The following is a 115,343-nucleotide window of genomic DNA, read 5'->3' as shown; positions in this document are numbered from 1 at the left end:
GCATCACCACATTTCAGCGCCTGCCATGCCAGTTGCAGCGCTTTTAACCCAGAACCACACACTTTATTAATTGTCAGCGCCGGAACATCGGTTGGAATACCTGCCTGAATTAATGTCTGGCGCGCCGGGTTTTGCCCGCTGCCTGCGGTAAGGACCTGGCCGATAACAACTTCATCGATCTCTTTTGCGACAATCCTCGTTTTTTCCAGAAGCGCTTTAATCACCGTGGCGCCTAATTGCGATGCGCTAATTTCTGCAAGCGATCCATTAAGTACGCCGATGGCAGTTCTTGCACAATCAAGAACGACAATATCCGTGTCCTTCATTTGTATTACCTTTTGATTTAAATGATTCAACTATTAATGCGCAGAGAATTTTCTGCAGTATTGATATGCGTCAATACTTAAAAGTTGTTAAAGATGGCTTTAGAATTACAGCGCTTCTTATTTTTTCGTAATTAACCTTATTTTCTGAGTTTGTCTGTTTGTTTTTTCATTCATCATTGTTCAATTGGTAATGATCTTTTTCTTAACTTTTAATAAGGATTGCATGTAGATCTTTCTTGATGACACTGGAGATATCTCATTGATAAAAAAGTTTTTTCTATGCTAACTGCCATGGGGCTGGCTCCACGTTGCGATTTTGTCTTAAGTAAAAAAACTAATTTAAGAATTGATTTACCAATGCGCTGTATCTGAAAAGAGAAATATAAAATTACTCTTATAGCTAATGAGAGCTCGATGGGGGTTGACGGAATTGGGAAAAACAGGTGTATATGGATGCAATTAGTTATTTCTCTAAATGCTTCCGTTAAACGCTTTCAAAATATATCTGAAAAGGACGTGTGCTTTATGGTTAATTCAATCCACAATTTGCATATTGGTCAGTGTGCAGAGTTTAAAAAAACATTGACGGATCATGACGTCGCAGATTTTGCATTGGCATCTGGCGATACCAATCCTGTTCATCTGGATGAGAGTGCCGGGCGGGAAAGTATCTTCGGGCAACGCGTAGTGCATGGTATTTTGGTGAGTGGTCTTATCTCTGCGGTCATTGCTAATAAATTACCCGGCAACGGCTCTATTTATCTTGGCCAGGATCTCAAATTTATTAAGCCAACATTTATTGGCGATACGATTACGGCGACGGCGGAAGTTATCGCAATTAATTGCGAAAAAAACCGGGTGCGACTCAAAACCACGTGCACCAATCAGCATGGGGATAAGGTTATTGTCGGTGAAGCCGTCGTTTTGCCGCCGCTGGAAAAAGCGCTGGCTGAGGAGGTGAACTGATGGAGCTTATTATTCAAGGCAATGTGGCTAAAAACTGCCATCCTGAAGGTTTACGCCATGGCATTGATAAACAAATTAACTATGTTGAATCGCATGGGGAAATCTATGGTCCGCGCAAGGTGTTGGTGATTGGTGCCTCTTCCGGATATGGGCTGGCCTCACGCATCGCGGTGGCCTTTGGTGGCGGTGCCGATACGATTGGCGTTTCATTTGAAAAAAGTCCGGGCGAAAAAGGTATGGGCAGCGCCGGATGGTATAACAATATTTTTTTTCGTCGCCGGGCGCATGAGAAAGGGCTGATTGCGAAAAATTTTATCGCGGATGCTTTTTCCGATACGACCCGCAACGACGTGATTGCGTACATCAAGCAGGAGTTTGGCGGCAGCATTGATCTGCTTGTCTATTCGGTTGCCTCTGGCGTGCGTATTTGCCCGGATGGTACGCGTTACACCTCAACGCTTGGCGTGCGCGGGCAAGCTTTTTCCGGCCCGGGTTTTGACCTGGAAACCCGCAAGATGGTGAACCAGACGCTGGAACCGGTGACCGAACAACAACTTGCCGATACGGTAAAAGTCATGGGCGGGGAAGACTGGCAACGCTGGATTGATATGTTGTCGGCGGCTGGTGTGCTGGCCGAGGGGTTTAAAACGGTGGCGTACTCTTATACTGGCCCGAAATCAACGTGGCCGCTCTATAAAGAGGGCGCGTTAGGCGCGGCGAAAGCCCATCTGCACGCAACAGCCGATCATCTTGATGCACAGCTCCAGCGCATTAATGGTCATGCCTATGCGGTGGTGTGCAAAGCGCTGGTGACCAAAGCCAGCGCCTTTATCCCTATGTTTCCGTTATATATTACCTTGCTGTACAAGGTAATGAAGCAGAAGCGGTTGCATGAAACCTGCATTGAGCAGATGCACAGGCTGATGTTGAACCACCTTTACCCGCCAATGGGCAACGTCATCACGGATGACGAGCGGCGGATCCGCCTTGATGATTTCGAGCTGCGCCCGGATGTTCAGCAAGCCGTAGAATTGCTAAGAAAACGAGTCACCACCGAGAACTTTAAAACCGTTGGCGACTTCGCCGGGTATCTCGCCGAGTTTTACGCGCTGAATGGCTTCTCAATGCCGGACGTGGACTACTCCTCTGAGCTGGATCTGCGCCAACTGGTAAAAGAGTACAGCCACGCATAAGCCATACCTGATATGACAAATGCGCCAGTTTGTCGGCGCATTTGTTGATGAAAATCGCTGTCGGTTGCGTCTGTACAGTCTTTATTTCACAACGGGCAGGTCGGAGTAGCGTGTGGTATAGGCGGGGGAAAGCATCTCGCGTTTCATCGCCCAGTTTTTTTCTGCTCCCTGTCCTGCAAACCAGACGCTTCCTTTCCCCGAGGTATTTAAACGATCAATGGTTTCCATCAGCAGCGCACTGTTCGCGTAGGGGCGGTTTTCATCAAATAGATTGAGTTGGGCAACGCCGCTGCTGAAAAAATCTGAAAGCATCACTCCAGCCTTCATATAGCGATGCCCCTCCCGCCATATCTGATCCAGCGAACTTGTCGCCGCGCGGATAATGTCGCGCGTATCATTGGTCGGCGTCATCAACGTCACGGATGCCTGGTTTCCGTAGTAAATACGATTATCCGCATGCGGGCTGGTACGAATAAAAATGCTGATGAATCGGCAGAACTGATGTTCCGCGCGTAACTTCTCCGCCGCGCGTTCAGCATAGGCGCATATGGCCTGATGCATATCTGAATACTGCGTGATTCGCTTGCCAAAAGAGCGGCTACAGATAATTTGCTGCTTAGTCGGGATAAATTCATCAAACGCCAGGCATGATTCGCCGCGCAGTTCCCGCACGGTACGTTCCAGCACAACATTAAAGTGTTTACGGATAACCCAGGTTGAGCTGTCGGCAAGTTGCAACGCGTTTTCAATGCCCATTAACGCCAGCTTTTTACTGATGCGACGTCCCACGCCCCAGACCTCCTGTATCGGCACACGAAACAGGAGTTTGCGTTGCCTCTCCCGGGAGGAAATATCCACAACACCACCGTAGCTGACCCATCTTTTGGCGGCATAATTGGCCACCTTGGCGAGGGTTTTCGTTGGTGCAATGCCAACGCCGGTTGTCAGACCGGTATTTTTCAGGATCTGATTACGAATTTGGTGGCCGAATGCCTCAAGTGAAATACAGTTTGATACGCCAGACAGATCGATAAAAGCTTCATCAATCGAATAAAGCTCAACGGCGGGGGTGATTTCAGACAGCGTCGACATGACACGATGGCTGAGGTCGGCATATAGCGCATAATTTGAGCTAAACACCGTCACGCGTTGACGATGAAGCTCATCTTTGATCTTGAAATAAGGCGCAGCCATGTCTATGCCGAGATTCTTTGCCTCACGCGATCGCGAGATAATGCACCCATCGTTGTTGGACACGACAACGACAGGTTTCCCCTGAAGATCCGGGCGAAACAGCGTCTCACAGGAGGCATAGAAGTTATTCACATCAACAAGCGCGAACATGTCGGTTTGATTTCAATGTAAATGTCACGACGCCGAAGATCTGCAACTCTTCCTCAGCCTGGAAAACAATCGGTGCATAATGAACATTATGCGGGATGAGCTGAAGAACAGGGCGGGTTCGCAACTCCTTCACCGTAAATTCCCCGGCAACCGCCGCAACAACAATGTCACCGTGCCCGGCGGTTAATGAGCGATCGACCACCAGCAAATCACCATCGCTAATCCCTGCACCGATCATCGAATCTCCGCTGACCCTGACAAAGTAAGTCGCGCTGGGGTGTTTTACGACCAGTTTGTTTAAATCAAGCCGCTCTTCGACATAATCCTGCGCCGGGCTTGGGAACCCACAGGGAACGCGCTCAGCAAAGAGCGGAAGGGGAATGAGGTGATCACTCTCGGTCGATGGGATGAACTGCATGATGATGAACTCGGTTAACTGTATTTATATACAGTATTGCTAAATTCAGTCACTGATCAAGAGGCGCAGCGGGCCACATTCAGGAAATGTTTGAAGTAGCAAAGAATTTAGCTAAAAAGTCTCGCCAAAAGCTGGTACCTGAAAGCGGGTGAAAATAGACTGTTCTCCGTAGGGAAAATCTCATTTATGCCTGATGCAAGCGCATTGAAGCCGTTCTCTTGCCGCGAGCCACTGGGTGTCGGTTTGTGAGCGGGGCCGAATCATCGGGCCCTGCGCGTAATCAGCGCCGCAAACATTTAAACGTGAACGCCTGGCGATGCGAGATACAGGCGCAATCCAAACAGATAATAAATACATACAGGAATGAAACATGATCAAAAAAATAACCTACGCATCGGCCATGCTGCTCGCGGCCTGCACCAGCTTTAGCGCGAGCGCAGTACCTAAAACCGCAGCAAATAAATGCCCGGCAGCGATGGACGTGGAGAGTGTTGAAATTCGCGATGGTCAGCAGCTTATGATCTTGACGAAAACGGCATTAGAAAACTATGAAATGGCGGTAGCCAAAGACGCTAAGTGCGTATCAATTTATCGTGATGCATATCGGGCTAAATATCTCCCTGAGCTCAAGAAACTGGATGCCAGTACCCCGGAACCTGTCGTCAAATTAAAAAGCGCGCCATTGCTGGCTGCTTTTGAAAATGTTATGCAGCCTGGCGTAGATATAAAGGAAACGGATAGCAGGGTTAATGCCTACTATGAGCTCGCAAATGCCTACCTTGAGACAGCGATGCCGGGTAAATGGAAAGTATCAGAAGATAGCGACGAAATGCGGGGCGAAAAAACGTATCTGTATACGCTGGAGTCTGAGGATGTCGCAAAACTATCGCCCCCCTATAAACAAGCAAAGGCGACGATTCTGGTGATGCAGAAGGAAAAAGCGGGCGTGATTAGCGACCCGAAAATTATGTATTACGTTTCAGAGGGTCAATTAACTCTCCCTGTAGAAGGCGGTGAAATCGCGGCGAAATATGACGACGATGGAATCAGTCGCTATGACGGTACGATATGCAGTGATGACAATCGTGCTTTCTGCCCTGATCTGACCATTTACCAGATGTTTGCTTATCTGGATGTGCGCAGTAGCCACAAGGCTATCATTGAGTTGCCGTTCTATATTGATGGCCCTTATCAATATCATTTTAAAACCACAGGTTTAATAACCCGGCGCACAACACCGGATTATTTGCTGCCAAAAAATGCAGGGAAATAGCACAGCATCATAAGTTCAGTCATGTGGGGGTTACTATTTTTCGCGTATTGAGGAGATGCTTAGATGTTAAATATTGCCAGAAGCACCGGTAATACCACTACCGGCGTGCATATGCTACAACGCTTTAAAAATGGCTACCGCATTCGTTGCAATCGCGAGACATTAAGGCGATTCACTTCCATTGATGTTAAGCCGGAATATCAGCATCTGTTCGGCGCAGATGGCGAAGGTATCTACCATTCGGCAACCTTTCCAACTATTGCCGAAGGGGCGCAAGCCCTGTGCAACTTCATCCAGACGGTTTGCGGCCTGGAGTGTCACTGGAAACCGTAACGGTTTTGAGGATTAGCTGTTTGCCTTGTCGCCAGCCCTGAAAGTACCCACTCCAGTGCAAGTCTCCTATGATTTTCTGTGTAGCCTGACGGGCTGCACACCATTCCCAGGAGATTCCTATGAGCACATCTTTATTCAGCAAAACCCCGATGGTCACGGTTCTCGACAACCGTGGCCTGATCGTTCGCGAAGTCTCGTATCATCGTCATCCCGACTCGCCGGACGCCACCAGTGAGCGCACCACCCACCACCAGTACAACGCTCGTGGTTTTTTACTGCAGAGCGCAGATCCGCGCCTGCACGACTCTGGCCTTGCAAACTTCAGCTATCTGACTGGCCTGAGCGGAAACGTTCTGCGTACACAGGGTGTTGATAACGGAACGTCCGTGGCGCTGAACGATGCTGCGGGTCGATCGTTTATGACAATCAACAATATTGACACCGCTGACGATGGTACAGAAAACAGAAATCAGGCCGTGACCCGAACCTGGCAGTACGAGGACGCTTCGTTGCCGGGCCGCCCGATAAGTATCACCGAGCAGGTCAACGGTAAAGCTGGTCGCATTGCAGAGCGCTTTGTCTATGCCGGTAACAGCGATGCGGAGAAGGCACTGAACCTTGTCGGACTGGCTGTTAGCTATTACGACACCGCAGGTCTTATACAGCGTGACAGCGTTGCTCTGACAGGCGTGCTTCTCTCTGTTACCCGCCGTCTGCTGAAAGATGCGGACGACCCGAACACGGAGGTCAACTGGCAAGGGCAGGATGCTTCCGCATGGAACGACTTGCTGGAAGCGGAAACCTATATCACTCTGACAACCTCCGATGCCACCGGGGCAGTTTTTTCAACCATCGACGCAGCGGGTCATCAGCAACGTATGGCGTACGATGTGGCTGGAATGATGTCCGGCAGTTGGCTGACAGTGAAAGGCGGCACAGAGCAAATTATCGTGAAGTCCCTGACGTACTCCGCGGCGGGTCAGAAGGTGCGAGAAGAACACGGTAATGGCGTGGTGACGACATACCTTTATGAACCGGAGACACAGCGCCTGGTCGGGATAAAAACGGCGCGCCCGGAGGGACATGTTTCCGGTGCGAAAGTGTTGCAGGATCTGCGTTATGAATATGATCCAGTGGGCAACGTGCTTAGCATCAGCAACGATGCGGAAGAGACCCGTTTCTGGCGCAATCAGAAAGTCGTGCCTGAAAATACCTACAGCTACGATAGTCTGTATCAGTTGATTAGCGCCACCGGGCGTGAGATGGCAAATGCCGATCAGCAGGGCAGCAATTTACCGTCCTTCATTGTTCCCCTTCCGACAGACAGCTCTGCATATACTCGTTTTATCCGCACCTATCGTTATGACAATGGCGGCAACCTGACCCAGATACGCCACAGCGCACCCACGACGAACCACAGTTACACGACCGATATTATCGTCAGCGATCGCAGTAACCGGGGAGTATTAAGCATACTGACCACTAATCCGTCTGATGTGGATGCCTTGTTCACGGCGGGTGGATAACAGAAACAGCTGCTGGCGGGGCAGCCTCTGGTCTGGACGTCGCGTAACGAGTTACAGAAAGTGAGCCCGGTGACGCGTGACGGCGGCGTAGACGATCAGGAAAGCTACCGCTATGACAGCGGCAGCCAGCGGATCCTGAAAGTCGGCATACAGAAGACCAGCGGCAGTACGCAGACGCAGCGAGTGGTTTACCTGCCGGGGCTGGAGCTGCGAAGTACCACAAACGGCGATGCAGAAGAAAGCCTGCAGGTGATTATCGTCGGCGAGGCCGGACGGGCGCAGGTGCGTGTGCTGCACTGGGAGAGCGGCAAGCCCGCAGACATCGCGAACGACCAGACACGCTACAGTTACGATAACCTGGTCGGCAGCAGCCAGCTTGAGCTGAGCGGAGAGGGGGAAATCACCAGCATGGAAGAGTATTACCCGTACGGGGGAACCGCTCTCCTGACGGCGCGCAGCCAGGCCGAAGTAAATTACAAAACCATGAGGTACTCCGGCAAAGAGCGTGACGCGACAGGGCTGTATTACTACGGATTCCGCTACTACCAGCCGTGGGTGGGGCGATGGCTGTCCAGCGATCGGGCAGGAACGCTTGATGGACTGAATCTCTACAGAATGGTCAGAAATAATCCTGTGACCTTGAGCGATAAAGATGGATTAATGCCGAGGAAGTCGCTGGATGACGAAGAGCAAGGATCCAGTCCGTCAGCGTCCATTTCTGGCAATACGGAGATAAAAAACAGTAAAAGAAACGACAGACGACGCAGAGTATTTAGCCCTGAAGAAATGAGCCAGGCACTGGAAGCCCTGCGCGTGAATCCGTCTGAGAAGAGTGAACCCACACCGATCACTGTTTCTCCGGTGGAAGAGAGCGCAGCGGAAATTTCGGCAATTTCTACGGATGAAGCGCTGGCTCAGGCAGATGACGTAACGGAAAGTAGCCTGACCGCAATGGCCAGCAATACCCGGCGTAAAAGAGGGCGCCGGGTCTTTACCGAAGCGCAAAAAAAGGAAGCAATAGAAAAAATCAAACAAAGCGATTTTAAAGAACCCGCTGGAAATGTTCAGGGGGAGCATATGGAAAGTGCGGTGGCACTTCATTCCGTGTCAGAAAACAGCATCAAAGCCGTTGATGAGGCCACCGCTATCGCGCTGAAGAAACCAGAGATGATTTTACTGGAAGGGATAGAAATGCCATTGGCCAGCGCCGAGGCAATGGCGACGAATTTTTTAAAAAACACGGTAAAAAGAAAAGCGAAACATGATAAAGGATGGAATCTCAAACTTTCTCTTGAAAATATAGGCAGAGCCGCACTGGTGGGGCATGAAAACAATGTGAGAGATTTTATTGATTTCTCACAGGATATTGCCAAAAAAATTAATACCAATACGATTTCAGAGAGTGAATTTATTGATGAGTTAAAACTTTATATGCAGCGATATAAAGCGCCAACCAGCTCGCAGTTGTTACATTAAATAGGGGAACAGGCCAGGGGCATCGCGCCTGAATTGGGTTCTGCACGGTGAACCTGTGTTATGCCACCTGATGCAGGCGTAAGTCAGGTCACCTCTTTTTTCCTTCCACGGTTAGGTTTTCCGTGTTTCCCCCTCAGCCAGTCGCTTTCTGACTGAGGGGGAATCGGACACAAGGTTATCGAAACGGATCAAGCACCCGCCGGAACCCTGAAAACACTCACCAGATCTTTCATCACTCTGGCTTGTTCATTGAGCATTTCAGACGCGGCAACCGACTCTTCGACCAGCGCCGCATTTTGTTGGGTCGTGGTATCAATCTGACCGATCGCAATATTGATTTGCTGTACGCCATCACTCTGTTCGAGGCTCGCTTGTTCGATCTCTTTCAGAATGCTGGAGACGTTATCCACGTTCTCGACCATTTCGTCCATTTTACCGTTCACCTGACGCACCATTTCCAGGCCGCGCACGCTCTGCTGCGTCGAGTTTTCAATCAGCGCACGGATATCTTTCGACGAATTCGCCGTTTTCTGCGCCAGATTGCGAACTTCCTGCGCCACCACGGCAAACCCTTTACCGTGTTCACCTGCGCGCGCTGCTTCAACCGCGGCGTTAAGTGCCAGGATATTGGTCTGGAAGGCGATAGAATCAATCAAATTAATGATGTCAGACATTTTGTCCGCCGAGCTGCTGATATTGTGGATTTCCTGAGTCAGCGAGGTCATTAATTTGCCGTTATCTTTCGCCGCATCGCTGGCTCTTGCGGAAAGCTGTGACGCATTTGCCGTATTATCGCCCGTATTCTTAACCGTGGATGAGATTTGCTCCATGGAGGCGGCAGTTTGCTCAATTGAACTCGCTTGTTCTTCCGTACGGGCAGACAAATCGCGCGTGCCGGCCATGATCTGCGATGCGCCAGTGGCAATATTTTCCGCGCCGCTGCGGATCTCCAGAACAATTTTTTTCAGCTCCTCCTGCATGTGGCCGATGGCGCCGGTCAGTAGCCCCGTTTCGTCTTTGGAGGTGACTTTGATCTCCGTGCCCAGGTCGCCTTTCGCAATTCGAATTGCAGCATCAACGGCATGTTGAATAGGACCAACAATGGCACGTGAAATAATGATTGCCATGATAATGCCGAATATAAAACAGATGAGGGTAATGACGATCATCACCATTCGGCTCAGGTTGTAATCATGTAAAAAATCACTATATGACGTTTGCATTTCATCCCGTTGCAGGCTGATAAAGTTATTAATCTTCTCAATATACTGACTTTCATAATTACGCGTATTGGTTGTATATTCCGTAACAGCGGCATCAGGATTGGTTTGTATATTGCCAATCACTTTGCTACGGGACTGAATATAGAGACTGCGAGCGGCGGTGATTTTCTCTAACAGCGCCTGAGATGCATCATCATCAGCCTGTTTATTCAGTTGTTTATACAGTTCGCTTATTTGTTCCGATTTGGCAGCAAGATCTGTAATCAACTGCGCTTTTTTGGCGGCATCTTTTTCAATGATCGCATTAAGAAACAGCGTCGTTGAACCATTAACATCGCGGATTAAATTATTACCCAGCGCGGTGGTCGGGTAATCTTCAGTCACGATTTTGGATATTTTATTTTTCGCCTCATCAAGCCGGTAAATCGCGTTTCCGGCAATAAAAAGTAATAACAGTAATAATATCCCGAAAGATAGCATTATCTTATTTCTGATACTTATACCCTTTGGCTTACCGATCGTTGTTGTATTTTCCATGGTCTTCCCTTAGTGAAATTTATCTGCATGCCTGGCCGCTATAGCGGTCGGCATCTACGTTTTATCGGCCATGAGAAGGTATTGATTAGTGATCGATCGTTAAAATCTTAATAAAAATGAAAAGCAATAGTTTATATCTATCAATTGTAAGGTGATCGATCGTTGATATATTGTATAATTTTGATGCAGCAATTTTTTTGAATGAAATTGATATTGTTAACGTAAATTAAAGAAATATCACTGAGGAGAGGAACCGCGTAAATAAAATATATGGCGGCAATAAACCGTAACGCACCGATCTACAGAGTAATATTCATTGTCAGCAAATAAATAATCACCTAAGTAAGTACTTCAGAAATATTGCATAAGAAATGCATCAAACCAGACAGATATCGCCACTTTTTTGTATGCCGCACGGCGTTCTGTGTCCAGCGCGGCATTCACTACGGTTACTGCTACAGCATTTTTACGATTAACTGCTGATATAGGTCAGATAAGCCGCCAGATAAACGACACCACAGGCAAACCATATTTTTGCCAGAAACTGATAATCGTTTTTGTCCATTTTTTTCCGCACCTTTCAAAAAGTATACGTAATGGCAATGACCGCTGAGCTTTGGTTACGGCGCAGCACAATTGGGCTGTCAGCCGCGTGATCGTTCAGCCATGTGTAATTGGCGCTCAGCAATGTTCCCCAGTGGGCATCAAATTGATGGCTCCACGTCAGGCTATTATCGATCCCATAAAATCCCTGTTCTGCGCGGTAGCGCGCATAGCCGGAACGCAGACTTTGCTTTTGGCTGACACCGTAAAACGTGTTCATATATCGGCTATCGCCAAACAGCGCGGCAGACTGGAAAGCCAGCGTATCGCGGGTGGTCTGCACCGGCAGCAAGGTGAGGGACGCCTGATACTGCACCCCCTGGCTATCGGTAAGTGGCAGGGTAGCTTTGCTTTCCAGCACCAGCCAGTCCGTGGCTTGCCAGCCAACCGCCAGCGCGGTATTCAGCGTGGCATCAATATTGCCCATGCCTTTTAAGTTTTCTGCACCGTCCCGCCAGCCAGAATCACGATCGGCGCGGCCTGACGCATAACCCAGCGTATGTTCGAGATAAAAACCATTGTCGGTTTGCAGGTCATAACCCAGCCCTTTTTGCGAATCAAAAAAGAGCGCATTATCGCGGGCCTGAATTACCGGAACCACCTGCACACGTTGCTTGTCTGAACCGCTGTAGCGCGGCGCATACTCGCCACCAATGCCCACCGTCACGCCGTTTTGCACGGCGGGCGTGTCGTCGGCTCTGGCCGTGGAGGCAAACAGAGCCAGCAGTGGACAGGCGCTATACAACACGGTTTTTCTCATTATCATCATCACATCTCGCTGGGTGGGGTAGTATGCTGCGGCGAAGGTTCGCCATGTCCTGACAAGGAATATAGACAGGTCATATCAATAAACGGTCAGGGAATTATTAAGAAATGGTCAAGGTAAGCAAATGATATCCCGTAGAGTGCTTGTGATTGAAGATGATGCCGATGCGGCCAGCGTACTGGAAGCCTATCTGCGACGTGAAAACTATGACGTTTCGCTGGCTGGAGATGGGCTGACAGGGCTGGAAATGGCGCAGCGCTGGAAACCCGATCTGATCTTACTGGATATCATGTTGCCGGGCATGAATGGTACCGAGGTGCTGGCGGCGCTGCGCCGCATTAGCGATGTCCCGGTGATCATGGTCACCGCCATGGGGGATACCTCTGAGCGCATAGGGGCGTTGCGATACGGAGCCGATGATTATGTGGTGAAACCGTATCACCCTGGCGAAGTGGTAGCGCGCGTGCAGGCGGTGCTGCGGCGCAGTAAACGAACGGCTGTGCAAGAAGAGGTGCTCCGCTGGCAAACGCTGGAAGTGGATACCGTCGCCATCACCGCAACGGTCACGCAGGCTGAAAGCAGTGTGCGCAGCCTGGAGCTGACGCCAACGGAGTTTTCTATTCTGATAACACTAATGCGCCACCCGACCTTGCCGTTTTCCCGCCAGCACTTGCTGGAACACTGTTTGCCGGAGAGTGAAGCGCTGGAGCGCGTGGTCGATACGCATGTCTACAACTTGCGCAAAAAGCTGGAAAACGCGGGTGTTACCGGCGTTTTAGCGAATGTGCGCGGTATTGGCTACAGGTTCCGCCAGCCATGAAAAATCCTGCTCATCAATCGCTGTGGCGCTGGATTTGTGCGCGCATCATCGCGCTGGCTATCGGCGCTGTTATTGTCATTGCCCTGTGTATGTGGCTGCGTTATGCCGTGCAAAACTACTGGGTTTTGCATGATATGCCGTCTGCGGTGAAGGCGGAGTTCCTCGTTCTGCTGGATAATCCGCAGGCGAACCCGGATCGCTTTCATGAAATCGTCGATAAATGGTGGGGGATAAGCTATTCGAAGCCGTCCATTGCCTCGGCCGACTGGCTCATGGTTGGCGTGCTGGTACTGGTGATGATCCCCTTTATTGTGATTATGGGGCTACGTTACGCCCGGCCACTCTCTTTACAGTTCAGCCATCTGCGTGAAGCGGCCGATGAAGTCACGCAAGGTGAATTTGGCTGCCAGGCGGATCTGGTAAAAGATGCGCCCGCCGAAGTGGTACGTTTTGCCAGCGATTTTAACGACATGACCCGCCAGCTGGCGCGCTACGACCGGGAGTTGCGCGCGTCGCACGTTGCGATGGCGCACGAGCTGCGCTCACCGCTAACGGCGGCTATTGGTCGCCTGCAAGGGATGCTCGATGGCGTCTTCGAACCCAGCCAGCAACAACTGGGAATGGTGATGAAACAGCTGCAGCACCTGAGCCGCCTTACGGATGAGCTGCATCTGCTCTCGCTGGCCGATGCTGGTCAACTGACGCTTCATCTTCAGCCGCTGTCGCTGGAAGATCTGTTAGCTGAGCGGGTAGCCTGGCTGAAACCGCAGGCTGATGCCGCAGGAATGACCATGGCGGTGACCTCCCGTTCCTCTTCGCTGTTGACTGGCGATGCGTTCCGGCTGGGGCAGGTCTTTACCGTGTTGATGGAAAATGCCCTGCGTTATGGCCGGCGGGGCGGTCAGCTTGCCATCCACCTCAGTAAGCAAGATAACGCGTGGCGGATCGATTTTGAGGATGACGGACCGGGCGTGGAAAGCGATTTTCTGCCAATCATGTTCGATCGCTTTACCCGCGCGGAAACCTCCCGCGCCAGGCATTCCGGCGGCAGCGGGCTGGGGCTTTCTATCGCGCGGGCGATATGTGTTGCCCACGGTGGCAGTATCAGCGCGGCGCTGCCGGAAGAAGGCGGGTTGCGGATCAGCATCACGCTCCCGGCAGATGGCAGCGGCGAAAAAAAATTGCACTCTTGATGAATTCTTGACGAAACGTGGAGTGATTCTCGACGCACGCCACGTTAAATGGCGCCATTACCGATCCGGAGTGGCGTTATGTCAGAACAATTTACCGATTATTTTCGTCAGAGCCTGCACCACCTTTTTAATGCGGCACGTGCGTTATCCTTCCTTGCTCTGCTTCCGCTGCTGATTATGGCGGCGGTCATTCCGCTGTTGACGGGGTGCGGAGAGAAAAAAACAGACCACCCCGCACCGCCCAGGCCTGTGCGTTATCTGGTAGTCGCGCAGGCGTCGCCGAATCCGGGCACGGTACGAACCGGCGAGATCCACGCCCATGATGAAACGGTGCTGGCTTTTCGGCTGGATGGTCGTATGGTCAGCCGGCTGGTGGATATCGGCGCGCGCGTACATGCCGGGCAGGTGCTTGCCACGCTGGAGAGTGAGACCGGTAAGAACCAACTGGCCAGCGCCACCGCCGAGATGGAAAGCGCCCGCGCCGCCGAGCAGCTTGCCGCGCTGAACCTGAACCGGATGCAGAAACTGATGCCCTCCGGCGCGATTGCCCGTACGCAGCTTGATAGCGCCCGTGCCGACTGGCAGTCCGCCGCATCCCGCCTTAAAAGCAGCGCTGCGGCGCTGCGCAATGCCCGGGATAATCTGGCCTGGACCCAACTGACCGCGCCTGCCGATGGCGTTATCACCCGCGTTAGCGCCTCTGCAGGACAAGTGGTCAGCGCCGGGGAAAGCATCTTCACGCTGGCGACCAGCGACGCGCGCGATGTGGTTTTTGCTATCGCCGATCCGCAATTACTGTCCGTACAGGCAGTAAAAACGCCCCTATTTTCGGTCGCACTGCTGGCCGATCCCACGCAGAAAACCAGCGGCGTATTGCGTGATATCAGTCCGCAGGCCGATCCGCAAACGCGCACATGGCAGGTCAGGCTCACCCTTCAGTCCCCACCAGCGGCGATGGCGCTGGGAGCCAGCGCCATCGTAGATATTCCGGTGTCGACATCGCCCGGTTTTGTGGTGCCAGCCTCGGCGTTGAGCCGCGTTGGCGACCAGCCAGCGGTCTTTATTATCGACAAACAATCGCAGGCGCAGCTTCGGACGGTCACGGTTGCGAGCTACACCGCCTCGTCTGCGGTGATTGCAACTGGCATCAGTGCTGGCGACCGGGTTATCACCGCAGGCGTAAGCAAACTGCGCGCCGGTGAAAAAGTGACCCCAGGAGAGCTGCAGCCATGAGCTCTGTTGAAACTAAATCGCGCTTTAATCTTTCTGCCTGGGCGCTTGAACACCAGCAACTGGTGAGCTTTTTCATGATGCTGATTATCGCCACCGGCATCCTCTGTTATGAAAACCTGCCGCGCAATGAAGATCCGGCATTTACCATCAAAACGGCGGTGGTCTCCGCGCAGTGGCCTGGCGCGACGGTTGCCGACACTACCCGGCTGGTCACGGATGTACTGGAAAAAAAATTACAGGAGACGCCGTGGCTGGATTACATCGAAAGCGAAAGCCGGGCCGGCAGCGCTGTTATCAATGTGAACCTGCGTGATGACACCCCACCAGGGCAAGTGCCAGGTATCTGGTATCAGGTGCGCAAAAAGATGCAGGACATTGCGCCTTCGCTGCCGCAGGGCGTGCAGGGACCGGCGATAAATGATGAATTTGACGATACGTTTGGCACGATTTATGGCTTCACGGCGGAGGGCTACACGGCGCGTGAACTGCGCGATCGGGTGGAAGAGATTCGCCGTAACCTGATGTCAGTGCACGATATCGGCAGAATCACTCTGCTGGGAGAGCAGCAGGAGCAGATTGTCATTGCGTTTTCTCCCCGCCAACTGGCTGGCATGGGGCTCGATATCCAGCAGGTGAGCGATGCGCTCAACGCGCAAAATGCCGTCGAGCCAGCCGGGATTATTCGTACCGGGCAAGATAACGTTGCGCTGCGGGTTAGCGGCGCGCTGACCACGGAAGAGAGCCTGCGGGCGGTTACCCTGCATATCAACGATCGCTATATTCCCCTGACCGATATCGCCACCGTGAGCCGCCAGATCGCCGAACCGCCAGCGCCGGTGTTTCGTGTCAACGGTCAGCCCGCTCTAGGGCTGGCCATTTCCATGGCCTCCACCGGCAATATGCTGCGTTTCGGTCAGGCGCTCAATGCCAGGATGGCAGAGATTAACACCCGGTTGCCCCACGGTATTGAGATGACAAAAGTCGCCGATCAATCCGCGGTGGTGAGTGATGCGGTTAGCGGCTTTGTGCGGGTGCTGGTCGAAGCGGTGCTGATTGTGCTGGCTGTTTCATTTGTCTCGCTGGGGTTGCGGGCAGGGCTGGTGGTGGCCGCCGCCATACCGCTGGTGCTGGCGATGACGTTTGCCGGAATGATGCTGGCCGGCATTGGCTTGCAGCGAATTTCCCTGGGCGCGCTGATCATTGCGCTTGGCCTGTTGGTGGATGACGCCATGATCACCGTCGAAACCATGGTCGCCAGGCTGGAAGCCGGCGAATCGCGCAAAAGCGCCGCCACCTATGCTTTCAAAACCACCGCGTTTCCTATGCTTACCGGAACGCTGGTGATGATCGCCGGTTTTATTCCCGTCGGGTTTGCCGCCTCCAGTGCCGGAGAGTACTGCTTTTCGCTATTTGCCGTGGTGCTGATAGCGCTACTTTGTTCGTGGGTGGTGGCGATCCTGTTCTCGCCGTTGACCGGCGCCTGGCTGCTGCCCGCCAGAATAGACAGCCACAGCAAAGGCAGCGGACGCCTGGCGCGTGCCTACCAGGCATTACTGGCGCGCGCGTTGCGCCACCGCTTATTGACCATTGGCATTGCGGTGGCGGCGCTGGCGCTGGCGTGTGTGGGCGCGACCAGAATGCAGGGGGAGTTTTTCCCGGCCTCCGATCGTCCCGAATTGCTGGTCAGCCTGTCGTTGCCCGCCAATACCGCGCAGCAGGAAACGGAAAGGCAAGCCGAACGGCTGGAAAACGTGCTGAACGGTAACAAAGATATCGATCACTACACGACCTATGTCGGTTCCGGCGCAATACGCTTTTATCTGCCGATGGATGTCTTGCTGGATAATGAAAACACGGCGCAACTGGTGGTGGTAGCAAAAGATCTGGCGGCGCGCGATCGCCTGCGCCAACAACTGAATAGCGTGCTGGAAAGCCAGTTCGCCGGGTTTACCACACGCGTTTCGCCGCTGGAATTAGGGCCACCGGTGGGGTGGCCGGTGAAATACCGCGTGAGTGGGCCTGATTATGCGCAGGTACAAAAGTTTTCACGCCAACTGGCGGCAGCAATTGGTACCTCATCGCTTGCCCGCGAAGTGAATTTGACCGCCGGTGAACCGGAAAGAACCATCACGTTGCAGGTGAACCAGACTGCGGCACGGGCGGCAGGGGTTTCGTCGCAGAGCATTGCACAAATGCTGAATACGGTCTGGTCCGGGCGTACGGTGACTACGGTGCGGGATGATGATCGGCTGGTGGATGTGGTTCTCCGTGGCAACGATCGTGAACGGCTGGATATCGGCACGTTATCGACCCTGATGTTGCCTGGCGCTAACGGTACGAAAATTCCGTTGAACGAAGTGGCAACCGTGAGCTGGGGCGTGGGCGATCCGGTTATCTGGCGTCGCCAGCGGCTGCCATTTATTACGGTGCAAACCGATCTGGCGCCCGGTGTGAGTGCCGAAAACCTGTCGGCTGGCCTGCGACCGACGGTGGATAAACTGCGTGCGCAACTGCCTGCAGGATACCGGATTGAAGAGGGCGGCACGGTAGCGGAATCGGCAAAGGGGAACGGCTCGGTTTACGCGGTGCTACCGGTGACGCTTATCGTGATGCTGGTGTTGTTAATGCTCCAGTTACAGCGTTTTTCCCGCATGTTGTTGGCGCTGTTGATGGCACCTTTTGGTTTGCCGGGCATTGTACTGGCGATGCTGCCGACCGGAACGCCGATGGGATTTGTCGCCTTGCTTGGCGTGATTGCGCTGGCGGGGATGATTATTCGCAACGCCGTCATTCTGATAAGCGAAGTGGACAGCAATCTGGCGCAGGGGATGGTCGCGAACGAGGCGATTGTGGCCGCCGCCGAACACCGCGCCCGACCCATTATGCTGACGGCATGTGCCGCCATTCTGGGCATGATCCCGATTTCACATCAGGTGTTCTGGGGGCCGATGGCGTATGCCATTATCGGCGGGCTGGTTGTCGCCACGCTGGTGACACTTACCGTTTTACCTGCGGCGTTCAGCCTGCTGCTGGATAAAGCAAGACGCCATTAATGGAGGTGCCAGGAGGGGGCATCACGCGCCGGGGCGAGATGCCTTTAAAGTAAATGTCAAAAGCGCCGATAAGGAGAGTGGGGCGCATGCAGGATTTTTCAGCGCCGGAAGCGATAAAGTAACCAGGATGTTGCCAAAAATTTTCTGCAAAAGGGATTGATGACAGGCAGACCGCCAGCGCGGGGTGGTCTGCATAAAGGTATTCAAAATGATAAAGGTGCTGAAAAAAGGCGTTTCCATATATATAGCAGCGTTATTATTATCTTTTGCTTTTTTTTATATTGTTGCGCAAGTCGCCTACTATGCTTTTATCCAGGAAAAAGTAGAAGATTATGCCGAATCGATACTTGCCCGCAGCGATAATATTATTCTTCAGGTCCGCGAAATTAACGCATTACGCGAAGAGTTTTCCGTCTACACCCCGTGTAGCGATCCCTATTTGCACGCGTTAAGAAAACGCTTATGGCCTTATCCGCTGATCAAAGATATTGGCTATGTTGAAGACGGCAGAATAATCTGTTCCGCGTTGTGGGGGAAATATACTGTCCCGTTATCTCTTAATGTGTTCAAAAATAAAGTGAGCAGAGGCAGTTATACATGGGTGTTTGATGCACTGATTGAAAATAATATTACTGCTGATGTCGTTTATAATAATAATTTTTCTGTCACCGTGTCACCTTTCGCTTTTACCCGCTTTCGCGAAGATTCTACCCGATGGGGGTTTAATGCGGTGGTCGGAGACTACAATCACAAGCAACATTTTTTCCGCGTAGGCAATAATACATCGCTGCTCGAAAATATAGAGCATGGAAAAGTGCATGAGTTCTTTTTTATCACTGAGAAGTCCTGTGATGCGCAGCATGATATCTGCGTTGTGGCTGGTGTCAGACACTCTTTCCTATTTAATAACAACGGTTATATTCTTCTTTTCCTCTTTTGCGTCGCCTCGTTGGTGGGGTTGATTATTGGCGCGTTAATCAATAAAAATCAGCATGAGAACCAGTCACTATTAACCCGATTAGAAAATGCTATTATTAATAAAGAGTTGCATTTTGTTTACCAGCCACTTTACCGGGTAAAAGATAAAAGTATCATCGGTGTCGAAGTGCTGTTGCGCTGGAATGATAAACAGATGGGCAATATCGGCCCGGATATTTTCATTCCGCTGGCAGAAGAAAACGGCTTAATTAATAAGATAAGTCTCTACGTGGTTGAACATGCGATAAAAGAGTGTGGTGCTGCGTTGAGAGAAAAAGATATCACGCTAAGCATAAACGTCAGTTGTTCAGATATCTGTTCAAAAACGTTTTATCAGCGGCTTATCGATACCCTGCAACAAGAAGGCGTGGCAGGGAAACATATCATGCTGGAAATCACCGAAAGGCAGAGTGGCCGCATAGAAGATATTATGCAGTCAATATGTTTATATAAAGAGCATGGCGTGTTATTTGCGCTGGATGATTTCGGAACCGGTTATTCCAATTTAAAATGGCTGTCCATGCTGGATGTAGATGAAATAAAAATTGATAAATCAATAACGGATTCAATCGGTACACAGTCCATTAACCGCCATATTCTGCCCGGTCTTATCGCCATGTTTAAAGATATGCCACGCATTATCGTTTTCGAAGGCGTCGAAAATGAAGCGCAGCATCTTTTTTTGCAAGGCAATTTGCCGGAATCCTGTGCACAGGGCTGGTATTTTTCCAAAGCATTAGCTTTTTCTGAGATAGAAAATCTTCTGGCACAGGTAAAACAAATGGGTGAATGCGCCGTTGAGGGCGCTGACAACAACGTCGCCGTGATGGCACCCTGACAGCGAAACGGCTCTGCCGCCTGAGGCGGCTCTGTTTTTACAATCAATGGGTAACGCTCTACACTGGTGGGCAGTTTCCCCATTGGATGTCCCGGATGACGACACTTAAAAGTAATAATTTCTTTTTTATCATTCTGTTATTACTGGTCAGTCTGGCGTTTTTCAGCCTGATCCAGCCTTACTACTCCGCCATTATCTGGGCGGTGATCCTGGCGCTGATTTTTTACCCGCTGCGCATGCGTTTATCGGCGCTGCTCGGTGGGCGCAACGGCGTGGCATCGCTTATCACCGTGTTGCTGATCTGCGTGATTGTCTTTATTCCGTTGATGATGGTGCTCTCCTCGATCGCCGTGGAGGTCAATAGTCTGTACCAGCGGTTGCAGAATAACGGCACCGATTTGCCGCAGTTGTTAAGCGACGGGATCGCGCATCTGCCGGAGTGGGCAAAAAATTCGCTGCGTGAAAATGATTTCGATTCGGTCGCCGCGATCCGCGAAAAACTCTCCGGCGTGGCGCTGAGCGTTGGGCGCTATCTGGCGGGCAGCGCGGTACTGATCGGCAAAGGCACGCTGGGAATTACGGTCGGCTTCTGTTTGATGGTCTATTTACTGTTCTTTTTACTGAAAGATGGCGCAGAACTGGTGCGCAAAATCTACGACGTGGTGCCGCTGTCGGCGACCATCAAACGCCGCCTGTTTCTGAAATTCGCCGGTGTGGCGCGCGCAACGGTAAAAGGCACGCTGGTCGTGGCCATTGTGCAGGGGGCGCTGGGCGGTATCGGTTTCTGGTTTGCCGGGTTCAACGGCAGCCTGCTGTGGGCGACGTTAATGGCGTTTTTGTCGCTGATCCCGGCTGTGGGGACGGCGATTGTCTGGGTCCCGGCGGTGATCTTTCTCTATTCAACCGGCGAGCTGGTCACGGCGACCATCCTGACGCTCTACTTCGTGATTGTGGTGGGGCTGGCTGACAATCTGTTGCGCCCGCTGCTGGTAGGCAAAGATACCCGCATGCCGGACTACCTGATCCTGCTTACTACGCTCGGCGGGCTGCAGTTCTTTGGCATTAACGGTTTTGTGCTGGGTCCAATGATTGCCGCGCTGTTTATTACCTCATGGAATTTGCTGGCGCAGTCGCGGGCGAATACGCAAAAACAAGCGTAATAATATATAAAAACGCCGCCTACTAAATTACGGCGGCGTTTTTATTTGTCGTAAAGAAGTGCAAAGACTTTGAGTAAAATCTTAGCCTGTGATAAAAAAGGGCGGTGTTTAACTACTGAGGACAATTTATTTCCGCCACGATGAGAAGCAATTTGCGGATAATTGTAATTATATGGACATTCTGTTCAGCGTCTTAAAACCTGATTCTTCCCTCCCGTTTTCTTCCTGCTGCCTGTTGGCAGATGATCAGTACTGGCGCTCTGCGCTGTAGTTTTCTCTCTGCCTGAGCTGGCACGTTGTGCCCGGCTGACATCGTTGTTTTTCCGGTTTCCCGTCGTTCGGTAAGCCGCAGGAAAGTATGTTCTCAAGCAGGAGAAAAAAATGATTTACTGGATTTTATTAGCCCTGGCAATTGTTGCGGAAATAACCGGCACGTTGTCGATGAAATGGGCAAGTATTAGTGATAGTCACACCGGTTTTATTTTAATGCTGGTGATGATTGCGCTGTCGTATATTTTTCTGTCATTCGCGGTTAAAAAAATAGCCCTCGGCGTGGCGTACGCATTATGGGAAGGCGTTGGCATATTCATAATTACTCTTTGTAGCGTCTTTCTTTTCGATGAACCATTATCGACGCTGAAAGCCGCCGGTCTGGCCACGCTGGTTCTGGGCATTGTGTTAATCAAATCCGGGACGCGCAAAGCCGTGCGTCAGGAGCGTAACCATGCTGCAGTTTGAGTGGGTTCACGGCCTGTGGCTGGCAGTGGCGATTGTGCTGGAGATCGCAGCGAACATCTTTTTAAAGTTCTCAGACGGTTTTCGCCGCAAGTGGTATGGTTTCGCTTCCCTTTTCGCTGTGTTAGCGGCATTTAGCGCCTTATCGCAGGCGGTGAAAGGTATCGATCTCGCGGTGGCGTATGCACTGTGGGGCGGGTTTGGCATCGTTGCCACGCTCGCCGCCGGCTGGGTGCTCTTTGGGCAGCGCCTGAATTATAAAGGCTGGATTGGCCTGGCACTGCTGATTGTCGGTATGACGCTGATAAAACTCGCCTAATGTTAAGTTGCCCACGTTTGTGGGCAATGAAATTCGCGGGCTGTATTACGCTTAGGATACTATCTCTCACACCTCTGTTTCCCCGGACACCAGTAAGGGACGGCCAATGTTTAATCCGTTAAGCTGGCGCAATCTCCCCACGGCAAGGACGCTGTTTGTCATGCTCTTTATGGCCGGCATCGGACTGATTGTTTCCGTTGTCGCGCTGCTCTATCTTTCGCTGCACCTCATTAGCACCAAGGCTAATGAAATTGATGAACACCGCACCGCGCTGTCTGTGCAGGGGGCGATTCAGACGGCGGTAAACCGCACCCGGTCGCTGGTCATTGATAACGCCGTCTGGGATGAAGCAGTTCAGGAAGCCTATCGCCCACAACTGGATAGCGTGTGGCTATACAGCACCTGGGGTTCGGGTTTTAAAATCAATAATCTGTACGACGGTACTTTTGTGCTGGATGAGAAGTTCGCCGTGCTGTGGGGGGCGTTTCGCAGCCAGCCTTTTACCGGGCCTAATCTCGCGTTTTTTGGTGACGGACTGGCCGCGCTGATTCGTGATAACAGCGAGCCGCTGCGCGAGGGAAAAGAGGTTTTCGCGGGCATAACCCGCACGCGCGAAGGGGTGGCATTTGTCAGTATCGGGCTTATTCGCCCGGCGAGCGGGCGGCTTAACGTTTATGACGAGACGCGCCGCTACCTGGTGATCACCCGCCATCTCAATGCGAAGCTCCTCAGCGATCTGGGAACGACCTTTCAGATTGATGACTTGCGCTTGCAGGCGCGACATGCCGGCGTAGCCAGCATACCGCTGCGCGGTTCGGCAGGTGAAACGCTGGGATATCTGAGCTGGACGCCGCATTTACCCGGCGCGGAGGCCGCGCAGGCGGCTGCGGCCAATATCCGCCAGATAGCCGCGTTAGCGGCGGGGTTGATCCTGCTGTTTATCGCCCTCAGCAGCGCCGGGCTTTACAAACTGGCGCGTGGGGAAAAGCTGGCGCGCAAAATCGCCCTGACGGACTGGCTGAGCCGTTTGCCTAACCGCCGCGCGCTGATTGAACACCTCGATAACCTGAGCGCAATGGGCGATCCCGAAATGATCAGCGTGGTGTTTATCGATCTCGACGGCTTCAAAGACGTGAATGACATATATGGCCACGATGTTGGTGACCGGTTGATTGTGACAATCGCCGATACGCTACGGCAGAAAGTGCCGACCGGCGGCATGCTGGCGCGAATGGGCGGTGATGAATTCGCCATGACGCTCAGCGGCCCGTGGTCACTGGAAAAAGCCGACGATTTTGCGCATAACGTGTTGCGCTACCTTGAGATGCCCGTGCGCATTGGCAAACGTACTATCCATATTGGTGCCAGCATCGGTATTGCCAGCGGAACGCTGCTGGAGTGCTCCAGTTCAGAGTTGTTTCGCCGCGCGGATATCGCCATGTATCACTCGAAAATTACCGGCAAGGCGCGGATGACGCATTATGATGCAGAGCTGAACAGCGCGCGTGAACGGCAATTAATCATTGAGAATGATATTCGTGACGGGCTTGAGCGCGATGAGTTTGATGTCTGGTATCAACCGATTGTCGATGCGCAAAACCAGATGATGATTGGCGTTGAAGCGCTGGCGCGCTGGCCGCGCCGTCCGGATGGCGAACTCAGGCCGGACGACTTTATCCCGGTCGCCGAAACCAGCGGGCTTATCTATGCGCTCGGGCAGTTTGTGCTGCGCCGCGCCTGTAGCGATTTGCAGCAGCTTAACCACCTGAAGTTGTCGGTTAATATCTCGCCTGCGCAATTTCGCGACCCGGAATTTGAAGACAAAGTGGCGCGGGTGCTGGAAACCTGCCTGTTTCCGGCGCACCGCTTACAGCTGGAGGTGACAGAAACCTACGTGCTGGAAAACCCTGAGCGCGCCCGTTCGGCCATCGCCAATCTGAAAGCGCTGGGCACGGCGGTTGCGCTGGATGATTTCGGCACGGGCTATTCGAGTATTGGTTACCTGCGGCGCTTTAATTTCGACACTATCAAAATTGATAAATCGCTGGCCGGGCTGGTGGATGACGACGAACAAGCCTCGGCGCTGGTGAGCGGCACGATCCGTATTGCCAGCGCGCTGGGCATGCAGGTGGTGGCGGAAGGTGTGGAAAACGAAAAGCAGATGAAACTGCTGCGGCTGGCCGGCTGCGACCAGCTGCAGGGGTACTATTTCAGCGAACCGATGCCGCTCAAGGATATTTTGCAGTTACGTTTGCTACGAAAGGGCTGAATTACTCGTCTGCCTCTTTTGCCAGCGCTTCCAGTTTGTCACGAAAACCGGTAACCGAAATGGCGCGGTTGTCGGCGCGCCAGCGATCTTTCGCCGCCGGCGCCGAGCTTTGCACGGCAATCAACTGCCAGCCCGCATCGGTTTTTAACATCAATGGCGAACCGCTGTCGCCCGGCAGCGTGTCGCACTGGTGCGACAACACGCTATTTTGCGCCCAGCCGGTGACGACACAGTCCTGATGGCTGAACAGGCTATCAAGGTGATCTTCCGGGTAGCCCGCCTGCGTCACTTTACGGTCGGTCGCTTTTAATGCGGCGGTGAGTTCATCTTTATCGCCGACAAAGATCGGCAGCGGCGTAATGCCGGAAGGGGGATAACGTAACACGATAAGCCCAAAATCCCAGGGCGCGGCAGAAGAGGGAACAATCCAGCCATCGCCGTCGGCTTTCAGGCGGTGGCCGAGCGACGCATCGACACGGCCTTCGATACCGTGAATTTCATACCGCCAGCTGCCTCGTTGCGAAACAAAACGCAGCGCCACGGCTTTATCCGCTTTGCCGCGCGGCGGCGTTAACAGGCAGTGCCCGGCGGTTAATGCCAGGTGCGGAGAGATAAGCGTCGCTGTGCACAAATTGCCGCTGGCGGTTTCCAGCTGACCAATCGCATCCCACGGCGCTTTGGTAGGGGTAGTAACAGGCACCCTGTCATCATGACCAAAAAAGAGCGTTTTCACATCACGGGCGCTTATCGCGTCATCGCCGCCATCGTCAGCATGTCCAACAGCGGAAAACAAAAACAGCGGTCCCAGCAACAGCACAACGGTTTTTCGCATATCACACTCTGGTGGGGTAATTATGATTATTAACGTAAGCCCAGGTAAACAAATATAGACGGGACGAGCAGAAAGTGGGAGTAAAATCAGCGTGCTACATTAATAAAGATAAAAGCGGACGGCAATCAGTGCGCAGATGATTAACATCGCCAGAATCACTTCAAAACGATAACGTCGCAGCATCATAGGCCCTCCAGAGAAAAACGGCGCTTCACCCTAAGGGTTCAGCGCCGACTTGTCACAGCGTTCTGATACGAACGCCGGTATCAGACACGTTTACTTATGCAGCCGGTTGTGCAGCCGGTTTGGTCGCAGTGTGTTTAACGTGTTTTTTGTGGTGTTTTTTCGCAGCCTGAGCTTTCTGCTCTACAGCTGGTTTAGCTGCTTTTTTGTGATGTTTTTTCACTTTTGCGGCCTGAGCTTTCTGCTCAACGGCTTTTTTGTGTTTTTTATGCACTTTTTTAGCCGGTGCAGCTTTAGTGGTGGCAGCCGGTGCAGCGGTCGTTGCTGCCGGAGCAGCAGCCGGAGCCTGGGTAGAAGTAGCGGTGTCAGCAGCGAAAGCAGCAGAAGACAGACCCAGAGCAGCGGCAACAACCAGAGCTAATACTTTTTTCATTCCGATATCCTCGAATTGGTTTCTTCATTCAACCCCACTGCGGGGCCGTTGAAAGAACTATATCCCTGTAATTAAACGCCTTCCGTGAGTGATTGGTTTCGGCGTGTAACGTAATGTACAGAGCGAGGAACCGCGCCGGAACTGCCGCTCCGGCGCGGGTGTATCAGAGGTAACGGCGGAGAAGATGCTGGTGGAAATAGTCGGCGTTTAGCGCTTCGCCGGTGGCATTGTGAATAAGCTGCGCGGTACTGAAGCGGCTGCCGTGCTGCCAGACGTTTTGGCGCAGCCAGTCAAAGAGCGCCGTAAGATCGCCCGCAGCAATCGCCTCGTCCAGCCCTGGCAGCGCGGTACGCGCGGCGTGGAACAACTGAGCAGCGTACATGGCGCCGAGCGTATACGACGGGAAATAACCGAAGCCGCCATCGGTCCAGTGAATATCCTGCATACAGCCGTTGCGGTAGTTGCCTTCGGTGGAAAGCCCCAGCCAGGCCTGCATTTTTTCATTCCACAATCCCGGAATGTCATCAACCTCAATCTCGCCGTCGATCAGCGCGCGTTCAATCTCATAACGCAGGATGACATGCGCCGGGTAACTCACTTCGTCCGCATCGACACGGATATAACCCGGTTTTACGCGCTGGTTCCAGGCAACAAAATTGTGTTCTTCAAATGCCGGTTGCATACCGAAACGTTCAATAATGGCCGGTTGCAGGCGGCGCAGGAAAGCCTCGCTGCGACCTAACTGCATTTCAAAGAACAGGCTTTGTGATTCATGAATCGCCGTGGAACGCGCCAGCGCAATAGGCTGACCCGGCCAGCTGCGCGGCAGATTTTGTTCATAACGCGCGTGACCGGTTTCATGTACCACGCCGAACAGCGCGCTCAGTAACTCATTTTCATCGTAACGCGTGGTAATACGCACATCTTCCGGTACGCCGCCGCAGAAAGGATGGGCGCTGACATCGAGCCGCCCGCCGTTAAAGTCGAAACCGAGTTCCTTCATCGCCTGCAAACCCAGTTCGCGCTGGTCGGCAATCGGGAACGGCCCCTGCGGTGCAATCAACGCTTGCTGCTCCTGTTTTGCCACCGCTTTTTTCAGCAGATCCGGCAGCCAGGATTTTACCTCGCCAAACAGTTCATCAAGGCGGGCACTGGTCATATCCGGCTCGAATTTATCCAGCAGCGCATCATACGGGGAACACCCTTTCGCGGCGGCCCGCAGTCTGGCTTCTTCGCGTGCCAGTTTAACCACCTCTTTCAGGTTGGCGGAAAAACCAGCCCAGTCATTGGCGGGGCGCTGCGTGCGCCAGGCGTGCTCACATTTGCTGCCCGCCAGCGACTGCGCTTCAACCAGCGATTCCGGCAGCAATGCCGCTTCCTGGTAGTGCCGCTCGATTTCGCGCAGGTTGGCCTGCTCAATATCGTCCAGATCTTCTTGTTGTGCGCTGGCGATCCACTCGCCAACTTGTTTGTCGGTCAGGATCTGGTGGCGCAGGACACTTAACTCTGCCAGCGCTTCGCCGCGTGCTGCGCTACCGCCTGGCGGCATCATGGCAAACATATCCCAGCTGGCAATCGAAGCGAGGTGTGAAAAGCGCGACAGGCGCAGGAAAGTGCGGGTGAGCTGGTGATAGTTGTGCTTGTCCATAATGCCTCTGATTTTTAGCGTGTGATCGTGTAACCACCTAAAAGTAGTAGTTATTCAATACTTTTCCTGAACTGTATCATAATAGGAATAATCTATTTAAATAACCAATACCAACGCGTAACGCAGTAATATTATGAATCCTTTTGTCTGGGTAATATTTGCTCTGCTGGCGCTTGATGCGGTGCGGGAATTAATGGGCGCGGCGTCAATTTTGAGTCTGTTTTAACACACACAAGCACAGAGTAAAAAAAGCCCTGCATGCGCAGGGCCGTTAACTATCGCAGCATTAATGCAGGCGAGAGTGGAGCCTGCTTCCCACCAGGATGGCAATCACCAGCATGGCCGCGATAAAACCGCCGACGCCGTTCCAGCCATAGCTGTGCCAGAACACGCCACCTAATGTTCCCGCCACGCTGGAGCCGAGATAGTAGCTAAATAAGTAGAGCGATGACGCCTGGCCTTTGGCGCGTCGCGCGCGCGGGCCAATCCAGCTGCTGGCAACGGAATGGGCGGCAAAGAAGCCTGCGGTAAACAGCAGCATACCGATGAAAATCAGCCCCAGCGTTGAGAACAGCGTGAGCAACAGCCCCAGCAGCATGATGGCGGTAGCGCCAACCATTACCGGCCCGCGCCCATATTTATTGGTCATCACACCGGCTTTCGGCGAACTCCATGTACCCGTCAAATAGGCAACGGACAGCAGACCCACCACCGCCTGGCTCAGCGTCCACGGCGATTGCATCAGGCGGTAACCGATGTAATTAAACAGGGTAACGAACGAGCCCATCAGCAAAAAACCTTCCAGGAACAACAACGGCAATCCCTGGTCGCGCCAGTGCAGGCGGAAATTGATAAACAGTGTTTTTGGCCGCAGCGAGGTTGGGCGGAAATGGCGTGATTCGGGCAGGATCCGCCAGAACATCAGCGCGGAAGCCAGCGCAAAACAGCCAATCACCGCCAGCGCGATACGCCAGTTAAAAAAGTCGGTAAACACGCCGCTCAGCAGGCGTCCGCTCATGCCGCCAATGGAGTTGCCGCTGATATACAGCCCCATCGAGAAGGCAACAAAACTGGGGTGGATCTCTTCACTTAAATAGGTCATGCCAACGGCAGCAACGCCACTCAGCGATAAGCCAATCAACGCGCGCATCACCAGGATGCCATGCCAGCTGGTCATCATGGTAGACAATAATGTGCAGCACGATGCCAGTAGCAGCGCGGTGACCATCACTTTTTTTCGCCCGATGGCGTCAGAAAGCGGGCCGGTAAACAGCAGACCCATCGCCAGCATGGCGGTGGATATCGAGAGGGAAATACTGCTGCTGGCCGGAGAGACGCCAAACTCCTGTGACAGCACCGGTAAAATGGGCTGAACACAGTACAGCAGGGCGAATGTCGCTAACCCGGCGGAAAAGAGCGCCAGCGTGACGCGCATAAATTGGGGAGTACCACGTTTGATAAATTGCCCCGGCAAAGAGACTGGTTTTTCGTCGACGGCGCTTGCCGGCCCGGTGTCAACGGTTGTTGTACGACTCACTGGAGATCCTTAACGTTTTATACCCGTGATTTTGGTGACGGGCTTACCACGTCGCTAAGGGTATGAAAGTGACAATATTCTGTCTAATATATTAATAATCTCAAATAATATGTTTTAAATATGAATATTGAACTGCGTCATTTACGTTACTTTATTGCCGTTGCCGAGGAGCTCCATTTTGGTCATGCGGCGGCGCGGCTGAATATCTCGCAGCCGCCGTTAAGCCAGCAAATCCAGATCCTTGAACAACAAGTCGGTGCGCGCTTGCTTGCCCGCACCAACCGCAGTGTGTCGCTCACGCCTGCCGGGCGGCAGTTTCTGGCGGATAGCCGGCAAATCTTAAGCCAGGTCGATGAAGCCGCCGCACGCGCCATGCGGCTACACCAGGGGGAAACCGGGGAGCTGCGCATTGGTTTTACCTCCTCCGCACCGTTCATAAAAGCGGTCTCCGACACGCTCTCTTCGTTTCGCCAGCGTTACCCGGATGTACATATCCAGACACGCGAAATCAATACCCGTGAACAGATCTCGCCGCTCAATGAAGGATTGCTGGATTTGGGGCTGATGCGTAACACGCCGTTGCCGGAGACGCTGGCCTGGGATGTGATCCTGCGTGAGCCGTTGCTGGCGATGATCCACAAAGATCATCCATTAGCGGCGCGTTCGGCAGTGTCGCTGGTGGAGCTGGCACAGGAACCGTTCGTCTTTTTTGACCCGCATGTCGGTACCGGTCTGTATGACGAGATCCTCGGCCTGATGCGCCGTTATCAGTTGGCGCCAACCATTACGCAGGAAGTGGGCGAAGCGATGACCATTATCGGCCTGGTGGCGGCCGGGTTAGGGGTGTCGATTTTACCGGCGTCATTCCGGCGGGTGCAGCTAACGGAAATGCGCTGGGTGCCGATTATTGAAGCGGATGCGGTATCGGAAATGTGGTTAGTCTGGTCAAAACATCATGAGCAGGGCAGCGCGGCCGCACGCTTTAAGCAGCAGTTGATTGCCGCCGCTGACGGATAAATTTTGCGCATAAGTCATTGCAAAATGTGCTGTAAATCACACGCCGGGGTAAATATTTGACGGCGACCAGTGAAGTGTTTCACCATAGCCGAACGTTTATTTCGAAGCGTGAAAATAAGGGAGTCAGAGGTGGTTGCTGATAGTCAGCCTGGGCATATTGATCAAATAAAGCAGACCAACGCGGGGGCGGTGTACCGCCTGATTGATCAGCTTGGCCCGGTGTCGCGCATCGATCTCTCACGCCTGGCGCAACTCGCCCCGGCCAGTATTACGAAAATTGTGCGCGAAATGCTCGAAGCCCACTTGGTGCAGGAGACGGAAATCCAGGAGCCTGGCAGCCGCGGGCGTCCGGCGGTCGGGCTGGTGGTCGAGACCGAAGCCTGGCACTACCTTTCTTTGCGCATCAGCCGGGAAGAGATCTTTCTTTCTTTACGCGATCTTAGCAGCAAGCTGGTCGTGGAAGATCGCCTTGAGTTACCGCTGGTGGCTGAACTGCCGCTGCTGGACCGTATTATTCTGCATATTGACCGCTTTTTTACCCGCCATCAGAACAAACTGGAACGTTTGACCGCCATCGCGATTACGCTGCCCGGCATCATTGATACCGAAAACGGTATCGTTCACCGCATGCCCTTTTATGACGATGTTAAAGATATGCCGCTGGGTGAAGCGCTGGAAAAGCACACTGGCGTGCCGGTGTATGTCCAGCATGACATCAGTGCGTGGACGATGGCCGAAGCCCTGTTTGGCGCGTCGCGCGGGGCACGGGATGTGATTCAGGTGGTTATCGATCACAACGTTGGGGCAGGGGTGATTACTGACGGGCGTTTATTGCATGCGGGCAGCAGCAGCCTGGTGGAGATTGGTCACACACAGGTCGATCCCTACGGCAAACGCTGTTACTGCGGCAACCACGGTTGCCTTGAAACCATTGCCAGCGTCGAGAGCGTGCTGGAGCTGGCGCAGTTGCGCATGAGCCAGTCAATGAGTTCGATGCTGCACCAAAAACCGCTCACCGTGGAATGGCTCTGCCAGGCTGCGCAGCAGGGCGATTTATTGGCGAAAGATATCATTAGCGGTGTGGGTGCGAATATTGGTCGCATTCTTGCCATCATGGTGAATTTGTTCAACCCGCAAAAAATACTGATTGGCTCGCCGCTCAGCAAAGCGGCAGACGTGCTTTTTCCCGCCATTGCCGCCTGCATTCGCCAGCAGGCGTTGCCCGCGTATAGCCAGCATATCAGCGTAGAGAGCACACAATTTACCAACCAGGGCACCATGGCCGGTGCGGCGCTGGTAAAAGACGCGATGTATAACGGATCTTTACTTATCCGTTTGTTGCAGGGGTAACATTTTTACACTGTTGCCATAAAAATTGCGCTACCTCAATCTTGCCCCCAGGCAGTTCCCTTAGACTTTCCCCACTGAATTATTTTCCTGGTTTATATTTTCGTAGAACAACGGTGGGATGAGTGATGCTTAAGCGTTTCTTTGTAACGGGTACAGACACTTCTGTCGGGAAGACAGTGGCGTCCCGCGCGCTACTCCAGGCGCTGGCAGCCAGTGGTAAAACGGTGGCGGGTTACAAGCCTGTAGCCAAAGGGAGCAAAGAGACGCCGGAAGGGCTGCGCAATAAAGATGCGCTGGTGTTGCAAAGCGTTTCGTCGCTGGAGCTACCTTACCAGGCGGTCAACCCCATTGCATTAAGCGAAGAAGAGAGCAGCGTCGCGCACAGTTGCCCCATCAATTACACCCTGTTGTCGAATGGCCTGGCTGATCTTTGCGATCGCGTCGATCACGTTGTTGTGGAAGGCACCGGCGGCTGGCGTAGTTTAATGAATGACTTACGCCCGCTTTCGGAGTGGGTGGTGCAGGAGCAGATGGCGGTTGTCATGGTGGTGGGTATTCAGGAAGGGTGTCTCAACCACGCCTTGCTGACCGCGCAGGCCATCGCCAGCGACGGTTTGCCGCTGATTGGTTGGGTGGCGAACCGTATCAATCCGGGCCTTGCACATTACGCCGAGATTATCAGCGTGTTGAGCAAAAAGTTGCCCGCGCCGCTGGTCGGTGAATTGCCGTATCTGCCGCGCCCGGAACAGCGCGATTTGGCACAATACATCAATCTGCAAATGGCGACCGGCATGTTAGTTGCCGACCGTATTCTGGCCTGACGCGGCCATTCGTCCACAGCCCGTTATTTCTGTTTCTCCGCTTATACTCTTTATTGCATTTGATGCAAAAGTAGACAATTTAAGCGGAGAATCTTATGAGCACATCCCTTTACAGTAAAACCCCCCATGTTGCGGTGCTTGATAACCGTGGCCTGGCGGTACGCGATATTGTTTATCACCGCCATCCGGACACACCGGCCATCACCGAAGAACGCATCACGCATCATCAGTTTGATGCGCGCGGTCTGCCGTCACAAAGTGCCGACCCGCGTCTGTATGCCGCCGGGCTGGCGAATTTCAGTTATCTCCACGACCTGAACGGTACGCCGCTGCGCACGCAGAGTGCCGATGCCGGTACATCCGTTGCCCTGAATGACGCCTCCGGGCGGGCTTTTTTACAGGTCAGCAATATTGGTACAGGCAACGAGCGCAGCGCCGCCGTCACCCGCACCTTCCAGTATGAAGCGGCAGACCTGCCGGGGCGGTTGCTCGGCATTACCGAGCAGGGAAAAGTCACTGAACGATTTATCTGGAGTGGGAATTCAGTGGATGAACAGAGCCACAATCTTGCCGGTCAGCTTTTCAGCCACTATGACCCGGCAGGTCTGCTTTCGACGGGCAGCGTTTCCCTGAACGGCGTACCGCTTGCCGTCACCCGCCAGCTGTTGCCGGACGATGCCGACGCAGACTGGCAGGGCGCGGATGCTTCCGCGTGGAATGACCTGCTGGCGGGCGAAACCTACACGACCAACAGCACGGTGGACGCGGCCGGAAATGTGCTGACCACCACCGACGCGAAAGGCAATATCCAGCGCGTGGCCTATGATGTGGCGGGGCTGCTGAAAGGCAGCTGGCTGACAGTCAGTGGCGGTTCCGAGCAGATTATCGTGAAATCCCTGTCATACTCCGCCGCCGGGCAGAAGCTGCGCGAGGAGCACGGCAACGGCGTGGTGACCACATATTCGTATGAAGCGGAAACGCAGCGCCTCGTTGGCATTAAAACGGAACGAGTCTCCGCCACAAAAGTGCTGCAGGATTTGCGCTACGAATACGACCCGGTGGGTAACGTGCTGGTGATTACTAACGATGCCGAGGAGACGCGTTTCTGGCGCAATCAGCAGGTCGTTCCCGAAAACACCTATACCTACGACAGCCTGTACCAGCTGGTCAGCGCCAGCGGACGCGAAATGGCCAGCGCGGTACAGCAGAACAGTAACCTGCCTGATTTCACCTCCTTCGATAACGCCACGTACACAAACTACTCCCGCACGTACACCTACGATAACGCCGGTAATCTGACGAAAATTCAGCACAGCGCCCCGGCGTCCGGCAATAACTACACCACCAGCATCACCGTATCCGACCGCAGCAACCGGGCGGTAATCAGCACACTCACCGAAAACCCGGCGGATGTGGAGGCGCTGTTCACCGCCGGCGGCCAGCAGCAACAGCTTTTACCGGGGCAGGGCCTGCTGTGGACAGCACGCCAGGAGCTGCAGCAGGTCACGCCCGTCACCCGCAGTGGTGCAGCGGACGACAGCGAACGTTACCGCTACGACGCCAGCAGCCAGCGCATCGTCAAAATCACCTCGCAACTGACCGGCAACAGCACACAGACCAGACGGGTGGTTTATCTGCCGGGTCTGGAACTGCGCAGCAGCGCCTCAGAGGAGTTACAGGTGATAACCGTCGGTGTCGCCGGGCGCGCGCAGGTGCGGGTGCTGCACTGGGAGAGCGGGCAGCCCGCCGGGATAAACAACGACCAGATTCGTTACAGCTACGACAACCTCACCGGCAGCAGCAGTCTGGAAGTGGACAGCAGTGGCGAGCTTATCAGCCAGGAGGAGTATTACCCGTTCGGCGGCACGGCGTTATTCGCCGCCCGCAGCCAGCTGGAAGCAGATTACAAAACCATCCGCTATTCCGGCAAAGAGCAGGACGCAACCGGGCTCTATTACTATGGATACCGCTATTATCAGCCATGGGCGGGACGGTGGCTCTCGGCAGATCCGGCAGGCGCGGTGGATGGACTGAATCTGTTCAGGATGGTACTGAATAACCCGGTGACCTTATATGATGATAAGGGTGAAGTCGCTTATGATACAAAAGGAGGGAAGAGATACCCCGTTCAAGATATTAGAATTGATTATGAAATCGCCAGTGCAGAATCTATTTTGGAAGAGGCGATAAAAAAACTCGAAAAACCAACATTAGATAAAGAAACCAAAAGAAAAATTAGAGATGTTTTTGCAGGTGCGGCGACATTTTTTGGTAAAATAAAAACATCACGGATTAAAAATGAACTATTGCAAACATTCAAAAACATGCACGCTTCTTTAGCAAAAAGTATAAAGATGCGTGATGATGAGGGTGAGAATGAGATGGGGGCAATTGCTTTTGTTTATTCTCAAGATCCGGACAAGAGAATCTATTTTACAAATAGTTATTACAAATCCATAGGTTCAGTTTTGAATGTTCATGCGGTACTGCATGAATCTTCACATTTTGAGGGTACAAAAAGAAGTGGGAATTTTTTGAAAACGCTAGGGGTTACTGGTACGGAAGATTATTTTTATACCAGACCCGAAAATGTAGATATATATAATGCGGAAAAATTTATTCATAGCATGATAAAAGCCACAAAGGAAGATATAAAACAGTTAGATCTTAAAGAAATACATAGAGACTATGGACTAAAAATGAATCGACTCGCTGCAGCATTAAATAATGCTGATACGGTTGCTCTTGTTGCAATGAACCTTGGTCATAAAAAAATGGCAAGATTATCTGGGATACCGACATATCGGCAATAAATGATGTAAAACATCCCCCCGGCGTATGAGGTACGCAGGGGGATGTAGTTTCGGCAGGTGTCGCACATGAGAGTGCAGCTACACATTCTACATCGCACTATGAATATTCAGCACCCGGCGCGTTTTCCCTTAGATTAAATATCCCGCAATATAACCCTGTGAAATCATGCCATTATAGCAGCCTTCCTCATCCACAATTGGCATCCAGCTAGTGTTACTTTCATATAACCGTGAAAGCACCACGCGCAGGTTATTTTCGGCTTTACCGGTAATACGGAACGGGTGTAGCAGTTCCGCATAACTGCCTGTTGCATTACGTGTTTCGTGGTATTTCACTAACTCCAACGGTTTTACCTGCCCTATCTAACATCGTAATTGTGCTACCCATGTTGAAATCGGCATTACGTATTCCGACACGCCGCGTATGGCAGGGTGGCTAAGGGCAAGATCGCTCGCTATGCCAACAAGCAACACAAAAAGCATCGAACTGAATGTCAGGCTTAGGTGCAGCAGCCCGAGATAAACAAAACCGGCCTTGCGACCACTGATCGTCTCCAGACTAATTCCTCATGTCTATCGCCCCATCACAATGACAATTCCGGTGATAAACAGCGAAGCGCGGATATTTGCATCGCTGGATAATGGCTGTATAGAAAGGTCGAATAATGATATTAAAAGAAAAGATCGCCAGTGACAGTGTCACTAACGCGTAAGTGTGAAAGGACGAAATGTCTGCACGAACAGTTCGATGAATCTGATACTCCTTCAGAAAAAGCTTCGTAAGTCTATACTTTCACCGACAGATTGAGTTGATTAACAATCAATGGAGGGTGCAATGAGCACATCCTTTTACAGTAAGACCCCGACCGTTTCGATACGGGATAACCGGGGCCTGGCGGTGCGTGAAATCGCGTATCACCGCCATCCCGACACGGCGGACGCCACTGAAGAGCGCATCACCCATCACCAGTTCGACGTGCGCGGTTTACCGTCTCAAAGCGCCGACCCGCGTCTTGATGCCGCCGGGCTGGCGAATTTTGAGTTTATCTGTGACCTGAGCGGCATGACGTTGCGCACACAGAGTGCTGATGCGGGTATATCCGTTGCCCTGAATGACGCCTCCGGGCGGTTTTTTTTACAGGTCAGCAATATCGGCACCGGTAATGACCGCAGCGCCGCCGTCACCCGCACTTTTCAGTATGAAGAGGCAGACCTGCCGGGACGGCTGCAGGGCATTACCGAGCAGGTTGCCGGCGACAGTGCGCGCGTCACGGAGCGGTTTATCTGGGGCGGGGCTTCAGCGGATGAACAGAGCCACAATCTTGCCGGTCAGCCAGTCAGCCATTACGACCCGGCAGGTTTGCTTTCGACAAACAGCGTTTCCCTGAACGGCGTACCGCTTTCCGTCACCCGCCAGTTGCTGCCGGACGATGCCGAAGCCGACTGGCAGGGCGCAGACGCTTCCGCATGGAATGACCTGCTGGCGGGCGAAGCCTACACCACGCTGAGTACAGTGGACGCTGCCGGGAATGTGCTGACCACGCTTGATGCGAAAGGTAATATTCAGCGCGTGGCGTTTGATGTGGCGGGTCTGCTGAAGGGCAGCTGGCTGACGGTAAATGGCGGTTCCGAACAGACTATTGTGAAATCCCTGTCATACTCCGCCGCCGGGCAGAAGCTGCGCGAGGAGCACGGCAACGGCGTGGTGACCACATATTCGTATGAAGCGGAAACGCAGCGCCTCGTTGGCATTAAAACGGAACGAGTCTCCGCCACAAAAGTGCTGCAGGATTTGCGCTACGAATACGACCCGGTGGGTAACGTGCTGGTGATTACTAACGATGCCGAGGAGACGCGTTTCTGGCGCAATCAGCAGGTCGTTCCCGAAAACACCTATACCTACGACAGCCTGTACCAGCTGGTCAGCGCCACCGGGCGCGAAATGGCAAACGCAGTACAGCAGAACAGCAATCTTCCTGCGTATTCCTCCTTTGATGACGCCACCTACACGAACTACTCCCGCATTTACACCTACGATAACGCCGGAAACCTGACGAAAATTCAGCACAGCGCGCCTGCGTCCGGCAATAACTACACCACCAGCATTACCGTATCTGACCGCAGTAACCGCGCGGTGCTCAGCACGTTTACGGAAAATCCGGCAGATGTGGAGGCGCTGTTCACTGCCGGTGGTCAGCAGAAACAGCTTTTACCAGGGCAGAGCCTGCTGTGGACAGCGCGCCAGGAACTGCAAAAAGTCACACCCGTAACCCGCGACGGTGCAGCCGACGACAGCGAAACCTACCGCTACGACGCCAGCAGCCAGCGCATCGTCAAAATCACATCACAACTGACCGGCAGCACCACGCAGACAAAACGGGTGATTTATTTGCCGGGGCTGGAGCTGCGCAGCAGCGCAGCCGAAGAATTACAGGTAATAACCGTCGGTGTTGCCGGACGCGCGCAGGTACGGGTGCTGCACTGGGAAATCGGTCAGCCCGCGGATATCAGTAACGATCAAATTCGTTACAGCTACGACAACCTCACCGGCAGCAGTGCGCTGGAAGTGGACGGCAGTGGTGAGCTTATCAGCCAGGAAGAGTATTACCCGTACGGCGGCACGGCGCTGTTTGCGGCCCGCAGCCAGCTGGAGGCGGATTACAAAACGATTCGTTATTCCGGCAAGGAGCAGGACGCCACGGGGCTGTATTACTACGGTTATCGCTATTATCAGCCGTGGGCAGGCAGGTGGCTCTCGGCGGATCCTTCGGGGGCGGTGGATGGTCTGAATCTGTTCAGGATGGTACTGAATAACCCGGTGACGATGTATGACCCGGATGGGAGGATTCCGGCTTATGCCGCCATCTTCTCTCAGGCGAAACGTATTTTTGAAGAGCGCGGGCATTTTGAAGCGACGCGGATATTCCGTTTAACAGATAATAATTTAGGGAGAACACTTCCTACCCATTTACCAGATGCTGCCGCCCTGAAATTAACTTCCGCTGAGCAAGAGGCTATCAAGTTTTATACTACAGAGCATTATTCACTCTTTAATGAATATATACGAACGGGGAGATTAAGTAAGGAGCGACGGCAGGCACTAAAAGAACAGTTAATAGAAAGAGGGTTCACAAAAAACAAATTATTACGCTGGGGGGCATCTTTTAATAAAGGTATTGCAGCATTTAAAGATGCATTGGAATCCGGTAGGCAGAAGCATCCAGGAAGTGAAAATTATGGAAGAGTTCTTTTTCGCGGTATTGGTTTTAATTATCCTGGTGGTGCTAAGGATGAAGCCTTGTATTCTACAGTAGGGAGCATTATTAAACAGAAAAGCTATACAAGTACCACCGTGGGTTTCCCTTTTTTAAATACGCATCTTCTTATTTTAGACGTACCTGCAACTGCAAATGGCCGATGGATTGCGCCGACATCCTCGTCGAATTGGGAGGATGAAATTTTATTCGCACCAGGGATAAGTTTTCATATAAAAGACGTGGTCAATGCAGAGGAATTTGCTGGTGCACATTTCATGTCAAATTTTACGGGTAAATATCATGTATCGGATGAAATAAAAAATAAACCTTCATTTGTTTCTGCTGGCTCAGGTCATCGATACATAAAAAAATATATCTATGCAGAAGTGATACCTGCTGAGTAGTGCTTTTAATTGCTGGTTATCCTACAGTGGATAACCAGCTATATTTATATTCTGAGTGTGGTGTGTAAATTTTTCTGAGAATTTCACGTCACAATAATTGAGCCGTATTAATCAACAGGTGTTTTTGCGATTGAATCGTCTCTAACACACAAGGTAATGCACATAAATCAAAATATGAGCCAATGACAACGGCCAGCGTCTATAATTTTTTAGCGACCATTTTGGTTGTATAACTTCTAGCGGAGTATTCCATGAGCATATCCCTTTACAGAAAAACCCCGTCCGTCACAGTGCTTAATAATCGTGCGCTGGCGGTACGCGATATTGTTTATCACCGCCATCTGGACACTCCGGACATCACCGAAGAACGCATCACGCATCATCAGTTTGATGCGCGCGGTCTGCCCTCTCAGAGCGCTGACCCGCGTCTGTATGCCGCCGGGCTGGCGAATTTCAGTTATCTCCACGGCCTGAACGGTACGCCGCTGCGCACACAGAGTGCCGATGCCGGTACATCCGTTGCCCTGAACGACGCGTCAGGACGGGCGTTTTTGCAGGTCAGCAATATTGGTTCAGAGAATGACCGCAGCGCCATCGTCACCCGCACTTTTCAGTATGAAGAGGCAGACCTGCCGGGACGGCTGCAGGGCATTACCGAGCAGGTTGCCGGAGACAGCGCGCACGTCACGGAGCGGTTTATCTGGGGCGGGGCTTCTGCGGATGAACAGAGCCACAATCTTGCCGGTCAGCCAGTCAGCCATTACGACCCGGCAGGCCTCCTTTCGATGAGCAGCGTTTCCCTGAACGGCGTACCGCTTTCCGTCACCCGCCAGTTGCTGCCGGACGATGCCGAAGCCGACTGGCAGGGCGCAGACGCTTCCGCATGGAATGACCTGCTGGCGGGCGAAGCCTACACCACGCTGAGTACAGTGGACGCTGCCGGGAATGTGCTGACCACGCTTGATGCGAAAGGTAATATTCAGCGCGTGGCGTTTGATGTGGCGGGTCTGCTGAAGGGCAGCTGGCTGACGGTAAATGGCGGTTCCGAACAGACTATTGTGAAATCCCTGACATACTCCGCCGCCGGGCAGAAGCTGCGCGAGGAGCACGGCAACGGCGTGGTGACCACGTATTCGTATGAAGCGGAAACGCAGCGCCTTGTTGGCATTAAAACGGAACGATTCTCCGCCGCAAAAGTGCTGCAGGACCTGCGCTACGAGTACGACCCGGTGGGCAATGTGCTGGTGATTACCAACGATGCCGAGGAAACCCGTTTCTGGCGCAATCAGCAGGTCGTTCCCGAAAACACCTATACCTACGACAGCCTGTACCAGCTGGTCAGCGCCACCGGGCGCGAAATGGCAAACGCAGTACAGCAGAACAGCAATCTTCCTGCGTATTCCTCCTTTGATGACGCCACCTACACGAACTACTCCCGCATTTACACCTACGATAACGCCGGAAACCTGACGAAAATTCAGCACAGCGCGCCTGCGTCCGGCAATACCTACACGACATCAGTTACCGTCAGCGACCGCAGCAACCGGGCGGTAATCAGCACACTCACCGAAAATCCGGCAGATGTGGAGGCGCTGTTCACCGCCGGCGGCCAGCAGAAACAGCTTTTACCGGGGCAGAGTCTGTTGTGGACGGCGCGCCAGGAACTGCAGCAGGTCACGCCCGTCACCCGCAGTGGTGCCGCGGACGACAGCGAAACCTACCGCTATGACGCCAGCAGCCAGCGCATCGTCAAAATCACATCACAACTGACCGGCAGTACCACACAGACAAAGCGGGTGGTTTACCTGCCGGGGCTGGAACTGCGCAGCAAGAGCGCGGAAACTCTGCAGGTGATAACCGTCGGTGTTGCCGGGCGCGCGCATGTGCGGGTGCTGCACTGGGAAAGCGGTCAACCTGCCAGTATCAGTAACGACCCGATTTGTTACAGCTACGACAACCTCACCGGCAGCTGCGCGCTGGAAGTGGACGCCAGCGGCGAACTTATCAGTCAGGAAGAGTATTACCCGTATGGCGGCACGGCGCTGTTTGCCGCGCGCAGCCAGCTGGAGGCGGATTACAAAACGACTCGCTACTCCGGTAAAGAGCAGGACGCCACGGGGCTCTATTACTACGGTTACCGTTATTACCAGCCGTGGGCGGGACGGTGGCTGAGTGTTGACCCGGCAGGCAGAATGGACGGGCTGAATCTGTTCAGAATGGTACGCAACAATCCCATCACGCTTCACGATACCAATGGGCTTGCCCCCGTCGCCAGGACTATCGCAGAGAATATACGTCGCGCAGGCTTAGACGCCGAACCTGTAGAGAGTTATCAGGATGTTTTTCATGGCATATACCATGTTCATGGCGAGCTTGCTTATAACGAAATATGGGACACACTGAGTGACACAATTCCGTTAAGCAGCACCGAAGTTGTTAGCGCAGAGCATATGGAGGCGATTGCTGATTTTATTGAAAAAAGAGAGATTATTTCGAAAATGGTTTATGCCAGCCCGACGCCTGATGATCTCGAAATAGATATTACTGAAATACAAAGGGAGCTACATAAGATCCCTTTGAATGTATTGAGTAAAGCGCATTCCTTAGGGCAATTTATTACCGCAACTAACGATAACATAACCAATCACCCTGACAGGCATCATTACAAAGGTGTGACGCCGAGAGGTTGGCCTGAGGATATGACATGGGATTCTGTTCCTGGCCTGGGTGCTCTCGGCAAAGTTGCGACAGAGAATATACACCCGGATGAAACAATCATTGCGCTAAGCCAGGACTCACAAGGGGGGTGGTCTTTGGCGAAGGGACATACGGCTTCAAGCCTGGTGTTGCATGAATATGCTCATGCTATAGATCGCAGTTTGGGGGAGAAGGCGATGATGGGGCCCGCGGGGACTGGCGAGGCAGGGGATTACCTGAGTAAACGCAATAGCTTCGTCTCTGTCTGGGAACAAGATTTGGCGCATACAGACCCGCTTTCTGAGGATAATTATTTCTGGCAAGGAGGAACTTTGCATGGCGCAGACGAAGCCTTTGCTGAAGGATTTAGCGAAATATACTCAGGGAAAAATGTCCACAATTGGCCGAATGTGAAATCCTATATTTCACATAAAATGCAACATCTCTAATGGGCCATTTATAAACGTTGAAGCATAAAGAATATTTTTGACCTGATAAATAGCGCGTGGTGGATAAGCATTCACCATGTCTTTAAAGCGGAACGTCCAAAGACGTTCCGCTTTGTATTTTCAGCGAAACAGCGGTTTTTGCGCCACCGGAATAAGCAACTGCGATTGCCACTGTGCCAGCGTAAGCCGTGCAAGTTGCCCCAGCGCGTTGAAAAACGGGTGCCGCGCGTTATCACAAAACTCGCCAAGAAACCGCCCACTCCACGGCAGCAGATGCCAGGCCAGTAATTGATCGCAGGCGTCGTGATTGCCTTGTTCCGCCAGCCATGCCGCCATCAGCAGCAAGGTACCGAAATGATCTTCCGGCTCGTTTTGCCCGCTATTGAACGCAATATTGCTGTCGCGCATCCACTGGCGCAGCGCCAGCGTCGAGTCGCCAAACAGTACGCTCTCTTTATCCAGCCAGACCGAACCCCACGGCGGCGCAGGCAGTGCCCATGGGCCGATCAATAACCGTTGCCAGGCCTCGCTTAGCGGCTCGTCACAAGGCTGCGCGAAGGCGTCGGCCAGCGGAATAAGTGTCTCTTCCGGTAACGGCCATTGTTCCAGCCACTCGCGGCTGCGTAGCGCGGCGATGAGCGGCGCGGAGGGTTCGCTCTCCGGCGGATAATAAAACAGCGCGCCCAGCACGCGGGCGGTAAAAATAAAGGACTCGCGGGTTGCGTCCGTCATGCTTTCTCCAAAAAGCGCGGGTTTCCCCGCGCATTGTGATTAACCCGCGACGGCAACGCCAACGGTCATATGCAGGCCGTAAAACAGGCCACGGCCAATGATTTCACCGGCGACTACCAGCACAACGCCCGCCAGCAAGCTGCTGGCTTTCGGCTGTCTGCGCATTACCAGCGGACAGATCCAGCAACCGAGACCGAGAGCGACCAGCAATAAACGCACCACCTGCAACAGACCGTAATCTGGCACCAGCGCAACGGCTTGCTGCACTGAGCTGTGGGTTTCGCCAGGCTGCATGCTCTGCAACATCACTATGGCAACGCTTGCGATAAGTGCCGCAACGCTGATGGCGGCAAAACGCGGGGCCGGAAAACGCATACCCGCCAGCCGCAGCAGCAACGCCGCCAGCAGCGGCCCACCCGTCAACATGGTGAGGAAAAATGCGGCGGTGGTGTAGCCGTTATGCCAGGTCGGCACGGTATCAATCTGGTAAACCCGCGTCATCGCCCAGACAAACAGCACCCCCAGCACCATGCTGATAATCAGCCAGCCGCGCCCTAGTGAGGCGGGCAGTTTGCCAAGCCAGGTCAGTAGCCACCAGAAACCGCCGACGGCGAAAAATAGCGATCCGGCGGCGATTTCATTACTGAGTGACGAGGCGCCAATGCGGTTTAGCGAGTTAAACGCGCGCAGCGGTGAACCGAGGTGCATCATTGAGGCGATAAAACCGATGCCCATCAACACCCAGAGCAAAAACTGGCTGCGGACAATCCGCACCTGGCCGCTATTGTCATCTCTGGCGTTCATCCACACGAAGCCAGTCACAATCAATCCGCCCGCCACGCACTGGCCGAGCACCGTAAACAGAACCAGCGGCCATTCATGCCATCCGTTTCCCATCTCACACCTCCTGCGGGTTTGCCAGATAGCCGGTGGTATCCCCCGTCGGGCGGCTGTTGGCGTTTGGTTTGATGACAATATTGGGCTTCGTGAAGTGCGATGCCGGAAGCGGGGCGATAGCGGCCAGTTCGCCATGTTGCTTACGCAATTCGTCAATCGGGCCGAAATCGAGCGCGCGCAGCGGGCAGGATCCCACGCAGATTGGTTTTTTACCCTCTGCAACGCGGTCATAACAGCCGTCGCATTTGGTCATATGACCTTTTGCCGCATTGTATTGCGGCGCGCCGTACGGGCAGGCCATATGGCAGTAGCGACAGCCGATGCAGACATCTTCGTCCACCACCACAAACCCGTCTTCCCGCTTATGCATTGCACCGCTCGGGCAGACTTTGGTGCACGCCGGATCTTCACAATGGTTGCAGGAAATCGACAGATAATAGGCAAAGACGTTTTGCTGCCAGACGCCGTTATCTTCCTGCCAGTTACCGCCCGCGTATTCATACACGCGGCGGAAACTGACATCCGGGGTTAAGTCTTTGTAATCTTTACAGGCCAGTTCGCAGGTTTTACAACCGGTGCACCGGGCAGAATCGATAAAAAATCCATACTGGGTTGTCATCGGCTACTCCTTAAACCTTTTGAATATCGACCAGATTGGTGTGCTGCGGGTTGCCTTTCGCCAGCGGCGAAGGCCGGTGCGTGGTCAGCGTGTTCACGCAGCCGCCGTGGTCAATGCGATCGCCGTCCATACTGGCCTGATGCCAGGCCCCCTGGCCCATGGCGCTGACGCCCGGCATGATGCGCGGCGTCACTTTCGCGGCGATACGGACTTCCCCGCGTTCGTTAAAGACGCGCACCATGTCGCCCTGTTTGATCCCGCGCCGTTCGGCGTCGATCGGGTTGATCCACACCTCCTGGCGACACGCCTCCTGCAGCACATCGATGTTGCCGTAGCTGGAGTGGGTGCGTGCTTTGTAGTGAAAACCGAATAATTGCAGCGGGAATTTTTCGCGCGCCGGATCGTCCCAGCCTTCAAAGGTTGAGGCGTAAACCGGCAGTGGGCTAATCACTTCGTCCTTATCCAGTTCCCAACTGTTGGCAATTTCCGCCAGCTTGCTGGAGTAGATTTCAATTTTGCCGGAGGGGGTTTTCAGCGGGTTGGCGATCGGGTCGTCACGGAATTTTTTATAGGCAACAAAGTGGCCGTTCGGATCTTTGCGCTTATAAATACCCATCGCTTTCAGGTCTTCATAAGCGGGCAGTTGCGGATCTCTGGCGACCATTTTGGCGTACAGATATTTCAGCCACTCTTCCTGCGTACGACCTTCGGTAAATTTCTGGTAAATATCCGGTCCCAGGCGGCGAGCGATTTCGCTGGTTATCCAGTAAATCGGTTTACGTTCGAACTTCGGCGCGGTGACGGGCTGGAGGAAAATCAGGTAGCCCATGTTCCCGGCATAATCATTGGGGATGATGTCTTCCTGTTCGACGGTCATCAAATCCGGTAGCAGAATGTCGGCATACATCGCCGATGAGGTCATAAAGTTCTCAATGACCACGATCATTTCGCACTTGCTGTCGTCCTGCAGAATGTCGTGAGTGCGGTTGATATCGCCGTGCTGATTGGTAATGGTGTTACCGGCATAGTTCCAGATAAATTTAATCGGCACATCAAGCTTATCTTTGCCGCGCACACCGTCGCGTTTGGCGGTCATCTCCGGGCCGCGCGCAATGGCATCGGTCCAGGTAAAGCACGAGATCGAGGTTTTCACCGGGTTTTCCGGCATCGGCATGCGTTCAATGGTGATGGTGTAGGTGGATTCGCGTGCGCCGCTGTTGCCGCCGTTGATGCCGACGTTACCTGTGAGGATCGGCAACATGGCAATGGCGCGCGAGGTCAGCTCGCCGTTGGCCTGGCGCTGCGGTCCCCAGCCCTGGCAGATATAGGCGGGTTTGGCGCTGCCAATTTCCCGCGCCAGCTTGATGATTTTATCGGCGGGAATACCGGTGATGCGCGATGCCCACTGCGGGGTTTTAGCGATACCGTCCTCGCCCTGGCCGAGAATATAGGCTTTGTAATGGCTGTTGGCGGGCGCATCGGCAGGCAGCGTTTTTTCGTCGTAGCCGACGCAATATTTATCCAGAAACGCCTGGTCGACGAGGTTTTCGTTAATCAGCACCCACGCCATGCCGGCAACCAGCGCGGCATCGGTACCTGGACGAATGGGCACCCACTCATCTTCGCGTCCGGCGGCCGTATCGGTATAACGCGGATCGATAACGATCATCCGCGCATTTGAGCGTTCACACGCCTGCTCGAGGAAATAGGTAATGCCGCCGCCGCTCATGCGGGTTTCCGCCGGGTTGTTACCGAACATCACCACCAGTTTGGTGTTTTCGATATCCGAGGTGCTGTTACCATCGTTGGAACCGTAGGTGTAAGGCATCGCACACGAGATTTGCGCGGTGCTGTAAGTGCCGTACTGGTTGAGAAAACCGCCATACATCGCCATCAGGCGGGCAATAATCGACGCCGAAGGGGAAGAGCGGGTAATGTTGCCGCCGACAATGCCGGAGGAGTAATTAATGTAGACCGCTTCGTTACCGTATTTTTGCACCACGTCTTTCAAACTGTTGGCGATAGTATCCAGCGCTTCGTCCCAGCTGATACGTTCAAACTTGCCTTCGCCGCGTTTACCGACGCGCTTCATGGGGTAGTTCAGGCGATCCGGGTGGTTAATGCGGCGGCGAATAGAACGCCCGCGCAGGCAGGCGCGTACCTGGTGATTGCCGTAGATATCCTCACCGGTATTATCGGTTTCGACCCAGTAGACTTCATCGTCACGGACATGCAAACGCAGCGCGCAGCGGCTACCGCAGTTGACCGAGCAGGCCCCCCACACCACTTTGTCTGGCGCGGGTTGCATCGCCTGTTGCACGGCAGCAGCGGCAGAACGCAGGCCAAAGGGCAGGGAAAAACTTCCGGCTGCCAGCGCAAGCGATCCTAAAGCGGTGGATTTCACCAACGTTCGTCGGCTGATCCCTCCCTGGTATTCACTATCGGACATAGCTCACTCCATTATTTTTTATAATAAAAAGAAATTGCCTGGTGTATTAAAAGCAGGCTAATGAAGTGATCATGTTAATCATTAGGGAGTAGAAGAATCTTAAGCGTGATCAAGTTGAGGGAAATCCCCCTGAAATGAAGGGGGATTTTATTTACTGCGTACCGGCGCTTTCTTCGCTCTGCTGAGCGGCGCCACTGTTGCGGGTGTAGAGAATTTTGTAGGTGTCATTGGCGCAATGACCGACGACCTGCGAACCTGCCTGGTCAGCCTGATCATTAGGCACGATGGTTAGCGTAAATCCCGTTTCCGGCACGCCATTATTGATAATACGTTGCTGAATATCAGTTTTAACCCGTTCGCATGAATCCGGCGCAGCGAACGCCGGTACAGCACCCACCAGCAGTAATGCGCAAAGCCAACGTGAATAATGCATCCTCGTCTCCTTCTGTTTTACCCGCTCTAAGCTTAGCACCTGCGATGCCCGCAAAAGGTAAATATCTGAATCATCTGAATAAGCCGCTATCGCTGTTTTAATAGCTCCACCTCCGGCGGGAAATCGATCGGGACGGCGGTGAGCAGGAATTCGCCCAGACGGTCAATATTCTTTTTGCGCGGCGAATCTTTTGGCCACACCAGCCAGTAACTGTCGCCAGTGCTTATTGCTTGCGGGAAGGGCAGCGTTAGCTGATTTTGCGCCAGTGCGGGCAGGCTGAGCAGCAGATCGCCGACCGCCACGCCATGACCACCGATCGCCGCCTGGTAGGCTTGTTCCAGCGTGTCAAAAACCGCGCCGCCGCCAGGGGCGAGCGTGGGAAATAAACCGCTCCCGGCTTGCCAGCGCCGCCAGTCGCGGCGATCGCGCGACGGATGGATCAGGGCGCAACTGCTCAGATCGCGTTGCGCCAGCGCTTTAAGCGCCGGGGCGCAGAGCGGGATCAACCACTCATCAAATAAGCGCAGGCTTTGCGTGTACTCACCAAAATGACCATTGCCCAGAAGAATGGCGCAATCGAAGGGTTCGGTGCGGAAATCGACGGTATCGATATCCATCCAGACACTACTGATCTCAATCTGCGGTGTGTTGTGCTGCTGGCGAAAGGCATTTAACACATCTAATAGCCAGCGCATCGTCAGTGTCGACGGGGCTTTGAGCCGCAGTTGATGCTGGTGGCTGCGCAGTGTCTGGCAGGCATTTTCCAGTTGCAAAAAACCGTCCTGTAAACGAACAGCCAGCTGGCTTCCTGCGTCGGTCAGGGTAATTTTCGGGCCATGGCGCAGAAACAAACGACACCCAAACCACTCTTCAAGGGTGCGAATATGGCGGCTTATCGCACCGGGGGTGACATTGAGAAAAAGGGCTGCCTGGCTAAATGATGACATTTGCGCAGCAACGGTAAATGCCCGTAATGCATAGAGTGGCGGCAGGTTTTGGTTCATCCGTTCGTTATCCATTGTGAGTTTTTTGCATAGCGAACGGCAGTTTAACTCGTTTTTCAGACCCGCGCTTTCCGGTGATACTTCGTCAATAAATAAAAGGAGGGAGCTGATGGGATCACTGAATGCGGTGCTGCTGGGAACCTACATCGGTGTGGTACTGACGTTGCTGGCAACGCCGGGGCCGGTGGTGGCGCTGGTGTGTGCGGCGGCAGCGCGGGGCAACCATGCGCGCGCGTTTTTAACATTGGCAGGCACTAATCTGGCCTCGCTGGTATTAATTGCGCTGGCGGGGTTAACGCTGGCCGGTGTGGTTACGCTCTCGGCCTGGCTACTAAATTTGGTAGGGCTGGTGGGGTCGCTCTTTATTGCGGTTAGCGCGGTACAAGCACTGCGCGCCTTGCGGCGAGAACAAGGCACAAAGATGCCGCAAAAAGGCGGGCAAGGCGGGTTTGTTATGGGCTTTATGACGGCCATCGCTAACCCAAAAGATATTCTTTTTTTTATCGCTTTTTTCCCGCAGTTTACCGGTATTACCGGCGATTTCACCGCCAGCATCACGGTGCTTACTGTCATCTGGGTGGCGCTGGATTTTAGTGTCTTAACGCTCTATATCCTGGCCGTTAAACGCTGGTTACCAACGGGGCAAAGTGGACGTTTTGCTACCTTTACATCGCTGATTTTATTGTTAATAGGCGTAAGCGGCGCTGGTTATTCGCTGTTGTTACTCGCCAGTCACCAGACCTAGCCACAAAGAAGTCATTGCCCTAAGTTATAAAGCTTTTGCTAATATAAGCGCATTACAAAAGAAGAATGTGGTGAACCCATTGAAAAAACAGCTGTTACTTATCTCTCTGGCGGTGGCGCTTGCCGGATGTGATAAGCCGAAGGGACCCGTTTCATTCACGCCGGAAATGGCTAGCTTCTCGAATGAATTCGATTTTGATCCGTTGCGTGGCCCGGTTAAAGATTTCAGCCAGACGTTACTTAACGATAAAGGTGAAGTCACGAAACGCGTTACCGGAACGATGTCGAAAGAGGGATGTTTCGATACGCTTGAACTGCACGACCTGGAAAATAACAGCGGCGTGTCGCTGGTGCTGGATGCCAACTACTATCTCGAGGCGGAATCGAAGGAAAAACGTCTGCGTTTGCAGGGCAAATGCCAACTGGCGGAGTTCCCGGCAGCCGGCGTAACCTGGGACACCGACGATAACGGATTCGTGGTTCGCGCAACGGGCAAGGAGATAGAGGTTAAATACCGCTATGACGACGAAGGGTATCCGCTGGGAAAAACCACGGCATCGAAAGACGCGACGTTGTCTGTTGTGTCTACGCCTTCGAAAGATAAGCGCAAAAAGCTGGATTACACCTCTGTCAGCACGCTGAACGATAAGCCGTTGGGCAATGTCAAACAGGCCTGTGAATACGACAGCCATGATAACCCGGTGAGTTGCAGCCTGGAGATTGTGGACGAAAGTGTTACGCCACAGGTGTCGCACAAATACAGCATCAAAAACACCATCGAGTATTATTGATGCCGCTGACCACCGCGCTTTACTGCGCGGTGGGTTTCAGTAGCGTCGGGCCGCTTGTTTTGTGGTTTTCAAGATACTGCTGCTGGAAAATACACATGCGAATGGTGTTGCGGTACTCACCGTTAATAAAGAACTCATGGATTAATTCACCTTCGACCATAAACCCCAGCTTGCGGTAAATGTGAATCGCTTTTTCGTTCTCTTTATCCACAATCAGATAGAGCTTATACAGGTTCAGTACCGTAAAACCGTAATCCATCGCCAGCTTCGCGGCTTTTGATGCCAGCCCTTTGCCCTGATATTCCGGGGAGATGATTATCTGAAATTCTGCACGGCGGTGAACGTGGTTAATTTCAACCAGCTCCACTAATCCGGCTTTTTCGCCATTGCACTCGACCACAAAACGGCGTTCGCTTTGATCGTGAATGTGCTTGTCATACAGGTCAGAAAGTTCAACGAAGGCTTCGTAGGGTTCTTCAAACCAGTAACGCATGACGCTGGCGTTGTTATCCAGTTGATGAACGAAGCGCAAATCCTCGCGCTCGAGCGGGCGCAGGCGGACGGTGTAAGCGTCACTCATGAAAAGTCCTTTTACGTAAGCGGAAATCGGGCGCGCGAGCGCCCGGGGCGGTTAACGAATTTGCTGTCCGGTGCGGCGATCCAGACAACGCAGGGTATTGGGTTCCCAGTAGGCGTTGAGGTTGCTACTTTTCTGGCATTTGTCCTGCGCATCAAACGCGACATCGGTTTTATCCCACTCTTTTTCCACACGCTTGTTCACTTTGCTACGCAGGCTGCGGGTGTCATTCCATTGCTCTTTTTCCATCGCTGCGGATTGGCGGCTTTGCGCGTTATCGCCGGATTCAATCACCAGACGATTGGTTTCGGCCAGTGCGGAGGTGGTGTACACGATGGCACCCAGCGTCAGCATTGCGGTGAGGCACAGGCGTTTGCTAAGTGTTTTAGTCATTGCGATTTCCTTAATTTGAGGGAGAAACAAGATGCCCATATCACTCTATTCTATGCGATCTCAGCCACACGGGATAGCCAGCCGGGACTCACTCTCAGAGCATTATCAGGTATGATAGTTCAACCAAGTTTGAATCAACGTGCCACTGATGCTGAAAACCACACTCTTGTTCTTTGCAACCGCGCTGTGTGAAATTGTCGGTTGTTTTTTGCCCTGGTTATGGCTAAAACGCGGCGCTACACCACTGTTACTCATTCCTGCGGCCTTCGCGCTGGCCATGTTCGTCTGGTTGTTAACGCTGCATCCGGCGGCCAGTGGGCGCGTTTACGCGGCTTACGGCGGCGTTTATGTCTGCACTGCGTTGATTTGGCTACGTGTGGTCGATGGCGTAAAACTCAGCGTTTACGACTGGCTTGGGGCGCTCATCGCCATGTGCGGGATGTTGATCATTGTTGCTGGCTGGGGCCGGGCGTGATGTACGCTGTTTTTGATAGTGTGTAGCAGACTAGCTGTTCGTATACCGTCTTCGTTTCGCTCCGCGCTTTAGCGCTTTGTGAGACGGTTTGAATAGCCCCAGAGGCGATACCCGGCTTGCGAAGCTGCTTCTAGCGCACCGTTACAGATTTTGACCTGGCGGGAATTTCTTCACTATGGCCGGTTCAGCAAGTCTGTTTAAGATGATGTTCGCTGCATACTAACGGATTGATTTTCTCTCGAACTCTTCATGCGCATTGCTCGCGCGCGCTATTTTTTTTAAAACGCTTTTTCCACATCGCCGCGCATCCTGCACAATCACGTTAATCATCTCATTTTCACACTGAATACATTCATCGCTTTAAAGCGAAGTTTGAATATGTGGTTTTTTTGACACATTTGGTTACCATTCTAGTTAGTGTAGTCCGCAAATCCTGTCGCAAATCATAGTCTGCTTTGCAGCAGTCCGTAATCTATTGAACCACTGTTTCACTTAATAAGATGAGTCTCACCATGGAAAACAGGCTATTAACGGCGAAAGCCACGTTACCTACTTATGACCGTAACAAATTGGTTGCGCGCATTGTGCACCTTGGTTTTGGCGCGTTTCACCGCGCGCATCAGTCAGTTTATGCCGATATTCTTGCCGCAGAGCATGGCAGTGACTGGGGCTATTGCGAGGTCAATTTAATTGGCGGTGAGCAGCAAATTGCCGATCTCAAGCAGCAGGATAACCTCTATACCGTGGCAGAAATGTCTGCCGACGCGTGGACTGCGCGTGTGGTTGGCGTAGCAAAACGCGCCTTGCACGCACAGGTAGATGGCCTGGAAACCGTGCTCGCCGCTATGTGTGAACCGCAGGTTGCCATTGTTTCACTGACCATCACCGAGAAAGGCTATTGCCACTCACCGGCGACCGGCAAACTGATGCTCGATCACCCATTAATTGTTGGTGACCTGCAAAACCCGCAGCAGCCAAAATCGGCCGCGGGCGTGGTTGTGGAAGCCCTGGCGCGCCGTAAAGCAGCAGGTTTACCGGCATTCAGCGTGATGTCCTGCGACAACATGCCGGAAAACGGCCATGTCACCCGCAATGTGGTCTGCGCTTACGCGCGCGCGGTGAGCGCAGAATTGGGTGACTGGATTGAAGCGAATGTGACGTTCCCGTCAACCATGGTAGACAGAATTGTTCCGGCTGTGACCGCCGAAACGCTGGATAAAATCGAACAACTAACCGGTGTCCGCGATCCTGCGGGCGTGGCCTGTGAGCCGTTCCGCCAGTGGGTGATTGAAGACAATTTCGTGGCGGGTCGTCCGGCGTGGGAAAAAGCGGGTGCCGAGCTGGTGGCAGATGTTGTGCCGTTTGAAGAGATGAAACTGCGCATGCTGAACGGCAGCCACTCCTTCCTGGCGTATCTGGGCTATCTGGCGGGTTATCAACATATTAATGAGTGCATGGAAGATGAGAATTACCGTCGCGCCGCGCACGCGTTGATGTTGAAAGAGCAGGCACCAACGCTGAAAGTGCAGGGCGTGGATCTGGCGCATTACGCCGATCTGCTGATCGCCCGTTACAGCAATACCGCATTGCGTCACCGCACCTGGCAGATCGCCATGGACGGTAGCCAGAAACTGCCGCAGCGTATGCTGGATTCTGTGCGCTGGCATTTAGTGCATCAGCGTGATTTCTCTCTGCTGGCGCTGGGGATTGCTGGCTGGATGCGTTATGTCGGCGGCGTCGACGAGCAGGGGCAAGCGATCGAAGTGTGCGATCCGTTGCTGGCAGTGATCCAGAACGCGGTTAACAGCAGCTCGCAAGGTGAAGCCCGCGTGCAGGCGTTGCTTGGCATTGAGGCGATTTTTGGTAATGAATTGCCGAAAGACGCGACCTTTGTGGCGCAGGTGAAAAAAGCCTATCTGACATTGCTGGAGAAAGGTGCGAAAGCCACAGTGGCGCAGTACGCTGCAGCACTTTAACTGCAAGCCTTTAATTCAGTACAGAAACAGTGAATGCCGCCATCGCGGCATTCTTTTTTACCACACGCTTTTTAACGCTTAGTGCAAGCCAAGACGAATCAGTTCTACCGGTTCGAATTTACCTTCGCAGCCTTCCACTTCCACCGTTTTGCTACGGCGCACCTGCGCGGGGTTTAACCCCTCGGCGTGAATCGCGACGATTTTGCCGGTGCGGCCAGTGCCATTAATCATCACGCGCGTGCCGGTGGTGATAGCGTTACGGTTACGATCATACGTCATCATGGTGGTTTCTCCTTATTGAAATCCGCAAAACGAAACGGGGCAGAAGATGTCCCCGAAATGGACGCCTTATAAATACGCCCCTGAGCTGATGAGTTTTTGTTTTTGATCAAAGTCACACTTTTTTGCGCGAAAAAAATGTGACCTGGCGGAAATAAGAAGGGGAAAAATTACTCTTCGCTGAACCAGTCGCGGTTTTCCTGGCGGATGGTTTTTACTGACTCGCTGATTTCCTGCAAATGCAGCGTCATGGCGCGATCAACGGCGTCGACATCGCGTTTTTCCAGCGCGGTGAAAATATCCATATGCTGGCGCAACAGCATCTCTGGCGGCGAAACATGATCAAGGCTCATGTAACGCACGCGGTCGATGGTCGCTTTAATATTTTCGATAGTGTCCCACGCTAACTGGCAGTCGGCGATGAGCGACAGCTTCTGGTGGAAATTATCGTCCAGCTCAAAAAAGTCATTCAGTTGCTTACGCTCAATCGCAGTGCGCTGCTGATTCAGGTTTTGCTCCAGCTGGTAACAGGCGCTGTCGTCAATCATCGTTGCGGCGCGGCGGGCGACGGCGCACTCAATTGCCTGACGAACAAAACAGCCGTTACGCACCTGCGTCATGGAGATTTTATTGACGTAGCTACCGCGCTGCGGGCGGATTTGGATCAAGCCGTTTTCTGCAAGTTTAATAAAGGCTTCGCGCACTGGCTGGCGTGACACGTCAAAGCGCACCGACACCTCTTTTTCGGACAGCGGCGTGCCTGGTGGGATCAGGCAATGAACGATGTCCCGCCGTAAGATGCGGTAAATTTGTTGATTGACGGGCTGTGTAGGGTTGAGTTGCGTTTCAGCGGCCATTCGCTCTTACTTTTTAAGGGGTTAACCTGTCTACCATACCATTAATTTACCGTACATCCCATACCCGGCCCGCAGGCCGGGCGCGGAATTTACCCTTCGCGGTGTACGCTCAGACCGGCGTATGTCTGGCTGACCGGCATCATTTCGAGGGTGTTGATATTGACATGCTTCGGCAACGTGGCGACCCACCACACCGCTTCGGTAACGTCTTCCGGCGTCAGCGCAGTGGTGTTCTCGTAAGTTTTCCCGGCTTTCGCATCATCGCCTTTAAAGCGCACATTTGAAAACTCGGTGCCGCCCACCAGACCTGGCTCGATATTGGTCACACGCACGGCGGTGCCGCTAAGATCGGTACGTAAGTTCAGGCTGAATTGCCGCACAAAGGCTTTGCTCGCGCCATAGACGTTACCGCCTGCATAGGGCCAGCTACCGGCGGTGGAACCGATATTGATAATGTGGCCGCGATTACGCTCAACCATGCCCGGCAGCACCGCGCGCGTCATATACACCAGACCTTTATTATTGGTGTCGATCATGGTTTCCCAGTCGTCGACATTCGCTTTATGTGCCGGTTCCAGACCCAACGCCAGGCCTGCGTTGTTAACCAGTACATCAATATCGCGCCACGCGGCAGGCAGAGCAGAAATAAACTCTTCAATCGCCGCGCGGTTACGCACGTCCAGTTGTGCGGTATAGAGGTTATCGCCCAGTTCGTCCTTCAGTTCCTGCAAACGTTCCTGACGACGGCCTGTGGCAATCACTTTATGGCCGTTCTGAATAAAACGGCGGGTAATACCTTCGCCAAAACCCGCAGTTGCCCCGGTAACCAGAATAATCATCTCACTGTTCCTCAACGCTTTTTGTGGTGGAGCGACATAGCATGCACCGCTTTATAGCGGTAACACAACTTATCCCGCATACAGTGTGGCAAAAAACGCCAGCTCATGTGCGAAAGCAGAGAAATGATTGCGATGCGCGCGGCGGATGCCTACTCTGAGAAGAATCACCGCATTCAGGAGCGAAATATGTCGGTCACGAATCCTTTCTTTTCTGCCAGCACACTGCCTTACCAGGCGCCGCCGTTTGACGTTATTAATCAGGAGCATTACCGCCCGGCGTTTGATGAAGGAGTACGGCAAAAACGCGCTGAAATCGCCGCTATCAGCCAAAATCCTGCGCCAGCGGATTTCGACAACACCTTACTGGCTCTGGAGCGCAGCGGCGCGCTGCTCACCTATGTCACCAGTGTCTTTTTTGCCATGACATCGGCCCATACCAATGATTTTTTACAACAGCTCGATGAGGCGTTTTCTACCGAGCTTGCTGAACTGGCGAACGATATTTACCTCGACGACGCCCTGTTTGCCCGCGTGGAAGCGGTATGGAAGCAGCGCGACACGCTCTCTCTGGATGCCGAATCCTTGCGTCTGGTGGAAACCACCTATCAGCGCTTTATGCTGGCGGGTGCAACACTGAGTGCGCAGGACAAAGCGACGCTGAAAGCACTGAACACCGAATCAGCCACCCTGACGAGCCAGTTTAACCAGCGACTGCTGGCGGCGGATAAAGCCGGTGGGCTGGTGGTGGATTATGCTCATCAGCTTGATGGCCTGAGTGCAGAAGAGATTGCCATCGCTGCCGAGGCAGCAAAAGCCAAAGGGCTGGAAAATCGCTGGTTGTTGTCGTTGTTGAATACCACGCAGCAACCGGCGCTGGCGGCGTTGCGCGATCGTCAGACGCGTGAAAATCTGTTTAACGCGAGCTGGTTGCGTACGCAAAAAGGGGATGCCAACGACACCCGCGCTATTGTGTTGCGCCTTGTGCAGTTACGTGCGCAGCAGGCGAAACTCCTCGGATTTGCCGATTTTGCCAGCTGGAAGATTGCCGATCAGATGGCGGCAACGCCGCAGGCGGCGCTGGAGTTCATGCGAAATATCGCGCCTGCCGCGCGTGCCCGTGCTGAACGTGAGCTGGCTGATATCCAGCAGGTTATCGATACGCAACAGGGCGGTTTTACCGCGCAAGCCTGGGACTGGGCGTTTTATGCTGAGCAGGTGCGTCTGGCGAAATATTCGCTGGATGAATCACAAATCAAACCGTATTTTGCGCTCAATACCGTGCTCACCGAGGGCGTTTTTTGGGCCGCGAGCGAGCTGTTCAGTCTTCGTTTTACTGAACGGTTTGATATTCCTGTCTATCACCCGGATGTTCGCGTATGGGAAATTTTTGACGCGGATGGCGCCGGATTAGCGCTGTTCTACGGTGATTATTTCGCCCGCGACTCAAAAAGCGGTGGCGCATGGATGGGCAATTTTGTCGAGCAGTCAACGCTCAACGGCACCCAACCGGTGATTTACAACGTCTGTAATTACCAGAAACCCGCAGCCGGGCAGACGGCATTGCTTTCGTGGGATGACGTTATCACGCTGTTCCATGAATTTGGCCACACCCTGCACGGGCTGTTCGCCAGCCAGCGCTACGCCAGCCTCTCCGGCACCAATACGCCGCGTGATTTTGTCGAGTTCCCGTCGCAAATCAATGAGCACTGGGCCAGCCAGCCGCAGGTGTTTACCCGCTATGCCCGCCACTACCAAAGCGGCGAGCCGATGCCGGAGCGACTTCGCGAGAAGATGTTGCGCGCCACGCAGTTTAATAAAGGTTACGACATGACCGAACTGTTGAGCGCAGCGCTGCTGGATATGAACTGGCATGCGCTGGCAGATGGTGAGAACGTAAGCGATGTGGAGAGTTTTGAGGCACAAGCGCTGCGCAAAGAGCATCTCGATGTAGCAGCGGTTCCGCCGCGGTATCGCAGTAGCTATTTTGCCCATATTTTCGGCGGCGGTTATGCAGCTGGTTATTACGCTTATCTGTGGACGCAAATGCTGGCGGATGATGGTTATCAGTGGTTTGTGGAGCAGGGCGGATTAACGCGCGAAAACGGGCAGAAGTTCCGTGAAGCGATTTTATCCCGTGGCAACAGCGAAGATCTGGCCGCGCTTTATCGCCAATGGCGCGGTCACGATCCTGAGATCGAACCGATGCTGAAAAACCGGGGATTGAGTGAATAGCGCGAGAAAATTGCTTTAAAAACTTACATAACCCGCCAGAGCATTGACCTGAATATGCCCGGCAAATAACGTGAACGTGGTGATGAATCCCCCTGCGCGGAGGGGCTACCAGTCATACCTTTTTGGGGTGAAAGCGGGTTCTGCGGGCTGGAGCAGACTCACCGGGAGGCACCCGGCATCACCGAAATCTGTATCGCCAGAGGCTTTTTTTCTTAAAGGCCTCTGGCGTTTTTCTTAAATGACCAAGATTCAAATCCCTGTTTTTACCCACTTCATTTATTAAATTGCGGGCTGGTTCACACTTCCTGGCATAGCGTTATCCCTCTCATTAAGCCAAATTAAAGAACCTGATTTTACGGCTTAACATTCTGTGGCATTACGCAGGCATTGAGAAAGTGGCTGTGCTAATGTCGAGTGCTATTTAAGCAACTGAGGTAACCGACATGACCAAAAATGTAGTGGTAATACGCGCCGGTGGTAAGGTTGAAAACGTGACCGTGGAAGATAATGCAAAATCGGTCACGTTTAAAAATGAGCAAAGCTCTTTTCTGGAAATCCCAATTGAACCCTGGGAACTTGACGGAGAAACCTTCCTCGTTGCCCGATTTTCTGACCTGGTGAGCCAGCAGGAAACTGAACAAGCCATCCGGAAATTTTACTGATCAACAACCGCCTGCGGGCGGTTTTTTCATGCAGTACGCGGAGGTATAAATGGCAAATGAACGTGAAGTCTCAGAGGCCGCGACGAAAACGGTCAGCACTCAGGATAGCGCCTTATCGCATCTGGTTTCCTGTGCTAATCTCGGCGCGGGTATGGTGGTGACGCTGGTTGTTGGCGGCCAGGTGGTGGCGGGTGAGCTCGTATCCGGCCAGGAATATGCGTTATATACCGCGAAATCGATTCGATCTATTCAGGGGGATGACGCGTCGCTGAAAAATTCCATCGCGCTTTTCTTTGATGATCTGGCTAATGATTATCGCGTTGAAGAGGGACACGATATTCCGCTTAACTATTTACATATTAAAGATCCGTCGTGGATGACGGGAAATGGCGGTTGGACGAGCGTAAAAGGAACAATATTGCGCGTACATATTGCGAAAGTGAGCGGCTTTTCTTTAGGGAAAGCGAAAAACGCCTGAATAAAGGAAATTAAAAGGGCCTCAAATGAGGCCCTTCCTATAACACTTGTTTTGGCCACCGCCTTCTTCGTAGAACAGGTATACAGGATCTGGCTGTAAGTCTTGCGCCACAAACCGAGCAAATGGCCCCGTGAGGCATGCGTTGACCCGGGCAGAATGTGGTAAATAAAAACTTTTGGCTGCTGCAAACCGGGCATTTAAATTTGATATTGGGGATAACCCCTCCGGTCTGTGAAATGGTGATCCGACGTTATCACAAACTTTATACGCCGAAAGATATATCTTCTGTAATTTCAATAGCAAAAGACACCGCTCCACAGGAAAACGTTTCGATGAAACCCGTTTCAGCAATGATGCGAGCGGGGATCGTTCTACGCTTGTTTAGGTTTTATTGAGGAAGGCAATGCTAGATTGGTTGGCAGTCGTTAACCTGTCGTTTGAGTTAGCGCGTAGAACAATAGCAATCTATCCATGCAAGCATTGACCGCCTTTTAAGGGCGGTTTTTTTTGCCTGTTTGTTGAGGACGCGCAAAAAGAAATGGCCCCTTACGTTTTTTCGCAAGGGGCCATATCGGCGGGGGATTATCAGCGATCATCAGTCATCCCATTTGTGGCTGAAATAAGCAGCAAGGAACCCGGAAAAAACAATAATGCCCAATACTGCGATAAAAACATGCATATTTGCCATGGTGTCAACTCTCCATTTAATTAACCAACTTGCCTCTCTTACCTTAATTGGTGGCCGCGATGGAGAAAGAATAGCCTGCTTAACTTCAATAAATGATGAATAGCGTGAATTATTTCGCCGCAGCGCTAAATTTTTTGCGGTATGCCGCCGGGGATATTCCTCGCTGCTGCTGAAAATGGTGGCGCAGTGAAGCCGCAGTCGCGAATCCGCTGTGCCCGGCAATCAGCTCAATACTCATCCGTGAGTGAATGAGTAAATCTTCAGCCCGGCGTAATCGCTCCTGCAAAATCCAGCGGGCGGGGGTGGTTCCTGTTGATTCTTCGAAACGGCGCAAAAACGTACGCGGGCTCATGCCCGTTTGTTTCGCCAGTGACGCTACCGTATGGCTGCCTGCCAGATGTTGATGAAGGAAATCGAACAACTGTCCCAGTTGGCGACTTTCACGCGTACGGGCAACCGGGCGTTGAAGCTGCTGGGTTTGCGAGCCATCCCGGTGCGGCTGCACCACCAGCCGCCGGGCGACATTATTCGCGACCTCAATACCAAAGTCCTCGCGCACGACGTGCAGGCATAAATCGATCCCCGCCGCGCTGCCCGCCGAGGTCATCACATTTCCTTCATCGTAATAGAGAGCGTCATCCAGCACGATAATCGCCGGGTAGGCTTCCCGCAGCATGTCGGTATAGCGCCAGTGGGTGGTGGCCTTGCGACCATTAAGCAACCCGGCCGCCGCCAGCACAAACACCCCGGAACAGATAGAGATCACCCGGCAGCCGCGCTGCCAGGCTTGATACAGCGCGCTGCATAATGCAGGCGGAACAGGCACCTGGGCACCGCGCCAGCCCGGAACCACAATGGTGTCCGCTTGCGCAAGCAGTTCCAGCCCGCCTGCCGCCATCACGCGGATACCGCCTGTGGCGCGCAGTTCGCCCTCATCCACGGCGGCAACGGTAAACGTGTACCAGTTATCGCCAAGCTCCGGGCGCGGCAGACCGAAAATCTCCACCGCGACGCCAAATTCAAAGGTGCAAAGCCCATCATAGGCCAGCGCGACCACGCGGTGGCGGGCAGGGGTGTGTCGTGAAGTTGTCATTATCCTGGTGTTATCTGGCATAGAAGGGGGCAGTGAGTTAGTCCTGTGTTGGTTAAATTAGTGTTAACACAAACAAGGAGAAAAAACGATGAGCTACGTAACTGAAGTTCCCGCAGCATCACCGGAAGAAACCGCCCTCCATTTTCTGCGCCGTTTGAGCGTGGAAACGGATTGCGCCGATGTCCACCATGCGATTACCCACGGCGAGCAGGATTTTGTGTTACTGCATGTAGTGGGCAACCCGCAGACTTTTGCCCGCCGTCACCTGCCGGGGGCATTGCATTTGACACATAGCGAGATGACGGTGGAGCGCATGGCGCAATGGCCCGCCGATACGCTGTTCGTGGTCTATTGCGCCGGACCGCACTGCAATGGTGCCGATCGCGCGGCGCTGAAACTGGCGCGCATGGGGCTGGCGGTGAAAATCATGATTGGTGGTATCACCGGCTGGGAAGATGAAGGTTACACCTTTGCCAGCGGTACGGGCGCGTTGTAAGCCATTTCTTCACCATTCACGGCACTAAGTTGAATTTTTTTCATGTGCCGTGAAATTTTCTCGGTTGCTGCTTTTCCTGCGCTATGACATTTTCTTTGGACATTTAGACATCCAGAAGTCTAAAGATTCAAATAGTGAATTATCACGCCGGTCAATCATTCCGGCGCAGAGGAGAGCAATATGCAGCGACATCAGGCCCCATTCCGTGCAGACGTAGTCGGCAGTTTCTTGCGCCCGGACGAGATCAAGCAGGCACGCCAGCAGTTTGCGCAGGGTGAAATCAGCGCTCAGCAGTTGCGCCGTGTTGAAGATGATGCGATTCGTCAGGTGGTTAAGCAGCAATGTGCCTGCGGTCTGCATGTCGTCACCGATGGCGAGTTTCGCCGTGCCTGGTGGCATTTTGACTTCTTCGATGGCCTCGAAGGTGTGGAACGTTACGACGCCGATAAAGGCATTCAGTTTAATGGTGTGCAAACCAAAGCCCACGGCGTGCGCGTCACCGGTAAATTACGCTTTGGCGACCACCCGATGCTGGAAGATTTTCGCTATCTGAAAAGCATCAGTGGCACTGCGCAACCGAAGATGACCATTCCCAGCCCAAGCGTGCTGCACTTTCGCGGCGGGCGTAAAGATATCGACGCCACGGTTTATCCGCAGCTTGACGCTTACTTTGACGATCTGGCGACCACCTGGCGTGATGCGATCCAGGCGTTCTATGCCGCAGGCTGCCGCTATCTGCAACTGGATGATACGGTTTGGGCCTATCTCTGCTCTGATGACCAGCGTCGCCAGATCCGCGAACGTGGCGACGATCCCGATGAACTGGCGCGCATTTATGCCCGCGTGATTAACAAAGCGCTGGAAGGTAAACCGGCCGATTTAACCATTGGTCTGCATGTGTGCCGCGGTAATTTCCGCTCCACCTGGATCTCCGAAGGCGGTTACGAGCCGGTGGCAGAAGTGCTGTTCGGCAGCGTGAATGTTGATGCGTTCTTCCTCGAATATGACAACGATCGTTCCGGCGACTTCGCACCGCTGCGTTTTGTCCGTCCGGGCAAACAGCAGGTGGTGCTGGGGCTTATCACCACCAAAAATGGCGAGCTGGAAAACCCGGAAGGGGTAAAAGCGCGAATTCAGGAAGCGGCGAAGTTTGTCGATATTAACCAGATTTGCCTCAGCCCGCAGTGCGGTTTTGCCTCCACTGAAGAAGGCAACACGCTCACGCCTGCCCAGCAGTGGGACAAAGTACGGCTGGTAACGAAAATCGCCGAACAGGTATGGTAAATAAAAAACGGCGCTCAGTGCGCCGCTTTTATTATTGCGCCTGCAATCCGCAGAGCGGCCGTGCCTGCATGCCTTTGAGCATCATCAGCCAGGCCACAATGATGGTCACCATCAGAATGACAAACAGTGAGGCCGCAGGCAGCGTGGTCAGGATAACCCCGGTAAGTAATGGGTTCATTGCCGCGCCGAGCCAGCCCAGCGCCTGCGCCGAGAAGTAGGTCGCTTTCATTCCCGGCGGCGCGATGTTATCGATCAACATATATTCACCGGGGGCATAGATCACTTCTCCCAGCGTAAACACCGCGGCGGAAAGCCCCCAGAGCCACAAGTTATCGCCGGATAACATAAAACCGATGAGGCCGATAACAAAACTGAAAGTGCCAATGGCCATCGCCGGACGCAGGTTGGAGGCGCTGAGTTTACGGCCAACCGCATACTGTAAAGTGACCACAATCGCGGCGTTGACCGGCAGCACTACGGCCACCACGCGCTCGGCGAACTCGCTGCTGGCGACCGTCATCACATATTGTGACAGGCAGGAAGCAAAAGAGCCGGCGACAAACGAGGCGAGAAAGTTCGATAAGGTAAACCAGCCGAGCGCTTTATCTTTCAGCAACACGGAAGGATCCCACGCCACAGAGTTATCGGGGCTTTCGCCAACCGCGACGCGGCGAACAAACAGCTGAATAAACACCAGCGGAAAGGCCGCACAGATAGCCGCCAGCCAGAAGGGCAAATTAATGCTCTGCATGACCAGCAACGTGCCAAGCGGCGGGCCAACGGTCCAGCCGACATTCAGCACCGTGTAGTTGAGCGAGAAAATTTTCGCTTTCGCCGCAGGCGCGAGTGTGTCGGCGAAATAGGCCTTCAACACGGTGGAAAACACCGAGTAAGCGCAGTTAATCAGGGCAAAAAACAGCACCACTAACCCGGCATGGTGTGACAGCGGGATCGCCGCAAAACCGGCTATAAAGGCGATAATCGCCAGCAGCATATAGCGCTTTTTATCGAACTTGTCTGCCAGCATGCCGAAGCCGAGGCTGAACACCACGCCGATCGTCAGCGCAATAGACATCGCATAACCGACCTGATCGACCGCCATCCCGTACTGGCGATTCAGGTAGATGGTCATAAACGGCAGCGTGGCGCCGCGTCCGATGGTTAATAAAAGTGAAGATGCCAGTAACGCGGCGGTGGAGCGTGTTTGCTTAGTGGTCATGTTCCTGCCCGACATGCTGTGGTTATATTTTTTTGTGATGGGTACAGCTTTAACATGCATAAAGTGTGATGTACAACCGCAGTTTTGTCGGGAAATGCCCAAACTGCCCTACCTGAATTAATGATCTGTCGCTGTACAATTTTTTGCGTTAACGTAAATTTTTTACAAAAGTTTAAAAAACAAAAAGGGCGAAGAATGACGCGTAAAGATGTCCTGCTGGCGATGCTGGTAGTTGTAGCGTGGGGGCTGAATTTTGTGGTGATCAAAGTTGGCCTGCACAATATGCCGCCGTTGATGCTGGCCGGGTTACGCTTTGTGCTGGTGGCCTTTCCGGCCATTCTGTTCGTCGCGCGGCCAAAGGTACCGCTGCGGTTGTTGCTCGGCTACGGCCTGACAATCAGCTTCGGGCAGTTCGCATTTCTGTTTTGCGCCATCAAGTTTGGCATGCCCGCAGGGCTGGCGTCGCTGGTGTTACAGGCGCAGGCGTTTTTCACCATTATTCTTGGCGCCGGCGTGTTTGGCGAACGTTTACAGATAAAACAACTGGTTGGCATCGCACTTGCGGTGCTGGGCGTGCTGGTGCTGATCGAGTCCAGCCTGAACGGCCAGCATGTTCCGCTGCTGGGGTTCCTGTTGACGCTGGCGGGGGCGTTTTGCTGGGCCTGCGGCAATATCTTCAACAAAAAAATCATGCAGCACAGCTCGCGCCCGGCGATCATGTCGCTGGTGGTCTGGAGCGCGCTGATCCCCATCGTGCCGTTTATGGTCGCCTCGTTGATTTTCGATGGCCCGGCGCTGATGCTGCAAAGCGTGGTCAGTATTGATTTCACCACGCTGTTGTCGCTCGTCTATCTGGCGTTTGTTGCCACCATTCTGGGCTATGGCATCTGGGGAACGCTGCTGGGTCGCTACGAAACCTGGCGTGTGGCGCCGCTGTCGCTACTGGTGCCGGTGGTCGGTATGGCGAGTGCCGCGTTATTGCTGGGTGAGACGCTATCTGCGTTACAACTGGTAGGGGCCGTGCTGGTGATGGCGGGGCTGTATATCAATGTGTTTGGTTTTCGTCTGCGCAGCCAGGCGCGGGCATAAGCATAAAAAAAGCCCCGCGTGATGCGGGGCAAGACGTTTAGCTGCGCTGATGGTAATACGGCACACCTAATGCGTCGGATTTGTCACTACCCACGCCCATATGGTTAAAATCAAAAGGCGATGTTTGCTGGGCGGTGGGTAAAATCATCGCGTCACGGTTGTTCTGCTGTGCGGGATGATTAACTTGCTCCGCATAACTCTGGCCGGAAAACAGCACCATCAGGGTGACAGCGGCACAGGCGATACGTTTCATACTTTCCTCGATACGTCTTTTTACTGCAGGCGATTAAATTAACAAGCGTGATTTAGCGGGAACAGATACCGGGACTCTGCCGGGATATCCGTCACGCGGAATTTATGCGGCGGCACGTCGAAATAGTTCTTAAACGTGCGCGTTAAGGTTTGTTGCGATTCAAACCCGTAACGCTCTGCCAGATACAGGATCGGCTCATTACTTCCCTTGAGCTTTTGCGCAATTTCCGTCAGCTTGCGGCTGCGAATGTACTGGCCCAGCGAATGACCAGTCTCTTTTTTAAACATCCGTTGCAGGTGCCACTTGGAGTAACCGGAACGCTCTGACACTTTTTCCAGCGACAGCGGCGATTCCAGGTTGTCCTCGATCCAGTCCAAAATGCTATGAATAGTGATAGCGTCAGTATTGCGTCTGGACATCGTCATACCTCTTTGTTTTTTTACGGCAAAATTTTCTTGAGCAAATACTCAAGGGTTGCCACTTCTTCTGTCGTTAAGTTTTTAGTTAATTCCTGGTGCAGGTTATGCCCTACTAATTGATGACATTGCTCACACAGCGCCGCGCCTTCGGCGGTTAACCGCACCAGCACGCCGCGCTTGTCATTCGGATTCGGGTTACGTTCGATCCAGCCTTTGCACACCAGTCTGTCCAGCATGCGGGTCAGGGCGCCGAGATCGACGGAAAGCACTTTTTTCAGTTCTACCGGGGTGATACACACTTCGCAGCGGATAGAGCAGAGCACCTTAAACTGGGTGGCGGTGATATCCAGCGGCGACAGGTAGTCGTTGAGTAAACGATCTTTTTTCTGGTTAACCATGTGGATCAAGCGGCCAAGAGGAATGATGTCGTTAAATAGATCATTCGTGCTTTTCACAATGGTTGCCCCGGCAAGTAGATTAGTCACGGCAGATATTATTGCTCAGGCAAATATAAGTCAACCGAATGAATCCACGATGCCACTATTTGCTAAAACGTTTCATGTCTGGAAAAAAATTCATTCGTAACGCACTGAAAGTAATCATTTAATCAAGACGCGAGCCGCGCGCGGGCATGCCATTGCCGCCGCGTTATGGCTATACTGGCGGGGTTTTGACCTTGCATGGAGTGACCGTCAGATGCTGGAACTGTTTAAAGCCATTGGCCTTGGGCTGGTGGTATTGCTACCGCTGGCTAACCCGTTAACTACCGTAGCGCTGTTTTTAGGGCTGGCGGGTAATATGAATAGCGCCCAGCGTAACCAGCAGGCGCGGATGGCCTCGGTTTATGTCTTCATTATTATGATGGTGGCGTACTACGCCGGTCAGGTGGTGATGAACACCTTCGGTATCTCCATTCCGGGGCTGCGCATCGCCGGTGGGTTGATTGTGGCGTTTATCGGTTTTCGCATGCTGTTTCCGGCGCAAAAGCCGCATCAGGCGCCAGAAGTGAAAACCAAGTCAGAAGAGCTGGAAGAGGAGCCCGGTGCCAATATCGCCTTCGTGCCGCTGGCCATGCCGAGCACCGCCGGGCCGGGCACCATCGCCATGATCATCAGTTCTGCCTCGACCATTCGCCACGGCGCTGAGTTTCCCGAATGGGTCATCACCGTTGCGCCAACGCTGATTTTTGCCATTGTGGCGCTGATATTATGGGTAAGCCTGCGCAGTTCCGGGGCGATCATGCGGCTGGTGGGCAAGGGCGGTATAGAAGCCATCTCGCGGCTGATGGGCTTTCTGCTGGTCTGTATGGGCGTGCAATTTATCATTAATGGCGTGCTGGAAATCATCACCACTTTTCATGCCGGAGCCTGATGCGCACCTTTCTCTCCTGGCTGGTCGTGGCGCTCGTTGCGCTAACCGGCTGTCAGCAGCGCCCCGGCGCGCAACCGCCGCTGGCGCAAAAAAGCTTTACTGAATATCAACAGCAAACGCGTGATTTTGTCGCCGCGCACCGGGCATTTCAGACGCTGGATAAAGCGAGCGAGCTACGGCTCAATACGCCACAGGAGTGGCGTCCGGCGAAGCCCGCGCACAAAGGCATTTTGCTGATCCACGGCCTGGGCGACGGGCCAGGATCGTTTGTGGATATTGCCCCCGAACTGGCAAAACAGGGCTTTCTGGTGCGCACCGTGCTGCTGCCGGGCCACGGCACGCGGCCTGCGGATCTGCTGGATGTCGATGTTGCCCAGTGGCGGCAAGTGGTGCGCGAGCAGGCCGATATTCTGGGCAAAGAGGTCGATGCCCTTTGGCTCGGCGGTTTTTCCACTGGTGGAAATCTGGCGCTGGAATATGCGATGGTGCATGACAACGTGCGCGGGCTGCTGCTGTTTTCTCCGGCGTTTAAATCCAGCACCGGTTACGATTTTCTCGCGCCAACAGTGGCGCTGTTTCGCGACTGGTTGCGTCCGCCGAGTGCTGTTTTCCCGCAGCAAATCGCCACCCGCTACTTACGCGTGCCAACCAACGGTTTCGCCCAGTTCTGGCGCACCAGCGCCAGCGCGCAGCGGCTGCTTGCGCGTAAACCGTGGACAAAACCGGCGCTGCTGGTGTTAACCGAACATGATTCGGTGCTCAATACGCGCTGGATCCTCGATCAATTCGATCGCAGTTTCACCAACCCGGCCAGCCGCCTGATTTGGTACGGCACACCCCCGCCGGAAGCGGCAAAAATGTCCCGCTTACGGGTAAAAACAGATTATCTGCCGCAGGATCGCATCAGCCAGTTTTCCCATATGTCAGTGCTCTTTTCGCCTCGTAATCCGCTGTACGGACGCAAAGGCAGCGTGCTGCTCTGTGCGAATGGTCAGTCAGCAGAGGCGGCAAAGCGCTGTCTGGCGGGGGAAGAGGTGTGGTATTCAGACTGGGGACTGGTTGAGGCGAACAAAATTCATGCTCGCCTGACCTGGAATCCGTGGTTTGACTGGCAAACCACGGTGATGGATGAGGTTGTCGCTGCCGCGCAGTAACCGGCGCGGTTTACACGTGGCTGGCGTGGGTTTGCTCTTCCAGTTTTACCGGCCAGCGGCGGAAAATCACCACCGCCCATATCAGCGCAGCAATCGCCGGGATCGCCCCGGCGTAACCAATGACGTTCATCGACCAGTGCAGGCTGATCTGGTTGCCGACCAGCGCACCTGCGCCGATACCAATATTAAAAATGCCCGAAAACAGTGACATCGCCACATCGGTAGCATCCGGTGCCAGCGCCAGCACTTTTACCTGCATGCCCAGGCCGATAATCATAATCGCGATGCCCCATACCACGCTCAGCACTGCCAGATGCATTTCGCTACTGGAAGCGGGCAGCATCATCACCAGTGAAATCACCAGCAGACCAATCGCGCTGCACACCAGGCCAGAGGCGTGCTGGTTCCCCAGCTTGCCGAACAGCACGCTACCAATAATCCCGGCGCCGCCAAGCACTAACAGCAGCAGCGTGGCGAAATTGGCGCTAAAGCCCGCCACATTTTGCACGAACGGCTCAATGTAGCTGTAAGCCGTGTAATGCGCGGTAACCACCACCACAGTGAGCAAATAGATGCACATCAGCGCCGGGCGGCGGAACAGCACCGGCAGGCTTTTCAGCGAACCCGAATGTTCGCTCGGCAGCGCCGGCAGCAGTTTCACCAGGCACACCAGCGTGACCAGCGCGCCCATACCGATGGCGAAAAAGGTAGTACGCCAGCCGAAATACTGCCCGACGATACGACCAATCGGCAGCCCGAGCACCATTGCCAGTGCGGTGCCGGTGGCGAGCAGGCTCAACGCCTGCGCACCTTTCCCGGCAGGCGCCAGGCGGATAGCCAGCGAGGCAGTGATCGACCAGAAAATGGCGTGGGCAAAAGCAATGCCGATGCGGCTGATAACCAGCACCTCAAAACTCCAGGCGAGGAACGACAACACATGGCTGGCGATAAACAGCACAAAGAGCGCAATCAACAACTTGCGGCGCTCAATCTGGCTGGTCAGCAGCATAAAGGGCAGCGACAGTAAAGCCACAACCCAGGCATAGATGGTTAACATGATCCCCACCTGCGCGGTTTCCATGTCGAAGCTCTGCGCGATATCCGACAGCAAACCCACAGGCACGAATTCGGTGGTGTTAAAAATAAATGCGGCGACAGCAAGCGTCACTACCCGCAGCCACGCGACTTTTCGTGAAACGGTATTCGTAGTCATAAGGGTATTTGGGGGTTGGTTGGCGAAAAGAAGAGGCCACAATCTTACTGCCTTTGCTGGCGAAAATACAAATATTTTGTGATGTAGATCTCACTTTTTATCCGTGTGGAAAATACCTGTTGCAACGTTTCCGAATAGCGCTCAAAAACAGAAGACGAAAAAGAGGAAATGCTATGCAAACCATCGATTTTTATATGGTCGACGCCTTCAGCGACCACACTTTTGGCGGTAATGCCGCCGCCGTCTGCCCGCTGACCGAATGGTTAGCCGATGATGTGCTGCTGCGCATGGCGCAGCAGCACAACCAGTCCGAAACCGCCTTCTTCGTGCGTAACGACAGCGGTTTTGAGCTGCGCTGGTTCACCACCCAGGATGAGATCAATCTCTGCGGCCATGCGACTCTCGCCGCTGCGCACGTGATCTTTGAATATCTCGATTACCCGGATACCGAAATCCTCTTCACCACCCGCTTTGTCGGCGAACTTAGAGTGAGCCGCAACGGCGACTGGCTGACGCTGGATTTCCCGGCCTGGTCGACGGAAACGGTAAGCCAGGTTCCGGCGCTGCTGCTGAAAACGCTCGGCATTGAACGCGCCAAAGAAGTGCGCGTGGCGCGGGATTATCTGGTGGTGCTGGAAAATCAGGCGCAGGTAGAAGCCTTAACGCCGGATATCGCGGCAATGAAACCGCTTGGCAAAATGGTCTGCGTGACCGCGCCCGGTGAGAACGTCGATTTTGTCAGCCGCTTCTTCTGCCCGGGTGAATCGGTGGCGGAAGATCCGGTGACTGGTTCGGCGCACAGCATGCTGATCCCGTACTGGGGCGAAAAACTGGGTAAAAACAGCCTGCAGGCGCGACAGGTTTCCGCGCGCGGCGGCGATTTACGCTGTGAATGGCGCGGCGATCGCGTGCTGATTGGCGGCCAGGCAACGCTCTATTTGTTGGGCAAAGTGTTCCTGCGCTAAAAGCCGCCCGGCAGTCACGCCGGGCGAATCTCTTCCTGCACTGCGCAGACATCACTTCAGCGACGCACCGCCGCATATCACCAACTCCTGCCCGGTGATGGCGGCCGCATCTGGTGATAAGACAAAATTCACCAGCGCTGCCACTTCCTGCGGCGTAATTAAGCGGCCAATCGGCGGCACATTCGGCGGCGAGCTTTCCCGCCCCGGCGCGCTGAGCATCGGCGTCTGCGTTGCTCCTGGTGCCACAACATTGGCGGTGATGCCGCGCGGTGCCAGTTCTGCCGCCCAGCTTCTGACCATCCCCACCAGCGCCGCTTTGGTGGCGACATACTGCGAGCGGCCCGCCGCGCCGCGCGAGGTGCGGCTGCCAATCACCACAATTCGACCACCTTGCGACATCCGGGGCGCAAAATGGTTGACCAGCGTTTCTGCCGCCTGCACATGCAGCCGCCACAGACGCTCGCTGGTCATGGGATCGAGTTCACCAAGCGGTGCGGCGGCCATCATGCCTGCGGCGTGGACTAGCGCTTGCGGTGTCGGCAGAGTGGCGATCACCTGGCGCAACGCCTCGCTGTCGCCGAGATCAACCTGCACACTGCGAAACGCCGGATCCGCCCGCGTTACCAGCGAGCGGGATAAACCGGTCACCTGCCAGCCTTGCGCCAGCAGTTTATCGACAATGGCTTCGCCAATACCCGAACTGGCACCGGTTATTACGGCATGCGACATCTCAGATCTCCAGCCGTGTGCGCGGCACTTTGAACACCGCTTTGCGCACCGTCATGGGCGCATCGACAGCGCACAACGCCTGGTGCGGTTCGCCGGGTAAAAAGACGGCGAAATCCCCGGCGCGTAACGTCACGCTAACCGGTAAGAGCGCGTGTGTGGTGATGTAGAGATCCGGTTTGCGCTGCTCATCCTCTTCCCGCGCGGCGTAGTGCGTTCCGGCGTTGATTTGCTCCTCACCTGCCAGCACCACCTGAATATCGGCCCACAGGGCGTGATATTCCGTGTGGCGCTGCGCCTGCGGCTGTGTGTTCGCCGGTCCGATGGTGCAAAACCAGTCGGCGTTTTCCGGCTGCCAGCGCCCGTCGTCCCGTGCCTGTAACGCCGCCAGTGAACATTGCGGCAAGGTAAGGATCGCGCGAAGCGGGAAGGGTAAACCTGCCAGCGGCAGGGCGTTAAGGTTGCCCACAATCATCGGTTACTCCTTTACCCAGTCCGGTGCGATGCGCACATATTTAATCGCCTGGCGAAAATAGGTGTAGGCGATATGCAGCTTGCCGTCCGCGCCCTGTTTGATGCTCGGATAGGAGAACTCGCGGTTGAGTTTTTCCTGCGAGTTATTGGTCATGCAGTAGCCGTCGCCCTCATCCAGGTGGCGCTGCCACGGCCAGCTTTTACCGCCATCCGGCGAGATTGCCACCGTCATCGGTGCGCGCGGTGCGCCCCAGAACGCGCTGCGCCCGCTGGTCACTGTCGGCTCTTTACGCCCGTCACCGTCGTCAATTTCATCGTACAGCGAAGCGCGGCGTTCGCTGGCTCCGGCGGCGCTCATGTGATTAAACACCAGCGCCAGCGCGCCGTCGGCAAGCGTTGTTACCTGAATCGAGGAGTTGTTGTTTGGCAATGTCGTCGGTTCCGGTACCGACCAGCTTTCGCCACCGTCGGTCGACTGGCTGTAGTAAATGTTGTCCGCCCAGCGGCTGCGAAACAGCGCCACCAGTTGCCCGCCTGGCAGTGCGGTGATGTTCATATGCACACAGCCGAGACTTTCCGGTACGTCAACATCGCGCCAGCTTTTGCCCTGATCGGATGAGATTTTCACCGCGCTAATGTCGTCATTGCCAACCCATTTTTCCCCGGGCTGGGTACGGCAATAAAAGACCGGTAACAGCCAGTTGCCGTTGTCCAGCACGGTGATTGGCTGGCGGATAAAGGTGCCAGGTTTGTCGAGCAAGGTGTTAATGTCACCCCAGCTGGCACCAAAATCATGCGACTGGCGATAGCGCACAATCGCTGTGTCCTGATTGCCGGAGATTTGCGCGGTCCACAGTAGCCACAGCACGTTGTCCGGGGCGAGGAACAGCACCGGGTTTTGCTCGGAACGGGTCGGATCGTCCGAGAGTTTTACCGCCTCGCTCCAGGCGGAGGCCCCGGGTGCCAGCCGCGAACTCCATACCGAAATATCCGCCACGCCTTCCTGCGAACCGCCAAACCAGACGCACATCAGCGTGCCATCCGGCAGCGGCAGAATATTGGCCGCGTGATTTTGCGGGCAGGGTGACGGCAGCATTGCCGTCACAACCTGAGCGTCTTGTGCTTGCGGGCGTAACACACCATCGCGATTTACCGTTACGGACATATCAAACTCCATTGTTGCGAACAGGGGTGGGCGCGTTATTTACCGTTTTTTGTACCGCTTTATTCGGGATTAAGCGGTCCAGCACCATCACCACGGCCGGGGTTACCAGCGCGATATACATATTGTTAATACCAAACGGGTCACCGAGCAGATACCACACTGAGGTCACCACACAGGCGGCGATCAAACCAGCGTTGGCACCGCGCGCGCTTTTGAATAACGGGGCATAGAACGCGATCACCGCGACCACCGAGATAGAGAGGCGGATGGCACGGGTAAAGAAGGAGAGTTTCAGCACTTCCGGCACCAGTAGCACGAAAATCAGCGGCAGGAAACCAATCAGCAGCGACAACCAGCGAGTGGTCTTAAACTCTTGTTCCGGCGTAGGTTTGCGGTACGGCACGTAGAAATCTTTCACCACCAGCGAGGCGATAGCCAGCGCAACGGTACTGACGCTGACAAAGATCGACGCAACGAGTGACGTTGTCACTAAACCGGCCACCCATGGGTTCATGTCCTGTAAGAAAATTGGCATCGCGTACAGGCTGTTGATCTCCGGGTGCAGGTATTTCGCCGCCACGCCAATCACCGCAATGGCCAGCGCAATCGGCAAACAGAAGAAGAAGGCGACCCAGGTGGAACGCTTCGCTGATTTCACATCTTTGGTCGAACAAATCGCCTGAATCACGAACTGAGTACAGAAGATGGAACCAATAGTGCCAATCAGCCAGGCAAAAATGGTGCTCGCGCCGAAGTTGCCGTCCCAGGTCCAGTAGTATTTCGGCATGTTTTCGATCATCGGTGTGAAACCGCCGGTTTTCGACAGGGCAAAACCCATGATCGCCAGAATGCCGAAATATTTTAGCGCGCTGTGCAGCAGCGTTACCCACGCCACGCCTTTCATGCCGCCAAAGGCGAAATAGAAAGTACTGACAATCGCGGTGATAAATGCCGCCACCGGCAGGTTCACTTTCAGCACCGTCGAGATGGCCGCCGCGCCGCTCACGTAGTTGCCAACGTTAACCAGCAGCAGGGCGTAAATCATGATAATCGAGATAATATTTTTGGTGCTGTTGCCATATTTTTCGGCGATCGCGCCAGAGATTGTGATTTTCCCGGTGTTATAGATGCGTTTGACCAGCAGCAGGCCAAACAGCGGGAAACCAATCGCCGCGCCGATAACCGACCACGACGCGGCAAAACCGTCTTCGAAAGCGGCCTGGGCGGTGCCTACCGTGGATTTCGCGCCAATGTATTCGGACATCAACAAAATCCCGACGATAAAGGCGGGCATCGCGCGCGAGCCTTCCATAAAATCGCCGGTGTTCTTGCTTCGTAAGCGAAACGTCAGCCAGGTGGTGAACAGAATATACGCCACCACAATGCCAACGATTATCAGGGTATCTTGAGCAGTAAAGGTGTTCATCTTTGCCTCTCTTCAGGGCGAGTGAATCCTGAGCGCCGCAGGCGCCCGGTTTTCTTATGACGATTAATCCCGCTATCAGTGAAGGTACTGGGTCACTATCTGGCGGATCTGTTGATGTTGTTGTTCGCTAAACGTGACAGCGTAACGGCTGTCGCCAACGTCGTATCCCATGATGTGTAACGCTTTTTTCACCGCAGCCGGAGAGAACGCGACGCGGTAGAGATCGGTGCGCAGCCCGGTAACGTTCTCCTGTGCCGCACGGGAACCGTCGATATCCCCGGCCTTGAAGCGCGACCAGATAGCGTTGATCGCCTGCGGCGCGACGTTTGCCAGACCGGAAATACAGGCCGAACAGCCGTCAACAAACCCCTGATGGATTAACGAATCCGGGCCGTTCAGCACGTCAAAATTTTCGCAATCCTTCACTGCCTGCAAAAAACCGCTCAGGCTTTCATAGCTGCCTGCGCTGTCTTTGATGCCGATGATGTTCGGGTGCGCCGCCAGCGTGCGGGCGGTTTGCGGTTCAATGGTGTTACCGGTGCGCGCCGGGATGTTGTAGAGAAAGACCGGAACGCTTAACGCATCCGCCACGGCGGTGTAGTGGGCAATCAACTCATCTTGTTTCAGCGGCACAAAATAGGGCGTGATAACCGATACCGCATCAACACCCAGTTTTTCAATCTGCTTACCCAGACGAATGGTGTCGCGCGTGGCGATCTCGCCGATATGCGCCACCACGGGCATACGCCCGGCAACCTCATCGACGCAGGTCGCGGTGACGGCCACTTTTTCCTGCTCATTCAGCACGAAAAATTCGCCGTTGGTGCCACCGCAAAAAATGCCGTTTCCGGCTGCCAACTGGCGGTTGATCTGCTGTTTGAGCGCCTGCGGGTTAACGTCCCCGTCAGCGTCAAAAGGCGTCACGATGGCGGTCAGCACGCCATTAATCTGCTTACTCATGACTCACTCCCTCGAATTGGGGTTAAAACAGCGTCTGATAAATAGCCTGCACGTCCTGGTGGCTGACGGTGCATGGGGCGTTGTTCATCAGGCGCTTGACGTTTAGCGCGGCGTCGCTCAGCGCCGGGACATCCTCGCGCGGCACGCCGAGCGCCTCGAGGTTGTCGGGCAGGTTCAGGCGTTTTACCAGCGCGGCAAACCACGCCACCAGCGCATGCGATTTCTCTTCCGCACTCAGCGTGGTGTCGGCATCAGGTACCAGATCCCACACCTGGGCAAATTTCTCTACCGCGTGGGGGCGCACCACTTTCATGCATGGCGCGAGCAGAATGGCGTTCGCCACACCGTGCGGCAGGTGGTATTTGCCACCGAGCGGATACGAAAGTGCATGCACCAGATGGGTTCCGGCATGGGTGATCGCCGCGCCGCCATAATAAGAGGCCCACAGCATCTCCAGCCTGGCGGTCAGGTTGTGCGGTTCATTGACCGCCGTTTCGATATTGCGCAGCAATTTGCCTAAACCGATCAGCGCCACATTGTCACTCACCGGGTTGGCGATAGTGGCGGTGAAGCACTCAATCAAATGGCACAGGGCATCAATGCCGGTAGAAGAGGCGATGTGCGCGGGCATGCTGGTGGTCAGCTCCGGCAGCAACGCCACGTAATCCGGTAGCATCACTGGTGAAATAATGCCGATTTTAGTGTCCTGCTCTGGGATGGCGAGAATGGCGTTGGGCGTGGCTTCCGAGCCGGTACCGGCGGTGGCGGGGATCAGCAGCGAAGCAACGCGGTCAGTCGGTTTTTCTCCCGCCAGCAGCGCGTCCAGCCCCGGTGATGCCGGGTGGCATAACACCGACAGCAGTTTGGCGACATCCAGCACGCTGCCGCCGCCAATGCCCACCACCAGATCCACGGCGGCGTCGTGCAGGTTTTGCACGATATTCACCACATCGTGCTGGCTGGGTTCGGGCGGAACATTATCAATAAGTTGCACGCGGCGACCGTTCGTCTCCAGCAATACACGGATCTGCTGGGTGGCAGCCAGTTTGATAATGTTGCCGTCGCTGACCAGTAACACTTTCTCTTTACCCGCAAGCAGCGGGGTAATCGCCGGGATTGCCCCCGCGCCGCTTATCAGGGTGCTGTTAATCGTTACCACAACCTTCTCCTGTCTCTGTTATGGTGATTGAACTCAATCATCTTTTATTCATCACCGTCACTACATGGCCTAAATTTATAATTTATTCGCAAACTGAATAAGTTGATCTTGCTCACATATAATCAATAATGATTGAATATAATCATATCCAGTGCATAATGACCCGGAGAAGGGATGAACGAACAACGCGTGGACAAACAGGTGGTGATGCTGGCCGATGATTTTACCGGCGCGAATGATGCGGGCGTCAGCCTGGCGCAAACCGGGATGCAGGTGGATGTCGCATTGACGACGCCGTTTGTAAGTACGGCGCAGGCGATCATTTTTAACAGCGACAGCCGCGCACTAAGCGTGAGCGAGGCAATGGCGTGCGTCACGGCATACACCAACGAGATAACTGCACGCTACAACCCCGGCTGGCTGGTGAAAAAGATCGACTCCACGTTGCGCGGCAATGTCGGCGCGGAAGTCGCGGCGATGAGGCAAGCCTGCAACGCGGCGGCGGTGATCATTGCCCCGGCGTTTCCGGCAGCCGGGCGCATCACCCGTAATGGTCAGTGCTATGTCAATGGCGAACTGCTCACGCAAACCGAGTTTGCCAGCGATCCGAAAACGCCGGTGACCAGCGCCGATATTGGCGCACTGCTGGCAGCCCACAACAGTGCAGCGTGTCGCTATGTGCAGCCTGCGCAACTGGCAAAAGCACTCGCACAGGCCACGCCAAATACGCCGTTGCTGCTGGTGGTCGATGCACAGAGTGATGACGATCTTGATGCGATCATCGCTCAGGCGGCAAACGCTGCCACAACGCCGCTGCTGGTCGGCTCTGCCGGGTTATGCGACGCGCTGGCGCGCAGGCTGGCGGCCGAAAAGCCGCATGCGATGCTGGCGGTGGTCGGCTCAATGAGTGAAATCGCTCAACGGCAGGTGGCGCGCGTCGCGCAGCAACCGAACGTGGAACATCTGCTGATTGATATCGACACGGTGTTTAGCGCCGCACAACCTGCATATCGCCAGACAATTGTTGCTGCGCTGGCACAAGGGAAACACTGCATTGTCCATACCTGCCCGGATGAGCAGGCGCGCCATCAGATAGTGGCACTTTGTGCGCGGCTGGGCGTAAGCCGTAGCGAGTTGGGAGAGCGTATCTGCACGTTTCTGGCGCAACTCACCTGTGACGTTTTGCGTGAGGTGAAGCCCGCCGCGCTTTATCTCTCCGGCGGGGATGTGGCGGTGGCGGTCGCACAGGCGTTAGGGGCGACAAGTTTTCGTATCCAGGGACGCGCCGCGGGGTGCGTACCGTGGGGTTATTTTTCAGGTTGCGAATGGCAACGACCGGTGATGACCAAAGCGGGTGGCTTTGGTGACGAAACTACCTTGCTTAAGGTTCTGCATTTTATCGAGGAGAAATCGAGTGACTAATATCATTGCTGTAACGATGGGCGACCCGGCGGGTATTGGCCCGGAAATTATTATTAAATCGCTGGTCGAGGGAGAGTTATCCGGTGCGCCGGTCGTGGTGGTGGGCTGTGCGCAAACCTTGCAACGTATTCTGGCACTCAATATCACGCCGCATGCCGAACTGAAAGTGGTTGAGCAGGTGGCAGACGCGCGTTTTGCCCCCGGCATCATTAACGTCATTGACGAACCACTGACCGATCCCGCCGGGTTGCAACCGGGCGTGGTGCAGGCGCAGGCGGGGGATCTGGCCTACCGCTGTGTGAAACGAGCGACCGAACTGGCGATGAAAGGCGAAGTGAAAGCCATCGCCACCGCGCCGCTGAATAAAGAAGCGCTGCACTTAGCCGGGCACCATTATCCGGGGCATACCGAACTGCTGGCGCACCTGACCGACAGCAAAGATTACGCCATGGTGCTGTATACCGATAAGCTGAAAGTCATCCATATCACCACTCATATCGCGCTGCGAAAATTTCTCGACACCCTTAATCAGGATCGGGTGAAAACGGTGATTCGCGTCGCCGATACGTTCCTGCGTCGCGTTGGCTATGACAACCCGCGTATTGCGGTGGCGGGCGTCAATCCGCACGCCGGGGAAAATGGTCTGTTTGGCGATGAAGAGATCAAGATTGTCGGCCCGGCGGTACAGGCGATGAAAGCTGAAGGGCTGAACGTTAGCGGGCCGTGTCCGCCGGATACGGTGTTTATGCAGTGCCATGAAGGGATGTATGACATGGTGGTGGCGATGTACCACGATCAGGGACATATTCCGTTAAAATTGCTGGGCTTTTACGATGGCGTTAATATCACTGCGGGTTTGCCGTTTATTCGCACCTCTGCGGATCACGGCACCGCATTTGATATTGCCTGGCGCGGAAAAGCGAAAGCGGAAAGCATGGCGGTATCCATTCAGTTAGCGATGCAAATTACACGGGAATAATATGAAGGGATATAACCGGTTAGAGCAGATTATGGACTATCTGAAAGGGCATAATCTGGTGACGGTAGATCAACTCGTGGCCGCCACGGACGCTTCACCGGCGACCATTCGCCGCGACCTGATTAAGCTCGATCAGGAAGGGGTAATCAGCCGTACGCACGGCGGCGTCACGCTGAACCGGTTTATCCCCTCGCAGCCTACCACCAGCGAGAAAATGCAGCGCAACCTGGCGGAGAAACACGCCATTGCCTGTGCGGCGGCAGCGCTGGTGAAAGCGGGCGACGCCATTGTGCTTGACGCCGGAACAACGATGATTGAGCTGGCACGCCAGCTGACGCACTTGCCGCTGCGGGTGATCACCAGCGATCTGCACATTGCGCTGTTTCTTTCGGAATTCAAACAGATAGAAGTGACGATCATCGGCGGGCGCATTGATGATTCCAGCCAGTCCTGCATTGGTGAGCACGGGCGTAAATTGCTGCAAAATATCTGGCCGGATCTGGCATTTGTCAGCTGTAACGGCTGGGATTTGCAGCGCGGCATCACCGCGCCGACCGAGGAGAAAGCGGCGCTGAAACACGATTTGATCGTCAATGCAAAACGCCGGGTGTTGCTGGCAGACAGCAGTAAATACGGTGCGTGGTCGCTGTTTAACGTGGCGAATCTCGATTCGCTGACCGATATCATTACCGATACGCAGCTTAGCCCCGAGATCCGCCAGCAGCTTGCCACTTTGCCAGGCCGGTTAACCTTTGCCGATTAACGGTGTCAGTTAGGGCAAGCGGGCAATATTCGCTTTAATAACATCAGCGGAGTGGTTGAATTTTGCCACTTCGTCACCTTCCAGTTGCAGTTCAATAATCTGTTGCACGCCGTTTTGCGCCAGCACGGCCGGTACGCCAATCGCCACGTCGCTGACGCCATACTCCCCGTCCAGAATGCAGGAGATCGCCAGTGCGCGGTGGCTGCCGGTGAAGATATTGCGGCAGATCTCGGCGATGGTGCCGGCGATGCCGTACTCCGTACAGCCTTTACGGGCGTAAATCTCAAAGCCGTGGCGGCGCACTTTGTCCGCCAGCGCGTCGACATCCAGTTGCTGGCCAGTTTTGCGCCGGTAAACATCGGCAATCGGCGAACCGTACACCGACGAGTGCGACCACACCGGAAACTGGGTGTCGCCATGCTCGCCGAGGATAAACGCATCAATACTTTGCGCGCCAATATCGAGCGCCTGGGCCAGTGCGCGGCGTAAGCGAGTGGTATCCAGCCAGACGCCGGTGCCAATCACCTGGTTGCGCGGCAGCCCGGAAATTTTCCACACCTGCCAGGTAATGATGTCGCACGGATTGGTTGCCACCAGAAAAATACCGTTAAAGCCGTTTGCCATCATCGCCGGCACAATATTTTTAACGATCCGCGCGGTGTTGGCCAGCTCATCAAGGCGGGTTTGCCCTGGCTTTAACGCGCCGCCGGAAACGGTGATCACCGCAATATCCACGTCCGCGCACTCTTCAACCGGGCGGGTGGAAATGGCCATCATACCGGGCATATACGCGGCGGCATCTGCCAGATCCTGGGCGTGGCCTTCGACCCGTTGCTGGTCTAAATCCACCAGAATTAACTCTTCACAAATGTTCTGGTTCAGCAGGGCATAAGCAGCAGATGCGCCGACATTGCCTGTGCCGATAATCATCACTTTCCGGGCTTTGGTGTTCATGAATATTCCATTTTCTGCATCGTATGTTGCGTAAGGTACAACCTATATTCTTCGGAGCGCAATCTCGTCAGGCGGTGCTATAGGTTATTCATATGACATAGGTAGCAAATTCTTGTTTATTTTTAACAGGCTAATAACAAGGAGCCCGCTATGTACCGCATCGTTGATGCCACGGCCACGCAACCGGATCTGATTGCGCTAATTGCTGCTCTGGACGCCTACCAGAGCGCACTTTACCCGGCAGAGAGTAACCATCTGCTTGATCTCGCGGCATTACCCGCCGGAACGCTGATTTTGCGCAAAATTATGCATCACGACGAGGCCGTTGGCTGCGGCGCGGTGGTACTGAACAGCGACGGCAGCGGCGAGATGAAACGGGTGTTTATCGATCCCCGCCATCGCGGCCAGCGACTGGGGGAAAAATTGCTTGCGGCGCTGGAGCAGGCGGCGGCCAGGAAATCGTGTCATACCTTGCGGCTGGAAACCGGCATTGAACAGCATGCCGCAGTGAAACTGTATCAGCGCTGCGGGTATCAAATTTGTGAGGCGTTCGCGCCGTACAGCGCCGATCCGCTGAGTATTTTTATGCAGAAGTCGCTGGTTGCGGAGCCGCATTCAACAGGGCAATAAACGCCTCCAGATGGCGGGTTTTCGCGCCGCGCCGCCACACCAGCCAGGTGGTGAGCCAGCGCCAGTTCTGCGCCAGCGGCCAGGCTTCCACCTGGTGATGACCGGGCATGCTTTCCAGCATGCTGCGCGGGATCAGCGCCAGACCCGCTCCGGCAATGACGCACGCCAGCATGCCGTGGTAAGACTCCATTTCATGAATTTTACCGGGCGTGGCGCGATCGGCGTGAAACCAGCTTTCAAAATGGCGGCGGTAGGAGCAGTTGGCGCGAAACGCGTAAATGCTGGCACCGTTCACCTGAGCCGCATGGGTAATCACTTCATGACCGACAGGCGCGACGATCATCATCTCTTCGCGGTAAACCGGAATGCCTTCCAGGCCGGGATGCATAATCGGGCCGTCAACAAACGCCGCGCTGAGCCGCCCCTCCAGCACGCCATCAATCATGGTGCCGGAAGGGCCGGTGGCGAGATCGAACTGAATGCGCGGATAGCGCTGGTTGTACTGCGCCAGCGTCGCCGGAATGCGCACCGCGGCGGTGCTTTCCAGCGCGCCGAGCGAAAACAGCCCTTGCGGTTCATCACCGGCGACCACCATCCGCGCTTCATCGACCAGCGCGAGGATCTGCTGGCTGTAGCGCAAAAAACTGTGCCCGGCGGGAGAAAGGCGCAGGCGCTGGTTTTCGCGGATAAACAGATCCACGCCGAGATCGGACTCCAGCTGGCGAATGCGCGTCGTCAGGTTTGACGGCACGCGGTGCACCTTCTGCGCTGCCTGGGTAATGCTGCCGGTCTGCGCCACGGCGTTAAACATCTCAAGCTGGGTTAAATCCATGCCATTCTCTCTTCGTGAACAGGGTGGTTAATATTATTCAGTTTTCAGAAATAACAAATTGCGCCATCCTTGCGCAAGTCCTGAACACATTTAGCGGAGTATTTATGCCTGTTTCCTCAATCACGCACGCGCTTTCCATCAACCCGGCCACCGGCGAAACCCTGCGCACAACCCCCTGGGCCAGCCGTGAAGAGGTTGATACGGCAATTGAACTGGCTACCAGCGGTTATCGCCAGTGGCGGCTGTTGCCGGTCAGCGAACGTGCGCAAACCTTACGTCGCCTCGGCGATGCGCTGCGCAAACGCGGGGAAGAGATGGCGCAGATGATCCGCCAGGAGATGGGCAAACCGATTTTGCAGGCGCGCGCGGAAGTGAACAAATCTGCCGCGCTGTGCGACTGGTACGCGGATCATGGTCCGGCGATGCTGGGCAGTGAGCCGACGCAGGTCGAACAGCAGCGGGCAACCATTGAGTACCGCCCGCTGGGGCCGATTCTGGCGGTGATGCCGTGGAACTTTCCGTTGTGGCAGGTGCTGCGCGGTGCGGTGCCGATCCTGCTGGCGGGTAACAGCTACCTGCTGAAACATGCGCCAAACGTGCTGGGTTGCGCGGCGTTAATGGGTGAGATCTTCGCTGAGGCCAGCGTTCCGCAGGGCGTTTTTGGCTGGGTGAATGCTACCAATGACGGCGTGAGCCAGGCGATTAACGATCCGCGTATCGTCGCCATTACCGTAACCGGCAGCGTGCGCGCGGGAGCCGCTATTGGCGCGCAGGCCGGGGCGGCGCTGAAAAAATGCGTCCTTGAACTCGGCGGTTCTGATCCCTTTATTGTGCTCAACGATGCGGATCTTGAACTGGCGGTGAAAGCCGCAGTAGCAGGGCGTTACCAGAACACCGGACAGGTCTGCGCCGCCGCCAAGCGTTTTATCGTCGAAGAGGGCATTGCCCAGGCCTTTACCGAGAAATTTGTTGCCGCCGCCGCCGCGTTAAAACAGGGCACGCCGGACGAGGAAGAGAATTATCTCGGGCCAATGGCGCGCTTTGATCTGCGTGACGAGCTGCATGCGCAGGTCGAAGCCAGCATCAACGAGGGCGCAACGTTGCTGCTCGGCGGTGAGAAACTGGCGGGCGAGGGGAATTACTACCCGGCCACCGTGCTGAGCGGTGTGACACCAGAGATGACGGCGTTTCGCCAGGAGCTGTTTGGCCCGGTCGCCGCTATCGCAACCGCGCGCGATGCACAGCATGCGCTGGCGTTGGCGAACAACAGTGATTTCGGCTTGTCGGCTACCGTCTTTACCGCCGATCCTGCGCAGGCACAACATTTTGCCGAACAGCTTGAGTGCGGCGGTGTATTTATCAACGGCTACAGCGCCAGCGATGCCCGGGTGGCCTTTGGCGGCGTGAAAAAGAGTGGTTTTGGCCGTGAGCTTTCGCACTTCGGCCTGCATGAGTTTTGCAATATCCAGACGGTGTGGAAAGATCGTCTGTAAGCGAAACGCGCCCCGGCGGGGCGCGTCACTGCTGGCTGTCATGGACCTGTCATGATCCTTTTGTAGACTCACGGCAACTTTGTGGTTATAGAAGAATATCATGAACTTAAAGCAAATTTTCCGCCGTATTTTGCGGCGCGTTTCTCCACGACAGTTTGGTTTGCTCGCCGGGATTTTCTGCATTATTGGCTTGTTTTCGGCACTGCAAATCGCCTCCTCGTCTGTCCTTTCCGCGTCACTACGTAACGCCCAGCATAATGAACAACTCAACCAGCAAGCGCACCTGCAACAGGTGCGGGTCGACGAAGCGCGCATTGCGCTCCTGACGGCAAGCGATCTGCTCAACCGGGCGGGCGTCTATTTTATGCAGGATAAAGAAACCGGCTCGGAAGGGAGCTGGCACAGCCTGATGGATGAAACCCATAAAGCACTGGAAATCTCGCAAAAAGCCTGGCAAGCGTGGCTGGCGCTCAACCCGCCTAAAGATGAGTCGCTGATTAACAGCTATCAGCTTTTCTACGGCGCGCTAAAAGAGCAGGCCGACGGGCTGGTGAAAACCCAGTCGATTGACGCCTTCTTCGCCGTGCCGGCGCAGGCGTTTCAGGCGGATTTCAATGACAACTATGCCCGTTTCCAGCAGGCCAGCGAAGCGCGCGCCGAGCAGGGACGCCAGGCACTGATGGCTAACCTTGCGCAATTGCAGCATGTGTTTGTGCTGGTGCCTGCGCTGCTGGTGGTGATTGCGGTGCTGGTCTGGTTTGCCATGTCGCGCTGGGTGATTACCCCGCTACGCAGCCTGATAGCGCACATCAATATTCTGGCGGCAGGCGATCTGGGTACGCCATTGCCGCCGGTGAAACGCTTTAACCGGGAAGTCGACCAGCTCGGCCTCAGCATCGGCACCATGCAGCAGGGATTACAGCAACTGGTGATGCAGGTCAGCGACGCCACATCATCGATGGTCGATACCATTCGCCGCCTCGCTGAGGATAACCAGTCGCTGTATCAGCAGTCGGCGAAACAGGCGCAGGAACTGACGGATGTGACCGAGCATATCGCTACGCTGGAATCGCATGTGGAAGGTAATACCGGTTTTGCTGAACAAGCGCGCAAACAGGCCGATGAGGCGCGGGAAGTCGCCGCCGGTGGCGATCGAATGATGGATACGGTGAATCAATCGATGCGCGAGATTGTCGAGCGCTCGGCGGAGATGCGCAACATTGTGGCGATGATTGATGGCGTCGCTTTCCAGACCAATATTCTGGCGCTGAACGCGGCGATTGAAGCGGCGCATGCCGGCAATCACGGCCGCGGCTTCGCGGTGGTGGCGAAAGAAGTGGGGCTGCTGGCGCGCAAGAGCAGCCACTCCACGCAAACCATTCAGCAATTGATTAACCACTCCTTACAGGGCATCAACGACGGCACCCAGGCGGTGAGCCGCCTTGAGGATAACCTGCAGCAGGTCACCGGGCTGGTCGGGCATTTAAGCGGCGTACTGAGCGAAATTTCTGCCGCCACCCTCAGCCAGGGCGACAGCATTCACAAAATGACGCGCCGCCTGCACTCGCTTAACAACGTTGCCCGTCGCACCGGGGAACTGGTCTCAACGGCCACCGAAGCGTCGGAAAAATTGCACAATGATTCTCATCAACTGATGCAAGCGGTTGCGCGTTTTCGACTTCCTGCCTGACGCAATACATTCGCCTCTGTTATACTCGCAGGCCATTTTTGGCCTGTGGGTAGCAAGGAGTCAGAGTGGCAACGGTGATGGATAATGGCGTACTGGAGGCGGTGCTCGCTGAAGTACGCCCGCTGTTGGGGCGCGGCAAGGTTGCGGATTATATTCCGGCGCTGGCGTCGGTGAGCGGCAACAAGTTGGGCATTGCCATCAGCACCGTGCAGGGCGAACACTTCCAGGCGGGCGATGCCGATGAGCGTTTCTCCATTCAGTCAATTTCCAAAGTGCTGAGTCTGGTGGTGGCGATGAACCACTACGCGGAAGAGGAGATCTGGCAGCGGGTGGGCAAAGATCCCTCCGGTCAGCCGTTTAACTCACTGTTACAGCTTGAAATCGAGCAGGGCAAGCCGCGTAATCCCTTTATCAACGCCGGGGCGCTGGTGGTGTGCGATATGCTGCAAAGCCGCCTTAGCGCGCCGCGCCAGCGCATGCTGGAAATTGTGCGCAAACTCTGCGCCGCGCCGGATATCGCCTACGACAGCATGGTCGCGCGATCTGAATTCGAGCACTCCGCCCGCAATATGGCTATTGCCTGGCTGATGAAGTCCTTCGGTAATTTTCATAACGATGTCGCCACTGTGTTACAGAACTATTTCCACTATTGCGCACTCAAAATGAGCTGTGCCGAATTGTCGCGCACCTTTTTATTTCTCGCCGATGGCGGACACAGCGCGCAGCAGGCAACGCCGGTGGTGACGCCGATGCAGGCTCGGCAGATTAACGCCCTGATGGCGACAAGCGGTATGTACCAGAACGCCGGAGAGTTTGCCTGGCGCGTCGGGTTACCGGCGAAATCCGGCGTCGGCGGTGGCATTGTGGCGATTGTGCCGCATGAGATGGCAATTGCGGTCTGGAGCCCGGAGCTGGATGAAGCGGGCAACTCACTGGCTGGTGTTGCGGTGCTGGAAGCGTTAACGCGCAAGTTGGGGAGATCGGTCTATTGATGAATGATTTCGCGCCGTTGTTTGCCCGGCTGGGACGGTCAACATTCCGTTCGCGTTTTCGCCTCGGGGTGAAAGAGCGCCAGTACTGTCTGGATAAAGGTGCGGAGGTGATTGCATCCCATGCGGCGGATTTTGTCGCGAAACGCCTTGCGCCAGCGTACCCACAAAATGATGGCAAACAGACGCCGATGCGCGGCCACCCGGTGTTTATCGCTCAGCATGCCACGGCTACCTGCTGCCGGGGATGTCTGGAAAAGTGGCACAACATCCCGCATGGTCAGGCGCTAACGGAATCGCAACAACACTACATTGTTGCGGTGATTTACCAGTGGCTGGTAATGCAGATGAATGCGCCGCGCTGAAAAGCGCCGTGTAAGCCTGTCCCGCGTGTTGCGGGCCGATAGCAACGTTAGTGATATGGATTGAGATTTGATGCGCGCATTTTTTTCATCCCCTTTCCGCCCTTTTCGGCAAGAGACGCCGTACACCAATGCGATCATGGTGTTTGTCCTGACAACGCTGTTTTATCTGCTGGGCGCGATGATGCGCCTGGTGGAAGAACTTTCCCTCTTCTGGCCGCTCAATGCGGTGATGGCCGGTGTTTTCGCGCGTTATGCCTGGTTGCAGCGCTGGCAATATTATCTGATTAGCTATGTTGCCATGCTGGTGTATGACGCCATCACCACCACCTGGGGCATGGCGTCGCTGATTATCAACTTCTCCAACATGGTGTTTATTATCACCATGGCGCAGCTTATCGGGTTTGAACGTAACCAGATGATCAACGCGCCGGAGCCGGTTAACGCCCTGAAACTCTTTGGCTACTGTCTGCTTGCCGCGCTGCTGTGCGCGTTTTTTGGCGCGCTGGGCTCCGTGGGGATCAATGGTCAGGGGTTTGGCCTGCTGCTGGCCGACTGGTTTGGCGAGCAGTTCTCAACAGGCGTGCTGATCCTGCCTTGTATGCTGACCATGAGTTGGCCGCGTAAACCGCTGAATGTCGAGATACGTAATGTAATGCCGGTGCTCGCCGTTGGCGTATCGATTGTCGCGTCGGTCGCGATTGGCGGCGCAGGCAGCCTGGCGTTTCCGCTCCCGGCGCTGATCTGGTGTGCGGTGCGTTACTCTCTGCCGCTGACATGTCTGGTGACGCTGCTGACCGGCGGGCTGGAGATAATTCTGGTCGCCAGCGGCCATATCAATATTTTCGTCAGTTCACCGCTGCAGATCCCGCATATGTTCTCCGCGCGCCTGGGGATTGCCACCATGGCCATTTGCCCGGTGATTGTCTCGGTCAGCGTTGAGGCGATAAACCGTCTGATGCATCAGGTTTCCCTGCGCGCCGATTTCGATTTCCTGACCCGCGTTTACTCGCGCTCGGGTTTGTATGAGGCGTTAAATCGCGACGCAAAGCGCTTTGCCAACAAACACATCACCGTGATGTTGCTGGATATTGATTACTTCAAAAGTGTCAATGACAGCTACGGTCACGAATGTGGCGATCGGGTGCTGACCTCCTTTGCGCGAAAAGTGCAGCAGGCGCTGGGCGCGCGCGGTGTGCTCGCCCGCATGGGCGGAGAAGAGTTTGCTGTCGTGGCGACAACACAAGACGCCAGTGAAGGAAAACAACTGGCGGAAACGCTGCGCGAAAAAGTGGCGTTGTATCCGTTCAAATGGCAGCAGCAAACGCTGCATTTAACCGTCAGTATTGGTATCAGCCATGGTCAAGCCGATGCCGGGCAATTAACGGCAACGTTCAACGCGCTGCTGGCGGTGGCGGATGAAAATCTCTACCGCTCGAAAAAACGCGGGCGTAACTGCATAACAGATGCTGAACATAACGCGCCGGAAATCGCGGGAAGTGCTATCGGCGGATAATTCCCCGCGCGTGTCGCAGCTGGTGATGACGATAGCGGCAATTAATATCGATAACTTATTAAATTGCTTGCTACTAATTTTTATCGTCAATACTATTATTGCGTATACGTAGCGGAATCATCGCGTTATGAGCGGATCGGATAATTTGAATAAACACGAGCGGATCCCAGGCAGGCGTTTTGCCAGGCGGATGTATCTGATGCGTATTCTGGGAACGCTACTCTGCTTTTTCCCCATTCTTTCCGTCCTTCTTGAACTGCATCGCCCCGTGTGGAGCGTAGTGTTGCTGTGCGCCAATGCCTTTATATGGCCTACCGTCGCGTTTTTGCGCGCGCGCAACGCGCAGATGCCGCTGCAAATTGAACATCAACACCTGGTCTTTGACGCTGGCGCAGGCGGATTCTGGATTGCGCTAATGGCGGTCAACCCGCTGCCGTCGGTGGTGATTGCCACTATTTTGCTCTCTGACCGCTTATCGGCGGGTGGGTTTGTGCTGATGCGTAAAGCAGCACTGGCCATGCTTGCGGCGTTCTTACTGACTTGGCTGGCGCTCGGTTTACCGCTGGAGTTGCAGGTGACACAGCGAACGATGTTCGCCACGTTGCCGCTCATCGGCATCTATATTCTGGCGCTCAGCGCACTTACCGACAGCATTGCCGTCAGGTTGCGGATAAAAAGCCGCGAGCTTGAGCGTATCGCGATGATGGATCCGTTGCTTGATATCGCTAATCGCCGCCTGCTGGAAAAACGGATCCAGTACGAGCTGGAAAAACTGCACGTGACGCCGCGCCACTCCTCGTTGATGTTTATCGATATTGATAATTTTAAAGAGGTGAATGACCGCTTTGGTCATAAAATTGGCGATGCATTACTGGTCACCGTGTCGAAAATTTTGCATATTGCCACCCGCACAACGGACACGCCCGCGCGCCTCGGTGGCGATGAATTTGTGATTTTATTGCCCGATACGCCAGCCGAAGAGGCGTATGCGGTGGCAACCCGGATCATGGATGCGGCTGCGGTAATGACAGTGATGCAGGAGCATGCGTTCAAATGTACGTTGAGCATCGGTATCGCCAGCGCGCTACCGGAAATGCACAGTGTTACCGACTGGTTAAAAGCCGCAGACGACGCGCTGTACCAGGCTAAACGGCTGGGAAAAAACCAGATCTACTCGCACTGACAAACGTGCTGAATAAGCTACGCTTTATGCTGTATGCCGTGAAATTAACGACACTTTTTATAGTGTTGCGCATTAACAGCCTGAGAATGGAAACGGCCCCTTATGAAAATACCTGCTATTCCCGCAGATGAGGAACAACGACTGGCGTCGCTGCGCGACTCCGGGCTTCTGGAAACCGGCGTAACCGAGCGTCTTGACCGCCTTACCCGGCTGGCTAAGCGCATGTTCGATGTCCGCGCGGCGCTGATCACGCTGGTTGATGAAGAGATGCTCTTCTTCAAATCCACGTCGGGTACTGTGCGCGAACCGCTGCCGCGTAAGATTACCTTTTGTGGTCACACCATCTTGCATACTGAACCGTTAATTATTCCGGATACCCACGGCGATGATCGCTTTGCCGATAATCCTCTGGTCACCGGCGAGATGGATATTCGTTTCTATGCGGGGCACCCATTACGTTTGCCGGACGGTGCGGTGGTTGGCTCATTCTGTCTGGTGGACGGCAAAGCACGGCAGTTCACGGACGCTGAACGGGACTACCTGAAAGATTTCGCCATGATCGTTGAAGACGAGTTCGCGGTGATGAGTGCGGCGACCACAGACGAACTGACCGGTTTATTTAACCGGCGCGGTTTTGAAAGCCTGGCGAAGTTCGCCATTGTGGGCGCGCGTCGACGCGCGGAACCGCTAACGCTGGCGTGGATCGATCTCGACAATTTTAAAACGATTAACGACACCTGGGGCCATGGCGAAGGTGACGAAGCGCTGAAAGCGATGGCCTCGGTCATGACTGCCAGCCTGCGCGAAGCGGATCTACGAGTGCGTTATGGCGGCGATGAATTCGCGATTGTCTTTTCCGATACCGATGAGCAGGGTGCATGGATTGCGATGCAGCATCTGGTCGAACAGGTTGAGGCGTGGAATCAGACCTCTGGTAAACCGTGGAAACTGGCGTTTTCCTGGGGGATCAGCGAGTTTGACCATGATGGCTGCGGTGAACTGAAGCCGTGGATGAAGGCGGCAGATCAACAGATGTATGCGATGAAAGAGCGCAACCATCGCGGCCGCTGAACCATCAAAAAAAGCTATGTTTGCCGGGCTTGTGTTAATAAGTTGTAAAGCTGATAGTGGTTGTTTTTAAGGAACAAAAATGACCACTTATCATATCCATTCGCTGGCGGGCGAAGCGCTCGCGTCACAGATTCATTCCCTTTGCGAAGTGCTGGAAAACTGCGTTTCCGGCGGGGCTTCTGTCAGCTTCATGCATCCGCTTTCGCGTGAGAAATCCCTGCAATTCTGGTCCGGCGTCGCCGCAAGTGCCGCGCGCGGGGAACGCATTGTGCTGGTGGCGCAAGACGATACAGGGGAAATTGTGGGCACCGTGCAGGTGGTGCTGGAACAGCCTGAAAACCAGCCACATCGCGCCGATGTGTCAAAGTTACTGGTACATGAAAAAGCCCGCCGCCAGGGGCTGGCGCGCCGTCTGATGGATGCGCTGGAAAGTGAGGCGCTGGCGCACGGTAAAACCGTGCTGGTGCTGGATACTTCCACCGGGAGCGGGGCGGAACATTTCTACCAGCAATGCGGCTGGCAGCGGGTGGGTGAAATCCCGCGCTTCGCGCTGATGCCGGACGGAAATGTGACGGCGACGACAATTTTTTACAAGTTCTTATAATTCGCGCCAATAAGACATCCCATTTTGATCAAAACAGGGTTTCATGGTCTAAAAGTCTGGTAAGTTATTACACCAATCTTCCCAGGTTGTATGACTAATCAAAAAAGGAACCCACTGTGAACACATTAAACCGTCGCAACTTTCCCGGCGCTGAATACCCTGAACGTATTATTCAGTTCGGCGAAGGGAATTTTTTGCGCGCTTTTGTCGACTGGCAAATCGATCTGCTGAATGAGCACACCGACCTCAACGCCGGTGTGGTGGTTGTTCGCCCGATTCAAAGTGATTTCCCGCCGTCCCTGAGCACTCAGGATGGCCTGTATACCACCATTATTCGCGGTCTGAATGAGCAGGGCGAAGCGGTGAGCGACGCGCGCCTGATCCGCTCTGTAAACCGTGAAATCAGCGTCTATTTCCAGTACGACGAGTTCCTGAAACTTGCCCATAACCCGGATATCCGCTTTGTTTTTTCAAACACCACTGAAGCGGGTATCAGCTACCACGCGGGCGATAAATTTGCAGATGCCCCGGCCGTTAGCTACCCGGCCAAACTGACGCGCCTGCTGTTCGAACGCTTCACCCATTTCTCTGGCGCGGCGGATAAAGGCTGGGTGATCATTCCTTGTGAACTGATTGATTACAACGGCGACGCGTTGCGCGAGCTGGTACTGCGTTATGCGCAGGAGTGGGCGCTGGGTGCGGAGTTTACTCAGTGGCTGGATACCGCCAATGCCTTCTGTTCCACGCTGGTTGACCGGATCGTTACCGGTTACCCACGTGATGAAGTGGCGAAACTGGAAGCGGAACTGGGCTACCAGGATTCGTTCCTGGATACCGCTGAGCACTTCTACCTGTTTGTGATTCAGGGACCGAAATCGCTGGCGGCTGAGCTGCGCCTGGATAAATTCCCGCTTAACGTGCTGATTGTTGACGATATTAAACCGTATAAAGAGCGTAAAGTGGCGATCCTCAACGGTGCGCATACGGCCCTGGTGCCGGTGGCGTATCAGGCGGGGCTGGACACCGTGGGTGAAGCGATGAACGACAGCGAAATCTGTGCGTTTGTGGAAAAAGCGATTTACGAAGAGATTATTCCGGTGCTGGATCTGCCGCGCGATGAGCTGGAATCTTTCGCCAGTGCGGTGACCGGGCGTTTCCGTAACCCGTACATCAAACACCAGTTGCTGTCGATTGCCCTGAACGGCATGACCAAATTCCGCACCCGTATTCTGCCGCAATTGCTGGCAGGGCAAAAAGCCCATGGCAAACTGCCAGCGCGCCTGACTTTTGCGCTGGCAGCGTTGATCGCGTTCTATCGCGGTGAGCGTAACGGGCAGGCGTATCCGGTGCAGGACGACGCACACTGGATCGAGCGCTTCCAGCAATTGTGGAGCCAGCATGGCGATCGCCAGATCAGCACCAGCGAACTGGTAAAAGCGGTGCTGTCCGTAAGCGATCACTGGGAACAGGATCTGAGTAAAGTTACGGGTCTGGTGGAGCAGGTTTCACTGGATCTGGACGCAATCCTGCTGCGCGGCATGCGCGATGCGGTTAAACCGCTGTGCTAATCGCACGTTGCTAAGGGAATATCTAACCCGGCTCCGGCCGGGTTTTTCTTTTTTTATCATGGCTAGCCGTGCAGCCGCTGAGCGACAAGATGAGTAACTTCGTGGAGACGCTGAATTTATCGACTGTTAGTTACAACATACTTTAAAATAGTTGTATAACAGGTTTCAGCAACCTCTGCGCCAGCAAAAGTCGGCCAGGGCGACTTTTCGTCACAATTTGTTATCAAACTTGCAACTGTGATTGCGATCACGTTTAATAGTGCCGCTCTCCCTTATGCACACAATTCAAAATGATCGTTCGACCTCAACAACACTGGCTTCCCCGTCTTTTCGTCTGGCACGGTTCCGTACTGCCAAAAATCACGTCGCGTTTGCTGATGAATTTCCTGCTCTCCATTGCGGTGATCTGGATTTTGCCGTGGTACACCTCGCTGGGTATCAAGCTGACCGTTGCGCCGTTCAGCATTCTTGGTGTCGCTATCGCTATCTTTTTAGGTTTTCGTAACAACGCCTGTTTTGCCCGCTACAGCGAAGCAAGGGTGTTGTGGGGACAGTTGATGATCGCCTCGCGTTCGCTGCTGCGTGAAGTGAAAACCACGCTGCCAGACGATGAGGGATTACGGCACTTTATTCAGTTGCAAATCGCCTTCGCGCACTCTCTGCGCATGACGTTGCGCCGCAAGCCACAGGGTGAGGTGCTGGCGAAATACCTCAGCCCAAACGATCTGCATAACGTGCTGAACGCGCATTCACCGGCCAACCGCATTTTGTTGTTAATGGGCGAATGGCTTGGCGAGCGCCGGGCGCAGGGGGGGCTTTCGGATGTTTTATTCAGCAGCATCAACCAGCGGCTGCACGATATGTCCGCCGTGCTTTCTGGCTGCGAGCGCATTTTCACCACGCCATTGCCGTTTGCCTATTCGTTGATTCTGCATCGCACCGTGTACCTGTTCTGCATCATGCTGCCGTTCGCGCTGGTAGTGGATTTGCACTTTATGACCCCGTTTATCTCGGTACTGATTTCCTACACCTTTATTTCGCTGGACACGCTGGCAGAAGAGCTGGAAGACCCGTTTGGCGAAGAGGATAACGACCTGCCGCTGGACGCTATCAGCAACGCCATCGAGATTGATTTACTGCAAATGGTGGATGCCGATGTACTTCCGCACAAAATGACACCAGGCAAAAATTATCAATTAACCTAAACTTTGCTGTGGAGAGTCATCGATCTTTCGATTTTTTCAGTCTGATAGCGAAACCCACAACAGAGAGGGACGTGCGATGGAAAAGTCCGACAGAACTATCTCATTAGCGTTGACCCTGCTGGTCAGCTTCTCGCTTCTCGCCACGGCGTGGGATCTCTCCTTCGTCAGTAACTTGCCTTAACATCATTGGCCGCCAGCAGCGCCCGTGTTTCCTCAGCCGGGCGCTGCAATAGCGCCAGTGCTTCTTCCGCTGAACGCACATTGGTATAACCGATAATCACGCCGTAGCGTTTGGCGGGAGTGTTATACCAGCGCGAGAGCGGGCTAACCTGCAATTGATACCTCTGCCAGATGTCCGCCAGCGCGATATCCTGTGTGCTGGTGCGTAAAAACGCGGCGATATGCATGCCACCATCGCTCACTTCCACGGTAAAAAGCCCCGGATAAATGTGCTCCAGCGCGTCCAGCACATATTTTCTGCGCTGCGAATAGAGCGTACGCATCTTTTTTAAATGCTTATAAAAGTGACCTTCGCCGAGAAACGCTGCGAGGATTTTCTGCGTCAGCACCGGCTGACCGCTTTCGGTAAGTTCTGCCGTTTCACGAAACGCGGCAAGTGTCGCGCGCGGCATGACAATATAGCTAATGCGCAGCGCAGGCATCACCGTCTTGCTGAAAGTGCCCATATAGATAACCCGATCATCAGTATCAAGGCTTTTCAGCGACGGAAGCACTTTACGGGTGTAGTGGAACTCGCCGTCGTAATCATCTTCGATAATCCAGCTGTTATGCTGGCTGGCCCAGGCCAGCAATTGCTGCTTGCGCGGGAGCGAAAGGGTCACCGCCAGTGGGCTATGATGTGACGGTGTCACAAATACCAGCTGCGCATCACGGTGATATTGCTGCAAATAGTCGACATTCAGGCCCTGGCTGTCCACCGGCACAAAGTGCAGATTATTGGCGGCGCGTTTCAGCGCCTGGGTACCAAAATAGTAACCGGGATCTTCAAACAGCACTTTATCCCGTGCCGTGGTAAGCGCATTGAGGATCAACCGCAGGTTGTTGCTGTACCCGCTAGTGATGAAAATCTGATCGGCCGTGCAGGATAAACCGCGCGACACATTCACATAATGCGCAATCGCTTCGCGCAGCGGCGTGTAACCCAGCAGCGGCGGGTTGGTCATCTCCATTGGCGACATCGATCGCACCGCTTTGCCGCACAACAGTAGCCATTTTTTGTAGGGGAAGGCATCCAGAGACGGAATGCCGGGGCGCAAAAAACCGGGGCGATCGCGCAGTACATCCGCAATGCCTGGTGGCGCGTCTGCTGCCTGAGGCGTAATGTCCAGGGTGGGCGGTTCGCTTAGTACCAAATCCGGGTTGACCCGCGTGCCGCGCGCGCCCTGGCTGACCAGATAGCCTTCACCGATCAGAATCGCCCAGGCCGTTTCCACCGTTTTGCGCGCCACGCCTAATTCACTGGCCAGCACACGCACCGAAGGCACTTTATCACCCGGTTTCAACAACCCGCTGGCAATGCTGCGCCGATACTGCTCGTAAATGGCTTTATAACCCGGCTTCATGTCCTACCTCTATTTACGGTTTTTGCATCTTTTTACTATGGCATAAAAGCGTACTATAGCGGCTGTTGAATCCATAAACGAGGCTAAAGACGATGAGCAATCGCGTAAATCTGTTCCAGACCGTTCCGGCATTAATCAAAACCCTCGGCGATGCCAGCCAGGCGTCGCACGCCAGCAGCTTGGATATTGGTATTAAAAATCTGGTCGATATCCGCGCCTCGCAGCTCAACGGCTGCGCATTCTGCCTGGATATGCATGTGAAACAGGCGAAACTGCACGGTGAGCGCGAACTGCGCATTTACCATGTGGCTATCTGGCGTGAATCGCCGCTGTTTACCGCCAAAGAGAAAGCCGCGCTGGCGCTGTGTGAAGCGTTGACCAAACTCGACGCGCATGGCGTGCCTGATGAGCTGTACCGTGAGGCGCGGGAGCATTTCAGCGAAGTGGAACTTTCCGAGCTGGTCTTTTCCATTGCCATTATTAATAGCTGGAACCGCCTGATGGTACTGTCGCAAACCTTACCTGGCGCGCTGGATAAAGCCTACGGACTCGATCGCGCGCACCTCGAGTAACTAACGCGACTCCCGGATAAAGGCAATAAACGCCTGCAACCCCACAGGGATGTGGCGATGTCCGGGATAGTACAAACACAGCCCTTTAAAGGGCTGTGTCCACGCATCCAGCACGCTCACCAGCGTCCCGTTACGCAAATCCTCTTCAATGTAAAAGCCCGGCAGAAAACCCACGCCCAGGCCCGCGCGCACGGCGGCAATCGAGGTAAACAGATCGGTGGTCGACAGCCGTGGCGGAACGGCAACCGCTATGCGCTCGCCGTGGCGCGCCAGCTCCCAGCGGTAATTTCCGCCGCTGGACATGCGCATGCAAATCCCCTGGTGCTGGCGTAAATCATCCGGCGTCTGCGGCGTACCGTGCGCGGCAAACCACGCTGGTGTTGCCACCACGCGCATGCGGATATCCGGCGTGAGCGGCACGGCAATCATATCCTGTGGGACAGACTCCGCCAGGCGGATCCCGGCATCGTAACCATCGGCCACAATGTCGATCATCTTCGCTTCAGTGGCGACCTCCATGCGCATCTGCGGATAGCGCGCCAGAAAACGCACCAGCAGATCATCCAGGAACAGTTGCCCGACGGCTAGCGGGACATTCAGGCGCAACGTACCGGAAGGTTCATCCGCCACGCTGTGGATCTCTTCATGCGCGTGCTGGATTTCGCGCAGTGCCGGGCCAATACGCGCAACAAATCGCTGCCCGGCTTCGGTCAGCGCCACGCTGCGGGTGGTGCGGTGAAATAGCCGAATCGCCAGGCGACTCTCCAGCCCGGCAATGGCGTTACTCACCGCCGTTGGCGACATTCCCAGCTCCTGCGCGGCGGCGCGAAAACTGCCCCGACGCATCACCGCCATCACCACTTCCAGCTCAATCAAACCTGAACGATGCATAGATTATCCCGAATTTCGCAACAACCTTTGCAGCATAGCGTGGATTATCAGCGCGATAAAGCCGTGCCACACTGGCTTTATTGTGAACAGGAGGTGGTTATGCATGCGATTGAACAGATCTCAATTAATGGCGAATGGGTCACACCACAAGGTACAGAACGTTTCGACCTGTTTAACCCGGCAACCGGCGACGTCACCGGCCAGGTGAGGCTCGCTAATGAAGCTGACGCGCTGAACGCTATTGCGGCGGCAAAGGCGGCGTTTCCCGGCTGGTCGCAAACCAGCCTCGATGAGCGAATCGCCGCCCTGATGCGTATGCGCGATGCGATGGAGGCCTGCCAGCCCGCGTTGTTGCAGGCAATTGTCGAGGAGTATGGCGCGCCGGCATCGCGCGCCAGCTGGATGGCGCATTATCCGGTGTCGGTTATCGAGGCGGCGATCGACGCGCTGAACGCGTTTGAGTTCGAATCCGTGGTCGGTCAGGCGCGCGTGGTGATGACCCCGCTCGGCGTCGCCGGGTTAATTACGCCGTGGAACAGCGATGCCGGATTTATCTGCGGCAAACTGGCGGCGGCGCTCGCTGCCGGCTGCACGGCGGTCATCAAGCCGAGTGAGATGAGCGCGCTGCAAACCCACATCGTTACCCAGGCGTTACACGAGGCGCAACTGCCACCGGGCGTGTTCAATATTGTTACCGGGCGCGGCGAAGTGGTGGGTGAGACGCTCAGCCGTCATCCGGACGTGGCGAAAATCTCTTTTACCGGCTCGACGGCGACGGGCAAAGCCATTTTGCGTAACGCGGCAGAGACGTTTAAACGTGTCACGCTGGAACTCGGCGGCAAGTCGCCGACCATTATTCTGGAGGATGCCGATTTAGCCGACGCCGTGCCGCTGGCGATTCAGGCCGGGTTTATGAACAGCGGCCAGGCCTGTGTCGCGGGAACGCGCATTTTGGTGCCTGCCTCGCGCAAAGACGAGTGCGAAGCGGCGCTGGCGCAGGCAGTCGCAGCGGTAAAATCGGGCGATCCGCACGATCCCGCCACGGAAGTAGGCCCGATGGTCAGCGAAAAACAGTGGCAACGCGTGCAGTCCTACATTCGTCTTGGTCAGCAGGAAGGCGCGCGCCTGTTAGCGGGTGGAGAAGGGCGCGCAGCCGGGTGCGAGCGCGGCTGGTCGGTGCGGCCAACGCTCTTTAGCGAGGTCAAAAACAGCATGCGTATTGCGCGCGAAGAGATTTTTGGCCCGGTGTTATCGGTGATCGCCTATCGGGATGACGCCGAAGCGATCGCTATCGCTAACGACACCGATTATGGCCTGAGCGCGCTGGTGCTGGGCCGCGATCCAGAACGCGCACGCCGTGTTGCCGGGCAAATCACCGCCGGGCGGGTGTTGGTCAATACGCTGGCGCACGAGGCTGCCGCGCCATTTGGCGGGTTTAAACATTCGGGGATCGGGCGTGAAATGGGGCGCTGGGGACTGGCGGCCTTTATGGAGCCGAAAAGTATTGTTATGTAGCAAGTAAACGCCGTGCCACCCGCAGCGAGTGGCACGGGTTGCGATTAACGCGCCAGCTGGAAGAAGCGCACGGAGTCGCGCAGCATCTCGCTCTGTTCGGTCATCGACTGGGCGGCAACCGCCGCTTGTTCCACCAGCGTGGCGTTCTGCTGGGTCACCTGGTCCATCTGATCAATCGCCACGCTAATCTCTTTGATCCCCTGATGTTGCTCGGTAGAGGCGGCGGAGATCTCAGCAACAATATCCGTCACTTTGTTTACGGAGGTCACAATCTCTTCCATCGCGCGGCTGGCGGTATCTGCGTAACGCGAACCGTCGGTTATTTTCTCAACGGTGCCTTCAATCAGCTGTTTGATCTCTTTCGCCGCCTCGGCACTTTTCTGCGCCAGGTTGCGCACTTCACCAGCCACCACGGCAAAACCTTTACCCTGTTCACCGGCACGTGCGGCTTCAACGGCAGCGTTCAGCGCCAGAATATTGGTCTGGAAGGCGATGCCTTCAATCACCGAAATGATGTCGACAATTTTCTGCGAGCTGTCAGAGATTTCATGCATGCGTTTCAGCATGTCATGCACCTCTTTACCGCCTTTAACCGCCGTTTGTGACGTCTGGCGTGCCAGATCGCTCGCTTTGCGGGCGTTTTCCGCGTTACTCTTTACGTTTTCCGTAATTTGCTGCATGTTCGACGACGTTTGCACCAGCGAGGCCGCTTGTTCTTCGGTACGCTGTGACAAATCGTTGTTGCCTTCGGCAATTTCGCCTGCGGCGTGGGAAATCGATTCGCTGCCGTCGATAATTCCGGTGATGATTTCCGCCAGTTTATTGTTCATTAAATGAATGGTCGCCAGCAGGCTGTCGCTGTCGCCATCGCGCAGCGCAACCTGGGTACCCAGTTTACCGTCAGCGACTGCCTTCATAATCGACATCGCATAGGCCGGTTCACCGCCAAGTTGGCGCGAGAGATTACGCGAGATAAACAGCGCAATCACGCCGGTGGCGATCAGCGCCAGCAGCAGCAAGCCGCTCAGCAAATAAAGCGCCTGGCGATAACCCGCCTGAGAATCTTCCCCGGCTTTATCACCAATCGCGACTTCCATATCCACCAGCGTCGCCAGATCTTTCATCAACTGGGTACGATATTTTGCGGATACCGCGCCGCTGATTTTGGCCGCTTCCGCCGCATCGCCGCGATTCATGGCGTCGATCACTTTGGCGTTAACATCAACAAAGTTTTTAAAGTTATCCACCACAGTCGCGAACAGGGCGCGCATTTCTTGCGGCTCATTGGCCGAGATTTTTGCGTACTGCTGCTGAGCATTCAGGAAGGTTGCCTGGTTTTGCAGCAATTCGCCGCGATGTTGATCCAGCGACGCCGGCGTGGTGGAAGCAATATACTGCACCTGTTGCAGGCGCATTTCAGCTAAGACGCCTCGCATTTCAAGGGTATAGCGAACACTTGGCATTCTGCTTTCGCGGAACTGGTCAATATTTTTATTGGTGCTGTTAAGTTGATAAATAGAAACAACGCCCAGCAGCAACATCATCACGATCAAGATGGAGAAGCCGATAAGCAGTTTGGTTAATACGGTGGCCTGCGCTATTTTTTTCATAATCCACAACTAAGTAAAGAAAGGTAATATTAATAACGGCAATATTTTAGGAAAAATTGATCTATTTATCTGATCTCAATCACATATCGTTATGATTTTTGTGCAATAGCACACATCGGATTTTTAATTTAGATTAAGGAGAGAGGGGTTGTTAAAAAGGTGGATAAATTATACTTCAGTGAAGTGAAATATTGTTTCAAACAGTGTCTTTGTGCTTGAGTTTATTTTCTGCACACTGCATTTAGTGTGCAGAAAAAATTAATGAGAAATAGTAATCGGCAGTTCATCTGCCCATTTTGCTGCCTGGTTCATGAGTTCTGAAATCGCTGAACTGGGTAAGCCGATTTCATGCGCCACATCGCTGGCTTCATCCCACATCCGCTGCTCGTACAGGCGCGCCAGTCGCACGTAGGGATAGAGTTCACCGCTGTTGGTCTCAAGCGCTTTGGCAACTTCCGACGAGACAGCGATTTGCGCCATCAATTCTTCCAGCGGTAGACCGAGGATCACATCCAGCAACGAAAAGAGACCTGCCATAAAGGCGTCGTTAGAGATGTTATTGGACGAAGTGCGCGCCGCCACCAGTTCGCAAAACTTGGCGCGGATCAGGCTCAGGTAATAGATTTCGGTGTTGGTAACATCCTCGAAGGAGGTCAGACACGCCACCAGTACAAAACGGCGCATTTCGCTGATGCCGAGGTAGACCACGATGTCGCGCAGTGATTGATTGCGAAAACCGCTAATGCCGCGCGTGTTATATAAAATGTTTTGCGCATAACGCATAATTTTAAAAGAGAGTGAAACATCGCGTTTCAGCAAATCTTCTATTTTGTTTAAATTGGGTGATTCAACGTTAACTTCCTGCATAAGCTTCAGGGCAAACGCACGATTTTGCGCCAGTTTATTTCGTTTAGTGACCACCGGTTTGCTGAAAAAATACCCCTGAAAAAGATGAAAACCTAATTTTTTAAAGGTCTCAAACTCTTCATAGGTTTCCACTTTCTCGGCCAGAAAAACCGCATGGCGTAATAATTCCCGATTGGCGCGAATATAATCGCTAATTTCCTTGTGCTGACTTCTCCTTATGTCAAATTTAATCACGTTGACATAGGGCATAAAGGCTTCCCACTGGTTTCCGGGTTCGAAATCATCCAGCGCAATGCGAAATCCCAGCGTGTGCATCCGTTTGACGGTTTCTAGCAGTTTGAGATCCGGTTCGGCGTTTTCCAGAATTTCAATCACCACGCGGTTTACCGGCAGCGTTTCCGCGAGACCTTCGACCAGCAACTGGTAGGGAAAATTGACGTAAACCGTACTGTTGTCGCTCTTCCGGCCCACCGGCGCGCTGAGGAACTGCTCTTCGATTAACTGCGTGGTGGCCTGTTCCGCAGACATATCGGGGAAGCGGTTATCCATGCTGTTCCGAAAGAGGAGTTCGTAACCGACGGTGTTCAATTGCTTATCAAAGATCGCCTGTCTGGCCACAAAAGAATACATTCGCCACCTCGCACACCGTGTACTTTTGTATAAGTTTTCCAAATATATAAGCAACATTAACACCCTGGCTACCGGAACCGTGTGACTGCGGCAAAATATTTGACTTTTATTGTGAAAGAATAGGATAGCAAAGCGGTAAGTGTACAGGCGGCGCGGTTTTTGGCACGGTATAAAAGCCTGATTATCCGCTATATCAGGCTGGTCACGTTACGAAGGTTCAAAACAGAGCGGGCGTTCGCAGCAGGCATCACAACTCGGCGAGCGGCACACCACTTCGCCTTCGCTGTGCAGACAACGCTGGCGGTAGAAAAATTTTTTCCAGCGCATATTGTTGCTGTTCATCTCAACTAAAGGCGCGAAGCAATCGCTCATTAGCTCTCGCAGCTCCGTGCGCGAGCTGAGCCCCAGATCCTGCCACAGGTGATTAAAAGCCAGTGAGACACTGGCAATAATGTGCTGCATCGGCGCGGCATCCGCCGACATATGGCACGCCAGCCACTGTGCCAGCTCCGCGCGCTCTGCGGCGCGCGTGGCGTTAAGTTCGCTCATCAGCTTTTGCCGCAGACGGCAGTCCGCCGGCATTTCTGGCGCAGGCGGGGCGAAACGCGCCTGCAAATTTTCCCAGTCGCTTACGCTTAAACCCATTCTTTCCGGGTAGCAACCTTCACCGTGCAGATAAAGCCACAACAAGCGCCGTAGCCAGTCATCAACGGGCATCATGCCACCCCCTTGTTTTGCCCCTTTGTCGGCGCAGCCTGCCACCAGCGTAATAGCGAGGAAACGATGGGTTGCCAGGCATCATCGACGCAGGGCTGAATGCCGCGCGATTGTAATTTTTGCCACGGTTCGTAGCCGATACGGGCGCAGAAAACGGCTTTCACATCGGCCAGCAAGTCGAGCACGGTGTCCAGTCTTGCATCGCTTTCCGGCGGCTCACAATGATCCGACCCCTGGCAATATTTCGGTGTGAAACGCTCGTTGACCAACACGGCACCCGCCGCCGATAAACTGTAAATACGAAAGCGATCCGCATGACCAAAATGGCAGTCGATCAGCTCGCCATGCGTTGACGCCACCGCCACCAGACAGGCCCCTGCATCATCGGATTCGCCTTTGGTGACGATACTGGCGTGAAGCTGCGCGCGGCGAAACAGCGTCGGCAACCACGGCTGCGGGGCGGATTCTACGGGTGCCAGGGTAAATTGCTGGCTGCGATCTTCGCCGAGCATACCAATCGCATCCGCGCGGCACTGCTGGCAGTGCGTCATTTGCGGCATCACTTCGCCACAGCTTTCGCGCACGCACGCGACCATCTCTGCATCGGGTTCGGCCTGGCCGTTAAGGCCAAACACCGTGCCGTGCTCCGGGCGGGCTATCAGCGGCATAATGTTATGGATAAACGCGCCAGCTTCGCGCAGTTCGCGGCTGACATCGGCCAGCGCGAAATCGTTAATACCGGGGATCAACACCGAGTTGATTTTCACCAGCACGCCTTGCGCCGTCAGGCGACGAACCCCCTCCAGTTGACGGGCTATTAATATTTCACCCGCTTCGCGTCCGCTGTACCGTTCACCCTCGAGCCACAGCCAGGCGTAGATCCGCGCGGCAATTTGCGGGTCAAGTGTATTGATGGTTACCGTCACGTGATCGACGCCAAGACTGACCAGCCGATCAACGGCGTCCGGCAGCATCAAGCCGTTGGTGGAGAGGCACAATTTCATATCCGGTAGCTGTTCGCGCACCATCTCAAGGGTGGTGAAGGTGCGTACGATATTCGCCAGTGGATCGCCGGGTCCGGCAATGCCAACCACCGAAAGTTGCGGAATAGCCGTCGCAACTTGTCGTACTTTCGCCACCGCCTGTTCGGGGGTTAACAGTGAGGAGGAGACGCCAGGCCGGGATTCGTTACTGCAATCAAATTTGCGATTGCAGTAGTTACATTGCAGGTTACAGGAGGGCGCTACCGGTAAATGCATCCGCGCAAAGCGGTGATGACCGCTTTTTGAGTAGCACGGGTGCAGCGCCACTTTACCGGCGATGGCAGCAGAAAGCGGCTCAGACGGCGTTGGCTGACACCGGGAACCGCCAGCGGCGGATGAACAGGACATCATGGAAGTACCTCCGGTTACGGAATTATTCCTGGTGGTTGCAAATCCCGTTCCTGTTTCAACCTGTTGAAAAGTATTGATATTTATTTTTCCGGGTTGTCGGTTTTGTGGCATTTGGCTGACAATGTACCGAATGCCACAACCGCTGTTATAGCCTTGGCAGGGTGATATCCATCGTCTGAATGCGATAGGCGACCTGGCGCGGCGTCATTCCCAGCAAGCGCGCGGCTTTGGCCTGTACCCATCCCGCTTTTTCCAGCGCCGCAATCAGCCGCTGACGCTCGTCAAGGGTGTTATCGAGCCAGTTATCGTCGTGCGAAACGCTGATAACCGGCGGTTTGGCTGGCTGGTCGCGATGATTAAACAAAATCACGTCCCGATCGATCAGACCGTTTTCCGACATCACCGCCGAGCGCTCAAGGCAGTTTTCCAGTTCACGCACATTACCGGGCCAGTTGTAGCTCATCAGCAGGCGGATAGCGCCCTCGCTAATGCGCAGCGTGCGGCTCTGGTTGTGGGCGATTTTACGCACCAGAAAGTGCGCCAGCTCGGCAATGTCCTCCTGGCGTTCGCGCAACGGGGGCAGGGCGATGGGCATCACATTCAGGCGGTAATAGAGATCTTCGCGAAAGTGCCCGAGCCGGACTTCATCTTCCAGATTACGGTTCGTCGCGGCGATAATGCGCACATTCACTTGCAATGTCTCGTCGCCGCCGACGCGTTCCATTTCGCCTTCCTGCAAAATGCGCAGCAGTTTAGCCTGAAACGAAGCGCTACTCTCGCCAATCTCGTCAAGAAACAGCGTGCCGCCATCGGCGAGCTCAAAACGGCCTTTACGCTGGCGTACCGCGCCGGTAAAGGCCCCTTTTTCATGACCGAACAATTCACTTTCGAGCAACGTGTCCGGCAGTGCTGCACAGTTGAATTTCACAAATGGCGCACCGGCGCGCGGTGAATTATGGTGAATGGCATTGGCAATCAGTTCCTTACCGGTGCCGCTCTCGCCGCGCACCAGAACGGTGGTGTCCCAGCGCGAAACCTGACGGATAATCTCCATGGTCTGGCGCATCGCCGGGCTGTTACCGACCATATTCTCGAAGCCGAATGCGCGTGAGGCAGTGCAGGATTTCGGGCTGGCGGCCTGCGCTATGGCGGCGCGCGGGGAAGGGCCCGCGGCCGGTGGGGCCATCAAACGCACGGTTTGCGCCACCAGGTTGGCAACCGTTTCCAGAAAGCGGGTGCAGGCGGGGAGCCGCTCTTCGTAACGCGCCATCGGTTGCGCCGTCAGCACGCCAAACGTCTGCGCATCGGGCCCTACCAGCGGCACGGCGATAAACGGCAGGTTGTAATCATACAACCCGAGCCGGTCAAGAAAGCGCTGATCGTCAGCAACGCGCGCCAGTACTAATGATTGCCCCTGCGAAAGCACCGTCCCGACCAGCCCTTCGCCCGGACGATAGCGGATTTGCGAGCTGCCGGGGATTAACTGCTGATCGGCTTCCTGCAACGCTTCAATAGTCAAAATCGCCTGCTGGCTGTCGTACAGACAGATCATGCCGTGCTGCAAAAAGGCGTCATTGTGCAATACGCACAGCACTTGCTGGAGCGTCTGATCGACTTCGGTCGCCCGGCTGAGTACCACGCTTATGCGCTGCATCGCAGTGAACTGCTGGGACAAATCGAAGCGCCAGACGGTATTACCCGACTCGGTTCGCTGGGTCATTTTGAGCCTCCGGTCAGTGAATGAAATAGCGGGAATCGCAGGGTCAGGCAGCTTCCCCCTTCGGGGTGTGAAGTGAGTTCTATCGCGCCGTGGTGGTGTGCCACCAGCGTCTGGATCAGGCGCAGCTCCATGCCTTTGCCCGGGGCGTTAAGCGCATCCGGCGAGTGGGTATGGCGCAGCGGGATCAGCGGCACATTGTCAGTGATATACAAAGAGAGCCAGCCCTCTTCTTCGCGGGCGTAAATCTGCGTTTGCGCGATGAAATCACCCAGACCGGCGGCAATATCCAGCGTGCGATCGAGCCACAAACTCAGGCAGGCCAACAGTTGCGTACGTTGACCAAATCCCACCAGATGATGGGAATCCAGCGTGACCTGCAAATTTTTACCCTGCTCATAGCGGGTGTGATAAAGCGCCCGCAGATCGTCGAAAAAGGGTTGCAGCGGCCAGACTGCCGCACTTTCCAGCTCCAGCGACGGGCGGCAACGTTTCAGCCGCGCCATCGCCTCTTCACCTTCTCGCCACGCGGCATCCAGCGCCACATTGTTGTTATCACTGCCGTTTAACCGACGCGCCGCCGCCAGCATATTGATGGGGCAGTTAAGCTGGATCAGCGCGGCGTCCAGCGCTTCGCGGATCGCCGCCAGCAGTTTGCCGTTGGTCATCTGCTGCTTAAGGCGGTCAAGCCGTCCCTGTTCCTGCTGCAGGCGTTGTTGGGTGTCGTCGGTGATCACCACCAGCGTGCGCGTCAGCCTGTTATCAATAAAGTAGCGACTGGCTTCTTCGCTGACGCCCGGCAGCGCCCAGCAGGTCACCGACAACCAGCGCACCTCACCGCGCAGCACCACCGGTAAAACCTGACCGTTTGCCAGCTCCGCTTTACGTGCTGAAAAATTGAGTTCGCTCAGGAGCTCTTTTCCGCCGCAGTCGGCACAGAACGTTTTGTAGGCGAGATTATCCATCACCACATGATCGCGTTCATCCACCACAACCACCGCCGCCGGAATGTTATTCAACACCGCTTCGGTCAGCGTCATGTGATTACGCAACCGCTGCTCCAGCGCATAGCTGGCGCTGATATCGCGCTGCATTGCCAGATAGTGTTCCAGTTCGCCAAACGGGTTAATCACCGGGGTGATATCGATCTCGACCAGATACAGGCTGCCGTCGCGGTGGCGGTTGATCAATTGCCCGCGCCACGGTCGGCGTTGTAATAAGGTGTGCCACATATCCTGGTAGATTTCCCGTGGGGTTTGGTGGCTTGCAAGCAGGCGGGGATTTTGTTGCAACAACGCATCCAGCTCATAGCCGGTCTGGCGGCAGAAAGCCGGGTTGGCATAGACAATGCGTGCGTCGGCATCGGTCAGCGAAATGGCGACGGGCGCTTCTTCAACGATGGTAAAAAACAGCCCAGGATGGTGTTGCGAAAGCGCACCGGCGATTGCCTCGGGCGCGCTGGCATCGATCATCATATTCAGGGTCATCGCACACTCCTGCGGTCAGTTAGTCGTGTCGTAGTTCTGACAATTTGTGCCACCTGGCGGCTTTCGCCCGGACAACATGTCAGGTACGTATAACCATGCAAAGAGTGCACCTTTTGGCCGCTAACCTGACAAAACCTTGATCCAGATCGGTATTAAGCGCGCTATCAGCGCCAAAGCCGCGCCAGGCGGGCCTCTGCGAGGGGAACTCGAAGGAAAAAAAGCGCCAGGCTGGTGCATTAATAACCATTCTGGTGCAGGTTTTGCCCGTTACCAAAACTGGCACACTCTTCGCAATATCAGACACGTTCACCGCATTTCCCGGCGGGATCTCTTTTTCAACAGGAGCGTGTGTTATGGCAAATATTGGTATTTTTTTCGGCACCGATACCGGCAAGACCCGCAAAATCGCCAAACAGATCCACCAGAAACTGGGCGGGCTGGCGGATGCGCCGGTCAATATCAACCGAACCGATGTAGACACTTTTCTCTCGTATCCGGTGCTGGTATTAGGCACCCCGACGCTCGGCGACGGGCAACTGCCGGGGCTGGATGCCGGTTGCGAAGATGCGTCGTGGAGTGAATTTGTCACCCAACTGCAGGGCGATAGCCTGCGTGGTAAAACGGTGGCGTTGTTTGGGCTGGGCGATCAGGTGGGTTACCCGGATAATTTCGCCAGCGGTCTGCGCCCGCTATATGACACGCTGAAACGCTGCGGGGCGCAGATGGTCGGCCACTGGCCCAATGAGGGATATACCTTTGGTTCATCGTCCGCGCTTGAGGCGGATAACTTTATCGGTCTGGTGCTGGATCAGGATAACCAGTACGACCAGACCGATGAACGCATCGAAGCGTGGCTGGAGACGCTCAAACCGCTGATCCTCTAATGCCTGAAGCCCGGCGGATAACCGATCACCGGGCTTTTCAGCGCGCCTGTAATAATGACGCCAGCCACTGGCGTTGCCACTGCTGTTGGGACTGACGGAACAAATACTCCCGCGCTTTCGCCAGCGCTTCATCTTGCGCCATCAGTGCCGGTTGGCGGATCTGCTCACACCACAATAAATGCCAGCCCAGCGCCGTTTCGACCGGCTGGCTAACCTCGTCTGTTTGTAGCGTAAACAGCGCGTTTTCCAGTTCCGCAAAGAGCAGGCCACGACTGACCCAGCCCAGACGCCCCCCTTCCAGCGCGCTGGGACAGTGCGAATGGCGCGCTGCCAGCCGGGAAAAGGCCGCGCGGTTATCACGGATTTGCTGATAAAAGCGGGTGATCTGTGTTCTTATTCCAGCGTGGTTTTGCTCTGTGGTCAGCAGCAGATGCGAGGTTAAGCGTTGTTCCGGGCGCATAAATTGTGCCTGATGCTGCTGATACCAGCGCCGCACGCTCGTGTCGTCCGGGACCGGGGCAGTGCTGGCAACTTCAGCAAACTGCTTTTCCAGACGGGCATGATGCACAATCACCGCCTGGCGCTCGGCAGGGGTAAAAGGGCACTCATCAAGCTGCGGAGCCAGCGATTCGGCCACGGCATTACGCAGCTCGTCAGTAATGATGGCGTCGCGCGTAATAGCAACGACTGCCCGTTCGAGCTGGCGCTGGCGCGCCCAGGCGCGGTCAAATGCCTGCTGTTGTGCCGCCGGGATGTTTTCCGGCTCGCAGTGCCAGCGGGTCAGCGCCAGTCGTCGGCGGGCGAAACGCTCCCACGGCATCACTGTGGCGTCTCCAGCAAAATCATGGCGCGGGCGGGAACCTGAAACCAGCGCCCGGAAAAGGTGACAGTGTAACTCTCTGCGTCGTCTCCCTGGCCCGTGGCGGCGATCTGGCCTTGTTCTCCGGCGGCCACCACAATGTTATCGCCGATGGCCAGCGCGTGGCGGCAGGCGACGGTATCGCCATACTGGAACTGTCCGGCGTGCCAGGGGGCGGAAAGCGGCAGCAGTTCCTGCTCACGGCAGCCCACAATCAAACCGCAATCGGGAAAGTGGATTTGATAAATCACTTTTTCCATCAGGAACATGCCCCATTCACGGACAAAACCCGTGCTACCCCGACGCACCAGCAAATCGCCGCGCCGGTAACCCGGCATGGTGCCATCGTTGCGGATTGCGCGGCTAACGCGAACTTCCTCACCGAACGCATACTTTGGTTTCATGATGTCGGCTCCGTTGTACAGTGTTCATAGCTTTCCGCCAGTAGTCTGCGCGCCAGTAACCAGGGATCGCGGGGAGTGGCTTCAAGCAGATTCCGCAGCGGCACATGATCACGCAGGCGCTGGTGAAATTCGCGCAGCACCGGCAGGCAGCAACGGCGCAGCGTCAGCGGTTCATAAGGCACAGAGAAAAAGGTAAAAAAGGACTCGGCGCTGTCGAGTTCAGCCACGCCGGGGATCTGATAAAACCATTCCATCTTTAACCCCTCGCCAGGTGTGCGGCGTCTGACCCACACAAGGTGGTGTAAAGCGCAATCAGTTCATCGTCTTGCGGCGTGCGTTTGCTGCTTTCCGCCACGCGGCGAATGGCGGGCAGCAGCAGGTCGACTTGCAGGGCGTTAAGGTGATAGCCCAGCCGGGTAAACACACCTTCCACGGCCTGGCGACCGGAGTGCTTACCGAGCACCAGCCGGTATTCGCGGCCGATCAGCGCCGGATCAATGGCCTGGTAGCTTTCGCGATCGCGCAGCAGGGCGGCGACATGCACGCCGGATTCGTGGGTAAATACCTGCGCGCCAACCAGCGGTTGCTGTGGGTCAATGGGTCGCCGGGCGGCATCGGCGACCTGCTGGCAGAGCATCGGTAATTGCGTGAAATCCACGCCACTATCCAGACCCAGACAGCGGCTCAGCCCGAGTGCGACGGTTTCCAGCGCGGCGTTTCCGGCGCGTTCGCCAAGGCCCAGCACGGTCGTATTTACACTGGTTGCCCCGGCGCGAACCGCCGCCAGCGTATTGGCGGTCGCCATACCGAGATCGTTATGGGCGTGCATTTCAATTTCACCGGGCCAGCTTTGACGCAGCGCGCTGATACGCTGAGCGGTGGTGAAAGGGTCGAGCAGGCCAAGGGTATCGGCAAAACGCAGCCGCTGTGCGCCTGCGCTGCGGGCGACGTGGGCAATCTCCGCCAATGTCCGATCGCTGGCGCGGGATGCGTCTTCGCAACCAATACATACCTGTAATCCCTGCTGTCGCGCCTGCGCAATCAGCGTGGCCAGCTTATCCAGCACGACCGGCAGCGGTTCGCGCAATTTGTACTGGCGCAGCTTGTCAGAAGCCGGTAGCGAGATATCCACCCAGTCCATGCCGAGATCGGCGCTCTGGCTGATTTCATCGGTATTCATGCGACACCAGGCCATGAGCGTGGCGTCAGGCAGTTGCTGGCGAACTTGTCGCATCCGCTGGCGTTCTTCGCCGCCCATCGCCGGAGTGCCAACTTCCAGCGCGGTCACCCCGGCGGCAAACAGCGCTTCGGCAATGGCGATTTTCTCGCTGGCGCAAAAGGCGACGCCGGGGCTCTGTTCGCCATCGCGCAGCGTGGTGTCATTGATCACAACCCTGGACATGTCGCCGCCTTAGCCGTAAACCGGCGCAAAGGTAGCGGGGGCAGAACCATCCTGCCAGTAGGGCGAAAGCGCGCGCAGACGGGTAATAATGGCTGGCAGCGTCTCGATCACATAGTCGATCTCCTTTTCCCGCGTATAGCGCGAGAGTGAAAAACGGATACTGCCATGCGCCGCCGTGTAGGGAATGTTCATCGCCCGCATCACATGCGACGGTTCCAGCGAGCCGGAGGTGCAGGCGCTGCCGCTGGACGCGGCGATCCCCGCCTGGTTGAGGAGCAGTAAAATGGCTTCCCCTTCGATAAATTCGAACGCCAGGTTTGCCGTGCCGGGAACGCGGGGTTGATCACCGCCCATCACCATCACTGACGGCACCTGTTTGACCAGTTCGTCTTGCAGGCGATCGCGCAGGCTGGCGATGCCCGCGCTACCCGGCAGGTGTATCTGCGCCAGTTCGCACGCCGCGCCCATGCCGACAATGCCAGCGATATTCTCTGTACCGGCGCGGCGACCGCGCTCCTGATGCCCACCGCGCAGCAGCGGACGAAAGCGGGTGCCACGGCGCAAATAGAGGCAACCCACACCTTTTGGCCCGTGCAGTTTATGCGCCGAGCAGGAGAGCATATCGATCTGCGTGCGGGCGATATCCAGCGGGATTTTGCCCACCACTTGTACCGCGTCGCAGTGAAACAGCGCGCCATATTCCTGCGCCATAGCGGCCATTTCGATCACCGGAAACAGCACCCCGGTTTCATTATTCGCCCACATTATGCTGACCGCCGCCACACGCGTGCTCAGCGCGCGGCGATACTGTTCCATATCCACTGCGCCGCTGGCATTAACGCCAATACGATGGATAAGGTAGCCCTGGCGTTCCAGATGTTCGCACACGGCGAGAGTGGCCGGGTGTTCAACGGCGGTGGTAATAATCTCCCGGCGCTCCGGCATCAGCTCAACGCAGGCGTGCAGTGCGGTGCTGGTGGCCTCGGTCGCGCAGGAGGTGAAAATGATTTCGCTACTGTGATCGGCGCCCAGCAGCGCGGCGACTTGCTGGCGAGCACGTTCAAGCGCGGCGCGGGAGGGGGTGCCAAAGTCGTGAATCGATGACGGGTTGCCGTAATGTTCAGTTAAGAATGGCATCATCGCTTCCAGCACCATCGGATCGATACGGGTGGTGGCGTTATTGTCCAGATAGACCTGCTTCATATTTTCTCCCCCATCGGTTGACATGTGGTGGCTCAGGCGGCCACGACGTCCATATAACAGCCGGTACGCTCCATCAGTTTTTGCTGGAGCCAGGCGAGCGTCATGTCGGTCATCATGCAGCCGCTGCAACTGCCGGAAAGGCTGACGGTCACGATATGATTGTTGACGCTAAGCAGCGACATATCGCCGCCATCGGCCTGGATATGCGGACGTAATTCGGTGATCGCATCGACAACTTCCTGCCAGTGCGGATCTTTCTCCGCTGCGACGGCAGTGGCGGCCTGCGGGTGCTGAGCGAGAATATCGGCCAGCGCCAGTTCAATTTTTTCATGGCACGCGGTGCAGCCGCCGCCCGCTTTGGTGTAGTTGATCACCTCTTCAAGGGTGGTCAACCCGTTACTCAGCACCGCCCGGCGAATTTGCCCTTCATCGACGCCAAAGCATTTGCAAATCAGCGTGCCTTCTTCGTGCTCATCGATCAGCGTTTCGCCACGGTAGTGGGCAATCGCCGCCCGCAGCGCCTCCTGGCCCATCACCGAGCAGTGCATTTTTTGCGGCGGCAGGCCATCGAGGTAATCCGCAATCTGCTGGTTGGTCACCTGCTCAGCCTGCGCCAGCGTGCGGCCAATAATCAGCTCGGTGAGCGCGGAAGAGGAGGCAATCGCGCTGCCGCAGCCAAACGTCTGAAACCCGGCTTCGAGGATGGTTTCACTTTGCGGATCCACGCGCAGCATCAGCCGCAGCGCATCGCCACAGCTCAACGAACCCACATCGCCCACGGCGTTGGCGTTATCCACCACCCGCGCGTTACGGGGATTAAAAAAATGATCTTTCACTTTCTCGGAGTAATTCCACATGTGCCTGGCTCCCAGGAGAGATGACGGAAAGCGCCGTGGCGCATTTCACCGCCTCAATCAACGGCGGGTGATGACAATCAAGCAAAAGCAATACCAGAAGGGAAAAGCGCTGCATTTCAATGAAGTAAGTTAATGAGCCAACATAAAACCCGGCGCTGTGTCGCGATTTTATGTTGGCTTTGTCACACAACCGACACGGGGTGTGGCTAATGCTCATCCTCTTCCTGCCAGGTTTGTTCCTGGAGCATGTGGGCGAAGCGTTGTGGATTGCGGGCGCTTTTGCGCTGCTCTTTGTCATACCAGTAGTGCTGAATTTCCTGCAATAGTCCGGCAATGGTGGTCGCGTGCGGCACGCGAACCGCGCGTACGCCGATTTGCAAAAGCTGGCGAAAAACCGCTTCACCAATCGCTACGCAGTAGAGCGTGACGCAATCTTCCAGCGCGTGAATGCGACAATCGAGCTTCTCTTGCTGGTGTCCGGCGAGCACAGAAAAATCCACCACCCGCAACAGCGTGACCTCGTGCTCTTTCACGCCATAAATCACTAACTTGGGCGTGGCGCCAAAGTGTTGATCCACGTGGTGATAATCCGAACTGGCAAAAGCGACTTTCATTGACCATTCGCCCTGACAAATGGTGCTGAACTGACGATTAACATGCGGCATACAGATCTCCAGGCGTAACGTTGTCGTCGGCGTGCTGACGCAGCGGCGAGCGGTAGGTTGCAAGCGGGTGGTGGCGTTCGCGCATCACATTCGCCAGCTCAAACAGCGTGTCACGAATGCCGCTATACCCCTGGCGCAGGCGACGAAATTCTCCCAGCCGGTCATACACCGGGAACCCGGCGCGGATAAGCGACAGATCAAACTGCGCGGCGAGATCGGCGGCATGAGAATTGGCCACCAGTAACGCGGCGGGCGTCGCACAAAGCTGATCCTGCATATCTTCCAGATCGCCGATGACCACCGTTTCCACCGGCAGATTTTGCAACCCCGGCTGGCTGACCGGTGCGACAATCGGGCCGGGGAGCATGCCCTGGCTGCGGGCGAAATCGCACCATGCCGCCAGGTGATCGCCTTCTGCTGCCATGGCGATAGCCACACCCTGCAGCCACATATGGCAATCGATCATCGCATCCTGCACTTGCCCGCGCTGACGCTCAATCCACGCGGGGACGTCGCGCCCGGAGAGGGTTTTCAGTCGATGAATAAACGTGTCGCAGGCTGCAAGCGTCATCAGATGCGGCAGGGCGATCACCTCGCCACGGCTGCGCTGCGCCAGTAACGCCGCCGCACGACTCAGCGAGTTGCCAATCACAAAGGTGGCCAGGTTTTGCCCCATCTGTTCAATCATGCGCAGCGATGTCCCCCCCTGGGTAACAGGCGAAAAATCACCGTTTGCCAGATGTCCGTCCAGCGACAGCGACAGATCCGGCACAATCACCGGTTGCAGTCCGAAGGCCTCAACGTAACTGCGCAACAGTTCGATATCGCCCGGCGTCAGTAAATGGCTGACCAGCAGGTTGACGCGGCGGTTGCGCAAGCTGGCGGCGGGCTGCGCAGGCACCCACTGTTCAATCACGCTTTCCAGCACGGCGCTGTAGCCGTTTTCCAGCGAGCCGTAAAAGTCCGGGGTGTTGACGGTGAGCAGCGCAACGCCTTTATGCCGGGGAAAATCATCACGAAACTGGCGTACCACCCGCGAAATGTCGCTGCCCTGAGCTTCTGACAGCCCGGTACTGAGCAGCACAATGGCTTTCGCGGCGTTGCGCTGACAGAGAACATTGAGCGCGGTAAAAATGTTTTCATCGGCACCCATAATGGTGGAAGTCGGGTCCATCGCCGTCGATTGCAGCGGGATCGGGTCGTGAAAATGTTGAATAAAGAACACCTTTGCGAAGGCGCTACAGCCCTGTGCGCCGTGTACTAGCGGTATGCACTGTTCGAACCCCAGACTTGCGAGGATCGCCCCCAGCGGCTGGCCGCTTTTTATCGGGCTGACCGCCAGCGGTTTTTTACTGCGCAGAATTTCGGCCATTGAACGCTCCTTATTGCCACGGCGCACGGGCATGCGTTTGCGGCCAGACCGGGCTTTCCAGGGTCTGACAAAGTTGTTCGGCAAGCGTAATGATGCCGCGATAACCGGCAAACGCGTGTTCACGCTCCTGGTTGATATCAAGAAAGGGCAGACGCGCTTTATAGGCGGTGTACATGTTGCGACCGCCTGCGATCATCATGTCGGCTTTGCAGCGATAAACCACATCCAGCAGGGCGCGGGCGTTGCCTTCGTCCAGCATAATGGCGTCATCGCCCATCAGTTCACGGATGCGCTGTTTATCCTCTTCGGTAGATTTGCGCGTTCCGGTAGCCACAACCGTCATGCCGAGATCCTGCAGTGCCGAAACCACCGACCAGGATTTGACGCCGCCGGTATAGAGCAGCACTTTCCTGCCGCGTAGACGTTCGCGCAGCGGTGCCAGCGCCTGCTCTGCTGCGTGTTCTTCACGCGTGATTAGCTGTTCGGTGCGCGCCATTAAATCGCTATCGCCGGTGAGCGTTGCCAGCTGGCGCAGGGCATCAGAAGTGGCGCGAACGCCATAAAAACTGCCTTCAAACCACGGCGTGCCGTAACGTTGCTCCAGCGATCTGGCGACATTAATCAGCGCTCTGGAGCAAACCAGCATATTGACCTGCGCACGGTGCAGCGTCTGGATCTCGGCAAAGCGCCCGTCGCCGGAGAGGGTTCCCAGCACACGAATCCCCAGCTCATCAAGCAGCGGCTGGATATGCCAGAACTCGCCGGCGATATTAAATTCGCCAATCAGGCCAATATCATGACGGTGCGCCGGGGCAAAAGGCGTATTGTCCGGCCACGGCGCGGGTTCGCGCCCGCCGATGACTTTTTTCACCATCACCTCGCCCGCCAGGCGGTTGCCCAGGTTTTTGCTACCGTAAAAACCGGCCACATCAACGGCAATCACGGGCACACCGGTGGCGGTCGCTGCGGCCTGGCAGACGGCTTCAATATCATCGCCTTCCATTGCCGGAACGCAGGTGTTGTAAATAAATACCGCCGCCGGGTGATAGCGGTCGACAATATGGCGCACCGCGTGAAACAGCCGCCGCTCGCCACGCCCCATGATGACATCCTGCTCGTTCAAATCGGTGGTGAAGCCAAGCCGGTTGATCCGTGGGCCGGAACTCAGGCTGCCGCGGTTATCCCATGAGCTACCGGCGCAGCCAATCGGGCCATGTACCAGATGCGCCACATCGGAAAGTGGCAGCAGGGTGATCTGTGCGCCGTCGAAGGCGCAGCCTCCGGCAGTCGCACCGGGTTTTGGCGCGCTACAGCCGGATTTCTGTTTATGGTTATGCTCGCAGGCCGGTTCATCGAGCAGAGCCAGGATGTCGTTCCCCTTCATCATCACCTCATTTTCTGGTTGGGTTAGCGTTAATGGTGCAAATCGCAAGCCAGAAAAGAGTGATTGATTTTTAAGGGGAAAGTGTTGTGCGCTTTGTGACAAAACAGACAATTGGCGCAATGCCCACGCCAAAAAACGCCCCCATCAGGGGGCGGTTTAAAACACCCGCGCTTCCAGCGGATTAGCGCGTTCCAGCCGTTTCGCCAGCCACGGCGGTAACGGCCCGGCCAGCAGGTTCTGGATGGCGGCGCACTGGGACAAAATGGTATTGCCCGGGGATACTTTCATCGGGTGAATATTATGACGAATCAGCCGTGCGGCTGCCGGGCCGCCGATCGCTTCACAAAACAGCAAATGGCAGTCGTGGAGTAACTGCGCGCGGATTTCATTCGGTTCCTGGTTTTGCGGGTGAGAAGGGTAGCGGCGCAGATCATGGAGCCAGCCGCCCTGGTCAT

General features: G+C 54.8%; 104 protein-coding genes and 2 pseudogenes (2 of these 106 running past the window's edge). 51 read left to right on the top strand and 55 right to left on the bottom strand.

What is annotated here, in order from left to right; genetic code table 11:
- Nucleotides 1–326 carry the beginning of an acetyl-CoA C-acetyltransferase gene (locus M8Q36_RS19465; protein ID WP_249882027.1) on the bottom strand. Its footprint begins 862 nt before the window's first position, so 326 of the gene's 1,188 nt are visible here — the first part of the coding sequence; the start codon lies at nt 324–326; its stop codon lies off the left edge, out of view.
- A gap of 453 nt (nt 327–779) precedes the next feature.
- Between M8Q36_RS19465 and M8Q36_RS19460 the strand changes: the two genes are divergently transcribed.
- Both M8Q36_RS19460 and fabV read left to right on the top strand, forming a co-directional pair.
- On the top strand, nt 780–1,292 hold the full coding sequence (locus M8Q36_RS19460) for a MaoC family dehydratase (protein WP_249882025.1): 513 nt from the start codon (nt 780–782) through the stop codon (nt 1,290–1,292).
- Entirely contained in the window at nt 1,292–2,485 is a 1,194-nt protein-coding gene (fabV, locus tag M8Q36_RS19455) for an enoyl-ACP reductase FabV (RefSeq protein ID WP_249882024.1), read from the top strand. Before M8Q36_RS19460 ends, fabV begins: the two co-directional genes overlap by 1 nt.
- Before the next feature lie 81 nt (nt 2,486–2,566).
- Here the strand turns inward: fabV and umuC are convergent, their stop codons facing one another.
- Both umuC and umuD read right to left on the bottom strand, forming a co-directional pair.
- Nucleotides 2,567–3,829 carry a translesion error-prone DNA polymerase V subunit UmuC gene (umuC, locus tag M8Q36_RS19450; RefSeq protein WP_249882022.1) on the bottom strand — a complete coding sequence of 421 codons (1,263 nt, stop codon included), beginning with the start codon at nt 3,827–3,829 and terminating at the stop codon, nt 2,567–2,569.
- Nucleotides 3,813–4,247 carry a translesion error-prone DNA polymerase V autoproteolytic subunit gene (gene umuD, locus M8Q36_RS19445; protein ID WP_175272373.1) on the bottom strand — a complete coding sequence of 145 codons (435 nt, stop codon included), beginning with the start codon at nt 4,245–4,247 and terminating at the stop codon, nt 3,813–3,815. Before umuD ends, umuC begins: the two co-directional genes overlap by 17 nt.
- 370 nt (nt 4,248–4,617) lie before the next feature.
- Here umuD and M8Q36_RS19440 point away from each other — a divergent pair, with 370 nt between their 5' ends.
- The 3 genes and pseudogenes from M8Q36_RS19440 to M8Q36_RS19430 all read left to right on the top strand — a co-directional run bounded on the left by M8Q36_RS19440 (nt 4,618) and on the right by M8Q36_RS19430 (nt 8,855).
- Nucleotides 4,618–5,520, top strand: coding sequence for a hypothetical protein (locus M8Q36_RS19440; RefSeq protein WP_249882021.1), 903 nt, complete (start codon nt 4,618–4,620; stop codon nt 5,518–5,520).
- 63 nt (nt 5,521–5,583) lie between these two features.
- The gene (locus tag M8Q36_RS19435) at nt 5,584–5,853 is read left to right on the top strand and encodes a hypothetical protein (RefSeq protein ID WP_249882019.1); all 270 of its coding nucleotides are present in this window, start codon (nt 5,584–5,586) and stop codon (nt 5,851–5,853) included.
- 119 nt (nt 5,854–5,972) lie between these two features.
- Nucleotides 5,973–8,855: pseudogene (locus M8Q36_RS19430) on the top strand (RHS repeat-associated core domain-containing protein).
- Nucleotides 8,856–9,043: 188 nt separating this feature from the next.
- Here M8Q36_RS19430 and M8Q36_RS19425 read toward each other — a convergent pair.
- Together M8Q36_RS19425 and M8Q36_RS19420 are read right to left on the bottom strand one after the other, a co-directional pair.
- Nucleotides 9,044–10,615, bottom strand: coding sequence for a methyl-accepting chemotaxis protein (locus M8Q36_RS19425; RefSeq protein ID WP_283945972.1), 1,572 nt, complete (start codon nt 10,613–10,615; stop codon nt 9,044–9,046).
- Nucleotides 10,616–11,195: 580 nt separating this feature from the next.
- Nucleotides 11,196–11,984, bottom strand: a complete 789-nt coding sequence (locus M8Q36_RS19420; protein WP_502825496.1) for a MipA/OmpV family protein — start codon at nt 11,982–11,984, stop codon at nt 11,196–11,198.
- 124 nt (nt 11,985–12,108) lie between these two features.
- On the opposite strand from M8Q36_RS19420, the gene M8Q36_RS19415 reads away from it, so the two are divergent.
- The 9 genes from M8Q36_RS19415 to M8Q36_RS19375 all read left to right on the top strand — a co-directional run bounded on the left by M8Q36_RS19415 (nt 12,109) and on the right by M8Q36_RS19375 (nt 24,582).
- Nucleotides 12,109–12,804, top strand: a complete 696-nt coding sequence (locus tag M8Q36_RS19415) for a response regulator (protein WP_249882017.1) — start codon at nt 12,109–12,111, stop codon at nt 12,802–12,804.
- Complete coding sequence (locus tag M8Q36_RS19410) at nt 12,801–13,997, top strand: sensor histidine kinase (protein WP_249882016.1); 1,197 nt, start codon at nt 12,801–12,803, stop codon at nt 13,995–13,997. Before M8Q36_RS19415 ends, M8Q36_RS19410 begins: the two co-directional genes overlap by 4 nt.
- Nucleotides 13,998–14,075: 78 nt before the next feature.
- Nucleotides 14,076–15,230, top strand: coding sequence for an efflux RND transporter periplasmic adaptor subunit (locus tag M8Q36_RS19405; protein WP_249882015.1), 1,155 nt, complete (start codon nt 14,076–14,078; stop codon nt 15,228–15,230).
- Nucleotides 15,227–18,283, top strand: coding sequence for an efflux RND transporter permease subunit (locus tag M8Q36_RS19400; RefSeq protein ID WP_249882014.1), 3,057 nt, complete (start codon nt 15,227–15,229; stop codon nt 18,281–18,283). Before M8Q36_RS19405 ends, M8Q36_RS19400 begins: the two co-directional genes overlap by 4 nt.
- Before the next feature lie 208 nt (nt 18,284–18,491).
- Nucleotides 18,492–20,099, top strand: a complete 1,608-nt coding sequence (locus M8Q36_RS19395; protein WP_249882013.1) for an EAL domain-containing protein — start codon at nt 18,492–18,494, stop codon at nt 20,097–20,099.
- Between the two features lie 95 nt (nt 20,100–20,194).
- On the top strand, nt 20,195–21,259 hold the full coding sequence (locus M8Q36_RS19390) for an AI-2E family transporter (RefSeq protein ID WP_249882012.1): 1,065 nt from the start codon (nt 20,195–20,197) through the stop codon (nt 21,257–21,259).
- Nucleotides 21,260–21,640: 381 nt separating this feature from the next.
- Entirely contained in the window at nt 21,641–21,997 is a 357-nt protein-coding gene (gene mdtJ / locus M8Q36_RS19385; RefSeq protein ID WP_249882011.1) for a multidrug/spermidine efflux SMR transporter subunit MdtJ, read from the top strand.
- Nucleotides 21,984–22,313 (top strand): multidrug/spermidine efflux SMR transporter subunit MdtI, encoded by a 330-nt coding sequence (gene mdtI, locus M8Q36_RS19380; RefSeq protein WP_249882010.1) that lies wholly within the window; start codon nt 21,984–21,986, stop codon nt 22,311–22,313. The genes mdtJ and mdtI overlap by 14 nt, the downstream gene beginning before the upstream one ends.
- A gap of 106 nt (nt 22,314–22,419) precedes the next feature.
- Nucleotides 22,420–24,582 carry a putative bifunctional diguanylate cyclase/phosphodiesterase gene (locus M8Q36_RS19375; RefSeq protein ID WP_249882009.1) on the top strand — a complete coding sequence of 721 codons (2,163 nt, stop codon included), beginning with the start codon at nt 22,420–22,422 and terminating at the stop codon, nt 24,580–24,582.
- 1 nt (nt 24,583) lies between these two features.
- Here the strand turns inward: M8Q36_RS19375 and M8Q36_RS19370 are convergent, their stop codons facing one another.
- From M8Q36_RS19370 to M8Q36_RS19360, 4 genes are all read right to left on the bottom strand, one after another.
- Entirely contained in the window at nt 24,584–25,414 is an 831-nt protein-coding gene (locus M8Q36_RS19370) for a trypsin-like serine peptidase (protein ID WP_017456667.1), read from the bottom strand.
- A gap of 99 nt (nt 25,415–25,513) precedes the next feature.
- On the bottom strand, nt 25,514–25,597 hold the full coding sequence (ydgU, locus tag M8Q36_RS25625; RefSeq protein WP_455428442.1) for a small membrane protein YdgU: 84 nt from the start codon (nt 25,595–25,597) through the stop codon (nt 25,514–25,516).
- Nucleotides 25,598–25,694: 97 nt separating this feature from the next.
- Nucleotides 25,695–26,030, bottom strand: coding sequence for an acid resistance repetitive basic protein Asr (gene asr / locus M8Q36_RS19365; protein ID WP_016496216.1), 336 nt, complete (start codon nt 26,028–26,030; stop codon nt 25,695–25,697).
- Between the two features lie 163 nt (nt 26,031–26,193).
- Nucleotides 26,194–27,678 carry a carboxypeptidase M32 gene (locus tag M8Q36_RS19360; protein ID WP_249882008.1) on the bottom strand — a complete coding sequence of 495 codons (1,485 nt, stop codon included), beginning with the start codon at nt 27,676–27,678 and terminating at the stop codon, nt 26,194–26,196.
- Between the two features lie 133 nt (nt 27,679–27,811).
- Between M8Q36_RS19360 and M8Q36_RS25620 the strand changes: the two genes are divergently transcribed.
- Nucleotides 27,812–27,904: a KPN_01571 family protein gene (locus M8Q36_RS25620; RefSeq protein WP_016496214.1), complete on the top strand. Its 93-nt coding sequence runs from the start codon at nt 27,812–27,814 to the stop codon at nt 27,902–27,904.
- A 60-nt stretch (nt 27,905–27,964) separates the two neighbouring features.
- Here the strand turns inward: M8Q36_RS25620 and ynfM are convergent, their stop codons facing one another.
- Complete coding sequence (ynfM, locus tag M8Q36_RS19355) at nt 27,965–29,215, bottom strand: multidrug efflux MFS transporter YnfM/SxtP(Kp) (protein WP_249882007.1); 1,251 nt, start codon at nt 29,213–29,215, stop codon at nt 27,965–27,967.
- A gap of 120 nt (nt 29,216–29,335) precedes the next feature.
- Between ynfM and ynfL the strand changes: the two genes are divergently transcribed.
- The 4 genes from ynfL (at nt 29,336) to M8Q36_RS19335 (ending at nt 35,216) form a co-directional block, all read left to right on the top strand.
- Nucleotides 29,336–30,232, top strand: coding sequence for a multidrug efflux transcriptional activator YnfL/SxtR(Kp) (gene ynfL / locus M8Q36_RS19350; protein ID WP_249882006.1), 897 nt, complete (start codon nt 29,336–29,338; stop codon nt 30,230–30,232).
- A 129-nt stretch (nt 30,233–30,361) separates the two neighbouring features.
- Nucleotides 30,362–31,582 carry a sugar metabolism global transcriptional regulator Mlc gene (gene mlc, locus M8Q36_RS19345; RefSeq protein WP_200551883.1) on the top strand — a complete coding sequence of 407 codons (1,221 nt, stop codon included), beginning with the start codon at nt 30,362–30,364 and terminating at the stop codon, nt 31,580–31,582.
- A gap of 125 nt (nt 31,583–31,707) precedes the next feature.
- Nucleotides 31,708–32,403 carry a dethiobiotin synthase gene (gene bioD, locus M8Q36_RS19340; protein ID WP_249882005.1) on the top strand — a complete coding sequence of 232 codons (696 nt, stop codon included), beginning with the start codon at nt 31,708–31,710 and terminating at the stop codon, nt 32,401–32,403.
- Between the two features lie 95 nt (nt 32,404–32,498).
- Nucleotides 32,499–35,216 (top strand): RHS repeat domain-containing protein, encoded by a 2,718-nt coding sequence (locus M8Q36_RS19335; RefSeq protein WP_249882004.1) that lies wholly within the window; start codon nt 32,499–32,501, stop codon nt 35,214–35,216.
- 129 nt (nt 35,217–35,345) lie between these two features.
- Here the strand turns inward: M8Q36_RS19335 and M8Q36_RS19330 are convergent.
- Nucleotides 35,346–35,567 (bottom strand): annotated as a pseudogene (locus tag M8Q36_RS19330) (CBS domain-containing protein); the annotation flags it as partial.
- A 484-nt stretch (nt 35,568–36,051) separates the two neighbouring features.
- Between M8Q36_RS19330 and M8Q36_RS19325 the strand changes: the two are divergent.
- Nucleotides 36,052–38,877, top strand: coding sequence for an RHS repeat-associated core domain-containing protein (locus M8Q36_RS19325; RefSeq protein ID WP_249882003.1), 2,826 nt, complete (start codon nt 36,052–36,054; stop codon nt 38,875–38,877).
- Between the two features lie 251 nt (nt 38,878–39,128).
- Nucleotides 39,129–42,023: an RHS repeat-associated core domain-containing protein gene (locus tag M8Q36_RS19320; RefSeq protein WP_249882002.1), complete on the top strand. Its 2,895-nt coding sequence runs from the start codon at nt 39,129–39,131 to the stop codon at nt 42,021–42,023.
- Between the two features lie 120 nt (nt 42,024–42,143).
- Here the strand turns inward: M8Q36_RS19320 and dmsD are convergent, their stop codons facing one another.
- The 6 genes from dmsD to M8Q36_RS19290 all read right to left on the bottom strand — a co-directional run bounded on the left by dmsD (nt 42,144) and on the right by M8Q36_RS19290 (nt 48,157).
- Nucleotides 42,144–42,755 carry a Tat proofreading chaperone DmsD gene (dmsD, locus tag M8Q36_RS19315; RefSeq protein ID WP_249882001.1) on the bottom strand — a complete coding sequence of 204 codons (612 nt, stop codon included), beginning with the start codon at nt 42,753–42,755 and terminating at the stop codon, nt 42,144–42,146.
- A gap of 39 nt (nt 42,756–42,794) precedes the next feature.
- Nucleotides 42,795–43,652: a DmsC/YnfH family molybdoenzyme membrane anchor subunit gene (locus M8Q36_RS19310; protein ID WP_249882000.1), complete on the bottom strand. Its 858-nt coding sequence runs from the start codon at nt 43,650–43,652 to the stop codon at nt 42,795–42,797.
- 1 nt (nt 43,653) lies between these two features.
- Entirely contained in the window at nt 43,654–44,271 is a 618-nt protein-coding gene (locus tag M8Q36_RS19305; RefSeq protein WP_249881999.1) for a DMSO/selenate family reductase complex B subunit, read from the bottom strand.
- A gap of 10 nt (nt 44,272–44,281) precedes the next feature.
- The gene (gene ynfE, locus M8Q36_RS19300; protein ID WP_249881998.1) at nt 44,282–46,720 is read right to left on the bottom strand and encodes a selenate/tellurate reductase subunit YnfE; all 2,439 of its coding nucleotides are present in this window, start codon (nt 46,718–46,720) and stop codon (nt 44,282–44,284) included.
- Between the two features lie 151 nt (nt 46,721–46,871).
- A complete protein-coding gene (locus M8Q36_RS19295) occupies nt 46,872–47,153 on the bottom strand; it encodes a DUF1161 domain-containing protein (protein ID WP_249881997.1) in 282 nt (93 codons plus the stop codon).
- An 86-nt stretch (nt 47,154–47,239) separates the two neighbouring features.
- The gene (locus M8Q36_RS19290) at nt 47,240–48,157 is read right to left on the bottom strand and encodes a LysR substrate-binding domain-containing protein (RefSeq protein ID WP_249881996.1); all 918 of its coding nucleotides are present in this window, start codon (nt 48,155–48,157) and stop codon (nt 47,240–47,242) included.
- Nucleotides 48,158–48,266: 109 nt separating this feature from the next.
- Between M8Q36_RS19290 and M8Q36_RS19285 the strand changes: the two genes are divergently transcribed.
- Nucleotides 48,267–48,902, top strand: coding sequence for a LysE family translocator (locus tag M8Q36_RS19285; RefSeq protein WP_249881995.1), 636 nt, complete (start codon nt 48,267–48,269; stop codon nt 48,900–48,902).
- A 79-nt stretch (nt 48,903–48,981) separates the two neighbouring features.
- A complete protein-coding gene (locus tag M8Q36_RS19280; protein WP_249882815.1) occupies nt 48,982–49,692 on the top strand; it encodes a YnfC family lipoprotein in 711 nt (236 codons plus the stop codon).
- Nucleotides 49,693–49,711: 19 nt separating this feature from the next.
- On the opposite strand, the gene speG is transcribed toward M8Q36_RS19280, so the two are convergent.
- Both speG and M8Q36_RS19270 read right to left on the bottom strand, forming a co-directional pair.
- Entirely contained in the window at nt 49,712–50,272 is a 561-nt protein-coding gene (gene speG, locus M8Q36_RS19275; RefSeq protein ID WP_016496192.1) for a spermidine N1-acetyltransferase, read from the bottom strand.
- Between the two features lie 51 nt (nt 50,273–50,323).
- A complete protein-coding gene (locus M8Q36_RS19270) occupies nt 50,324–50,662 on the bottom strand; it encodes a DUF1283 family protein (RefSeq protein WP_017456684.1) in 339 nt (112 codons plus the stop codon).
- Between the two features lie 148 nt (nt 50,663–50,810).
- On the opposite strand from M8Q36_RS19270, the gene M8Q36_RS19265 reads away from it, so the two are divergent.
- Together M8Q36_RS19265 and M8Q36_RS19260 are read left to right on the top strand one after the other, a co-directional pair.
- Nucleotides 50,811–51,137, top strand: a complete 327-nt coding sequence (locus tag M8Q36_RS19265; RefSeq protein ID WP_097406813.1) for a YnfA family protein — start codon at nt 50,811–50,813, stop codon at nt 51,135–51,137.
- Nucleotides 51,138–51,649: 512 nt separating this feature from the next.
- Entirely contained in the window at nt 51,650–53,113 is a 1,464-nt protein-coding gene (locus M8Q36_RS19260) for a mannitol dehydrogenase family protein (RefSeq protein WP_249881994.1), read from the top strand.
- A 78-nt stretch (nt 53,114–53,191) separates the two neighbouring features.
- Here the strand turns inward: M8Q36_RS19260 and ydfZ are convergent, their stop codons facing one another.
- The 3 genes from ydfZ to ydfG all read right to left on the bottom strand — a co-directional run bounded on the left by ydfZ (nt 53,192) and on the right by ydfG (nt 55,088).
- On the bottom strand, nt 53,192–53,395 hold the full coding sequence (gene ydfZ, locus M8Q36_RS19255) for a putative selenium delivery protein YdfZ (protein WP_016496186.1): 204 nt from the start codon (nt 53,393–53,395) through the stop codon (nt 53,192–53,194).
- Between the two features lie 167 nt (nt 53,396–53,562).
- Nucleotides 53,563–54,249 (bottom strand): GntR family transcriptional regulator, encoded by a 687-nt coding sequence (locus M8Q36_RS19250; protein ID WP_249881993.1) that lies wholly within the window; start codon nt 54,247–54,249, stop codon nt 53,563–53,565.
- A gap of 89 nt (nt 54,250–54,338) precedes the next feature.
- Nucleotides 54,339–55,088 (bottom strand): bifunctional NADP-dependent 3-hydroxy acid dehydrogenase/3-hydroxypropionate dehydrogenase YdfG, encoded by a 750-nt coding sequence (ydfG, locus tag M8Q36_RS19245; protein WP_016496184.1) that lies wholly within the window; start codon nt 55,086–55,088, stop codon nt 54,339–54,341.
- A 186-nt stretch (nt 55,089–55,274) separates the two neighbouring features.
- Between ydfG and dcp the strand changes: the two genes are divergently transcribed.
- The 3 genes from dcp (at nt 55,275) to M8Q36_RS19230 (ending at nt 58,460) form a co-directional block, all read left to right on the top strand.
- Nucleotides 55,275–57,320, top strand: coding sequence for a peptidyl-dipeptidase Dcp (gene dcp, locus M8Q36_RS19240; protein ID WP_249881992.1), 2,046 nt, complete (start codon nt 55,275–55,277; stop codon nt 57,318–57,320).
- Between the two features lie 443 nt (nt 57,321–57,763).
- Nucleotides 57,764–57,982 carry a hypothetical protein gene (locus M8Q36_RS19235; RefSeq protein ID WP_007374905.1) on the top strand — a complete coding sequence of 73 codons (219 nt, stop codon included), beginning with the start codon at nt 57,764–57,766 and terminating at the stop codon, nt 57,980–57,982.
- A 49-nt stretch (nt 57,983–58,031) separates the two neighbouring features.
- Entirely contained in the window at nt 58,032–58,460 is a 429-nt protein-coding gene (locus tag M8Q36_RS19230; protein WP_131411239.1) for a GvpU-like protein, read from the top strand.
- Between the two features lie 595 nt (nt 58,461–59,055).
- Here M8Q36_RS19230 and mgtS read toward each other — a convergent pair.
- Together mgtS and ftrA are read right to left on the bottom strand one after the other, a co-directional pair.
- Nucleotides 59,056–59,148: a protein MgtS gene (mgtS, locus tag M8Q36_RS19225; protein ID WP_016496180.1), complete on the bottom strand. Its 93-nt coding sequence runs from the start codon at nt 59,146–59,148 to the stop codon at nt 59,056–59,058.
- Between the two features lie 109 nt (nt 59,149–59,257).
- Entirely contained in the window at nt 59,258–60,262 is a 1,005-nt protein-coding gene (ftrA, locus tag M8Q36_RS19220) for a transcriptional regulator FtrA (protein WP_044489365.1), read from the bottom strand.
- A 67-nt stretch (nt 60,263–60,329) separates the two neighbouring features.
- On the opposite strand from ftrA, the gene M8Q36_RS19215 reads away from it, so the two are divergent.
- Nucleotides 60,330–60,737, top strand: coding sequence for a rhodanese-like domain-containing protein (locus M8Q36_RS19215; protein ID WP_249881991.1), 408 nt, complete (start codon nt 60,330–60,332; stop codon nt 60,735–60,737).
- A 180-nt stretch (nt 60,738–60,917) separates the two neighbouring features.
- A complete protein-coding gene (locus M8Q36_RS19210) occupies nt 60,918–62,021 on the top strand; it encodes a cobalamin-independent methionine synthase II family protein (RefSeq protein WP_249881990.1) in 1,104 nt (367 codons plus the stop codon).
- 31 nt (nt 62,022–62,052) lie between these two features.
- On the opposite strand, the gene ydeE is transcribed toward M8Q36_RS19210, so the two are convergent.
- A complete protein-coding gene (gene ydeE / locus M8Q36_RS19205) occupies nt 62,053–63,240 on the bottom strand; it encodes an efflux MFS transporter YdeE (RefSeq protein ID WP_249881989.1) in 1,188 nt (395 codons plus the stop codon).
- 195 nt (nt 63,241–63,435) lie between these two features.
- On the opposite strand from ydeE, the gene eamA reads away from it, so the two are divergent.
- Entirely contained in the window at nt 63,436–64,329 is an 894-nt protein-coding gene (gene eamA / locus M8Q36_RS19200) for an O-acetylserine/cysteine exporter (RefSeq protein WP_249881988.1), read from the top strand.
- A 37-nt stretch (nt 64,330–64,366) separates the two neighbouring features.
- Here the strand turns inward: eamA and marB are convergent, their stop codons facing one another.
- The 3 genes from marB to marR are packed head-to-tail and all read right to left on the bottom strand — an operon-like array spanning nt 64,367 to nt 65,456.
- Complete coding sequence (gene marB, locus M8Q36_RS19195) at nt 64,367–64,582, bottom strand: multiple antibiotic resistance protein MarB (RefSeq protein WP_249881987.1); 216 nt, start codon at nt 64,580–64,582, stop codon at nt 64,367–64,369.
- A gap of 38 nt (nt 64,583–64,620) precedes the next feature.
- Nucleotides 64,621–65,001, bottom strand: coding sequence for an MDR efflux pump AcrAB transcriptional activator MarA (gene marA, locus M8Q36_RS19190; protein ID WP_016496173.1), 381 nt, complete (start codon nt 64,999–65,001; stop codon nt 64,621–64,623).
- A gap of 20 nt (nt 65,002–65,021) precedes the next feature.
- On the bottom strand, nt 65,022–65,456 hold the full coding sequence (marR, locus tag M8Q36_RS19185) for a multiple antibiotic resistance transcriptional regulator MarR (protein WP_016496172.1): 435 nt from the start codon (nt 65,454–65,456) through the stop codon (nt 65,022–65,024).
- A gap of 241 nt (nt 65,457–65,697) precedes the next feature.
- Between marR and M8Q36_RS19180 the strand changes: the two genes are divergently transcribed.
- Together M8Q36_RS19180 and M8Q36_RS19175 are read left to right on the top strand one after the other, a co-directional pair.
- The gene (locus M8Q36_RS19180; RefSeq protein ID WP_249881986.1) at nt 65,698–66,372 is read left to right on the top strand and encodes a MarC family NAAT transporter; all 675 of its coding nucleotides are present in this window, start codon (nt 65,698–65,700) and stop codon (nt 66,370–66,372) included.
- On the top strand, nt 66,372–67,526 hold the full coding sequence (locus M8Q36_RS19175; RefSeq protein WP_249881985.1) for an alpha/beta fold hydrolase: 1,155 nt from the start codon (nt 66,372–66,374) through the stop codon (nt 67,524–67,526). Before M8Q36_RS19180 ends, M8Q36_RS19175 begins: the two co-directional genes overlap by 1 nt.
- A 10-nt stretch (nt 67,527–67,536) precedes the next feature.
- Here the strand turns inward: M8Q36_RS19175 and M8Q36_RS19170 are convergent, their stop codons facing one another.
- A complete protein-coding gene (locus tag M8Q36_RS19170; RefSeq protein WP_249881984.1) occupies nt 67,537–68,739 on the bottom strand; it encodes a sugar transporter in 1,203 nt (400 codons plus the stop codon).
- Between the two features lie 173 nt (nt 68,740–68,912).
- On the opposite strand from M8Q36_RS19170, the gene M8Q36_RS19165 reads away from it, so the two are divergent.
- Nucleotides 68,913–69,704 (top strand): PhzF family phenazine biosynthesis protein, encoded by a 792-nt coding sequence (locus tag M8Q36_RS19165; protein ID WP_249881983.1) that lies wholly within the window; start codon nt 68,913–68,915, stop codon nt 69,702–69,704.
- A gap of 51 nt (nt 69,705–69,755) precedes the next feature.
- On the opposite strand, the gene M8Q36_RS19160 is transcribed toward M8Q36_RS19165, so the two are convergent.
- The 6 genes from M8Q36_RS19160 to M8Q36_RS19135 form a co-directional block, all read right to left on the bottom strand.
- Nucleotides 69,756–70,433: an SDR family NAD(P)-dependent oxidoreductase gene (locus M8Q36_RS19160; RefSeq protein ID WP_249881982.1), complete on the bottom strand. Its 678-nt coding sequence runs from the start codon at nt 70,431–70,433 to the stop codon at nt 69,756–69,758.
- A gap of 1 nt (nt 70,434) precedes the next feature.
- Nucleotides 70,435–70,905 carry a NanQ anomerase/TabA/YiaL family protein gene (locus M8Q36_RS19155; protein WP_249881981.1) on the bottom strand — a complete coding sequence of 157 codons (471 nt, stop codon included), beginning with the start codon at nt 70,903–70,905 and terminating at the stop codon, nt 70,435–70,437.
- A 3-nt stretch (nt 70,906–70,908) separates the two neighbouring features.
- Nucleotides 70,909–72,069: a sialidase family protein gene (locus M8Q36_RS19150; RefSeq protein WP_249881980.1), complete on the bottom strand. Its 1,161-nt coding sequence runs from the start codon at nt 72,067–72,069 to the stop codon at nt 70,909–70,911.
- Between the two features lies 1 nt (nt 72,070).
- On the bottom strand, nt 72,071–73,495 hold the full coding sequence (locus M8Q36_RS19145) for a sodium:solute symporter family protein (RefSeq protein ID WP_249881979.1): 1,425 nt from the start codon (nt 73,493–73,495) through the stop codon (nt 72,071–72,073).
- Nucleotides 73,496–73,570: 75 nt separating this feature from the next.
- Nucleotides 73,571–74,455 carry a dihydrodipicolinate synthase family protein gene (locus tag M8Q36_RS19140; protein WP_249881978.1) on the bottom strand — a complete coding sequence of 295 codons (885 nt, stop codon included), beginning with the start codon at nt 74,453–74,455 and terminating at the stop codon, nt 73,571–73,573.
- 22 nt (nt 74,456–74,477) lie between these two features.
- The gene (locus tag M8Q36_RS19135; RefSeq protein ID WP_249881977.1) at nt 74,478–75,614 is read right to left on the bottom strand and encodes an iron-containing alcohol dehydrogenase; all 1,137 of its coding nucleotides are present in this window, start codon (nt 75,612–75,614) and stop codon (nt 74,478–74,480) included.
- Nucleotides 75,615–75,788: 174 nt separating this feature from the next.
- Between M8Q36_RS19135 and dtnK the strand changes: the two genes are divergently transcribed.
- Genes dtnK through M8Q36_RS19120 form a run of 3 tightly spaced genes read left to right on the top strand, consistent with a single transcriptional unit; the run spans nt 75,789 to nt 78,778 of the window.
- Entirely contained in the window at nt 75,789–77,036 is a 1,248-nt protein-coding gene (gene dtnK, locus M8Q36_RS19130) for a D-threonate kinase (RefSeq protein ID WP_249881976.1), read from the top strand.
- A complete protein-coding gene (locus M8Q36_RS19125) occupies nt 77,029–78,015 on the top strand; it encodes a D-threonate 4-phosphate dehydrogenase (RefSeq protein ID WP_249881975.1) in 987 nt (328 codons plus the stop codon). The genes dtnK and M8Q36_RS19125 overlap by 8 nt, the downstream gene beginning before the upstream one ends.
- A gap of 1 nt (nt 78,016) precedes the next feature.
- Nucleotides 78,017–78,778 carry a DeoR/GlpR family DNA-binding transcription regulator gene (locus M8Q36_RS19120; RefSeq protein WP_249881974.1) on the top strand — a complete coding sequence of 254 codons (762 nt, stop codon included), beginning with the start codon at nt 78,017–78,019 and terminating at the stop codon, nt 78,776–78,778.
- A 9-nt stretch (nt 78,779–78,787) separates the two neighbouring features.
- Here the strand turns inward: M8Q36_RS19120 and M8Q36_RS19115 are convergent, their stop codons facing one another.
- A complete protein-coding gene (locus tag M8Q36_RS19115) occupies nt 78,788–79,732 on the bottom strand; it encodes an L-lactate dehydrogenase (protein ID WP_249881973.1) in 945 nt (314 codons plus the stop codon).
- A 150-nt stretch (nt 79,733–79,882) separates the two neighbouring features.
- On the opposite strand from M8Q36_RS19115, the gene M8Q36_RS19110 reads away from it, so the two are divergent.
- Nucleotides 79,883–80,362, top strand: a complete 480-nt coding sequence (locus M8Q36_RS19110; protein WP_249881972.1) for a GNAT family N-acetyltransferase — start codon at nt 79,883–79,885, stop codon at nt 80,360–80,362.
- Here M8Q36_RS19110 and ptrR read toward each other — a convergent pair.
- Nucleotides 80,316–81,194: a putrescine utilization regulator PtrR gene (gene ptrR, locus M8Q36_RS19105; RefSeq protein ID WP_249881971.1), complete on the bottom strand. Its 879-nt coding sequence runs from the start codon at nt 81,192–81,194 to the stop codon at nt 80,316–80,318. The two genes, M8Q36_RS19110 and ptrR, sit on opposite strands and share 47 nt — an antisense overlap.
- A gap of 104 nt (nt 81,195–81,298) precedes the next feature.
- Between ptrR and sad the strand changes: the two genes are divergently transcribed.
- The 10 genes from sad (at nt 81,299) to M8Q36_RS19055 (ending at nt 92,875) form a co-directional block, all read left to right on the top strand.
- On the top strand, nt 81,299–82,687 hold the full coding sequence (gene sad, locus M8Q36_RS19100; RefSeq protein ID WP_249881970.1) for a succinate-semialdehyde dehydrogenase: 1,389 nt from the start codon (nt 81,299–81,301) through the stop codon (nt 82,685–82,687).
- A gap of 100 nt (nt 82,688–82,787) precedes the next feature.
- On the top strand, nt 82,788–84,377 hold the full coding sequence (locus M8Q36_RS19095) for a methyl-accepting chemotaxis protein (protein ID WP_249881969.1): 1,590 nt from the start codon (nt 82,788–82,790) through the stop codon (nt 84,375–84,377).
- Between the two features lie 65 nt (nt 84,378–84,442).
- Nucleotides 84,443–85,369: a glutaminase B gene (glsB, locus tag M8Q36_RS19090; RefSeq protein WP_249881968.1), complete on the top strand. Its 927-nt coding sequence runs from the start codon at nt 84,443–84,445 to the stop codon at nt 85,367–85,369.
- Nucleotides 85,369–85,731 (top strand): DUF4186 domain-containing protein, encoded by a 363-nt coding sequence (locus M8Q36_RS19085; protein WP_016496160.1) that lies wholly within the window; start codon nt 85,369–85,371, stop codon nt 85,729–85,731. The genes glsB and M8Q36_RS19085 overlap by 1 nt, the downstream gene beginning before the upstream one ends.
- A gap of 70 nt (nt 85,732–85,801) precedes the next feature.
- The gene (locus M8Q36_RS19080) at nt 85,802–87,244 is read left to right on the top strand and encodes a GGDEF domain-containing protein (protein ID WP_249881967.1); all 1,443 of its coding nucleotides are present in this window, start codon (nt 85,802–85,804) and stop codon (nt 87,242–87,244) included.
- A gap of 190 nt (nt 87,245–87,434) precedes the next feature.
- Nucleotides 87,435–88,427, top strand: a complete 993-nt coding sequence (locus M8Q36_RS19075) for a sensor domain-containing diguanylate cyclase (RefSeq protein ID WP_249882814.1) — start codon at nt 87,435–87,437, stop codon at nt 88,425–88,427.
- 102 nt (nt 88,428–88,529) lie between these two features.
- Entirely contained in the window at nt 88,530–89,498 is a 969-nt protein-coding gene (locus M8Q36_RS19070) for a sensor domain-containing diguanylate cyclase (RefSeq protein ID WP_249881966.1), read from the top strand.
- 79 nt (nt 89,499–89,577) lie between these two features.
- Nucleotides 89,578–90,102, top strand: coding sequence for a GNAT family N-acetyltransferase (locus M8Q36_RS19065; RefSeq protein WP_249881965.1), 525 nt, complete (start codon nt 89,578–89,580; stop codon nt 90,100–90,102).
- A gap of 116 nt (nt 90,103–90,218) precedes the next feature.
- Nucleotides 90,219–91,670, top strand: coding sequence for a tagaturonate reductase (locus M8Q36_RS19060; protein ID WP_249881964.1), 1,452 nt, complete (start codon nt 90,219–90,221; stop codon nt 91,668–91,670).
- A gap of 290 nt (nt 91,671–91,960) precedes the next feature.
- Complete coding sequence (locus tag M8Q36_RS19055) at nt 91,961–92,875, top strand: bestrophin family protein (RefSeq protein ID WP_249881963.1); 915 nt, start codon at nt 91,961–91,963, stop codon at nt 92,873–92,875.
- Nucleotides 92,876–93,039: 164 nt separating this feature from the next.
- Here M8Q36_RS19055 and pdxR read toward each other — a convergent pair whose 3' ends face one another.
- Complete coding sequence (gene pdxR / locus M8Q36_RS19050; RefSeq protein ID WP_249881962.1) at nt 93,040–94,458, bottom strand: MocR-like pyridoxine biosynthesis transcription factor PdxR; 1,419 nt, start codon at nt 94,456–94,458, stop codon at nt 93,040–93,042.
- Between the two features lie 92 nt (nt 94,459–94,550).
- On the opposite strand from pdxR, the gene M8Q36_RS19045 reads away from it, so the two are divergent.
- Nucleotides 94,551–95,030, top strand: coding sequence for a carboxymuconolactone decarboxylase family protein (locus M8Q36_RS19045; protein WP_249881961.1), 480 nt, complete (start codon nt 94,551–94,553; stop codon nt 95,028–95,030).
- Here the strand turns inward: M8Q36_RS19045 and M8Q36_RS19040 are convergent, their stop codons facing one another.
- Nucleotides 95,031–95,921: a LysR family transcriptional regulator gene (locus M8Q36_RS19040; RefSeq protein ID WP_249881960.1), complete on the bottom strand. Its 891-nt coding sequence runs from the start codon at nt 95,919–95,921 to the stop codon at nt 95,031–95,033.
- A gap of 99 nt (nt 95,922–96,020) precedes the next feature.
- Here M8Q36_RS19040 and M8Q36_RS19035 point away from each other — a divergent pair, with 99 nt between their 5' ends.
- On the top strand, nt 96,021–97,436 hold the full coding sequence (locus tag M8Q36_RS19035; RefSeq protein WP_249881959.1) for an aldehyde dehydrogenase family protein: 1,416 nt from the start codon (nt 96,021–96,023) through the stop codon (nt 97,434–97,436).
- A 44-nt stretch (nt 97,437–97,480) separates the two neighbouring features.
- Here the strand turns inward: M8Q36_RS19035 and M8Q36_RS19030 are convergent, their stop codons facing one another.
- From M8Q36_RS19030 to nifL, 6 genes are all read right to left on the bottom strand, one after another.
- Nucleotides 97,481–99,046: a methyl-accepting chemotaxis protein gene (locus tag M8Q36_RS19030; RefSeq protein WP_249881958.1), complete on the bottom strand. Its 1,566-nt coding sequence runs from the start codon at nt 99,044–99,046 to the stop codon at nt 97,481–97,483.
- A gap of 258 nt (nt 99,047–99,304) precedes the next feature.
- Nucleotides 99,305–100,543 carry an EAL and HDOD domain-containing protein gene (locus M8Q36_RS19025; protein ID WP_249881957.1) on the bottom strand — a complete coding sequence of 413 codons (1,239 nt, stop codon included), beginning with the start codon at nt 100,541–100,543 and terminating at the stop codon, nt 99,305–99,307.
- Nucleotides 100,544–100,750: 207 nt separating this feature from the next.
- A complete protein-coding gene (locus M8Q36_RS19020; RefSeq protein WP_249881956.1) occupies nt 100,751–101,263 on the bottom strand; it encodes a nitrogen fixation protein NifQ in 513 nt (170 codons plus the stop codon).
- The gene (gene nifB / locus M8Q36_RS19015; protein ID WP_249881955.1) at nt 101,260–102,654 is read right to left on the bottom strand and encodes a nitrogenase cofactor biosynthesis protein NifB; all 1,395 of its coding nucleotides are present in this window, start codon (nt 102,652–102,654) and stop codon (nt 101,260–101,262) included. Before nifB ends, M8Q36_RS19020 begins: the two co-directional genes overlap by 4 nt.
- Before the next feature lie 145 nt (nt 102,655–102,799).
- Nucleotides 102,800–104,374 carry a nif-specific transcriptional activator NifA gene (gene nifA, locus M8Q36_RS19010; RefSeq protein ID WP_249881954.1) on the bottom strand — a complete coding sequence of 525 codons (1,575 nt, stop codon included), beginning with the start codon at nt 104,372–104,374 and terminating at the stop codon, nt 102,800–102,802.
- Nucleotides 104,371–105,858 carry a nitrogen fixation negative regulator NifL gene (gene nifL / locus M8Q36_RS19005; protein ID WP_249881953.1) on the bottom strand — a complete coding sequence of 496 codons (1,488 nt, stop codon included), beginning with the start codon at nt 105,856–105,858 and terminating at the stop codon, nt 104,371–104,373. Before nifL ends, nifA begins: the two co-directional genes overlap by 4 nt.
- Before the next feature lie 353 nt (nt 105,859–106,211).
- On the opposite strand from nifL, the gene M8Q36_RS19000 reads away from it, so the two are divergent.
- Complete coding sequence (locus M8Q36_RS19000) at nt 106,212–106,742, top strand: flavodoxin (protein WP_249881952.1); 531 nt, start codon at nt 106,212–106,214, stop codon at nt 106,740–106,742.
- A 37-nt stretch (nt 106,743–106,779) separates the two neighbouring features.
- Here the strand turns inward: M8Q36_RS19000 and nifM are convergent, their stop codons facing one another.
- The 10 genes from nifM to M8Q36_RS18950 all read right to left on the bottom strand — a co-directional run.
- Nucleotides 106,780–107,565 carry a nitrogen fixation protein NifM gene (nifM, locus tag M8Q36_RS18995; RefSeq protein WP_249881951.1) on the bottom strand — a complete coding sequence of 262 codons (786 nt, stop codon included), beginning with the start codon at nt 107,563–107,565 and terminating at the stop codon, nt 106,780–106,782.
- On the bottom strand, nt 107,562–108,005 hold the full coding sequence (locus M8Q36_RS18990; RefSeq protein ID WP_249881950.1) for a nitrogen fixation protein NifZ: 444 nt from the start codon (nt 108,003–108,005) through the stop codon (nt 107,562–107,564). Before M8Q36_RS18990 ends, nifM begins: the two co-directional genes overlap by 4 nt.
- Nucleotides 108,002–108,259 (bottom strand): nitrogenase-stabilizing/protective protein NifW, encoded by a 258-nt coding sequence (locus tag M8Q36_RS18985; protein ID WP_249881949.1) that lies wholly within the window; start codon nt 108,257–108,259, stop codon nt 108,002–108,004. Before M8Q36_RS18985 ends, M8Q36_RS18990 begins: the two co-directional genes overlap by 4 nt.
- Nucleotides 108,260–108,261: 2 nt before the next feature.
- Entirely contained in the window at nt 108,262–109,407 is a 1,146-nt protein-coding gene (nifV, locus tag M8Q36_RS18980) for a homocitrate synthase (RefSeq protein ID WP_249881948.1), read from the bottom strand.
- A 9-nt stretch (nt 109,408–109,416) separates the two neighbouring features.
- Nucleotides 109,417–110,610: a cysteine desulfurase NifS gene (nifS, locus tag M8Q36_RS18975; RefSeq protein WP_249881947.1), complete on the bottom strand. Its 1,194-nt coding sequence runs from the start codon at nt 110,608–110,610 to the stop codon at nt 109,417–109,419.
- 32 nt (nt 110,611–110,642) lie between these two features.
- Nucleotides 110,643–111,467: a Fe-S cluster assembly protein NifU gene (nifU, locus tag M8Q36_RS18970; protein ID WP_249881946.1), complete on the bottom strand. Its 825-nt coding sequence runs from the start codon at nt 111,465–111,467 to the stop codon at nt 110,643–110,645.
- A 206-nt stretch (nt 111,468–111,673) separates the two neighbouring features.
- Nucleotides 111,674–112,132 carry a NifB/NifX family molybdenum-iron cluster-binding protein gene (locus M8Q36_RS18965; RefSeq protein ID WP_249881945.1) on the bottom strand — a complete coding sequence of 153 codons (459 nt, stop codon included), beginning with the start codon at nt 112,130–112,132 and terminating at the stop codon, nt 111,674–111,676.
- Entirely contained in the window at nt 112,119–113,504 is a 1,386-nt protein-coding gene (nifN, locus tag M8Q36_RS18960; protein WP_249881944.1) for a nitrogenase iron-molybdenum cofactor biosynthesis protein NifN, read from the bottom strand. The genes M8Q36_RS18965 and nifN overlap by 14 nt, the downstream gene beginning before the upstream one ends.
- Nucleotides 113,505–113,514: 10 nt before the next feature.
- Nucleotides 113,515–114,888, bottom strand: a complete 1,374-nt coding sequence (gene nifE / locus M8Q36_RS18955) for a nitrogenase iron-molybdenum cofactor biosynthesis protein NifE (RefSeq protein WP_249882813.1) — start codon at nt 114,886–114,888, stop codon at nt 113,515–113,517.
- Between the two features lie 156 nt (nt 114,889–115,044).
- Nucleotides 115,045–115,343, bottom strand: the final stretch of a protein-coding gene (locus tag M8Q36_RS18950) for a NifB/NifX family molybdenum-iron cluster-binding protein (RefSeq protein WP_065368547.1). The gene runs 364 nt beyond the window's last position; only the last 299 of its 663 coding nucleotides appear in the window; its start codon lies off the right edge, out of view; the stop codon is at nt 115,045–115,047.

The organism is Kosakonia sp. R1.Fl, assembly GCF_023516815.1.
Taxonomy (GTDB): Bacteria; Pseudomonadota; Gammaproteobacteria; order Enterobacterales; family Enterobacteriaceae; genus Kosakonia.
Note: the sequence above shows the minus strand (reverse complement) of the source record. Positions and strands in the feature narration are given on the sequence as shown.

Coding starts and splice junctions, on each gene's coding strand:
- M8Q36_RS19460 (WP_249882025.1), top strand. CDS start 780: ATGCAATTAGTTATTTCTCTAAATGCTTCCGTTAAACGCTTTCAAAAT.
- fabV (WP_249882024.1), top strand. CDS start 1,292: ATGGAGCTTATTATTCAAGGCAATGTGGCTAAAAACTGCCATCCTGAA.
- umuC (WP_249882022.1), bottom strand. CDS start 3,829: ATGTTCGCGCTTGTTGATGTGAATAACTTCTATGCCTCCTGTGAGACG.
- umuD (WP_175272373.1), bottom strand. CDS start 4,247: ATGCAGTTCATCCCATCGACCGAGAGTGATCACCTCATTCCCCTTCCG.
- M8Q36_RS19440 (WP_249882021.1), top strand. CDS start 4,618: ATGATCAAAAAAATAACCTACGCATCGGCCATGCTGCTCGCGGCCTGC.
- M8Q36_RS19435 (WP_249882019.1), top strand. CDS start 5,584: ATGTTAAATATTGCCAGAAGCACCGGTAATACCACTACCGGCGTGCAT.
- M8Q36_RS19425 (WP_283945972.1), bottom strand. CDS start 10,615: ATGGAAAATACAACAACGATCGGTAAGCCAAAGGGTATAAGTATCAGA.
- M8Q36_RS19420 (WP_502825496.1), bottom strand. CDS start 11,984: ATGATAATGAGAAAAACCGTGTTGTATAGCGCCTGTCCACTGCTGGCT.
- M8Q36_RS19415 (WP_249882017.1), top strand. CDS start 12,109: ATGATATCCCGTAGAGTGCTTGTGATTGAAGATGATGCCGATGCGGCC.
- M8Q36_RS19410 (WP_249882016.1), top strand. CDS start 12,801: ATGAAAAATCCTGCTCATCAATCGCTGTGGCGCTGGATTTGTGCGCGC.
- M8Q36_RS19405 (WP_249882015.1), top strand. CDS start 14,076: ATGTCAGAACAATTTACCGATTATTTTCGTCAGAGCCTGCACCACCTT.
- M8Q36_RS19400 (WP_249882014.1), top strand. CDS start 15,227: ATGAGCTCTGTTGAAACTAAATCGCGCTTTAATCTTTCTGCCTGGGCG.
- M8Q36_RS19395 (WP_249882013.1), top strand. CDS start 18,492: ATGATAAAGGTGCTGAAAAAAGGCGTTTCCATATATATAGCAGCGTTA.
- M8Q36_RS19390 (WP_249882012.1), top strand. CDS start 20,195: ATGACGACACTTAAAAGTAATAATTTCTTTTTTATCATTCTGTTATTA.
- mdtJ (WP_249882011.1), top strand. CDS start 21,641: ATGATTTACTGGATTTTATTAGCCCTGGCAATTGTTGCGGAAATAACC.
- mdtI (WP_249882010.1), top strand. CDS start 21,984: ATGCTGCAGTTTGAGTGGGTTCACGGCCTGTGGCTGGCAGTGGCGATT.
- M8Q36_RS19375 (WP_249882009.1), top strand. CDS start 22,420: ATGTTTAATCCGTTAAGCTGGCGCAATCTCCCCACGGCAAGGACGCTG.
- M8Q36_RS19370 (WP_017456667.1), bottom strand. CDS start 25,414: ATGCGAAAAACCGTTGTGCTGTTGCTGGGACCGCTGTTTTTGTTTTCC.
- ydgU (WP_455428442.1), bottom strand. CDS start 25,597: ATGCTGCGACGTTATCGTTTTGAAGTGATTCTGGCGATGTTAATCATC.
- asr (WP_016496216.1), bottom strand. CDS start 26,030: ATGAAAAAAGTATTAGCTCTGGTTGTTGCCGCTGCTCTGGGTCTGTCT.
- M8Q36_RS19360 (WP_249882008.1), bottom strand. CDS start 27,678: ATGGACAAGCACAACTATCACCAGCTCACCCGCACTTTCCTGCGCCTG.
- M8Q36_RS25620 (WP_016496214.1), top strand. CDS start 27,812: ATGAATCCTTTTGTCTGGGTAATATTTGCTCTGCTGGCGCTTGATGCG.
- ynfL (WP_249882006.1), top strand. CDS start 29,336: ATGAATATTGAACTGCGTCATTTACGTTACTTTATTGCCGTTGCCGAG.
- bioD (WP_249882005.1), top strand. CDS start 31,708: ATGCTTAAGCGTTTCTTTGTAACGGGTACAGACACTTCTGTCGGGAAG.
- M8Q36_RS19335 (WP_249882004.1), top strand. CDS start 32,499: ATGAGCACATCCCTTTACAGTAAAACCCCCCATGTTGCGGTGCTTGAT.
- M8Q36_RS19325 (WP_249882003.1), top strand. CDS start 36,052: ATGAGCACATCCTTTTACAGTAAGACCCCGACCGTTTCGATACGGGAT.
- M8Q36_RS19320 (WP_249882002.1), top strand. CDS start 39,129: ATGAGCATATCCCTTTACAGAAAAACCCCGTCCGTCACAGTGCTTAAT.
- dmsD (WP_249882001.1), bottom strand. CDS start 42,755: ATGACGGACGCAACCCGCGAGTCCTTTATTTTTACCGCCCGCGTGCTG.
- M8Q36_RS19310 (WP_249882000.1), bottom strand. CDS start 43,652: ATGGGAAACGGATGGCATGAATGGCCGCTGGTTCTGTTTACGGTGCTC.
- M8Q36_RS19305 (WP_249881999.1), bottom strand. CDS start 44,271: ATGACAACCCAGTATGGATTTTTTATCGATTCTGCCCGGTGCACCGGT.
- ynfE (WP_249881998.1), bottom strand. CDS start 46,720: ATGTCCGATAGTGAATACCAGGGAGGGATCAGCCGACGAACGTTGGTG.
- M8Q36_RS19295 (WP_249881997.1), bottom strand. CDS start 47,153: ATGCATTATTCACGTTGGCTTTGCGCATTACTGCTGGTGGGTGCTGTA.
- M8Q36_RS19290 (WP_249881996.1), bottom strand. CDS start 48,157: ATGAACCAAAACCTGCCGCCACTCTATGCATTACGGGCATTTACCGTT.
- M8Q36_RS19285 (WP_249881995.1), top strand. CDS start 48,267: ATGGGATCACTGAATGCGGTGCTGCTGGGAACCTACATCGGTGTGGTA.
- speG (WP_016496192.1), bottom strand. CDS start 50,272: ATGAGTGACGCTTACACCGTCCGCCTGCGCCCGCTCGAGCGCGAGGAT.
- M8Q36_RS19270 (WP_017456684.1), bottom strand. CDS start 50,662: ATGACTAAAACACTTAGCAAACGCCTGTGCCTCACCGCAATGCTGACG.
- M8Q36_RS19265 (WP_097406813.1), top strand. CDS start 50,811: ATGCTGAAAACCACACTCTTGTTCTTTGCAACCGCGCTGTGTGAAATT.
- M8Q36_RS19260 (WP_249881994.1), top strand. CDS start 51,650: ATGGAAAACAGGCTATTAACGGCGAAAGCCACGTTACCTACTTATGAC.
- ydfZ (WP_016496186.1), bottom strand. CDS start 53,395: ATGATGACGTATGATCGTAACCGTAACGCTATCACCACCGGCACGCGC.
- M8Q36_RS19250 (WP_249881993.1), bottom strand. CDS start 54,249: ATGGCCGCTGAAACGCAACTCAACCCTACACAGCCCGTCAATCAACAA.
- ydfG (WP_016496184.1), bottom strand. CDS start 55,088: ATGATTATTCTGGTTACCGGGGCAACTGCGGGTTTTGGCGAAGGTATT.
- dcp (WP_249881992.1), top strand. CDS start 55,275: ATGTCGGTCACGAATCCTTTCTTTTCTGCCAGCACACTGCCTTACCAG.
- M8Q36_RS19235 (WP_007374905.1), top strand. CDS start 57,764: ATGACCAAAAATGTAGTGGTAATACGCGCCGGTGGTAAGGTTGAAAAC.
- M8Q36_RS19230 (WP_131411239.1), top strand. CDS start 58,032: ATGGCAAATGAACGTGAAGTCTCAGAGGCCGCGACGAAAACGGTCAGC.
- mgtS (WP_016496180.1), bottom strand. CDS start 59,148: ATGGCAAATATGCATGTTTTTATCGCAGTATTGGGCATTATTGTTTTT.
- ftrA (WP_044489365.1), bottom strand. CDS start 60,262: ATGCCAGATAACACCAGGATAATGACAACTTCACGACACACCCCTGCC.
- M8Q36_RS19215 (WP_249881991.1), top strand. CDS start 60,330: ATGAGCTACGTAACTGAAGTTCCCGCAGCATCACCGGAAGAAACCGCC.
- M8Q36_RS19210 (WP_249881990.1), top strand. CDS start 60,918: ATGCAGCGACATCAGGCCCCATTCCGTGCAGACGTAGTCGGCAGTTTC.
- ydeE (WP_249881989.1), bottom strand. CDS start 63,240: ATGACCACTAAGCAAACACGCTCCACCGCCGCGTTACTGGCATCTTCA.
- eamA (WP_249881988.1), top strand. CDS start 63,436: ATGACGCGTAAAGATGTCCTGCTGGCGATGCTGGTAGTTGTAGCGTGG.
- marB (WP_249881987.1), bottom strand. CDS start 64,582: ATGAAACGTATCGCCTGTGCCGCTGTCACCCTGATGGTGCTGTTTTCC.
- marA (WP_016496173.1), bottom strand. CDS start 65,001: ATGTCCAGACGCAATACTGACGCTATCACTATTCATAGCATTTTGGAC.
- M8Q36_RS19180 (WP_249881986.1), top strand. CDS start 65,698: ATGCTGGAACTGTTTAAAGCCATTGGCCTTGGGCTGGTGGTATTGCTA.
- M8Q36_RS19175 (WP_249881985.1), top strand. CDS start 66,372: ATGCGCACCTTTCTCTCCTGGCTGGTCGTGGCGCTCGTTGCGCTAACC.
- M8Q36_RS19170 (WP_249881984.1), bottom strand. CDS start 68,739: ATGACTACGAATACCGTTTCACGAAAAGTCGCGTGGCTGCGGGTAGTG.
- M8Q36_RS19165 (WP_249881983.1), top strand. CDS start 68,913: ATGCAAACCATCGATTTTTATATGGTCGACGCCTTCAGCGACCACACT.
- M8Q36_RS19160 (WP_249881982.1), bottom strand. CDS start 70,433: ATGTCGCATGCCGTAATAACCGGTGCCAGTTCGGGTATTGGCGAAGCC.
- M8Q36_RS19155 (WP_249881981.1), bottom strand. CDS start 70,905: ATGATTGTGGGCAACCTTAACGCCCTGCCGCTGGCAGGTTTACCCTTC.
- M8Q36_RS19150 (WP_249881980.1), bottom strand. CDS start 72,069: ATGTCCGTAACGGTAAATCGCGATGGTGTGTTACGCCCGCAAGCACAA.
- M8Q36_RS19145 (WP_249881979.1), bottom strand. CDS start 73,495: ATGAACACCTTTACTGCTCAAGATACCCTGATAATCGTTGGCATTGTG.
- M8Q36_RS19140 (WP_249881978.1), bottom strand. CDS start 74,455: ATGAGTAAGCAGATTAATGGCGTGCTGACCGCCATCGTGACGCCTTTT.
- dtnK (WP_249881976.1), top strand. CDS start 75,789: ATGAACGAACAACGCGTGGACAAACAGGTGGTGATGCTGGCCGATGAT.
- M8Q36_RS19120 (WP_249881974.1), top strand. CDS start 78,017: ATGAAGGGATATAACCGGTTAGAGCAGATTATGGACTATCTGAAAGGG.
- M8Q36_RS19115 (WP_249881973.1), bottom strand. CDS start 79,732: ATGAACACCAAAGCCCGGAAAGTGATGATTATCGGCACAGGCAATGTC.
- M8Q36_RS19110 (WP_249881972.1), top strand. CDS start 79,883: ATGTACCGCATCGTTGATGCCACGGCCACGCAACCGGATCTGATTGCG.
- ptrR (WP_249881971.1), bottom strand. CDS start 81,194: ATGGATTTAACCCAGCTTGAGATGTTTAACGCCGTGGCGCAGACCGGC.
- sad (WP_249881970.1), top strand. CDS start 81,299: ATGCCTGTTTCCTCAATCACGCACGCGCTTTCCATCAACCCGGCCACC.
- M8Q36_RS19095 (WP_249881969.1), top strand. CDS start 82,788: ATGAACTTAAAGCAAATTTTCCGCCGTATTTTGCGGCGCGTTTCTCCA.
- M8Q36_RS19085 (WP_016496160.1), top strand. CDS start 85,369: ATGAATGATTTCGCGCCGTTGTTTGCCCGGCTGGGACGGTCAACATTC.
- M8Q36_RS19080 (WP_249881967.1), top strand. CDS start 85,802: ATGCGCGCATTTTTTTCATCCCCTTTCCGCCCTTTTCGGCAAGAGACG.
- M8Q36_RS19075 (WP_249882814.1), top strand. CDS start 87,435: ATGTATCTGATGCGTATTCTGGGAACGCTACTCTGCTTTTTCCCCATT.
- M8Q36_RS19070 (WP_249881966.1), top strand. CDS start 88,530: ATGAAAATACCTGCTATTCCCGCAGATGAGGAACAACGACTGGCGTCG.
- M8Q36_RS19065 (WP_249881965.1), top strand. CDS start 89,578: ATGACCACTTATCATATCCATTCGCTGGCGGGCGAAGCGCTCGCGTCA.
- M8Q36_RS19055 (WP_249881963.1), top strand. CDS start 91,961: ATGATCGTTCGACCTCAACAACACTGGCTTCCCCGTCTTTTCGTCTGG.
- pdxR (WP_249881962.1), bottom strand. CDS start 94,458: ATGAAGCCGGGTTATAAAGCCATTTACGAGCAGTATCGGCGCAGCATT.
- M8Q36_RS19045 (WP_249881961.1), top strand. CDS start 94,551: ATGAGCAATCGCGTAAATCTGTTCCAGACCGTTCCGGCATTAATCAAA.
- M8Q36_RS19040 (WP_249881960.1), bottom strand. CDS start 95,921: ATGCATCGTTCAGGTTTGATTGAGCTGGAAGTGGTGATGGCGGTGATG.
- M8Q36_RS19035 (WP_249881959.1), top strand. CDS start 96,021: ATGCATGCGATTGAACAGATCTCAATTAATGGCGAATGGGTCACACCA.
- M8Q36_RS19030 (WP_249881958.1), bottom strand. CDS start 99,046: ATGAAAAAAATAGCGCAGGCCACCGTATTAACCAAACTGCTTATCGGC.
- M8Q36_RS19025 (WP_249881957.1), bottom strand. CDS start 100,543: ATGTATTCTTTTGTGGCCAGACAGGCGATCTTTGATAAGCAATTGAAC.
- M8Q36_RS19020 (WP_249881956.1), bottom strand. CDS start 101,263: ATGATGCCCGTTGATGACTGGCTACGGCGCTTGTTGTGGCTTTATCTG.
- nifB (WP_249881955.1), bottom strand. CDS start 102,654: ATGATGTCCTGTTCATCCGCCGCTGGCGGTTCCCGGTGTCAGCCAACG.
- nifA (WP_249881954.1), bottom strand. CDS start 104,374: ATGACCCAGCGAACCGAGTCGGGTAATACCGTCTGGCGCTTCGATTTG.
- nifL (WP_249881953.1), bottom strand. CDS start 105,858: ATGACCCTGAATATGATGATCGATGCCAGCGCGCCCGAGGCAATCGCC.
- M8Q36_RS19000 (WP_249881952.1), top strand. CDS start 106,212: ATGGCAAATATTGGTATTTTTTTCGGCACCGATACCGGCAAGACCCGC.
- M8Q36_RS18990 (WP_249881950.1), bottom strand. CDS start 108,005: ATGAAACCAAAGTATGCGTTCGGTGAGGAAGTTCGCGTTAGCCGCGCA.
- M8Q36_RS18985 (WP_249881949.1), bottom strand. CDS start 108,259: ATGGAATGGTTTTATCAGATCCCCGGCGTGGCTGAACTCGACAGCGCC.
- nifV (WP_249881948.1), bottom strand. CDS start 109,407: ATGTCCAGGGTTGTGATCAATGACACCACGCTGCGCGATGGCGAACAG.
- nifS (WP_249881947.1), bottom strand. CDS start 110,610: ATGAAGCAGGTCTATCTGGACAATAACGCCACCACCCGTATCGATCCG.
- nifU (WP_249881946.1), bottom strand. CDS start 111,467: ATGTGGAATTACTCCGAGAAAGTGAAAGATCATTTTTTTAATCCCCGT.
- M8Q36_RS18965 (WP_249881945.1), bottom strand. CDS start 112,132: ATGCCGCATGTTAATCGTCAGTTCAGCACCATTTGTCAGGGCGAATGG.
- nifN (WP_249881944.1), bottom strand. CDS start 113,504: ATGGCCGAAATTCTGCGCAGTAAAAAACCGCTGGCGGTCAGCCCGATA.
- nifE (WP_249882813.1), bottom strand. CDS start 114,888: ATGAAGGGGAACGACATCCTGGCTCTGCTCGATGAACCGGCCTGCGAG.